Source organism: Pantoea rodasii (assembly GCF_002095465.1).
In the GTDB taxonomy this organism is placed as follows: domain Bacteria; phylum Pseudomonadota; class Gammaproteobacteria; order Enterobacterales; family Enterobacteriaceae; genus Pantoea; species Pantoea rodasii.
In genome coordinates this window covers 230,687-346,029 of sequence record NZ_MLFP01000004.1, presented here as the reverse complement: position 1 = coordinate 346,029, position 115,343 = coordinate 230,687, and the positions used below count along the sequence as shown (strand labels likewise).

Here is a 115,343-nt window from a genome sequence, read left to right as displayed (position 1 = left end):
GTGACTTCAATCACGATGTTGCCGCCGTGATGTTCAGCGGAAAGCGTCAGATTGCCGGTGCCCGGTTTGCCCTGGGCAATGCGCTGCGCTTTGGCTTCAATACCGTGATCGAGGCTATTACGCACCAGATGGGTCAACGGATCGATAATGCGTTCAATCAGGCTCTTATCCAGTTCGGCGGAGCCGCCTTTCAGCGTGAGCTCTACCTGTTTATCGAGGCGCGACCCGAGGTCGTGCACCAGACGAGGAAAACGGCTAAAAACATAGTCCATTGGCATCATACGAATCGACATCACCGACTCTTGCAGTTCACGCGTGTTGCGCTCCATCTGCGCTACGCAGTTAAGCAGCGCGTCATGATTGGCGTTATCCAACGCTGGGTAAGCTGAGACAGCATCGCCTGAGTGATGATCAGCTCGCCGACCTGATTGATAATTTGATCAACCTTACTGACGGCAACGCGGATGCTGCTGGATTCCTGGCTAGCGGCACGCGGCGCGGTGGAGGGAGTTGGTGTCGGGGGTGTAGACGTGGCCGTGGAAGTGGCTGACACCGGGGCATTAAGCGGCGCCGTGGATGTGGGCGCGGGTGTTGCAGTCAATACGGCAGCGGTGGGCGCGGCGACCACTGGCTGAATGGCGATTTGCGTGTCATTCAGCACAAAACACAGCACCGCACGAATATCGTCGGCTGGCGTGGCGCTGGCGAGCACCACCTTCAGGCTATTCGATGTCTGTTCCTGTTTGCGTAATGTGCCAAGGTTTTCCAGCTCTTGTCGCAGCAGCGTTTGTTCATTTTCATCAACGTCACTCAGCGTAATACACAGCTCCATCTCCGCTGCGTCGTCGGTCATCGGGATCGGATCGCTGGCCTGCAACGCGATCTGGCGCAGCGCTTCGCAAATGTAACGGAAGCGCTCTTCATCCGGCGGCAGCGAGGCACGGTACGCAGCGAGCTGGTTTTGCATGATGTCTTTACTCTCCAGCAACAGCTGAACCGTTGCCGGATTAAGCCTGCGCTCACCACTGCGCGCCTCATCCAGCAGGTTTTCCAGCAGATGCGTGGTTTTCTGCAAAGCATCAAAACCAAAGGTGCCGGCCCCGCCCTTCAGCGAGTGGGCTGCGCGAAAGATGGCATTGAGCTGCTCAATATCGGGCGCGGCAATATCCAGCTGTAACAGATGCAGCTCCATCTCTGCCAACAACTCTTCTGCTTCACTGAAAAATATCTGCGAAAAATCATTCAATTCCATCGGAGTGTCCTTCAACAGGCTGAATGGAAGCATCCTGCAATAGGGCATCAGGGTGCTGCGCGAGGGTGTTTTCCATCTGGATCTCCTGCTTTTTCATGTGGCTGAGGACAAGAATACTGATGCGGCGATTACGAGGATCGTCTGGCGTGCTCTCTTCCAGCGGCATACGGCTGGCGGTGCCAATCACCCGCAGAAAACGTTCATCTGCCAATCCGCCATGGGTTAGCACACGTCGCGTGGCGTTGGAACGTCCCGCTGACAGTTCCCAATTGCTGTATCCACTGACACCGCCCGCGTAGGGCAGCGAATCGGTGTGGCCGGTCAGACTGATCGCATTTGGTAACTCGTTGAGCAGCGGCACCAACGCCTCAAGAATGCCCAACATGTAGGGTTCGGGCTGTTCGCTGCCCAACTTGAACATCGGGCGCTGCTGCGAATCGGTAATCTGAATCAGCAGACCATCCTGGGTCAGCGTCAGCAGCAAATTGGACTGGAAATTATTCAGTCGGGGATCGGTGGCAATCATCTGCTGCAGTTTCTGTTTTGCCCGCTTCAGGCTCTCCATCTGGCGCTTCAACGCATCCAGCCTGCTTTTATAGACTTCGCCCTGCTGTTTAATCAGGTCGTCGCCGCCGCCGGGAATGACGCTATCGCTCAGGCTGGCTTTGTTGCCCTGCGCCAGCGTGGTTTTTAACGGGGTGCGAAAGTAATCGGCAATCATTTCGCGTTGCTGCGCGGTGGACTGCGACAGCAGCCACATCACCAAAAAGAACGCCATCATCGCGGTGATGAAATCGGCATAGGCGATTTTCCACGTGCCGCCGTGATGCGCATGCTTATGCTTTTTACGGCGACGAACGATGATAACCGGGCTGCCGTCCTTCATGCGCTGGCGTCCGACGGTTTCATTTTGCTGGCATTCGATTTCACACTGCGCACGTGTTCTTCCAGCTCTTCAAAGGAGGGACGTTCGCTGGTGAAGATGGTTTTGCGGCCAAATTCCACCGCAATCTGCGGCGCATAGCCGTTCAGGCTGGAGAGCAACGTGACTTTGATGCACTGCAAAATTTTGACCTGATCGCTACTCTTCTGCCGTAACAGCGTGGCAAGCGGCAGCACGAAACCGTAAGCCAGCAGGATACCGAGGAAGGTGCCGACCATAGCGTGGGCGATCAGCACGCCCAGCTCGGAGGCCGGGCGATCGGCAGCGGCCAGAGCGTTCACCACCCCCATCACCGCCGCCACAATACCGAAAGCAGGAAAGCCATCCCCAAGCGTGTTCATGCTGTTGGCCGGCACTTCCAACTCCTCTTCGCAGGTTTCAATTTCTTCGTCCATCAGCGCTTCGATTTCATGCGCATTCATGCTGCCGGCGATCATCAGGCGGAAATAATCCAGTACGAAATTTTTCAACTTTATGGTAATTACCAAAGGCGCCGGACGTATCGCTGAAGTCGGCGCGCGTTTCACGCTGGATGGCATGCCCGGCAAGCAGATGGCGATCGACGCCGATCTCAACGCCGGTTTGATCGGTGAAGAGGAAGCCAAGCGACGTCGCAAAGAGGTGACGCAGGAAGCGGACTTTTACGGCTCGATGGACGGTGCCAGTAAATTTGTGCGCGGCGATGCGATTGCCGGACTGATGATCATGGCGATCAACATCATCGGCGGCCTGATCATCGGCGTAATGCAGCATGACATGACCATGGGCGTGGCGGGGGAAACCTATACGCTGTTGACCATTGGCGATGGCCTGGTGGCTCAGATTCCAGGACTGGTGATCTCCACCGCAGCGGGCGTAGTGGTCACACGGGTGGTCAACGATCAGGATGTGGGCGAGCAGATGGTGGGCCAGCTGTTTACCTCTCCGCGCGTGCTGACGCTGGCCGCTGTGGTGATTGGCTTGCTCGGGCTGATTCCCGGCATGCCGAACATCGTTTTCCTGCTGTTTACTGCCCTGTTGCTCGGATTGGCCTGGTGGCTGCGCGGCCGCACCCTGCAGCAACCGGCAGCTGGTGCTTCGCCCCTGACGCGTTCAGAAAGCGAGGCTGCGCAGGTCAATGAAGCGAGCTGGGCAGATGTTCAGCTGGAGGATGAGCTTGGACTGGAAGTCGGTTATCGCCTGATCCCGATGGTCGATCACGAGCAGCAAGGCCAGTTGCTGACCCGCGTACGCGGTATCCGCAAAAATTCGCCCAGCAGATGGGCTTCTTACCCCCTGCAGTGCATATCCGTGACAACCTTGATTTGCCGCCCACTCGCTATCGCATTTTGCTCAAAGGCGTGGAGATCGGCCACGGCGAGATCCAGCCCGATCGCTGGATGGCGATCGATCCCGGCTGTGCCGAAGGTGAGATTCCCGGCACACCGTGCATCGAACCCACCTTTGGATTGCCCGCGTTGTGGATCGACGAGGTGCAGCGCGAACTGGCGCAAACGCTGGGCTATACCGTGGTCGATCCCAGTTCCGTGGTCGCCACCCATCTTAATCATCTGATCTCAACCCATACCGAAGAGCTGTTTGGCCGTCAGGAAGCGCAGCAGTTGCTGGATCAGCTCAGCAAACATGCCCCTAAACTGGTGGAGGATCTGATACCCGCCGTCATCAGCCTGACCTTGCTGCACAAGGTGTTGCAGAACCTGTTGGCAGAGCGCGTGCCGATCCGCGATATGCGCACCATTATCGATACGCTGGCAGAGTTTGTTACGGCCAGCAGCGATGCCGATGAACTCACTGCCCGCGTGCGAGCACGTCTGGCGCGCGCCATTACGCAGCAGTGGTTCTCCGGCGAGGAAGACATTCAGGTAATTGGGCTGGACGTATCACTGGAACAGCTGCTGGTGCAGGCGACGCAAAGCGGCAGCGCCATCGAGCCGGGCATAGCCGAGAGCCTGATGAAACAGACCGAACAAGCGCTGATGCATCAGGAAGGATTAGGTGCGCCGCCGGTGCTGCTGGTGAATCCGGCGCTGCGACTGATGCTGTCGCGCTATTTGCGCCGCCTTTTCCCGCAGATGGCGGTGCTCTCCAGTCAGGAGATCAGCAGCCAGCGCAACGTGCGTATGACGTGGCTGATTGGGGGGAAAAGCTGATGCGGAGCGGGCCTATGTGAGATTGGGCATGGCTCAGCCTGATTCGTGAAAATAGATGCAGAAGACCTGTATAGGGCCGGATACAGCGAACAGGAGATTAAAACTTATTCGCAGTGATGAGTGTAAAAGATCGGAATGGGATTGGACTTGGCTGACTGGAGGTAAAACCTGATGCGATGCTGGATGTGGTTTGGGCTGCTGTTAATCTCGCCGCTGGCGCTGGCTGCGGAAGGATCATGGAGCAGCCAGAGCTTTGGCGGCGTGATCACTCAAGGTAAACAAGTGTTTAAAGGCCGTCCGGTACAGCCTGCCGTGCCGCCTCCTGCGGGCGCGATGGCAAGGCATCTGGCATGGCGCATCGCCGTCGATGGGCCCGTGCCAATGGGGTTTCAGGTGCAGGTCTGCGGCGGCGGTCGCTGCGTGAGGCTGCCGGGATTGCGCGGAGAAATGGCCATGCCGCACGGCTTTCCGGCTGGCGGACCGTTGTGGTTTGAGTATTTTTCAGCGGTGCGCGGCACGATAGCGCCTGCGGTAACGGTGTTGAGTAATCAGGTGACCGTGGGGTATTGGGTGCGGTGAAATCGATGCTAACTCTCTGAGTAAAATCATTAACTCATCTGAGAAGGCGGGATGAGATTCTCATGGTCTCTATCCATAAGTGTGAGGTCAAAACACTGTTGTATCTGTCCTGCAATTGCAAATCTAAGGCTTGCCGGGTATTATTTGAACTTCGGATGGTTACAGGGATTTTGGCAACAAAATCGCATCCCACTTCCTGGTAACAGGTTCGTCCATGACGGTAAAGTGTCCTGACCTGCCTCAAGGCAGCTGAGACCCCCGTAAGGGGGCGCTGCTTTCTCAGTCCAGAAAATTCAGTTTTAAAATCTATTTCTTGCCTCTTTCGGTCCTGTTTTACTTCGTGGACTTTTGGCCGTATCCATCGCAATTTTAAAGATGCTTACTGATTTGTTTGGGATTGTTGAAGATTTTTTCGTTTAGAGGGAGTGTGTATTACTGAATTTCAGGCACAAAAAAAGCCGCTCGTAAGCGACTTAATTTTTTGCATCAATCGATGGTGCCGAAGGTCGGACTCGAACCGACATGTATCTCTACGGTTGATTTTGAATCAACTGCGTCTACCGATTTCGCCACTTCGGCACTGAAGAGGATGCGGAAAACGTTGGGGATTATACCGTTACGCGCAGAGTGCGCAACCGGAATCGACAGGGTTGTGCGCTGACCGTTGAAAAAATCAGCACTTCGCCGGTTCTGAGGTGCAAACACAACAGCACGAGTGCCATTCAGGCGCTTTCCTGTGCCGATTCCAGAACATTCCCAAACTCCCGCGACTTCGGAACTTTCCGTGCTTATGCCTCTCTTAACCAAAACTGACAGCGTCAGATGTATAAAACAAAGAGGTTGAGATGAACAAAGCAACACAACGCATCATTTGGGGATTGGGTATCGCGGCGGCACTGACTGCAGGAAGTGCTTCGGCAGCGAGTTGGCAGGATCAGTTGAGCAGCGCGGCATCGCAGTTGTCTCAGCAAAATAATAGCAATAGCACCACCACCAGCAACTCGCAGAACAGCGGTTTGTCGCTCTCTTCGCTGAGCGGTTTGCTGAATGGCGGTGACAAGGCGGTTAGCTCCAACAGCATGACCAACGCCGCAGGCGTAATGTCCTACTGCGTGCAGCACAACGTAGTGGATAACAATGTGTCATCGGTGAAGGATCAGGTGCTAAGCAAGCTCGGCCTGAGCAGTCCTGCCGCCCAGGAGCAGAAAACCGATTACCAGCAGGGTCTGCAAGGTTTGCTGAACACCGGCAACGGTCAGCAGCTGAATTTGCAGAGTCTGAGCAATTCGCCGATGGGTGAGAAAGTGAAGACTAAGGCCTGTGACGTGGTGCTGAAGCAAGGCAAGAAATACATCGGCATGTAATCCCCGCCCTACTTCGGGTTGCAGGTGCGTTGGCGGCTTTCGTTCCCCCGCATTGAAGCACATCGGGCGTCTCTCGATCGCCGCCGTTCTGCAACTGGAATGATAGTGGGTGAAGTGATCATGAATAAGGCGCGAGCTGTCCCTCGCGTCTTATTTACTATTGATGGGGAGCGCAATAAATTGCGCCGCTACGGCCCATCTTCCCATCAGCTCATCAACCCATCCGCCAATCAACCCATCAGCCAATCAACACTTTGGTTTCTTCAACCACCCTCTCCAGCACATCCACTGCCTGCTCGAACGATTGAATATTGGTGTAGCCAATCACCAGCCCGTAGCGTTTCTGGGTTTGTGTGTACCAGCCAGAAAGCGGCAGCACGCGCAGTTGATGGCGCTGCCAAATCTCAGCCAGCGCCACATCCTGAATACCGCGATGCAGGAAGGCGACGATATGCATGCCGCCGTCTGTCAGTTCAAACTCGAACACGTTGGGTAAACAGTGGTGAATCGCATCAATCATCATGCGGCGACGTTGCTGGTACAGAATCCGCATCTTCTTGATGTGGCGATAGAAGTGCCCTTCATTGAGGAACTGCGCCAGAATCTTCTGCGGCAGCAACGGCATGCCCGTTTCAAGGATCTCGCCCAGTTCACTGAAACGTTCAATCGTCTCTCGCGGCATCACCAGATAACCCACGCGCATCGCAGGCATCATGGTTTTGCTGAAGGTGCCGGTGTAGATCACCCGATCGTGCACATCAAGGCTTTTGAGCGCCGGGATCACTTTGCGCGTGTAGTGAAACTCGCCGTCGTAATCGTCTTCAATAATCCAGCTGTTATTCTGCTGCGCCCACTCCAGTAATTGGTGTTTACGGGGCAGCGATAGCGTCACCGCGAGCGGGCTCTGATGGGTTGGTGTCACCACCGCAAAGCGTGCATCTGAGTGATAACGCTGCAGGAAATCCACATCGAGACCGTCACGATCCACCGGCACATAGTGCAGATTTGGTGCGATGCGTTTCAGCAGTTTCTGGCCAAAGAAATAGCCAGGATCTTCAAACAATACTTTGTCGTGAGGATGGGCCAGTACTGAAAGGATCAGCCGCAGATTGGCGCGATAGCCGGTGGTGATAAAGATCTGCTCTGGCTGGCAATTGAGCCCGCGCGAGATGTTGAGGTAGCTGGCAATCGCCTCGCGCAGCGGCTGGTAGCCCATGATGGCGGGCATGATCATCTCATCGGGTCGCAGCGTGCGTGCCGCCTTCCCTGATATGAGTAGCCATTTCTTGTGCGGAAATTCATCCAGCGCGGGAATACCCAGTCGCAGCTCGCCTTTGCTTTCAATCACCGGATGTTCCAGCCGTGTGGAAGGTGGCACAGTGGAGATAACAGCCGCTTCGCCAAGATTGAGCGCAGGGTTCACGCGCGTGCCCTTCGCGCCCTGGCTGACAAAGTATCCTTCTCCGATCAGGATCTCGTAGGCGGCCTCCACGGTTTTGCGCGCAACCTGCAGTTCACTGGCCAACACGCGGATCGCGGGCACCCGATCGCCCGGCTTTAAGCGCCCTTCCAGGATCTGCTGGCGATAGCGAGCGTAGATTTCTTTGTAGCCCATCTCTCTTCCTTCATCACGATGAGGTGCACATGAATGTGCCCCTACAAAGTGAGAGCACCACTCAGCAACACAACCATGTCCTACCTGTTTTCTCTCATATTGACCCTTTTCCCTTCGACATAGAAGTTTAAGATGCTCCCCTCAACCCGACAACCATTCACAGGCCGCCATGAAGATTGTTCATTACCAAACGCCCACGGAGCTGGCGCGCTGCTATGCGTTGATGCGCGAATTGCGTTTCAAGCTGACAGATGAAGCTGCGTTTGTCGCGCAGGTGCTGCGTCAGCAAGCACAGGGCTATCAACTGGCAGGCTTCGAGCAGAATGGCAAACCGGTGGCGCTGGCGGGCTATCGCCTGCTGGAGAGCTTTATTCATGGCCGCTTTTGCTACATCGATGACCTGGTGACCTGTGCCAGCACCCGCAGTCAGGGTTTAGGGGCAGCATTACTGCACGGCCTGGCGGAGCAAGCACGAGAACAAGGCTGCGGCCGCATCGTGCTCGACACCGCGCTGAGCAATCAACGAGCACAACAATTTTATCAACGCGCTGGGTACCACGCGTTGGGACTGCACTTTTATCGCGATCTCGCTGAGGGAGAAACTTTATGAAACTGCTGCACATTCAGGTCAGCCCGGATCTCGCCGGATCGGCATCACGTAACGCCTCGGCACGTTTGGTGGAGAAACTTCGTGCCCTGCATCGCGATCTGGAAGAGACGGTACTGGATTTGGCACAGCATCCGTTGCCGCACCTTGATGCCTTCACCATTGGCGCGTTCTTTACCCGCCCGGAGGAGCGCAACGATGCACAACGTGCCGCCGTTCAGACTTCCGAAAACCTGGTGGATCAGCTGTTTGCCTGCGACACCCTGGTTATCTCGTCGCCGATGTGGAACCTCGGTTTGCCGTCGGTGCTGAAAGCCTGGTTCGACCATATCACTCGTGCAGGACGCACCTTCGCGTTTACGCCGGAAGGCACCAAAGTCGGCCTGGTGAACGGCAAGAAGGTGTACAGCGTGGTCGCCAGCGGCAGCGTGTTTGCCCACGGCCCGTTTGTGCAGGATGACCAGTTCACGCCTTATATCCGCGTGGCGCTCGAATACATCGGCATCACCGATGTGGAATTTATTCGCGTGGACGGTACGCACGATCCCGTCAGCCGCGACACCGCATTACCCCAAGCTCTGCAAGCCATTGACCGCTTATTTTGACTGAGGAAAACATCATGACTTCACGCGTTAACCATTTTAAAACCGCACCCGCACTGGCCAAATCCATGTCCGATTTCTCCAACACCGTGGCGAACACGGCGCTGGAAAAGTCACTGAAACATTTGATTGATATCCGTGCTTCGCAGCTGAATCACTGTGCTTTCTGTCTGGATATGCATGTGAAGCAGGCAAAAATCGACGGCGAGCGCGAACTGCGTCTGCACCACGTTTCTATCTGGCGTGAATCTCCACTGTTCAGCGCACGTGAGAAAGTCGCTTTTGCCCTGACCGAAGCGCTGACCCGCATTGGTGAGCACGGTGTCGATGAAGCGTTGTATGGCGAACTGCGCGAGCACTTCTCTGAGAACGAAATCAGTGAGCTGACTTTCAAGATTGCCGCCATCAACACCTGGAACCGATTGATGATTCTTTCGCAGATGGCTCCGGGTGCCCTGGACAGCGCTTATGGGCTGGATCGTGCTGATTTGCGTTAATTTTTACCGCCAGTAGCGCGTGCTGCTGGCGTTGTCATGTTCATCTGCGCTGCCTGGCGCTATAGTGAGATTTTGCACTACACAGGACAGCGCGCATGAAAGGCATCAATATTGCGATTTACTTCGATCCCGACCAGATTCACATCTGTGTTCATCAGCAGGATGAGAGCTATCTCAGCCAGAGTTTCATTTACGATGACAGCGTAATTGAAGAGATTTACCAGTGGCTGGAGCAGTTCACCCCTAATCGCACCCATATTTGCCTGATTGAGCACGATACCGCCGATATCCTCGCCGATGAGCTGGTCGATAACGGTTATCACGTCCATCAGGTCACTCAGCACGATCTTCTCAACTGGTTTGCCAACGAACCGCCAGCCGAACCCGATGGTTCACCAGTGCGCGCGCTGCTGCGTTATCTTGAGAACGAAAGCCCGTCTGAATATCAGTCTCGGACCCCGCAGATCGAAGCATTAATGGATATGCTGGATGAGCTGGACGATCTGGAAGGCGTCGAGGAAGTCGAGGATGAGGACAGCCTGCCAGACGACGTACTGCGTCTGATGAAGCAGAAGAAAATTACCGCCAACGAAGCCGCACAGCGTTTGCTGCCTGACGTCAATGAACGCATTCGCGAGCACCTGATAAGCTACCCTGAGCTGATGACGCCCGAGCTGCTGGAAGATTTCTTCCCGGAGCTGCTGGAAGCGTTAGAAACGCCTAAACATTGATGCGCTGAAACCTCGCGCGATAGATCACGCCGCAACCCGCGGCGCGCTTTATTGTGCAATTTCATTCAGGAAAAACCATGTTCGAATTGTTTAAAGCCATCGGGCTGGGATTGGTGGTGATTTTACCGCTGGCCAACCCGCTAACGACTGTTGCGCTGTTTCTCGGCCTTGCCGGGGACATGAATTTCCAGGAACGCAATCGCCAGGCGATGCAGGCTTCGATCTATGTGTTCCTGATTATGATGGTGGCGTGGTACGCCGGTAATGCGGTGCTGCACACCTTCGGGATTTCGATTCCTGGCCTGCGTATGGCGGGCGGATTGATCGTCGCCTTTATCGGTTTTCGCATGCTGTTTCCGGCCAAACCGGTTGGTCATTCCGTCGAAGCGGAGCACAAGCAGGATGAAATCGATGCCACTGATGCCAATCGTGAATCGGTAAATATTGCCTTTGTGCCACTGGCGATGCCCAGCACCGCAGGTCCAGGCACCATCGCGATGATCATCAGCTCGGCCTCCACGGTAAAAGCGGGCGTCGATTTTCCGAACTGGGTGGTCAACGTGGCGCCGGTGCTGACCTTCTTATCGGTAGCCGTGATTCTGTGGATTTCGCTGCGCAGTTCAGGTGCCATCATGAAGTTGGTGGGTAAAGGCGGTATCGAGGCAATTTCGCGTTTGATGGGCTTCTTGCTGGTGTGTATGGGCGTGCAGTTTGTGATTAACGGCGTGTTAGAAGTGGTGCGGACGTTCATTAGAATCGCACCGCCGGGTCGCGGTGCGATTTATTAAAGCGCGATAAATCGCGCAGCTACGATTTAGTGCAGGGTCTTGCGTACGTCAGCGACCTGAGCTTTGGTCACCGCTGGGGCATTGTTGCTCCAGCCCTGACGAATAAAGGTCGCCAGTTGTGCCACTTCATCATCCGTTAAACGCTTGCCAAAGCCCGGCATCGCCAGGGTCGACGGCGCTTTCTCGGTCGATGGCTGCTGCGCACCGACGAGGATGGTGTGGATCAAACCCGTCGGATCGTTGGCATTCACGATCGTGGCCTGATCCAGCTCCGGGAAGATCCCCGGCGCGCCCTTACCGGTCACGAAGTGACAGGCACCGCAGTTATCGATATACAGACGCTCGCCTTCCGACAGATTTTTCGCTGCGGTCAGTTTCGCTTCTGTCGCCTGCTGCTTCTGGACGTTGTAAGCCTGCAGCGGCGGATTACCCCCGATAAATTTCAGGTACGACGCAATAGCTTTCAGATCTGCATCGGTCATGTGCGAGCTGGAGTGCTCAATCACCGACTTCATCTCTCCGCCCACTGCCGCTTTGTCGTTACGACCGGTTTGCAGGTAATCGACGATCTCCTGCTCGCTCCAGCGCGGTAAGCCACGCAGCGATGGCACATCCCAGTTGTTCAGGCTGCCGCCGGCGAGGAACTTATCGTCACCGCTATCCAGCGCTTTCTCGTTCATGCCGAGGCCGCGTGGCGTATGGCAAGAGCCGCAGTGACCGAGGCTTTCCACGATGTAAGCACCACGATTCACTTCTTCAGACGCGCCGCCAATTGGCTGGAACGGCTTATCAGAGGTGAATGCCCAGTTCCAGAAACGCATGCCCCAGCGCTGGCTGAACGGGAAGCTCAGTTTGGTCTCTTCCGGCTGCTCGCTGCTCGGCTTCACGCCCTTCATGAAGTAGACATACAGCGCGTGCATGTCTTCATCACTGATTTTGGCGTAATCCGGGTACGGCATCGCCGGGTAAAGACGTGAACCATCCGGCAACACGCCTTTGCGTACCGCATCAGAGAACTGCTGCTCGCTGTAGTTGCCGATGCCGTGCTCTTTGTCCGGCGTGATGTTGGTGGAGAAGATAGTGCCGAGATTCGACTCAATCGCCAGACCACCGGCGTAATCCGCTTTGCCCGCAACGCTATGGCACGCCATACAGTCGCCGAGACGTGACAGATATTCACCCTGCTTAATCAGCGCGGCGTCATCTTCCGCGTGTGCCTGTACCGCAAAGCTTCCCAGCAGCACGGCGTTAGCGATTAACAATGATTTTAATTTCATGTGCTTATGCCTGTACCAATGGACCTGGGTTTTCAGATAGTGTTCTTTGATTGCCTGCGCCGCCATCAGGGTAATCGCGCCGATGGTATCGGTCGGGTTCGCCTGGAAGTTTTGCGGGAAGGCGTTACCGCCCGGTACAAACACGTTATGCACGTCCCAGCTCTGCAAGTACTTGTTCAGTGCAGAAGTTCTTGGGTTATCGCCCATCACCGCGCCGCCCACGTTATGGGTGGAAACGTATTTGGTCAGATCGAAGTCCGCGCCCATCGGCAGGAAGCTCATGCTCATGTTGTCTGGGTTTAGTTCTTTGGCGATGTTGCCGACGATGCCTTTCAAATGCTGCTGCAGCTTAAGTTCGTTCTCTTTCCAGTTGAACGTCATGCGCAGCAGCGGCTGACCGCGATGGTCGGTGTAGTGCGGATCCAGATCCAGATAGATATCGCGATACGACTGGCAAGTTGTCGTGATGCTGATCTTCATGGAATGGTTGTACCACTCTTCCAGACCCTCTTTGTAACCCATGCCCCAGGCTGGCGTGCCTTTTGGCAGTGCAGCGGCCATTGGCGTACCGGTGGCTTGCGAACTGTGGATCTTCGCGCCGCCGAGGAAGCCGAGGCCTGGGCCATCGAAGTTGCCTGGTGAGATGTCGTTGAACATCTGACCGGTAGCACCGGCGGTGGCGTAGGAGTTGAAGTTTTTGTCTTTGAAGAACAGGGTTGCGCCGCCGTTCGACAGGAACGCGTAGTTACGGCCTACCACACCTTCTTCCGTGATCGGGTTGTACGGCTTGCCGATACCGGACAGCAGCATCAGACGCACGTTGTACAACTGGAAGCTGGACAGCACCACGATTTTGGCCGGCTGGAACACTTCGTTGCCGTCCACGTCGTAGTAGATCACGCCTTTGGCGGTCTTCTGGTCATCATGCAGTACGACTTTCACCACTTCCGCATGCACTTCATACGAGAAGTTCGGCATGCGCTTCAGTGAATCCATCACTGCGGTTTGCGGTGAGGCTTTGGAGTAGTTAAGGCACGGATATTTCGAGCAGTAACCGCAATAGTTACAAGGCGCGATCTGGTTGCCGTACGGGTTTTTCCACGCACGAGACACACACGCAGACGGGTTCGGGAACGGGTGATAGCCCAGCTTGGTCGCCGCTTCTTTGAACATCACGTTATTCAGCGTGTCTTCCAGCGCGGGCAGCGGGTAAGGTTCAGAACGCGGACCTTCAAACGGATCGCCGCCTTCCAGAATCTGACCACGCAGGTTGCCGGTGTTGCCCGACTGACCGCAAATCAGCTCAAACTTGTAGTAATACGGCTCGATCTCTTCCCAGGTGAACGGGAAGTCCATCACGCGCATATCTTCCTGCAGTACGCCCGGCTTATAGGCCTCATCGACGTAAGTCTTCAGTTTGATATCGGTTGGGGTCGGACGAATCAGTACCGCCGTCCAGTGCATACCGGCGCCGCCGACACCGGTGCCCGGTGCGAACGCGCCCCATTTACGGGTCGGGAGTGCCGTCTGGTTCATGTTGTAACGCACGGTGACCGCCACTTCTTTCGGGGTGGCGAACACTTTATTACGCACGTTATAGGCGTATTCATCAGCCGGTTTCGGGTAAGCAAAATCCGGGTAATCACGCTCACCGCCGCGCTCCAGGGCGCGCACTTCCAGCCCGGCCATTGCCAGTTCGATGCTCATCAACGAGCCGGCCCAGCCGAGGCCGCAAACGACGACGTCGACTTCTTTCTTTGTAATCTGTGCCATGTTAATCCTGTCTCACATACCAAATACGGGGGAAGCTTACGCGCGCTCACCCAAGAGGCTGACCGGTCCCAGCGGGTACGGCACGTTGTGCTGCTTCACCCATTCGGTGAAGCTGGCGCGTGCACCTGGGAAGCCGATGGCAATCCAGGCTTTCATGCCCTTGTTGCCGCCGTACATCGGGTCAGCGAGGTAACCGTGTTTGGTATCTGCCAGCAGTTGGCCAAAGAACTGTGAAGCCTTCAGGTTCGGCTCGCCCAGCGCAGCGAAGTCGATACCGTCGTTTTTGTTCACTTTGGTCAGCACAGCATCTTTCTGTTCCAGCGTCAGTTCATGGAATGACTTCTGGTAGGTGCTCTGCGTCCACTGATCCACCAGCTTGATGCCGGCCTGATAAATCTGTTGTGGCGTGAAGGGAATTTGATAACCCATGGTGGCGGGCGCATGCACGTCGAACGGGCCCTGCATGTAAATTTCGCCGCCAAACTCCGGGCTGTGCAATTGCTGATCGATAAAGATCGGCACATTGGTTTCCAGTGCACCTGGCGCTTTGCCATTGCCGCCAGCGGGGATCAGACGATCGGTCGCAGCCAGAATAAACTGCCACTCCTCCGCGCTGAAAAAGATCGGTTTATAGTCGGTCAGCTCGGGTGCTGCCATTTCCGCAGCTTGCGCCGCAGTTAATCCCTTAAATACCAGGTCGCTTAATGGCAAAGCCAGTAACGACCCGAGTAAAAATTTACGTCTGGTGGTCGGTTTATTTAAAAGCATGGCGCGACGACTCTCACTTGCTAAGAAAGATAATTATTTTTGTTAATGGCTTTATAAATCGGTAAAGAACCTGGCAATCTTAGGGATATAAATATTTCTGAATGTAAGAATCAATTCAAAGATGTGTTTTGATGAGAATTCATCATGATGTTGAATTTAGGTTACTGGCTGGTAAAGGGCTTTCGAGGCGGGAATTGCACTTTTAACCGTACAAATGTTGGGTTTTTAGGAATCAGAGATGGGCAAATGACCAAAATTGATCGCGCAAGGAAATAATCGCGAATATTAATCGATGAAAATAAATCATACTTCCATACAAGAGAATTATTCTCATTAATAACATCTTATTTACGTAATTGACCAGAGTGTGAACGATCTATTTCCCGGAAATGACAAGTCGCGCACAAAATAAGCGTGATAGTCGCCAAATGTTATCAATTGTGAATTTCTGGCACAGCTCAGAACAAACCGGCATTTTGCCTGGACGGCAGCAGCGATAGAGTCGGTTAATCTATCACTCGGGATAATAATAAATGCGTTCATTGATTTTGTTCGTCGCCTTATGGAGCAGCGCGTTTGCGCTACAGGCAGCCACACCGAAAGACACCCTGGTCGTCGCGGTGCCGCTGGATGGCATCATCAGTTTTGACCCCGCCGAAAGCTTTGAAACGGTCAGTAACAGCGTGCAGCGCAACATCTATGAAACGCTGGTGCAAGCCGATCGCGACACACCACAGAAGCTGGCGCCGCTGCTGGCGACCTCCTGGCAGACCGGCAGCACGCCGCACAGCCTGGTGTTTAACCTCAAGCCTAATGCGCATTTCTCCAGCGGTAATCCGGTGACACCACAGGATGTGATTTTCTCTTTAACGCGTGCGGTGCAGTTAAACAAAGCCCCCTCGTTCATCCTTGCCGAGTTCGGCTGGACCAACGAGAACATCGCCAGCCAGTTTAAGGTGCTAAATGATCATCAGCTGGAGATTCAGTGGCCCGCAGCGATTGGCCAGGATCTGGCACTGCGCCTGCTCACGGCGCCAGTGGCCTCGGTGGTGGACAGCAAAACCGTGCAGCAGCACGTGGTGAATAGCGATCTTGGCAATGGCTGGCTGCACACCAATACTGCAGGCAGCGGCGCGTTTACGATTCAGCAGTATGTGCCTCAGCAGGCGCTGGTGCTGAGCGCCAATAAACAAGCGAATCCACAGCCGCATCTGAAGCGCATTTTATTGAAAGGCGTGGCCGATGCCGGTGCGCGTCGTTTGTTGATTCAGCAAGGCGATGTTGATGTTGCTTATCAACTCGGCCCGGATCAAATCGATGCGCTGAAGAGCGATAAAAACCTGCGGATCGACGCATTCCCTTCGAGCCTGGTGTATTACCTCGGCTTTAATACCCAGAATAAAGCGCAGCCTGCGCTGGGCAATCCTGCCCTGTGGGAAGCAGCGCGCTGGTTGGTGGATTACCCGTCCATCTCACGAGATTTACTGAAAGGTCAGTACAGCATTCATCAAAGTTTCCTGCCGCAGGGTTTTGACGGTGCGCTGGAAGACCAACCGTTCCACTACGATGTCGCGAAAGCCAAAGCGATATTAGCCAAAGGCGGCATTAAACCCGGCAGCAAGTTTGCGCTGACGGTGATCAATCAGCCGCCGTACATCGATGTGGCGCAGGCGCTGCAGGCCAGTTTTGCCAAAGCAGACGTGCAGATTGAGCTGCAGCCGGTGGCGGAATCCGAGTTGTGGAGCAAAATGCGCGGCCGCGATTTCCAGTCGATCTTTATCTACTGGGGCGCGGATTACGTCGATCCGAATACCAATGCCAGCGCCTTTGCCTATAACGTGCCGGGCGGCTCCAAAACGCTGGCGTGGCGAGTGGGCTGGGAGATTCCAGAGCTGAGCGCCAAGACGCGTGCCGCGGCCGGTGAAAGCGATGCGGTGAAGCGCCGCGCGTTGTACACCGATTTGCAGCATACCGTGCAGCAGAACTCCCCGTTTGTGGTGATGCTGCAGGGCGCGCAGCAGGTGGCAATTCGCAACAACGTCAGCCATGTGCAGCAGGGGATTGGCGTGAGTTTGCTGTTCTTTGATGTGGTGCAGAAGCAATAAGGTCACTTTTTGTCGCGGCGTGATCGATCACGCGAAATTGAGGCGTCTGAGCAGCTGGCAGACGCGCAATAAATTGCGCCGCAACGGGCTTCGCTTGCTATTCTTTCTGGCATAACCTGTTGCCTGCGAGTGAAAAAACATGACCACCCCGTTACTGATTGCTCAAACGCCCGACATCCAGTTATCCCTGCTTTCCAATATGGCCAACCGCCATGGCTTGATTACCGGTGCCACCGGCACCGGTAAAACCGTCACGCTGCAAAAGTTGGCGGAATCCTTCTCGAGTATCGGCGTGCCGGTGTTTATGGCCGACGTTAAAGGCGATCTGACCGGCGTGGCGACCGCAGGCGAAGGCTCGGAAAAGCTACTGGCACGGCTGGAAAAGATTGGCGTGACCGACTGGCAGGCACAGAAAAATCCGGTAATGGTGTGGGATATTTTTGCCGAGAAAGGCCATCCGGTGCGTGCCACGGTTTCCGACCTTGGCCCGCTCTTGCTGGCGCGCTTGCTCAATCTGAATGATGTGCAATCGGGCGTACTGCAAATCATCTTCCGCATCGCCGACGATCAAGGCTTATTGTTGCTGGATTTCAAAGATTTGCGCGCCATGACGCAGTACATCGGCGATAACGCCAAATCCTTCCAGACGCAGTACGGCAACATCAACAGCGCCTCCGTGGGGGCGATTCAGCGCGGCTTACTGGCGCTGGAACAGCAAGGCGCTGAGCACTTCTTCGGCGAGCCGATGCTGGATATTCGTGACTGGATGCGTTGTGACAACGAAGGCAAAGGCTTCATCAACATCCTCTCCGCTGAAAAGCTGTATCAGATGCCGAAACTGTATGCCACCAGCTTGCTTTGGCTGCTGGCGGAGCTGTATGAGCAGCTACCTGAAGCCGGCGATCTCGACAAACCCAAAATGGTGTTCTTCTTTGATGAGGCACATCTGTTGTTTACCGATGCGCCGCCGGTGCTGCTGGAGAAAGTCGAACAGGTGATCCGTCTGATTCGATCCAAAGGCGTCGGCGTTTACTTCGTCACGCAAAATCCCTCTGATATTCCTGATAACGTGCTGGGCCAGTTGGGCAACCGCGTGCAGCATGCCCTGCGCGCTTTCACGCCGAAGGACCAGAAAGCAGTGAAAAGTGCCGCCGAGACCATGCGCGCCAATCCAGCATTCAACACCGTTGAAGCCATCCAGGCATTGGGAACGGGTGAAGCGCTGATTTCGTTTTTGGATGAAAAAGGCAGCCCGTCGATGGTGCAGCGCGCGATGGTGATTGCGCCCGGCTCACGCATGGGGCCGGTGACGCAGGATGAGCGCAACGGCCTGATCAATAACTCTCCGCTGTACGGCAAATACGACACAGAAGTGGATCGTGAATCCGCGTTTGAGATGTTGCAAAAAGGCGTGCAAGCCGCGCCGCAGCAAGCTAATGCGCCAGAAACCAAAGGCAATAATGTTGAAGTCGATGATGGCATTTTGGGGGGATTGAAAGACATCCTGTTTGGCACCACCGGACCGCGTGGCGGCAAACGCGATGGCGTAGTGCAGAGCGTAGCGAAAAGCGCGGCGCGTCAGGTCACCAATCAAATCATTCGTGGCGTGCTAGGGAGTTTAATGGGCGGTCGTCGTCGTTAAACCAGCCTCATCGCATCCCGGGCAGTCATCCGGCTGCCCCTTCAAAGCCCCCTGCAATCCTCTCTGCTAAAATGGGTATATGGATAAATATCAACAACTCAAACGGAGCAAGCGGCTCGCGCTGTCGCTGCTGCTGGTAGCGGCGGCAACTTTTGTCGTGACGCTGTTTTTGCCGCCTAACTTCTGGGTACTCGGCGTGAAGGCGATTGCCGAAGCGGCGATGGTCGGTGCGCTGGCGGATTGGTTCGCGGTGGTCGCACTGTTTCGCCGCGTGCCGTTGCCCTTCATTTCACGTCATACGGCGATTATTCCGCGCAATAAAGATCGCATCGGGGAGAATCTTGGCCGCTTTGTGCAGGAGAAGTTTCTCGATACCGATTCGTTGCTGGCGCTGATTCGCCGCCACGATCCCTCTCAGATGCTGGCGCAGTGGCTGAATACGCCAGGCAACGCCGATCGGATTGGCCGCCATCTGCTGCAGGTGATGCGCGGCTTCCTCGATCTGACTGACGATGAACGCATCCAGCGTTTTCTGCGTCGCGCTGTGCATCGTGCGCTGGATAAGGTCGATCTCACCCAATCCACGGCGTTATTGCTCGATAGCCTGACCAAAAACAATCGCCATCAGGAACTGCTGGATGCCGCCGTGCAGCAACTACTGCGTCTGCTGCACAAGCCGGGAACGCGTGAGTTTATCGCCTCGCAGATTGTGCGCTGGCTCAAGCGCGAACATCCGATCAAAGCCAAAATGCTCCCCACCGAATGGCTGGGCGAGCACAGCGCTGATTTGGTGGCCAATGCGGTGGATTCAATCCTTGATGAAGTGGCGCTTAACCAAGGTCATGAACTGCGACAAGGCTTTGATCGCGCGGTACAACGCCTGATTGATAAGCTGAAAACCGACCCGGAAATGGCACAGCGCGCCGAGGTCATCAAAAGCTGGTTGAAAGAGGATGAGTCACTGAATCGCTATATTGGCGAGCTGTGGCAGGATCTGCGCAGCTGGCTGAAAGCCGATCTCAGTAGTGATGATTCCCGCGTGCAGGAGCGCGTGCGACTGGCCGCATTGTGGTTCGGCGAAACGTTAGCAGCCGATCAAGCCCTGCGCACATCGATGAATCAGCATTTGGAAGATGCAGCCCGCAGCATTGCACCGGAGTTTGCCGAATTCCTGACGCGCCACATCAGCGATACCGTGAAAAGCTGGGATGCGCGTGATATGTCCCAGCAGATTGAGCTTAACATTGGCCGCGATCTGCAGTTTATCCGCATCAACGGCACGCTGGTCGGCGGCACCATTGGCCTGGTGCTGTATTTACTGTCGCAGCTGCCGATGTTGTTGCAGACCTGGAGATAATAAAAAGGGTCGTCATAAATGACGACCCTGCATAACGTATTGTAGCGGCAGCATTTAGGCTGCCCCTAACCAATTACTTACGTTTCAACAACATATACAAGCTAATCGCGAAGAACGCAGCGCTCGGAAGAATCGCGCCGAGGATCGGCGGTATACCGTAAACCAGGCTCAGCGGGCCGAAGATCTGGTCCAATACGTAGAATAGGAAGCCGAAGCTGATCCCCGTTACCACGCGAACCCCCATCGACACGCTACGCAGCGGGCCAAAGATAAACGACAGCGCCATCAGCATCATCACCGCCACCGACAGCGGCTGGAAGATTTTGCCCCACATGTTCAACAGATATCGTCCGGAAACCTGCCCGCTCTGCTTGAGGTATTTGCTGTAGTTGTACAGACCACTGATTGACAGCGCATCCGGGTCCAATGCCACCACGCCGAGCTTGTCTGGCGTCAGGTTGGTTTTCCACTCGCCACCCAGACTTTGCGAACCGGTAATCTGTTTTGCATCACTCAGATTGGACTCATCCACCTGCGAAAGCTGCCACAGCTTCTTATCGGCGCTCCAGGTTGCACTCGCGGCATAACGCACGCTGAGCAGACGACGCTGATCGGTGAAGGTGTAAATGCTCACCCCATCAATCTCGTTGTCGCTTTTGATGCGCTCGATGTAGATAAAGTCATGGCCATCTTTTGCCCACAAACCGCTCTGCGTCGACATCAGTGAGCCACCGTACAGCTGCTGCGCACGGTAGTTACGCGCCATCTGCTCGCCCTGCGGCGCAACAAATTCACCCACTGCCATGGTTAACAGCACCAGAGGAATGGCGGTTTTCATCACCGCCAGCGCCACCTGCAAACGGGTGAAGCCCGATGCCTGCATCACCACCAGTTCGCTACGCTGTGCCAGCGTGCCCAAACCTAGCAGAGCGCCCAACAGTGCCGCCATTGGGAAGAAGATCTCGATATCTTTCGGCACGCTGAGCAGCGTGTAGTAACCGGCGTCCAGCGCGGTATACGCACCCTGCCCGGTCTTACGCAGCTGATCAACGAACTTGATGATGCCCGACAGCGACACCAACATGAACAACGTCAGCATGATGGTGTTGAAGATGGTTTTACCGATATAGCGGTCAAGGACCTTAAACATCACATCGATCCTCCACGGCTAAAGCGGCCACGAATGCGTCGCATCGGCACCGTATCCCACAGGTTAAGCATCACTGCCAGCGCCAGATAAGCGAAGTTCACTACCCACATCCAGATCGCGGGGTCGAACTTGCCTTTCGCCGCGTTGGAGCGCAACGAGCTCTGCAACAGGAAGAAGATCAGATACAGCAGCATCGCCGGCAGCATCGACAACACGCGGCCCTGACGAGGGTTCACCACGCTAAGTGGCACCACCATCAGCGCCATCACCAGCACCGCAAACACCAGCGTTAAACGCCAGTGGAACTCGGCCTGGAACTGCGGCGTTTTGGTTTGAACAGCTTGCTGATGCTGGCCTGATCGGCATCATTGGGATCGAGCGTGGCGACTTTATAGCCACCAGCGCCTGATAATTGGTGAAGTCAGTGATGCGGAAATCACGCAGCATCGCGGTGCCTTCAAAGCGCGAGCCTTTATCCAGCGTCACTACCTGCGAGCCATCTTTACGCTGCTCCATGTGGCCGCTGTCTGCCAGCACCACGGATGGACGCGCGTTGCCTTTCGGACGCAGCTGCGCCAGGAACACGCTACCAAAAGTGTTGCCCTTGACGTTCTCGACGAACAGCACGGAATTACCGTCACTGGAGGTCTGGAACTGGCCCGCCGCCAATGCTGCCGCACCGGGGTTGGCTTTAGCATTTTGTGTCACTTCGTCCTGATAACGCGATGACCATGGCCCTAACCAGATGACGTTGACCGCCGCTACCGCTGAAGTCAGCAGCATCAGGATCATCGCGGCTTTGATCAGCACGCTTTTCCCCAGGCCGCAGGCATGCATCACCGTAATTTCACTTTCGGTGTACAGCCGCCCAAGGGTCATTAAAATCGCCAGAAACAAGCTTAGGGGCAGGATAAGTTGTGCCATTTCAGGCACGCCAAGGCCTAACAAAGTCAGAACCAGATTTGTTGGGATCTCGCCATCCACCGCTGCACCCAAAATCCTGACTAACTTCTGGCAAAAGAAGATCAGTAGCAGGATGAACAGGATAGCCAGCTGGCTTTTGAGCGTTTCTCGAACCAGATATCTAATGATGATCACGCTTAGTACGCCTGTGATAACTTGTCTTTTTGCAGGAAAATCGCTAGTTTCAACGCTTATCAGCCATTTTTATTCATCAATGGCCGTCATCGTAGCTAAAATAGTATGACGAACGCGTTTCGGTGGTGAAAAAACAACGCATTGCCACCACATCTCATTATGACCGTCGGCGTTAAATTGTCATGGCGCCGCTAAAAATAATGGGTTACGAACGCGCTACATTCTAACGACAGCTAAGGCCGTTGTCTTTAAGATTCAGGAGAGTGCATGGAGTTCAGTGTAAAAAGCGGTAGCCCGGAAAAACAGCGTAGCGCCTGCATTGTCGTTGGCGTTTTCGAACCGCGCCGTTTGTCCCCGATTGCTGAACAGCTAGATAAAATCAGCGATGGCTACATCAGCGCCCTGCTGCGCCGCGGTGAACTGGAAGGTAAAGTCGGCCAGACGCTGTTGCTGCACCATGTGCCTAACATCCTGTCTGAACGCATCCTGTTGATTGGTTGTGGTAAAGAGCGTGAGCTTGATGAACGCCAGTATAAGCAGGTAATTCAGAAAACCATCAACACGCTGAACGATACCGGTTCGATGGAAGCCGTGTGCTTCCTGACTGAACTGCACGTCAAAGGGCGCAATACCTATTGGAAAGTGCGCCAGGCGGTTGAGACTTCAAAAGAAGCGCTCTACAACTTCGATCAGCTGAAAAGCAATAAAGTTGAACCACGTCGTCCGCTGCGCAAGCTGGTGTTTAATGTGCCGACGCGCCGTGAACTCACCAGCGGCGAGCGCGCTATCCAGCATGGTTTAGCGGTTGCAGCCGGTGTCAGAGCCGCCAAAGATCTCGGCAATATGCCGCCAAATATTTGTAACGCCGCGTATCTGGCGTCACAGGCGCGCCAGTTGGCTGATGCTTACAGCAAAAATGTCACCACCCGTGTCATCGGCGAACAGCAGATGAAAGAGCTGGGCATGAATGCTTATCTCGCCGTGGGTGCGGGTTCACACAATGAATCGCTGATGTCCGTGATTGAGTACAAAGGCAGCACCGATCCAGAAGCACGTCCGATTGTGCTGGTGGGTAAAGGCCTGACCTTCGATTCCGGCGGTATCTCGATCAAACCGGCTGATTCGATGGATGAGATGAAATACGACATGTGCGGTGCGGCATCGGTGTATGGCGTGATGCGCATGGTGGCGGAACTCAATCTGCCACTCAACGTGGTCGGCGTACTGGTGGGCTGTGAGAACATGCCGGACGGTCGTTCGATGCGTCCAGGCGATGTGCTGACCACCATGTCAGGTCAAACCGTTGAAGTGCTGAATACGGATGCTGAAGGGCGTCTGGTGCTGTGCGATGCGCTGACTTACGTCGAGCGTTTCGAGCCGGAAGTAGTAATCGATGTCGCTACCCTGACCGGTGCCTGTGTGGTTGCGCTCGGCCATCACGTGAGTGGCTTGATGTCGAACCACAATCCACTGGCACACGAGCTGATCAGTGCATCTGAACAATCGGGTGACCGCGCGTGGCGTCTGCCGATGGCCGATGAATATCAGGAACAGCTGGAATCCAATTTTGCCGATATGGCAAACATTGGTGGTCGTCCGGGTGGTGCTATCACCGCCGCCTGCTTCCTGGCGCGTTTTGCCCGTAAGTTCAACTGGGCGCACCTGGATATCGCCGGTACCGCATGGCGTTCTGGCAAAGCCAAAGGCGCCACCGGTCGTCCGGTTCCGCTGCTGTCGCAGTTCCTGTTGAACCGCGCCGGATTGAACGGCGACGATTAAAGCCGAGTAAAAATAGACACAAATAATTCGAGGTGCAGGAAGGCGGCAAACGAGAGAGTCCCGATGAGCTTACTCAAGTAAGTGATTCGGGTGAACGAGAGCAGCCAACGCATCTGCACCTTGAAGTATGAAGTGTATAGACGTATGAACTCATGGGGCGCAAAATGCGCCCCACTGTCATTAATGGAAATAAGCTTGCCATGAAAAACGCCACTTTCTATGTGATGGAGTCAGAAAGCGCCAGCGACGGCCTTAGCGCCATCGAAGCACTGGTGTGCGATCTGGCCGAAACACGCTGGCGTGACGGCAAACGCATCCTGATTGCCTGCGAAAATGAAGAGCAGGCCAATCGTCTGGATGAAGCGCTCTGGCAGCGCCCGGCCAACGCCTTTGTGCCGCACAATCTGGCCGGCGAAGGTCCGCGTTACGGTGCACCGGTAGAACTGGCCTGGCCGCAGCGTCGCGGCAGTTCACCGCGTGACCTGCTGATTAGCCTGCTGCCACAGTTCGCAGATTTTGCTACTGGTTTCCATGAAGTGATAGACTTCGTACCTTACGAAGAATCCTTAAAACAACTGGCGCGCGACCGCTACAAAGCCTATCGCAGCGTTGGTTTCCAATTGAATACGGCGACGCCACCTCCGCCGCAAACGACAGTGTAGAAATGGAAAAGACATATAACCCGCAAGATATCGAGCAGCCGCTCTACGAGCACTGGGAACAGCAGGGCTACTTTAAACCGAATGGCGATACCAGCCAGGAAAGCTTTTGCATCATGATCCCGCCGCCGAACGTCACCGGCAGCTTGCATATGGGTCACGCTTTCCAACAAACCATCATGGATACCATGATTCGTTACCAGCGCATGCAGGGTAAAAATACTCTGTGGCAGGCGGGTACTGACCACGCGGGCATCGCCACGCAGATGGTGGTGGAGCGCAAGATCGCCGCTGAAGAGGGCAAAACGCGCCAGGACTATGGCCGTGAAGCCTTCATCGACAAAATCTGGCAGTGGAAGGAGGAATCTGGCGGCACCATTACCCGTCAGATGCGTCGCCTTGGCAACTCCGTGGATTGGGAGCGCGAGCGCTTCACCATGGATGAAGGCCTGTCGAATGCGGTGCGTGAAGTGTTCGTCCGTTTGTACAAAGAGAACCTGATTTATCGTGGCAAACGCCTGGTGAACTGGGATCCAAAACTGCGTACGGCTATCTCCGATCTGGAAGTGGAAAACCGCGAGAGCAAAGGCTCAATGTGGCATATCCGCTATCCGCTGGCAGACGGCGTGAAAACCGCCGAAGGCAAAGATTATCTGGTGGTTGCCACCACCCGTCCGGAAACCCTGTTGGGCGATACCGGCGTGGCGGTGAACCCGGAAGATCCGCGTTACAAAGATCTGATCGGCAAAGAGCTGATCCTGCCGCTGGTAAATCGTCGCATTCCGATCGTGGGCGATGACCATGCGGATATGGAAAAAGGCACCGGCTGCGTGAAGATCACCCCGGCGCACGACTTCAATGACTACGAAGTCGGCCGTCGTCACAAGCTGCCAATGATCAACATCCTGACCTTTGATGGCGATATCCGTGAGCGCGCGGAAGTGTTCGACACCAACGGTGAAGTCAGCGACGAGTGCGCGGATGAGATTCCGGCACAGTTCCAGAAAATGGAGCGTTTTGCTGCGCGTAAAGCGATGGTAGCCGCGATTGATGAAATCGGCCTGCTGGAAGAGATCAAACCCCATGATCTGACCGTGCCTTACGGCGACCGTGGCGGCGTGGTGATCGAGCCGATGCTGACCGACCAATGGTATGTGCGCACTGCCCCGCTGGCGAAAGTCGCGGTCGAAGCAGTCGAAAACGGCGACATCCAGTTCGTGCCAAAACAGTACGAGAACATGTACTTCTCATGGATGCGTGACATTCAGGATTGGTGCATCTCGCGTCAGCTGTGGTGGGGACACCGCATTCCGGCCTGGTATGACAACGACGGCAACGTTTACGTTGGTCGCACTGAAGCAGAAGTGCGTCAGGAAAATAACCTGGCTGACGTTGTGGTACTGCGCCAGGACGACGACGTGCTGGACACCTGGTTCTCGTCAGGCCTGTGGACCTTCTCTACCCTTGGCTGGCCAGAGAATACCGAAGCGCTGCGTACCTTCCACCCAACCAGCGTGTTGGTGAGCGGCTTCGACATCATCTTTTTCTGGATTGCGCGCATGATCATGCTGACCATGCACTTCATCAAAGATGAAGACGGCAAGCCACAGGTGCCGTTCAAAACCGTCTACATGACCGGTTTGATTCGTGATGAAGAAGGCCAGAAGATGTCCAAGTCGAAAGGCAATGTCATCGATCCGCTGGATATGATCGACGGCATTTCGCTGGAAGATCTGCTGGAGAAACGCACCGGTAACATGATGCAGCCGCAGCTGGCTGAGAAGATCCGCAAGCGTACCGAGAAGCAATTCCCGGACGGCATTGTGGCTTCCGGCACCGATGCCCTGCGCTTTACCCTGGCGGCACTGGCCTCAACCGGCCGTGACATCAACTGGGATATGAAGCGTCTCGAAGGCTATCGCAACTTCTGTAATAAGCTGTGGAACGCCAGCCGTTTCGTGCTGATGAATACCGAAGAACATGATTGTGGCCAGAACGGCGGCGAACTGAAGCTGTCGCTGGCGGATCGCTGGATTCTGACCGAGTTCAACAGCACCGTGAAAGCCTATCGTGAAGCGCTGGACAGCTATCGCTTTGATATCGCAGCCAACATTCTGTATGACTTCACCTGGAACCAGTTCTGTGACTGGTATCTGGAGCTGACCAAGCCAGTGATGAGCAACGGCAGCGAAGCGGAACTGCGCGGCACGCGTAATACGCTGGTTACCGTGCTGGAAGCGGTGCTGCGCCTGGCGCATCCGATCATTCCTTACATCACCGAAACCATCTGGCAGCGCGTGAAAGGCCTGAAGAACATCGATCACGACACCATCATGCTGCAGCCATTCCCGCAGTTTGACGCGGCGAAAGAAGACGCAGAAGCCAAAGCGGATATCGAGTGGATCAAGCAGGCGATCGTGGCGGTGCGTAACATCCGTGCTGAGATGAACATCGCACCGGGTAAACCGCTGGATGTGCTGCTGCGTGACTGCTCGCCAACCGCGCAGCGTCGTGTCGATGAGAACCGTAGCTTCCTGTCACGCCTCGCGCGTCTGGAAAGCCTGACCATTCTGCCTGCGGGCGAGAAAGGTCCGGTATCGGTCACCAAGATCGTCGAAGGCGCTGAGTTGCTGATCCCAATGGCGGATCTGGTCAACAAAGAAGCTGAACTGGAGCGTCTGGCGAAAGAGCTGACCAAGCTGGATGTCGAGATTGAGAAGATCCAGGTCAAACTGGCGAACGAAGGCTTTGTCGCACGTGCACCGGAAGCGGTGGTGGCGAAAGAGCGTGAGCGCATTGTTGAGCTGGAACAATCAAAAGCAAAACTGATTGAACAGCAGGGCGTGATTGCGGCATTGTAAGCGCTTCAGTCCAACTGCTTAATCCAGGCCGGGCACTGCCCGGCTTTTTTACACCGGAAGAGAATGATGACCACCGCTACGCCACTCAATTTGCAGGTGCGCCCGATTGTCGCGGCCGATAACCCGCTGATCGCCCAAGTGATCCGCGATGTGTCCGCGGAATTTGGCCTGACCGCAGATAAAGGCTACACCGTGTCCGATCCTAATCTGGATCGCCTGTTCGAGCTGTATAGCGAGATGAACAGCGCGTACTGGATAGTTGAGCATGAGGGTTTAGTGGTCGGCGGCGGCGGCGTGGCACCGCTGGCGTGTAGCGCACCGGATATCTGCGAACTGCAAAAGATGTACTTCCTGCCGCAGGTGCGGGGTTTAGGGTTAGCGCGTGCGCTCGCATTGCGTGCCATGGAGTATGCGCGTCAGCAGGGATTTCGTCGCTGCTACCTGGAAACCACCGGCAGCCTGACCCGCGCGATTAAACTGTATGAGTCGTTGGGCTTCGAGCTGATTGACAGCGCCATGGGCTGTACCGGGCACGGCGATTGCGAAGTGCGGATGTTGAAGGTGCTGTGATGTTGAAGTGATGCGCACGTCTGCGCATCAGGCTTAATACGCGGGCACACCGCTGTGAAAACGCAACTCACCATCTGGCTCGCTGATTAAGCGCGCTTCTGCTGCACCAAACGCCTGCACGCGCGGCGTAATATCCTTGGCTGAAATCTGTTCCGCCAGCTTTAAATAATCTTGGTAGTGACGCGCTTCAGAACGCAGCAGCGAAATATAGAACTTCTGCAGCTGTTCATCCAGATACGGCGCCAGGCTGGCAAACCGCTCGCAAGATCGCGCTTCGATATAGGCCCCGCAGATCAACTTATCCACCAGCCCATCGGGTTCATGATTGGCAATCTCACGGATTAAACCTCTGGCGTAACGGCTGGCGGTGATTTTTCGATACGGCAAACCACGCGACTGCATAATTTCCCATACCTGATAAAAATGATGCAGCTCTTCTTTAATCAGCAGAATCATCATCTCGACCAAATCATCCGCCCACGGCAGTTCATTACGCACAATGATGCTTTTGGTCAGATTTTTATGCGCGTTAATGAAGTTGCTGTCCGGCTCTTCGCGGTAGATGAAATCTTCATACGGCTTCAGCCACGCCAGAATGGCATCACCGCTCGGCTTATCAGCCACATAGCGACGAATGATAAACACCGCGGTTTGCGCCGCTTTTAGTTCACACACCATGTGATCGGTCAGCAGCAGCGTCAAATTTTCCGGCTTGCGCGCTTCATCAATCCACGCTTGTGGCGTGCGGCAGTGCAGAAATTCATAAATGGGTTCTAACAGGGGAGCGTAATTCATCGGCGTTCTTTATATGGCGGGGAAAATGATCTGGGCGGCGAGCGCCGCCCATTAAGACTTAGTGACGCACACCGTCGTCTTCTTCGTCGTCGATGAATTCACCATCGTCGTCTTCATCTTCTGCGTCTGGATCTTCGAAGTAGGTGCCCCAACCGTCGTAATCGACGTTAAAGCCACCGGCCAGATTCACCAACTGCTCAACCTGTGCATCAATCAGCTCTGGCTTTAACGCGCCTTCGCTTAAGATATCCACACACATTACCGTGCCGCCCTCTTCCAGCTCCAGCTCTTCTGGCTCGCTCACTTCAAAGCCCAGTTTGAAAGCCTCAACCGCCACTTTCTCCAGTGAGTCGAAGTTGTTGCAAGAGAGGTGATGCTCGATAGTGTAAAGCGCATCCGGATCGCTGCCGTCTTCCAGCAACTCTTCAATGATCAGGCGGGTTTCTTCGCGCTGTTCTTCCAGCAATGCTTCATATGCCATGTGCGTGTCCTCAAAATGTTCGACGTGAATGCAATTATTTTCCCACACTGCCTCGCCCGCCACTACACAAAACAGAAAGTTTCTTATCTCCGGGGTTGAAAATGCATATTCATACGGTTAGATTGAATTTTAATTCATTATGAACCCGTATCTGGAGCGCTGTATGAGTCAGCTGTATTCGAGACACTTCCTGAGATTGCTGGATTTCACCCCCGCCGAAATCGCTAACCTGCTCAGTCTGGCAGGTGAATTAAAACACGCTAAGAAAAATGCCAACGAGACGCAGTACCTGAAAGGCAAGAATATCGCGCTCATCTTCGAAAAAGACTCGACCCGTACCCGATGCTCTTTCGAAGTTGCCGCATACGATCAGGGCGCTAACGTCACTTACCTCGGCCCAAGCGGCAGCCAGATCGGCCATAAAGAGTCGATGAAAGACACTGCGCGCGTTTTAGGTCGCATGTATGACGGCATTCAATATCGTGGCTTTGGTCAGGAGCTGGTGGAAACCCTGGCGGAATTTGCCGGTGTGCCAGTATGGAACGGTCTGACGACCGAGTTTCATCCTACGCAACTGTTGGCCGATCTGCTCACCATGCAGGAACATCTGCCAGGCAAACCGTTGAGCGAGATGACGCTGGTGTACGTCGGTGATGCGCGCAACAACATGGGTAACAGCATGCTGGAAGCCGCTGCGCTGGTGGGGCTGGATCTGCGTCTGGTCGCGCCAAAAGGCTGCTGGCCGGAAGAGCAACTGGTGGAACAGTGTCGCGTGGCGGCACAGAAAACCGGTGGCAAAATCACGCTGACGGAAGAGATTACCGAAGGCGTGCAAGGTGCGGATTTCATCTACACTGATGTGTGGGTGTCGATGGGCGAAGCGAAATCGGTGTGGGAAGAGCGTATCGCCCTGCTGCGTCCTTATCAGGTGAACAGTGCGATGCTGGCGCTGACCGGCAATCCTCAGGTGAAATTCCTGCACTGCCTGCCCGCCTTCCATGACGATCAAACCACTCTGGGGCGTCAGATGGCTGAGCAATATGGTCTGCATGACGGCATGGAAGTGAGCAATGAAGTGTTTGAATCGTCGCACAGCATTGTGTTTGATCAGGCTGAAAACCGTATGCATACCATCAAAGCAGTGATGGTCGCCACGCTGGGTAACAAGTAAAGCAAACGTTTACCTTGCGGCGATTTCTGCTTGATGCAAATCAGTGAATGCGTATAATGCGCCACAATTTGCCGGAGGAAACATGCAACAGCGCAGCGTACAATTTGCCGCTCTACCCCGCCTGACCACAGGCGATGCCGCTGTTTCTTTCCGTCATACATTGATCGTAAAAAAAGCCCCTTAAGCAGGGGCTTTTTTTTGTCCGCAATCCGGCAGCGCAGAGGAGAACGCTATGGCCAACCCGCTATATCGCAAGCACATTATTTCCATTAACGATCTCAACCGCGAAGAGCTGGAGCTGGTGTTACACACCGCTGCCCAGCTGAAAGCGCATCCTCAGCCAGAACTGCTGAAGCACAACGTGATCGCCAGCTGCTTCTTTGAAGCCTCAACGCGCACGCGCCTGTCGTTTGAAACCGCCATGCATCGCCTTGGCGCTTCGGTGGTGGGTTTTGCCGACGGCAGCAATACCTCGCTGGGTAAGAAAGGCGAAACGCTGGCCGACACCATTTCGGTGATCAGTACTTACGTCGATGCGATTGTGATGCGTCATCCGCAGGAAGGCGCCGCGCGCCTGGCGACTGAATTCTCCAGCGGTATTCCAATTCTCAATGCCGGTGACGGTGCCAACCAGCACCCGACGCAAACTCTGCTGGATCTGTTTACTATCCGTGAAACCCAGGACCGCCTCGATAATCTCAACGTGGCGATGGTCGGTGACCTGAAATACGGCCGTACCGTGCACTCGCTGACGCAGGCGCTGGCGAAATTCACCGGCAACCGTTTCTACTTTATCGCGCCGGATGCACTGGCGATGCCGGCCTATATCACCGACATGCTGGATGAGCAGAATATCGTCTGGACGCGCCACGACACCATCGAAGAAGTGATGCCAGAACTCGACATCCTCTATATGACGCGTGTGCAGAAAGAGCGTCTTGATCCTTCCGAGTACGCCAACGTCAAAGCACAGTTCATCCTGCGTGCGGCCGATTTAGTCGGTGCCCGCGACAACATGAAAGTGCTGCATCCGCTGCCGCGTATTGACGAGATCACCACCGATGTCGATAGCACGCCGCACGCCTGGTATTTCCAGCAGGCGGGCAACGGCATCTTCGCCCGCCAGGCTCTGCTGGCACTGGTACTGAATAGCGAACTGGCACTCTAAGGAGCAACCGATGACTCACGATAATAAATTGCAGGTTGAAGCCATCAAGCGTGGCACGGTAATCGACCATATTCCTGCGCAGGTCGGTTTTAAATTGCTGTCGCTGTTTCGCCTGACCGAGACTGACCAGCGCATCACCATTGGCCTCAATCTGCCGTCTGGCGAGATGGGCCGCAAGGATTTGATTAAGATCGAGAATACCTTCCTGACCGACGATCAGATCAATCAGCTGGCGGTGTATGCGCCGCTTGCTACCGTTAACCGTATTGATGAATACGAAGTGGTAGCGAAGATCGCCCCGACCTTGCCGGATCGTGTTGAGCGCGTACTCACCTGCCCGAACAGCAACTGCATCAGCCGCAGCGAGCCGGTATTCAGCAGCTTTGCGGTGAAACAGCGTGACGATGATGTGCACCTGAAGTGCAAATACTGCGAGAAAGAGTTCGCGCGCCACGTGGTGCTGGGTCACTGGTAATCGTGCTTATCGTCCCTATAATGGGGCGAACCAATACGCGGCTGACAAAGGTCGGCTGCGCACTTTTAAGGAGAAACAATGTCTCGCGAAATCAGCACAGAAAAAGCACCCGCAGCAATTGGCCCTTATGTGCAGGGCGTGGATCTCGGCAGCATGATCATCACTTCAGGCCAGATCCCTGTTGATCCGGCGACCGGTGCCGTCGCGGACGATGTGTCTGCCCAGGCACGTCAGTCTCTGGAAAATGTGAAGGCGATCGTGGAAGCCGCGGGCCTGAAAGTCGGCGACATTGTGAAAACCACCGTGTTTGTGAAAGATCTGAACGACTTCGCCACCGTGAACGCCACTTACGAAGCGTTCTTCACCGAGCACAACGCCAGCTTCCCGGCGCGTTCTTGCGTGGAAGTGGCGCGTCTGCCGAAAGATGTGAAGATCGAGATTGAGGCGATTGCCGTACGTCGTTAAGTAAAGGCAATGCGCAATAAATTGCGCCGCTACAAACTTGTGCTCAAGTGTGGCGGCGCATTTAATGTGTGAGAATATCACCTTAGCGGCATCATTGCTTGGGCTGCTCTTCACCCCCGTAGCGGCGAAATTCCATGGTGTGCCATCCCCCCGTAGCGGCGCGATTCATCGCGCATCCGTTTACTTAGACGATCTCAGCAACTTCTCCAGCGGCCTGACCAGCGCCAGCACGGTTTCATCCTGCACCTCGGCAGCGGCATCCAGTTTTGCATGCATCTCAGCCACTTCACTCGCTCCATAAGCCTGATTACGCTGCATCGCATTGACCAAATCGATGCCCATGCGGCTGAGCGAAGCCACCTGCTGAACCTGCTGCTGCAGCGGTTTGAGTTGATAGCTGCCCAGAATCAGCGGCATCACTGCATCACTGTTGTTCTGCCAGCGCTGTAACTGCTGGCGAATCGCGTTGGCCGCCATGCGATCCTCGCGATTGGCGATCAGCGCATCCACCTGTTTATCCAGTAATCGCACCGGTTCGCTCTCAGCGGGCAGCACGTCAGCCAGACGGTTTAACGGCTCGAAGTAGTCGTAATGCCCGGCCTGGAATTTTAGATGCTGGCGCGTGTAATACTGCGCCGGCTCCAGCACCTCTGCCAGCACCCGCAGCGACGAGATATCGCTGGTGTTGGCCAGCCTCATCATCTGCACCTCCGCCTGCTGATGCTGCTGCAATCCCACCGACACCGTGCCCCAGCGATCTACCGCGCTCAAGCGCTGGTACATGTTGTCGCTGTCGGTGACATCCTTCGCCGACCAGAGACGCTCAGCCACCACAAAGGCGCGCGGCCACAAGCGAGTATCGATTACCCTGCTGTTGACGTTTTCCGCCCACAGCGCCGCTTCACCGCCAATCAGGTTGTTTTGCATTTGCTCAGGCGTTGGCACGGAAGGCTGAATGCCGGTCGGCACCTGCGCCAGTTTGCTGCCCTCGGCGGGATAGCGCATGTTGCCCACCAGCATATAGCCGGTCAGTTTGTCCTGCGTCAGAGTGACCATTGGCTGGAATGGTCCCATCCAGGTATCGACGCTAAAGGTCAGCTGCGTCGGCGACAGCCAGCGAATGTCACTCACCATGCGCCGCGCTTTGCCATTGAAATCAATAAAGCCGCGCCAGCCATTCTTACCTTCCACCAGGGTGAAACTGCCTTTCAGCGGGCTGCCTTTGAGACGCGGCATGGTGAACTGCCAGCTCTGCGCCTGATCGTCAGCTTGAATCTGGTCCTGACCATTAAGCCCTTGCGGCCAGGGTTCGTTGCGATAGTGATAAGCCGCCGTTTGCGGTTGGTCGAGATAGAAACCGGTGGAAAGAATACCGCGGAAATCGTGTTTCGCCGCCTCACCCAGCGCGTCCTGCCCTTGCCACGACTGAATCAAAATACTTTTCGGCAGATCCGGATGATAAACCTCATCCCAGCCGATCATGCGTCGCTGGTGCGCTTCCAGAATCTTCTCCACCCGCTGATTGAACCACGCCTGTAATGCGTGCGTGTCCTTTAGGCCATGGTCGCGCATAAACTGCTGAATCTTCGGCGAGTCGTTCCATTGCGTCGGATCCACTTCATCGCCGCCGATATGAATGTAGGGATCGGGGAAAATCGCCGTGACTTCGCCCATCAGCGTATCAATGAAGGTGAAGACCGCTTCGTTGCTGGGATCGAGCAGCGGTTTAAACACGCCCCAGCCGCGCTCCATCTTATACGGGCCCGGCGCGCTGAGCAGTACCGGCATCGCCACCGCAATCGCTGAGGCATGTCCCGGCACATCAATTTCCGGTACCACGCGTATGCCGCGCTGGGTGGCGTAACGCACCACATCACGCATCTGCTGCTGCGTGTAGTAAAGGCCGTCGCTGGCCTTCTCCTGTAACTGCGGATAGTGGCTGGAGGCAAATCGCCAGCCCTGATCATCGGTCAGATGCCAATGGAATACGTTCATACGCGCTGCGGCGATACCGTCGATCTGGCGCTTCACCGTTTCAATCGGCAGGAAGTGGCGCGCCGAATCGATCAACACCCCGCGCCACGGGAAGCGCGGCTTATCATCAATGGTAACGTAAGGAATCTGCGTGCCTGTTTCATTATTTTCAATCAGCTGCAGTAGCGTCTCCATGCCGCGCATCGCACCGAAACGCGTGTTGGCTTTGAGTATCACGCCGCTGCTGTTCACTTCCAGATGATAGCTTTCATCGCTTTCGGGTTGTGGCAGCGGATCCACCGCCTGGGCGATTTGCACCTGAATCGTGGCCTGATCGCTCGGCGCGCTGGCGGGCAGCAGCGGCCAACCGGTTTGACGTGAAATACGTGCACGCCAGCGCGCTTCGGCGCCTTCCAGATGATCGCCCGTAATATGCAGCGTGAATTGCGGCGTCAGCGTCAATGCGCCACCGCTCGCGGGCTGTACCACTTTTTGTGGCCAGGGCATTAATGGCAGATCGGTAACCGGTGCGGCAAAAGAGGAGAACGTCAGGGATAAACAACAGGCGAGCAGCGTTCGTTGCAGAGGCATGTAAGGCATCCTTGTAGAAAAAATGACGGGCCAAAAATAGGCAAAAAAACCATTAAACCTGCTTCGCATCGCAAATCAAGTTGCACGAGGTCGAAGTTTGGGCGGGTTAAAACTTTTGAAGTTTAGTCCGCTTAACCATTGTGCGGCTTTCAATCTTCGTTGTGGCTTCTTTGCGGCAGGTCAAAAACAGCGCGATTAATTTCCGGCAAAACACCACATATAGCGATTACACTTCCGTAAAATATCTATATGTAGTGACACGGAGAGACAATGGCGACGGTGGTGATTAAGCGCGACGGCTGCAGAGTACCGTTTGAAGCGCAGCGTATTGAGCTGGCGGTGCAGGCTGCGGCGCAGGCGGCACAGATTGATGATGCGCAGTGGTGTGCAGAAGTCGCGACACGCGTCAGCCAGCAGCTGGCCGATCGCAGTGAAGTTGATATCCGCGATATTCAGTGCGCGGTGGAAGAGACGCTGATGAGTGGGCGCTGGCCACAGCTGGCACGCGCGTATATCGAATATCGCCACGACCGCGATCAGGCACGCGAGCAACGCGGAAAACTGCACCACGCCATTCGTGGCCTCGTAGAACAGACCAACGCCGCGCTGCTCAACGAGAACGCCAACAAAGACAGCAAGGTGATCCCGACCCAGCGCGATTTGCTGGCAGGTATCGTCGCGAAGCATTATGCCCAACAGCAGCTGCTGCCGCGTGATGTGGTGCTGGCGCATGAGCGCGGCGAGATCCACTATCACGACCTCGACTATTCGCCGTTTTTCCCGATGTTTAACTGCATGCTGATCGATCTTCAGGGCATGTTGAACAATGGCTTTAAGATGGGCAACGCGGAGATCGAGCCGCCAAAATCCATTGCCACTGCAACAGCCGTCACCGCACAGATCATTGCGCAGGTCGCCAGCCATATTTACGGCGGCACCACCATTAACCGCATCGATGAAGTGCTCGCGCCGTTTGTGAATCTTAGCCTTGAAAAGCATCGCGCGGTGGCGGTGGAATGGCAGATCCCGGATGCGGAAGCCTATGCTCGCGTGCGCACCGAGAAAGAGTGCTATGACGCCTTCCAGTCTTTGGAATATGAGGTCAACACGCTGCATACCGCCAATGGACAGACGCCGTTTGTCACCTTTGGTTTTGGCTTGGGAACTGACTGGGCTGCACGCCTGATTCAGCAATCGATTCTGCGCAACCGCATCGCAGGGCTGGGAAAAAACCACAAAACTGCGGTGTTCCCGAAGCTGGTGTTCGCCATCCGCGAAGGGTGAATCGCCGCCCTGGTGATTTTAATTACGACATCAAACAGCTGGCGCTGGAATGTGCTAGCAAGCGGATGTATCCCGATATCCTGAATTACGAAAAAGTGGTCGAGATCACCGGCTCATTCAAAACGCCGATGGGCTGCCGCAGTTTCCTTGGCGTGTATGAGGAAAACGGTGAGCAGATCCATGAAGGTCGCAACAATATTGGCGTGATCAGCCTCAACCTGCCGCGTATTGCGCTGGAAGCCAACGGCAACGAAGCCCACTTCTGGCGGCTTCTGGATGAACGCCTCACACTGGCCAAGCGCGCCTTAATGACGCGCATCGCCCGATTGGAGAAAACCAAGGCGCGCGTGGCGCCGATTCTTTACATGGAAGGCGCGTGCGGCGTGCGCTTGAATGCCGATGATGAAGTCGGCGAGATTTTCCGCCATGGCCGCGCCTCGATTTCATTGGGTTACATCGGCCTGCATGAAACGCTGAATGCGCTAAGCGGCAATGAGGTTCATCCGTATGATGCGCAGCACCTGCGGGAAAAAGGCGTGGCGATTGTGCAGCGCCTGCGTGAGGCGGTAGACGCGTGGAAAGACGAGACGGGTTACGGTTTTAGCCTCTACAGCACGCCGAGCGAAAACCTGTGCGATCGTTTCTGTCGACTCGATGCCGCTGAATTTGGCGTGGTGCCGGGCGTGACCGACAAAGGCTATTACACCAACAGCTTCCATCTCGACGTCGAGAAGAAAGTGAATCCTTACGATAAAATCGACTTCGAGACACCCTATCCGGCCATCGCCAATGGCGGCTTCATTTGCTACGGCGAATACCCCAATATTCAGCACAACCTCAAAGCGCTGGAAGATGTATGGGATTACAGCTATCACCGCGTGCCCTATTACGGCACCAACACGCCCATCGATGAGTGTTATGAATGCGGCTTCACCGGCGAATTCAGCTGCACCAGCAAAGGGTTTACCTGCCCGTGCTGCGGTAATCACGATCCGGCACGGGTTTCCGTGACGCGCCGCGTCTGTGGCTACCTCGGCAGCCCGGACGCGCGTCCGTTTAATGCCGGTAAGCAGGAAGAGGTACAGCGCCGGGTTAAACATCTGGATAACGGACAGCTGGGATGATGCGCATCCATGGCTATTACGCCGTCGATATCGTCAATGGGCCGGGCACGCGCTGCACGCTGTTTGTCGCGGGCTGCGAGCATCAGTGTCGCGGCTGCTATAACCAAAGCACCTGGCGGCTCGATTCCGGCGAGCCTTTCACGCTGGAGAGGGAGGAGCAGCTGATGGCCGATCTTAAGGATCAGCGCATTCCGCGTCAGGGGTTGTCGCTCAGCGGCGGCGATCCACTGCATCCGCACAACGTGCCGCACATCCGTCGTCTGATAAAGCGCGTACGCCGTGAGTGCCCGGACAAAGATATCTGGCTGTGGACCGGTTATCAGATGGCGGAACTCAGCGCGGCACAGCGTGAAGTGGTGGCTGAAATTGACGTGCTGATTGATGGGCGTTTTATCGAAGCCGAGAAAGATGCGCGGCTGCTATGGCGCGGCAGCCGCAATCAGACAATCTGGTATTTACGTCAGCCACAGAGCGAAGATACCGAGGATCATGCCGCTGAGTGCCACGCCAATCAGCGCGATCCACAGGCGCGCGCCGGGAAGGCACGGTGCAGCATCAGTAGCGACGGCACACTCACGGCGGGTAAGGTCACCAGCAGCGCTAACGCAGGTGCCAGGCCCATGCCCGCCAGCATCATGGTTTGCACAATCGGGATTTCTGCGGCGGTGGGAATGACAAATAAACAGCCGGCTATCGCCATCAGCATCACCCAAAACAGCGTATTCCCCACCGCACCCTCGGCATGCGGGAATAGCCAGACGCGCGCGGCACCCAATAACAGCACGGCAACGATATACAGCGGAATGGTATTCCAGAACAGCCGCCACATGACGCCCAGCCAGCGAGTGAGGAACGGCTGCTCATTTCCGGCAGCCATCGCCACGGGGGCGGCGACCGAGTGTTCCGGCACGCTACGCTGCACCAGTGACGCGATCGCTAACACCATGATTAAGCCCGCCACCAGCCGAATCGCGGCGAAGTGCCAACCGAGCACAAATCCCATAAAGATTAACGTGGCCGGATTCAGCAGCGGATTCGCTAACCAGAAGGCCATCGCCGCCCCGCTGGATACCTGCGACTGACGTAATCCCGCCGCCACCGGCGCGGCGCAGCAGGTACACATCATGCCCGGCAAACCTAAACCGGTGCCGATCAGCGTCGATCCAAACCGCGAGTTGCCCATCAGGCGTAGCAGCCAGTTGCGCGGGATCAGCACTTGTACCAGCGATCCCAGCAGCACGCCGAGTACGGCGGCTTTCCAGACGGCGAGGAAGTAGATCATCGCGTAATCCAGCGCCGCGCGCCAGGGTGAATCGGCGGCATTCGCCAGTATCGATTTGCCGATCGAGTGGGTTTCAGCCGCCGTGAAGGCTTTGCCGTAATAAGGTTGCCATTTGACATACCACAGGCCGATGACCACCACCGCGATAAACAGCAAGGGTTTCCACCACGCGAAGCGCGTCGCCGGTGCAGAAGTTGCGAGTTGGCTCATAACAGATTCCGTATTCTACAGAATAACGATGGCCGCACGGGGAAGTGCGACGGTTAATCCACAGTGTTATTCAGGTTATTGGAATCTGCTATGCAAAATTGGCGTAATTTTGATCGCACGCGGAATTTTTAGATCGCGCCGTTGTTATCACGCTGCCAGACAATCTTTTTGCCGAAGCCCAGTGCGTTGTCGGTCATCTTCACTTCATCCAGCGTGATTTCCCACAGCGGGGCTTTGACTTTGCGGGCAACTGGAAAGCGCTTTTGGTAAGCATGCCGCGCCTGCTCCTCACTCTCGTCTGTCAGTTGCTGAATACGCCCACGATATTGCACGCCTTTGATCAACAGCACCGTTTTCGGCTGGCCGTTGACCGTGCCGGCCACGCGCGAATTTTGCAGCATCAATGCGCCATGTCGCGTATCCGGTTCGGTCATCAGCCAGAACGCCATGCGCGCTTCATCAAAGACATAAAAACAGTTGGCACACCACAGATCGTCGCCGTTGCTGGCGCACAATGACAGAGCATGCTGTTTTTTGAGGTAGCGGATCAGATGAGAATGGTCGGACAAAATGCAACTCCCTGCAGCACGTAGCGATATGCAGATAAGCACGCTACACTGCCAGCCAGCAATTTTTCAGGATACGTTTATGCAACAGGGCTGGCAGCTGTATATGCTGCAAACCGCTGCTGGAATGCTTTACACCGGCATCACCACGGATGTCCAGCGCCGCTTACTACAGCATCAGGCCGGAAAGGGTGCGCGCGCGCTGCGCGGAAAAGGCCCGCTGACGCTGGTCTTTCACTGCGATGCAGGCGACCGCTCAGCCGCTTCTCGTCTGGAGTACCAGGTGAAGCAACTCAGCCGCACGCAAAAGCTGCTGCTGGTTGCACAGCAGCCTTCATGCCTGAATGCGTGGTTTAATCGAAACGATTAAAAGGTTCCGCGAAAGCGATCAGCCCTTCTGCGCCCGTAAACGCATCGTCCGCAAGTTTGTACACCTGGAACGCCGCTTCGCTGCCCAGCCAACGGCAGTGCAAGCCATGCCGTGCAGCCGGTTCAAAGCCCAACGGGTTGTAGACTCGGGATCGCCCAATACCACCACCGCGCTATAGCTGAACTCGTTCAGGGAATCGAGCCCTTCATACACCAGCTGTTTGGCAATGCCCTGCTTGCGCACCGATTCATCGACCGCCAGCGGCGCTAATGCCACCCAGTTGCGATCTTCGCCTTGCAAGGTGACGGGACTGAAAGCGGCATAACCTAATACCTGTCCTTCATCGTCCGTGGCAACCACGCCCAGCGTTAATAATCCATCTTCACGCAGCTGCTGCACCAATTCAGCCTCGGCGGTAGTAGCAAAACTGCGCTTTAAGAGCGTGTCGATGCCCGCCGCATCCACACCAATTTCAGTACGAATCAACATGAGATCCCCGCGCGCGCCTCTGCGGCCTTCGCGTCCTGTTTCATTCCTGCCTCAACAAAGGCAGCCAGCTGCTGCAACCCCGTGCGCAAAGGCGTGGGCATGGCATCCAGTTCTATGGCATCCATCAAATTCTTCACCTCCAGTCCCAGCTCCGTGTCGCCCTCAATCACCAGGCGGCGTTGAAAGAACAACATATCGGGGTCTGCTTTGCGTGCTGCCACCAGCAACAGATCGTTGGCTTCGCCACGAAACCAGACATCGGCCTCGGCATCGCGCGAAACGGTCAGGCGCCCGTTCTGCAAGGTGGTGATCCAGCGCAGATTTACATCCGCAATCTCGATTCCCAGAAAGCGCCCTTCCAGAAAGTTTAACTCACCTTCAGACAAAGCATGACGAAATTGCCAGTTTAGGAGTTGTTGCAAAACCACTTTTTTCATGGGGAATGGCGTAATAGAAATCGGTAAGCCAAGGAATTTTGGTCCTTTTTCCACAATAAGACCGCACAAGCGCGACAGCATAATCATCAATCCCTTCAGAAAATTTTACCTATATTGCCACATCCCCGCGGCTTCGCCTCCACTGAGATCAAGGAATTAGCCGGATGATTGGTTAAATAATCTTCAGTCTGCAGGGTCATCATCGCTTTCACTGCCTTAAATCAACATTACCGCCAGTCGCCTTCCCTACACTTTACGGCTTCAGTATTCGGGGGAGAAAAATGTATGGAACTGCTGTGTCCGGCGGGGAATTTGCCTGCGCTGAAATCGGCGGTGGAGCATGGCGCCGATGCCGTGTACGTCGGTCTGAAAGATGACACCAATGCCCGCCACTTTGCTGGCCTGAATTTTACCGATAAGAAGCTGGCAGAAGCGTCGCGCTTTCTGCATCAGCATCGGCGCAAGCTGCACGTAGCCATCAACACCTTTGCCCACCCAGATGGCATGAACCGCTGGCAGACTGCGATTGATGTGGCCGCACAGAACGGTGCCGATGCGCTGATTCTCGCTGATATCGCCACGCTGGAATATGCCGCGCAGCGCTATCCGCAGGTAGAACGCCATCTTTCCGTGCAGGCTTCGGCCACCAATCTGCAGGCCATCCACTTTTATCATCGTCATTTCGATCTCAGCCGCGTGGTGCTGCCGCGCGTGCTGTCGATGCATCAGGTTAAACAGCTGGCACGTGAAACACCGGTGCCGCTGGAAGTGTTTGCCTTTGGCAGCTTGTGCATCATGGCGGAGGGCCGCTGTTATCTCTCATCCTGGCTGACGGGTGAATCACCTAACAGTGCTGGCGCCTGCTCACCGGCAAAATTCGTGCGCTGGCAGCAAACGCCACAAGGGATGGAATCGCGCCTGAATGAAGTGCTGATTGATCGCTACGGCGCCGATGAAAGCGCAGGCTATCCGACGCTGTGCAAAGGCCGCTATGAAGTCGATAACCAGCGCTATCACGTGCTGGAAGAGCCCACTAGTTTGAATACCTTGTCGCTGTTACCCGAGCTGCTGCGCGCCAACATCGCTTCGGTGAAAATTGAAGGTCGTCAACGCAGCCCAGCTTATGTGGCGCAGGTGGCGAAAGTATGGCGTCAGGCGATTGACCGCTGCATGGCCTCACCTGAGCAGTTTGCGGTGCAAGAGCCCTGGATGCGGGCGCTGGGTGAGCTTTCTGAAGGCAGTCAAACCACGCTCGGTGCCTATCACCGTGACTGGCAGTAAGGGGAACGCATGAGATACGCAATCGGGCCGGTATTGTGGTACTGGTCAACGGATACGCTGGAAAGCTTTTATCAGCATGCCGCCGACAGTTCTGCCGATATTATTTACCTGGGTGAGGCGGTATGCAGTAAACGGCGCGCGACATCCTTCCATCAATGGATGGAGATGGGACGGCACCTGGCGCAACACGGCAAGCAAGTGGTGGTCAGTACACTGGCGCTGTTGCAGTCGCCATCCGAGGTCAAAGAGCTGCGCCGCTATGTTGAGAATGGCGAGTTTTTGCTGGAGGCGAATGATATCGGCACGGTCAATATGGCGGCAGAGCGTAAGCTGCCGTTTGTCGCCGGCCCCACGCTGAATGTTTACAACGCGCAGACGCTGCAACTGTTGTTGAAAGAAGGCATGACACGCTGGTGTATTCCGGTAGAGATGTCGCGCGATTGGCTGATTCAACTGTTGCAGCAGTGCGATGCAGCAGGCGTGCGCGATCGGTTCGAGGTAGAAGTGCTCGGTTATGGCTATCTGCCGCTGGCGCTTTCCGCACGCTGCTTTACTGCACGTTCAGAGAATCGCGCCAAGGATGATTGTCAGACCTGCTGCATTCATTATCCCACCGGCCGCCGCGTGCTCTCACAGGAGGGGCAACAGGTGTTCGTGTTGAATGGTATCCAGACCATGAGCGGGTACTGCTATAACCTCGGTAACGATTTGGCCGGCATGCATAACTGGATCGACATCGTACGCCTCTCGCCGCAGGATGAAACGACACTGACAGAGGTCGATCGCTTCCGCGCGAACGAAGCCGGGGAAGCGCCGCTAATGATGGCGCGCGGCAGTGACTGCAATGGCTACTGGCGACGGCTGGCGGGCATGGCGCTGCAAAACGGACGATAAAGGCACGTTCCGGCTATATGCCTGCTGTTATTAGCAGTTTTAATATGGGTACTGATGCGTAATACTGACTGGTGCAGGTTGGCTGACGCCTGCGCCATCATAAGCTGGAGTACCCATGTCCGAGAAAAACCTGTTCGCCTGTCCGTATTGGATTTGGCTCCGATTCCCCAGGGTTCCGCCGCGCGCGAGGCCTTCCATAATTCGCTGGCGCTGGCGCGTCAATCAGAAGCGCTTGGATTCCACCGCTATTGGCTTGCCGAGCACCACAACATGACCGGTATCGCCAGTGCGGCGACATCAGTACTGATCGGTTATCTGGCCGCGAATACGGAAACGTTACGCCTGGGTTCCGGTGGCATTATGCTGCCCAACCACGCACCGCTGGTGATCGCTGAACAGTTTGGCACGCTTGAATCGTTGTATCCTGGCCGTATTGACCTGGGACTGGGCCGCGCGCCGGGTTCCGACCAGCGCACCATGTTAGCGCTGCGCCGTCATCTCTCTAGCGCCCAGGCAGATAGCTTCCCGGAAGATGTGGCAGAACTGATTCACTGGTTTGACGCCGAAGACGGTGAACATCCGCCAGTGCAGCCAGTGCCGGGCCTCGGCCTGAAAATTCCGGTGTGGCTGTTAGGTTCCAGCCTTTACAGTGCACAGCTGGCTGCGCAACTTGGCCTGCCCTTCGCGTTTGCGTCTCATTTTGCGCCGGACCTGCTGTTCCAGGCACTGCATCTCTATCGTGAGAAATTCAAACCTTCTGCGCGTCTGACGAAACCGTATGCCATGGTGTGTGTCAACGTGGTGGCTGCGGATAGCGAGCGTGATGCGCGCTTCCTGTTCACCTCGATGCAGCAGCAGTTTATCAATCTGCGCCGTGGCAAACCGGGCCCGCTGCCCGCACCGGTCGAGAACATGGATAACCTGTGGTCGCCGTCTGAGCAATATGGTGTGCAGCAAGCGCTGAGCATGTCGATTGTTGGTGACAGCGACAAAGTGCGCCAGGGGTTAGCCGCGCTGATACGCGAAACTCAGGCGGATGAAATCATGGTTAACGGCCAGATTTTCGATTCACAGGCTCGTTTGCGTTCGTTCGCGCTGGCGATGGAAGCCGCGCGTTCGCTGTAACGTTCACTGCTGTGGGGTCAATCCTTCTGGCCCCACTGCCACCATACGCACATCACGTGCCGGCGATTGCCCGTAGAAGCGACTGTATTCACGGCTAAACTGCGAGGCGCTCTGATACCCCACGCGATATCCTGCCGTTCCTGCATCCAACTTATCAATCAACATCAAGCGCCGCGCCTCGTTAAGACGCAGCTGCTTTTGATATTGCATCGGTGTCATCGCCGTTACCGCTTTAAAATGATGATGCAACGACGAAATGCTCATGCCGACGCTACTGGCCAGCTGATCCATTTTTAGCGGGTGATGGAAGTTTTCGCGCAACCAGCGTGCTGCGCGTGCCACTTTGTTGCCCGGCCGTTCAGTTAACGCCATGTTGAGGATGCGCGGCCCTTCTGGCCCGGTCAGAAGCCGATAGAAAATCTCTTGCTCAATCAACGGTGCCAGCGCGGGAATATCCTGTGGCTGGTCCAGCAGCTCAATCAGGCGAATCACCGCATCCACCAACGGCGGCGCCACTTTGTGTACCGTGATACCGCGTTCGTTGGTGACCGCTGCGCCGATCTGCTGCAACGGGAAATGTTCGAGGTAATGCATCAGGCGCGTTTCATTGATGGTGATACCCACGCCCAGATTGGGTTTCTCCGCTGTCGCTTGTACCACGCAGGATTGCACTGGCATATCCAGCGTGACCAGCAGCAGATCGCCCGGACCGTAATGCATCACGTCTTCACCCATTCGCAGCGCCTTCTGCCCCTGAGCCACCAGTGCAAAACTCGCCCAGGTGGCGATATGAGTCAGACTGGTGGGTTTAGAGCTGCGTCCAAATGAGAGAAAATCGATTGGGCTAAAATGGCGGCCATCCTCCGGGGAATGACGAGCAATCATCGCCACCAGTTGCTGCCACTGTTCCTGATGAATCATGCTTTACGCTCTCCGTGATGAGAAATCACTGTGTCAGCATTCTCGCCTTTCGCTCGCGCTGCGCCTAGTCCCTGAACAGTACTTTTGCAGGATTGTGCAAAAAGCTTGCAGGATTGCGCTACCGCAAAATTGTAGGGACAGCGCATGCTTACCCTTCCCCGAATTCCCAGGTGGAGAGACACAATGAAAGCACTTGAAGGCAAAATCGCGCTGGTGACGGGCGCGTCGAAAGGCATTGGCGCCGCCATTGCGATGACTTTCGCGGCGGCCGGTGCGCGCGTGATTGTTAATTACCGCCAGGATGAAGCGGGTGCGGCAGATGTGGTGACGGACATTTGCGAGCTAGGCAGCGATGCTATCGCCGTTCAGGCCGATATCTCACGTGAGGCCGATGTGCAGCGTTTATTCGCCCGTAGCATCGAGCAGTTTGGCGCACCGGATATCGTGGTCAACAACGCGGGTATTTTCCATCACGGCGACTTTGCCGAACTCAGCCTCAGCGAAATGCAGCAACAGCTCAATGTGAACGTGTTGGGGACATTACTGGTTTGTCAGCAGGCAGCTAAGCACTTCCCCGCCCACGGTGGCACCATCATTAATCTGAGTGCCCTCAATAGTCAGCGTAGTACGCCCGGTTCGGTTTTGTGGGCGGCGACCAAGGGCGCGATTGATACCTTAACGCAAGGTCTGGCACGTGAACTGGGGCCGCGTAACATCCGCGTCAATGCATTGGCACCGGGGATCATCCTGACGGAAGGTTTACTGGCAGCGAAGAAGATGAACCCCGACGTTAAAGCGAAACTGATTGCCGCTACGCCGTTGGGACGATTTGGGTTACCGGAGGATGTGGCGCAGGTTGCCCTATTCCTCGCGTCGGAAGAGTCAGCCTATGTAAGCGGTGAGCGGGTGCTGATTTCAGGCGGAGTGTAAAGATTATTTTACGAGCATAAAAAAGGGACGCCGCGGCGTCCCTTTTTACTTTTAAGCTTTTATCGCTTATGCATCACGGCGTGCTGGACGTGGCGCAGAGGCACCGTCTTCACGACGTGGGCCACGGCCACCTTCACGGCTGAAACGTCCGCCTTCACGACCACCCTCACGACCGCCTTCACGACGCTCAGAGAAACGACGCGGAGCGCCTTCGCCACGTGGAGCACCATCACCACGCGGTGCGCCATTGCCACGACGCTCGCCACCACCTGCAGGACGACGCTCAGAGCGCTCGTGCACCGGTGCATCACCCATCAACTGCATGTTCATCGGCTTGTTCAGGATGCGCGTGCGAGTGAAGTGCTGCAGAACTTCGCCCGGCATACCTTTTGGCAGCTCGATAGTTGAGTGAGTACCGAACAGCTTGATGTTACCGATGTAACGGCTGCTGATGTCGCCTTCGTTAGCAATCGCGCCAACGATGTGACGAACTTCAACACCATCATCACGGCCCACTTCAATGCGATACAGCTGCATTTCGCCAACGTCACGACGTTCACGACGTGGAGCACCATCACGGCTTTCGCCACGATCACCACGGTCACCGCGGTCGGCACGGTTTTCACGCGGACCGCGTGAATCGCGAGAGTCACGTGAATCACGACGCTCATCACGCTCGCGGAATTCACGACGCGCTGGACGTGGTGCTTCTGGTGGCAGAATCAGTGGACGTTCGCCCTGTGCCATTTTCAGCAGTGCTGCGGCCAGAGTTTCGATATCCAGATCTTCGCCCGGCTGCATTTTGCTCAGCAGTGCGCGGTACATGTCCAGATCGCTGCTTTCCAGCTGCTGCTGTACTTTCGCGGCGAACTTAGCCAGACGACGCTCACCCAGCAGTTCTGCGTTAGGCAGCTCAACTTCTGGAATGGTCAGCTTCATGGTGCGTTCAATGTTACGCAGCAGACGACGCTCGCGGTTCTCAACGAACAGCAGCGCACGGCCCGCACGACCCGCACGACCGGTACGGCCGATACGGTGAACGTAAGATTCCGCATCCATTGGGATGTCATAGTTAACAACCAGGCTGATACGCTCAACGTCCAGACCACGTGCGGCAACGTCAGTCGCGATCAGAATGTCCAGACGACCATCTTTCAGGCGCTCCAGCGTCTGCTCACGCAGTGCCTGGTTCATGTCACCGTTCAGGGCTGCACTGTTGTAACCGCTGCGCTCCAGCGCTTCGGCCACTTCCAGCGTGGCGTTTTTGGTACGCACGAAGATGATGGCTGCATCAAAGTCTTCTGCTTCCAGGAAACGCACCAGCGCATCATTCTTACGGCCGTAAGCGGTCCAGTAAGACTGAGAGATATCAGGACGCGTGGTCATGCTTGACTGGATGCGTACTTCCTGTGGATCTTTCATGAAGCGTTTAGTAATACGACGAATCGCTTCTGGCATGGTAGCTGAGAACAGCGCGGTCTGGTGACCGTCTGGGATCTGCGCCATGATGGTTTCAACGTCTTCGATGAAGCCCATACGCAGCATTTCATCAGCTTCGTCCAGCACCAGGCCGCGCAGGTTAGACAGATCTAACGTGCCGCGTTTCAGGTGATCCAGCAGACGACCAGGCGTACCCACAACAACTTGTGGTCCCTGACGCAGTGCACGCAGCTGAACGTCATAACGCTGGCCGCCGTACAGGGCCACTACGTTTACGCCACGCATGTGTTTAGAGAATTCAGTCATGGCTTCAGCAACCTGAACAGCCAGTTCGCGGGTTGGAGCCAGCACCAGGATTTGCGGTGCTTTAACGGTTGGATCAATGTTGTGCAGCAGTGGCAGCGAGAATGCCGCCGTTTTACCACTACCGGTCTGCGCCATACCTAACACATCACGGCCAGCCAGCAGGTGAGGAATACACTCAGCCTGGATTGGAGAAGGCTTAACGTAGCCCATACCGTTCAGTGATTCGAGGATGTCGGCGTTCAGGCCAAGTTCGGAAAAAGTGGTTTGAATATCAGTCATGTAGTACACGTGCCTCTTAGATTGCGGCGGCCAGTCTACATAACTCGTCGTGAAAACTTTCAGTCATTTTCATCAAAAAGTGTGAACCGGCTCAAATTAGAAGTTTTGACGAACAGAAAAGCCCTCACCTCGAAGATGATGACTTTACAAGTATTCAGGCAATAAAAGTTCGTCAGCTATTGCTGGTCAGATTCTGATAAATCGTCTTGTGTCTGGCCGAGTTGCGCCAGTTCCAACAATGCGTATCGGTGCTCAACAAAGTTGTTAACATTGTTAGCGACCGCCAGTTTGAACAACGCTTTCGCGTCGTCCTTCTCCCCCAGACTTAGGTAGTACTTACCTAAATAGAAGTTGGTTTCACTGAGATGTTCAGCGAGCGAGGTGTTATCCGTTGCGTCCGCCTTGAGACGTTCCATCAGCGTTTTTTCACTGATGTCGCCAAGGTAGAACTCGACAATATTCCATCCCCATTGGTCCCGGGCCGCTTTGTCATGGCGCTGTTGAAGCGCAACTTTTGCCTTGTCGGCGTCCATATCGCTTTCAACGAGATAGAGCCAAAGGCTGCGGAAAGGATCGTTAGGATCGTCTTGATAAAACGCCAGCAGATCATCTTGCGCTAACTTGTATCGACCGCCGTAATAGAGGGCGATACCACGGTTTAAATGCGCATAATTGTAAGTTGGATCAAGCTCAAGTACAGAATCAAACGCTTCATAGGCAGCATCAAAATTGCCTGCCTGCGTTAAATATATACCGAGGTAGTTAAACACCTCGGGCATATCTGGTCTTATAGACAGCGCTTGCGAGAAATCGTTCCGCGCTAATGCCCTCAGACCCAAACTATCATACAACACTCCGCGCTCATATAATAGCTGTGCGCGTTCATCATCGGTCAGGGCACGACTGGCAAGAATTTGTTCCATTCGCGCCAGGATCACCTCTTGCTGCAGTGTGGGCTGCAAAGGTACTGCCAGAACTTCGTTCTTACGCCAATTGGAGTTGCTGCATCCTGCCAGCGTGATAGCTGTCGCAACAAAACACCAGCGCAAAAAAGGCTTCATTTCCCACTCCCGAATACAAACATTGGGACAACCATCCTGTCATCCGCCTGCTGTGCACAAGGATTCCCGCCCTCGCGATGATCCAAACACCTCTCCCCGAAAAGCAGGGAGAGGCCAATCAGTAAACGCTTACTCGGCGTCAGATGCATTCGTTGCAGCGGTAGTTTCTTCTGCTGGTTTCTGCTCTGTCGCTTCTTTGATGCTCAGGCGTACGCGGCCCTGACGGTCCACTTCCATAACTTTCACTGGAACTTCCTGACCCATCTGCAGGTAATCTGTCACTTTCTCAACACGCTTGTCAGCGATCTGAGAAATATGGACCAGACCTTCTTTACCGCCGCCGATTGCCACGAAGGCACCGAAATCAACGATACGCGTCACTTTACCAGAGTAGATACGGCCCACTTCGATTTCAGCGGTGATCTCTTCGATACGACGAATCGCTTCTTTCGCTTTGTTGCCATCGGTTGCTGCGATCTTCACGGTGCCATCATCTTCGATTTCGATGGTGGTGCCGGTTTCTTCAGTCAGCGCACGGATTACAGAACCGCCTTTACCGATAACATCTTTGATCTTGTCTGAGCTGATCTTGATGGTATAGATACGTGGTGCGAACTCAGAGATTTCCTGACGTGGGGTGCTGATTGCCTGCTCCATCACGCTCAGGATGTGCAGACGCGCGCCCTTAGCCTGATTCAGTGCAACCTGCATGATCTCACGGGTGATACCTTCAATTTTGATATCCATCTGCAGGGCAGTGATACCGTCGCGGCTACCCGCCACTTTGAAGTCCATATCGCCCAGGTGATCTTCATCGCCCAGAATGTCAGACAGAACCACGAAGTTTTCGTCTTCTTTCACCAGGCCCATTGCGATACCCGCAACAGCTGCCTTGATCGGTACGCCTGCATCCATCAGTGCCAGAGAAGCACCACACACGGAAGCCATAGAAGAAGAACCGTTTGATTCAGTGATTTCTGACACCACACGAATGGTGTACGGGAAATCTTCCTGCTTAGGCATCACTGCCAACACACCGCGCTTCGCCAAACGACCGTGACCAATCTCACGACGCTTCGGTGAGCCAACCATACCGGTTTCGCCCACTGAGTATGGAGGGAAGTTGTAGTGGAACAGGAAGCTATCAGTACGCTCGCCCATCAGCTCATCCAGGTTCTGCGCGTCACGTGCGGTACCCAGTGTTGCGGTAACCAGTGCCTGCGTTTCACCACGGGTGAACAAAGAAGAGCCGTGAGTACGTGGCAGCACGCCAGTACGCACATCCAGACCACGGATCATGTCTTTTTCGCGGCCATCGATACGTGGCTCACCACGAATGATACGGCTACGTACAACACTCTTCTCAAGATCGTGAACGATGTCAGCGATTTCGCCAGCATCCAGCGTTTCGTCTTCTGCTTTCAGTGCAGCAATGGTCGCATCTTTAACGACGCCAACCTGCGTGTAACGCTCTTGCTTATCAGTGATACGGTAAGCATCAGCGATACCGGCTTCTGCCAGTGCAGATACGCGTGCAATCAGCGCATCGTTAGCAGGTTCTGGCTGCCAATCCCAACGTGGTTTGCCAGCTTCAGCAACCAGTGAGTTGATGTTTTCGATAACAATCTGCTGCTGATCGTGGCCGAATACTACCGCGCCCAGCATCTGGTCTTCGGTCAGTACTTCTGCTTCTGATTCAACCATCAGAACCGCGTTCTGCGTACCCGCAACGACCAGGTCCAGACGTGAGGTTTTCAGCTCATCAGAAGTTGGGTTCAGCACGTACTGGTCATTGATATAACCTACACGAGCAGCACCGATTGGACCGTTGAATGGCAGGCCTGACAGCGCCAGGGCTGCAGATGCACCAATCATGGCAACGATGTCTGGGTTAACCTGTGGGTTAACAGAAACGACAGTAGCGATAACCTGCACTTCGTTAATGAAACCTTCCGGGAACAGTGGACGCACTGGACGGTCAATCAGACGAGAAATCAGGGTTTCGCCTTCGCTTGGACGGCCTTCACGACGGAAGAAGCTACCCGGGATACGACCAGCAGCGTAAGTACGCTCCTGATAGTTAACCGTCAGCGGGAAGAAATCTTGATTTGGTTTGGTTTTTTTCTGGCCAACAACGGTCACGAATACCGCGGTGTCGTCCATGCTGGCCATTACTGCTGCAGTGGCCTGGCGCGCCATCATGCCGGTTTCCAGCGTGACAGTATGCTGACCATATTGGAATTTGCGTACGATCGGGTTCAGCAAAATTAAAGTCCTTAAATTCGAGGGGCAGAGCGCTCTTTGGCTCGCCGGGGTTTACCGATCTTTAATTGCATCCTCGCGACTAATGACAATCTTCAACCGCCCATGCGGTAAAGCCTCTCATTAGCCGCGCGAAACGCTGCAAGCAAAGATCACTCTCAGCAACAATACATGAGTTTGGTACGGAATGCTGCGGATTGCTCGAAAAAAGGGGCCTTAAAGGCCCCCTTTTCGCGAAACTCGCACAAATCTGATCGTCAGATGCGGTTTTCTGCATACTGCATGCGCTACATCGTTGATCAGATTCTTCAGACTTAGCGACGCAGACCCAGGCTTTCGATCAGGCTGGTGTAGCGAGCAACGTCTTTACGCTTCAGGTAGTCCAGCAGCTTACGACGCTGAGATACCATGCGCAGCAGACCGCGACGGCTGTGGTGATCTTTTTGTGCTCAGAGAAGTGACCCTGCAGGTGGTTAATCTGAGCAGTCAGCAGAGCAACCTGAACTTCAGTTGAACCGCTGTCATTGGTACCACGACCGTATTTAGCAACGATCTCTGCTTTAGCTTCTACGCTTAGAGACATAATAAACTCCAGATAAAAAATGAATGTATGGGTGCCGATCTCTAATTCAGCAGCCCGCTTTAAAAGCCGCGCTATTCTACTCTTCGCCCGATAGCAACGCAAATGCGCCGTAAGGTCAAACGTGAGTGTCTTGATTAGGCGGGGAACTCTACCACCAGACGACGCGGCGCTACGCGCCCATCCTCAGCGATTTCAGCCATACCGATAAATTTGTGCTCGTCACCTTCAGTGACGCGAACCAATCCCTGAGCTGGCACATTTGCCGCCTGAACGGGCATGCCCTGTTTGAAATAGGCGGCCACGGCAGGCAACAAATTCACAATCGGGAATTCCTCGGCCGGGCTGTCCATTGGCAACAGCAGCGCATCCATTGCACGGTAATCTGGCGTTTCTGATGCGTTAGCTTCTGCCGCCATCGCCTGCAACTGCTCAAACGTCACCATGCGTTCGATGGGATATTTCGCCACCTGCAAACGACGCAGCATGATGACATGCGCACCACAGCCCAGTTTTTCACCAATATCATCAATAATGGTGCGAATGTAGGTGCCTTTGGAAACGTGGATTTCCAGCTCAAGCTCATCGCCTTCCCAGCGAATAAACTGCAGCTCAAACACCGTAATCGGACGCGCTTCACGTGGCACCGTAATGCCTTCACGCGCGTATTCATACAGCTTGCGGCCCTGATATTTCAGCGCGGAAAACATGGTTGGCACCTGTAAGGTGTCACCACGAAAGCTCTCCAGCGTCTCATCCAGCGCGGCCTGATCGAAGGTCACCGGACGCGTTTCGACAATATTGCCATCCGCATCAGAGGTATCGGTTCGCTCACCGAGGCGTGCAATCACGCGATAGCGTTTATCCGAGTCGAGCAGGAACTGCGAGAACTTAGTCGCTTCACCCAGACAAATCGGCAGCATGCCTGTTGCCAAAGGATCAAGTGCGCCTGTATGGCCCGCTTTATTAGCATGAAACAGCCGCTTCACTTTCTGCAGAACATCGTTCGAGGATGCGCCCTGATGCTTATCCAGCAAAAACACACCGTGGATATCGCGACCACGACGACGAGGACGACTCATCAGTCCTCCTTGTCATCTTCCGCCGGGCTATCGCCACGACGCTCGACATCGCTTTTGATCACATTGCTGACCAGGTTCGACATGCGCATGCCTTCGACCAGCGAGTTGTCATAGAAGAAGGTCAGTTCTGGCACAATGCGCAGGCGCATCGCTTTGCCTACCAGGATGCGGATATAGCCAGACGCTTCTTTCAGCGCTTTCAGGCCATTTTTTACCGCTTCTTCGTCTTTGTCGTTTAGAAAAGTCACGAAGACTTTGGCATACGCCAGGTCGCGGGACACTTCAACACCGGAAACGGTCACCATCATACCCAGACGTGGATCTTTGATTTCGCGCTGCAGGATAATTGCGATTTCTTTTTGCAGTTCCTGAGATACGCGCTGTGGGCGGCCAAATTCTTTTGCCATTTGTCTTTCTCCCAAATAATTCGGGAGGCCATAGGCCTCCCAAATTGCAACACATCAAATGATGATCAATCGATGGTGCGTTTAATTTCAATGATTTCGAAGACTTCGATCATATCGCCAACGCGAACATCATTGTAGTTCTTCACGCCGATACCACACTCCATGCCATTACGCACTTCGTTGACATCGTCTTTAAAGCGACGCAGAGATTCCAGCTCGCCTTCGTAAATCACCACGTTGTCGCGCAGTACGCGAATCGGGTTGTGACGTTTGATGTTGCCTTCGGTAACCATACAGCCGGCAATGGCGCCAAATTTCGGTGACTTAAATACGTCACGGACTTCGGCCAGACCAATAATCTGCTGTTTGAACTCAGGCGCCAACATACCGCTCATCGCCGCTTTCACTTCGTCGATCAGATTATAGATGACGGAGTAGTAACGCAGGTCAACGCTTTCAGCGTCAATCACGCGACGCGCAGAAGCATCAGCACGGACGTTGAAGCCGAGGATGATTGCGTTAGACGCTGCAGCCAGGGTGGCGTCGGTTTCAGTGATACCGCCCACGCCCGAACCGATAATTCTCACCTTCACTTCGTCGGTAGAGAGTTTCAGCAGAGAATCGGAGATCGCTTCGACAGAACCCTGTACGTCGGACTTCAGCACGATGTTCAGCTCGGACACTTCGCCTTCGGTCATGTTGGCGAACATGTTCTCCAACTTCGACTTCTGCTGACGCGCCAGCTTCACTTCACGGAATTTGCCCTGACGATACAGTGCAACTTCACGCGCTTTCTTCTCGTCACGTACGACTGTCGCTTCATCACCCGCTGCTGGCACACCAGACAGACCGAGGATTTCCACTGGAATGGATGGACCCGCTTCCAGCACTTCACGACCCAGTTCGTCACGCATCGCACGGACACGGCCGTATTCGAAGCCGCACAGCACGATATCGCCTTTGTTCAGCGTACCTTCACGCACCAGCACGGTAGCAACCGGACCACGACCTTTGTCGAGGAACGATTCGATAACCACGCCGCTCGCCATACCTTCACGGATAGCGGAGAGTTCCAGCACTTCTGCTTGCAGCAGAATCGCGTTCAACAGGTCATCGATACCGGTACCCGCTTTCGCAGAGACGTTAACGAACATGTTTTCGCCGCCCCACTCTTCCGGAAGAATTCCGTATTGAGTCAGTTCGTTCTTAACACGATCTGGATCGGCATCAGGCTTATCAACTTTGTTGACCGCTACAACCACTGGCACACCGGCTGCTTTCGCGTGCTGGATAGCTTCGATGGTCTGAGGCATCACGCCATCATCTGCAGCAACAACCAGGATAACGATATCCGTTGCCTGTGCACCACGTGCACGCATCGCGGTAAACGCGGCGTGGCCCGGGGTATCCAGGAAGGTAATCATCCCGTTGTCGGTCTCAACGTGGTAAGCACCAATATGCTGTGTAATACCGCCAGCCTCGCCTGAAGCGACTTTGGTTGAGCGGATGTAATCCAGCAGAGAGGTTTTACCGTGGTCGACGTGGCCCATAATGGTCACCACTGGCGCGCGAGCTTCCTGCGCAGCATCAGTGTCACGATCGTCCATTACCGCCTCTTCCAGCTCATTCTCACGGCGCAGGATCACTTTGTGACCCATTTCTTCCGCGACCATCTGAGCAGTTTCCTGGTCGATAACCTGGTTGATGGTCGCCATCGCGCCCATCTTCATCATCGCTTTGATGACCAAAGAACCTTTGATCGCCATCTTGTTGGCCAGTTCAGCCACGGTGATGGTTTCACCGATGACAACATCGCGGTTTACAGCCTGAACAGGCTTGTTGAAGCCTTGCTGCAGGGTGCTTGGCTTACGATGTTTGCCACCTTTACCGCCACGTACTTGCGCACGTGCTTCTTCGCGGTCGGTTTTCGCTTCAGAATGCTTGTTGCCTTTCTTCACCGGGCGAGCAGCCTTCGTGGTGCGCGCACGTGCACGTCCCGCTTCGACTTGACGATCGTTCTCGTCTTCGGCCTGACGGGCATGAGTTGAAGTGGTGACGTGATAGTCGCCCTTATCTTCTTCCTCAGGTTTTGCCCATTCAACGGCTTTCTCTTCAGCCAGGCGCTTAGATTCTTCTGCTACGCGGCGGGCATCTTCTTCTAGCTTACGGCGCGCTTCTTCTTCTGATTTGCGTTTCAGTTCAGCCGCTTCGGCTTCACGACGGGCTTTATCAGACTGCGCAGCCTTGGTTACTTCGTCGGTAGGTTGATTTGTCACTTTGTCATTTTCCGCTGCTTCACGTTTGGCCTTTTCAGCGGCTTCGCGCTTGGCTTTATCTTCGGCTTCACGTTGCGCTTTTTGTTCAGCTTCGCGACGGGCTTGTTCTTCCGCCTCGCGACGCGCCTGCTCTTCCGCTTCACGCTGCGCCTCAGCTTCAGCTTCTGCCTGAGCTTGCTCAGACTCTGCATCACCTTTCACGTATGTGCGCTTTTTGCGGACTTCGATTTGCACCGACTTACTTTTACCCCCGGTGACGGGAATATTCAAGGTGCTGCGCGTTTTGCGCTGCAAAGTCAGTTTACTTGAACCGGTCTGACCGTGCTCACGATTCAGGTGGGACAGTAAGGTTTCTTTCTCTTGCTGGGACACCGCATCGTTTTCAGACTTGGGGATCCCTGCATCAGCAAATTGCTGTACCAGGCGATCGACCGGAGTCTGAATTTCGGCGGCCAGCGATTTTACGGTTACATCTGTCATGCTGTTCCTTCCTGTTATTACGCGTCATCGCCGAACCAGCAGATATTACGTGCAGCCATAATCAGCGCACCGGCCTTCTCATCATCCAGCCCTTCAATATCTGTCAGATCGTCAACACCTTGCTCAGCGAGATCTTCCAGCGTGCAAACGCCTTTTGACGCCAGGCGATACGCCAGCGCACGATCCAAGCCCTCAAGATTCAGAAGATCCTCAGCGGGCTCCTGATTACCAAGGCTCTCTTCTTTCGCTAATGCCAGGGTGGTCAACGCATTTTTTGCTCGTTCACGCAGGGCTTCAATGGTCTCTTCGTCGAGGCCGTCGATTTCCAGCAGCTCGTTGATTGGCACGTAAGCCAATTCTTCCAGCGAAGAGAAGCCCTCTTCCACCAGAACGGTGGCGAACTCTTCATCGATTTCGAGATGTTTGGTGAACATATCGATCGCTGCGTGGGCTTCAGCCTGATGCTTAGCCTGCAGATCATCGACGGTCATCACGTTCAGTTCCCAACCGCTCAGTTGGGAAGCCAGACGCACGTTTTGGCCGTTACGGCCGATCGCCTGAGCCAGATTGCCGGCTTCAACAGCGATATCCATGGTGTGATTATCTTCATCAACCACGATTGACGCCACATCGGCTGGTGCCATGGCGTTAATGACGAATTGCGCGGGGTTATCGTCCCACAGCACGATATCGATACGCTCGCCACCCAGTTCGCTTGAAACTGCCTGTACGCGCGCACCGCGCATACCGACGCACGCGCCAACAGGATCGATGCGTTTATCGTTGGTTTTCACGGCGATTTTTGCACGTGAACCCGGATCGCGCGCTGCCGCTTTGATCTCGATAACTTCTTCACCGATTTCTGGAACCTCAATGCGGAACAGTTCGATCAGCATTTCTGGCTTAGAACGGGTGACAAACAGCTGCGCACCACGCGCTTCCGGACGCACGGCATACAGCACGCCGCGAATACGATCGCCTGGGCGGAAGTTTTCACGTGGCAGCATATCTTCACGACCAATCACGGCTTCAGCATTGCTGCCGAGGTCCAGTGAAATACTGTCGCGGTTCACTTTCTTCACCACGCCGGTGATGATCTCACCTTCGTGTTGACGGAACTGATCAACCACCATTGCGCGTTCAGCTTCACGCACTTTCTGCACGATAACCTGCTTCGCGGTTTGGGTGGTGATACGGTCGAAGGTGACAGATTCAATCTGATCTTCAACGTATTCGCCCAGATTGAACGCTTCGTCTTCAAAGCGGGCCGCATCCAGCGTGATCTCGCGAGTTGGCTGTGTCACTTCGTCCACAATCACCCAGCGACGGAAAGTATCGAAATCGCCGCTGCGACGGTCAATGCTGACGCGCACTTCGATCTCTTGCTCATACTTCTTTTTAGTCGCAGTGGCCAAAGCGCTCTCCAGCGCCTCGAAGATTTTCTCACGCGGCAGGGCTTTTTCGTTAGAAACGGCTTCTACTACAGCTAAGATCTCTTTGTTCATCCTGGTTAGCCTCAATCCGGACTTTTAAAAGTGGGGGACCAGGTTCGCTTTCTGAATATTACTCAGCGCGAACACCTCATCGTTACCCTCAACGGTTACCGTGATCATCTCACCTTCCACGGACTTGATGATCCCCTGCCATTTACGGCGGTTCTGTACGGCCATGCGCAGTGTCAGGCTTACCTCATCACCGGCGAAACGTGCATAGTGTTCAGCAGTGAAAAGAGGACGCTCAAGACCTGGCGAGGAGACTTCAAGGTTGTAAGCCACCGTAATGGGATCTTCCACATCCATTACCGCGCTGACCTGGTGGCTCACATCGGCACAATCATCAACATTGATACCATTCTCACTATCAATATAGATGCGCAAAGTCGATGTGCGACCGCGAACGAATTCGATACCGACTAATTCGTAGCCAAGCGCTTCTACCGGAGCGGTGATCAAATCAGTCAATTTTTGCTCTAATGTGGACAAGCCCACCCCCAAGACATAAAAAAGGGCCTATAGCCCAGTATTGCGATTCCTGATAACAAAAAACCCCGAAAATTCGGGGCTTTTTGTGACTGGACCCTGTACGCCGCATAGCGGCTTCGGCACACAATCCAAAAGAATTTTTTCAAAAACTACTGAGGATGCGTCCGTCGATGCATACAGTATATTTGAAAAAGAACTCTAAGGGAAAGTGGTTGCGGGGGCCGGATTTGAACCGACGACCTTCGGGTTATGAGCCCGACGAGCTACCAGGCTGCTCCACCCCGCGTCCGAAAACGTGGCGAATAATACGCCGACCTTGCTAAAATAGCAAGTTTTACTGAGATTTGGTACCGAGGACGGGACTTGAACCCGTAAGCCCTTTCGAGCACTACCACCTCAAGGTAGCGTGTCTACCAATTTCACCACCTCGGTACTGCACTGACTGCGACGTTGTTTTGTCGCTAAAGCATTGACGATGTTACTGCGGGATATCATTGCCCGGGGTTGCCGGTTTAGCTGGCTGAGTCTGCTGTTCAGACTGAGCTGGCGCAGTGAGGTTTTCCCACTCGCTTCCTTTAGAAGACTTGTTCGTGTTCAGATTGCCCAGAATCAAGCTGATAATGAAGAACAGGGTCGCCAGTACTGCAGTCATACGCGTCATGAAGTTACCAGACCCGTTTGAACCGAACAGTGTACCAGAGGCGCCTGCACCGAATGAGGCTCCCATATCAGCGCCTTTGCCTTGCTGAAGCATGATCAGACCCACGAGGCCAATCGCAACAATAAGGAAAACAACTAACAGAGCTTCGTACATAATCAACCTGTTTCCTTGCGCGTATCCGCACAGTTAAAGCTTCACCAGTATTGACGGGGAGTATCGTCATCACCCATCAGAAGCGGGTGTGAATACTAACCAATGGTGCATACCTCTGCAAGCGCAATTTTCACCAACTTTATTGATTGCGGAAAAAAGCGCCAGGGTGGTGATTTATCAGGCGGAAAGTTGAGATCTTGCCGCCTGATAACGGTTTTAAACCGCTTTTACCGCATCGGCAATTTTATGCGCCAACTCGGTCACTAAAGCCTCGTCTTCGCCTTCTACCATCACGCGAATCAGCGGTTCGGTACCGGACTTACGCAGCAGCACGCGCCCACGTCCTGCCAGGGTTTTCTCCACTTCTGCGCTGACGGCTTTCACGCTGTCACTCTCAAGGGGATCATGGCTGCCCGTGAAACGAACATTGACCAAAATCTGCGGCAACATTTTCATGCCGCTGCACAGATCATGCAGGCTCATGTGATTACGTACGACGGCAGTAAGCACTTGCAAACTGGCTACGATACCGTCGCCAGTGCTGATTTTATCCAGCAAAATCACATGGCCGGAGTTTTCAGCGCCCAGACGCCAGCCCTTCTCCTGCATTTTTTCCAGTACGTAGCGGTCACCCACTTTCGCGCGGGTAAACGGGATCCCCAGCTGCTTAAGCGCCAGCTCAAGCCCCATGTTGCTCATCAACGTCCCCACCACGCCACCGCGCAGTTGTCCCTGACGTAACGCTTCACGCGCAATGATATAGAGAATCTGATCGCCATCGACCTTCTGCCCTAAATGATCGACCATCATGATGCGGTCGCCATCTCCGTCATAGGCCAGGCCGAGGTCGGCTTTCTCATCCAGCACGCGCTGCTGCAACATCCGCAGGTCGGTAGCGCCACACTCTTTATTGATGTTCATGCCATCGGGCTGCACGCCGATAGCAATCACTTTTGCGCCCAGTTCGCGCAGCACGTTAGGTGCGATGTGATAAGTGGCGCCATTGGCGCAATCCACCACAATCTTCAAACTGTTGAGGCTGAGTTCACCGGGGAACGTACCTTTGCAAAACTCGATGTAGCGGCCCGCCGCATCAACGATACGACTGGCGCGGCCCAGCTCAGCAGACTCTACACAGGTCAGCGGCTTCTCCAGCTCCAGCTCAATCGCCTCTTCCACTTCATCCGGTAATTTGGTGCCTTCGGCTGAGAAGAATTTAATGCCGTTATCATCAAAAGGATTGTGTGATGCAGAAATAACGATGCCGGCTTCTGCACGGAAGGTACGCGTCAGGTAAGCAATGGCCGGTGTCGGCATCGGACCGGTAAAGGCCGCCGACAAACCAGCCGCCGCGAGACCGGCTTCCAGTGCAGATTCCAGCATATAGCCAGAAATACGCGTATCTTTGCCAATTAACACTTTGCGCGAGCCAGAACGCGCCAGCACTTTCCCGGCGGCAAAACCCAGCTTGAGGACGAAATCAGGCGTGATCGGCGCTTCACCGACTTTGCCACGAATGCCATCTGTACCGAAATATTTACGATTACTCATGTCTTTATCCTTTTGCTCTTCGCGTCGCTTCGACAACGCGCATCGCTTCGACAGTTTCTTTCACATCATGCACGCGAATAATTTGTGCCCCCTGCATAGCGGCAATGACCGCACAGCTTAGGCTGCCAGTCAGGCGCTGTGCTGGACCGACGTTTAACAGCTGGCCAATCATCGACTTACGCGACATCCCTACCAGCAGCGGCAAGCCGAAATGGTGGAAATGGCTGAGTTCAGCCAGCAGTTGATAATTGTGGTTGAGATTCTTACCGAAACCGAAGCCAGGGTCGAGCAGCAGATTGTCTTTTTTGATGCCCGCCGCTTCACACCGGGCAATTTGCGCTCGAAAGTAAGCGTCCACTTCGCTCACAATATCGGCGTATTCAGGTGCCTGCTGCATTGTGCGTGGCTCGCCTTGCATATGCATCAGACAAACGGGGAGTCCGGTTTCGGCAGCCGCGGCCAATGCGCCAGGTTCCGAGAGCGAGCGAATATCATTAATAATGTGGGCACCCACTCGCGCCGATTCACGGATCACCTCTGGCTTGGAAGTATCCACCGAAATCCACACTTCAAAACGCTGAGCAATCGCTCCCACGACGGGAATCACGCGCGCCAGCTCTTCGTCCACGCTCACTTCATCCGCGCCGGGACGCGTCGATTCGCCGCCCACGTCGATGATCGTTGCGCCAGCGTTCACCATCTCATTGGTGTGGGTCAGCGCATTCACCAGCGTGTTGTGTGATCCGCCATCAGAGAAAGAATCCGGGGTGACGTTCAAAATACCCATCACATGGGGGAACGACAGATCGAGGTGGGAATCGCGGGCGAACAACTTCATGGCGGGGTCTCCTGGAAAATCACACTATCACTAAATGTAAAAAACCCCGGACGGCCGGGGTTTTTGCTGAGGTTTGTGGCCTCTTATTTGTCGAGCTGCTCTGACATGGTATTGCCAGGATTTGGCGTACGCGGTTCATCAACCGGACGTGGCGCCTTTGGCGTACCGTTGTTATCAGATGAGCTGCTGTTGCCAGAATCATCCCAGCCCGCAGGTGGACGCACTTCACGGCGAGCCATCAAGTCATCAATTTGCGGCGCATCGATGGTTTCATACTTCATCAGCGCGTCTTTCATCGCGTGAAGGATGTCCATATTCTCACCCAGCAACACACGAGCACGCTGGTAGTTGCTGTCGATCAGGTGTTTAACTTCCTGGTCGATGATGCGAGCAGTTTCATCAGACATGTGTTTTGCCTTCGCCACAGAGCGGCCGAGGAACACTTCGCCTTCTTCTTCTGCATACAGCAACGGACCGAGTTTTTCGTTGAAGCCCCACTGCGTCACCATGTTGCGCGCCAGGTTAGTGGCCACTTTGATGTCGTTGGAAGCACCGGTAGAAACACGTTCCGCACCGTAAATGATCTCTTCTGCCAGACGACCGCCGTACAGAGTTGAAATCTGGCTTTCCAGTTTCTGACGGCTGGCGCTGATCGCGTCGCCTTCAGGCAGGAAGAAAGTCACACCCAGCGCACGTCCGCGAGGAATAATCGTCACTTTGTGAACCGGGTCATGCTCCGGCACCAGACGACCAATAATCGCATGGCCTGCTTCGTGATAAGCGGTCGATTCTTTCTGCGCTTCCGTCATCACCATGGAGCGGCGTTCTGCACCCATCATGATTTTGTCTTTCGCTTTCTCGAACTCAACCATTGAGACCACACGCTTGTTGCCACGAGCCGCAAACAGTGCCGCTTCGTTGACAAGGTTCGCGAGGTCAGCACCGGAGAAGCCTGGTGTACCACGAGCGATGATTGCCGCGTCAATATCGGTGGCCAATGGCACACGACGCATATGCACTTTTAGAATCTGTTCACGACCGCGAACGTCTGGCAGGCCAACCACAACCTGACGGTCAAAACGACCTGGACGCAGCAGCGCAGGGTCAAGCACGTCTGGACGGTTAGTTGCCGCGATAACGATGATACCTTCATTACCTTCGAAGCCATCCATCTCTACCAGCATCTGGTTCAGCGTCTGCTCACGTTCATCGTGACCACCACCTAAACCGGCACCACGCTGACGACCGACAGCATCGATTTCATCGATAAAGATGATGCACGGCGCGGCTTTCTTCGCCTGCTCGAACATGTCACGCACACGAGATGCACCGACACCCACGAACATTTCTACGAAGTCAGAACCCGAGATAGTAAAGAACGGCACTTTCGCTTCGCCAGCAATCGCTTTAGCCAGCAAGGTTTTACCGGTACCCGGAGGGCCGACCATCAGGACGCCTTTCGGAATCTTACCACCCAGTTTTTGGAAGCGGCTTGGCTCACGCAGATATTCAACCAGCTCAGCCACTTCATCTTTCGCTTCATCACAGCCAGCGACGTCAGCAAAGGTGGTTTTGATCTGGTCTTCCGTCAGCATACGGGCTTTGCTTTTGCCAAAGGACATCGCGCCCTTGCCGCCGCCGCCTTGCATCTGACGCATAAAGAAGATCCATACGCCAATCAACAGCAGCATTGGGAACCAGGAGATAAAGATCGAAGCCAGCAGGCTTGGTTCTTCTGGTGGTTCGCCAACCACTTTGACGTTTTTAGTCAAGAGGTTATCAAGCAGCTTAGGGTCGTTGACAGGAATGTAAGTGGTGTATTTATTACTGTCTTTTTTGACAACGTTAATCTCACGCCCGTTAATACGTGCCTCGCGGACCTGATCCTGGTTCACTTCTGACAGGAAGGTTGAGTAATCAACCCTACGGCCATTCGACTCGCTGGGCCCAAAGCTCTGGAAGACAGACATCAGCACGACCGCGATGACTAACCAGAGAATCAGGTTTTTCGCCATGTCACTCAAGGGATTAACCTCATATTACAACGGTGTTAACAGACAGCGTAGGGTACTATATATCCTTCGGACCTGGAATCGCGACGCTGATGATTTTGCTGCTTTTCACTGAAAATCAGAATGACACATCAGAGTAAACGCAGTTCGCCTTGCTTTGATTCCAGTGCCGAGGGCTATAGTTTGCGCCCTGTCGCCACAATATACACTTCACGTGAACGTAAACGAGAAGCGTCTGGCTTACGAATTTTCACTTTCGTAAATAGGGAGCGAATTTCCCGCAGGTATTCCTCGAAGCCATCTCCCTGAAACACTTTCACTACAAAACTGCCGCCAGGTGCCAGAATATCTCGACACATCTCCAGCGCCAACTCTACCAAATACATCGATCGCGGAATATCAACCTCAGGTGTACCGCTCATGTTTGGTGCCATATCAGACATCACAACATGCACTTTTTTATCACCTACGCGCTCCAGCAATGCGTTTAGCACCGCCTCTTCACGAAAATCGCCCTGCAAAAAATCGACCCCGACTATCGGGTCCATGGGCAGCAGATCGCAGGCAATAATACGGCCATTCGCGCCAATCTGTTGTACCGCATATTGCGACCAACCACCGGGTGCAGCACCCAGATCTACCACTGTCATGCCGGGTTTGAAAAGCTTGTCACCCTGCTGAATTTCATCAAGTTTAAACCAGGCGCGCGAACGCAACCCCTTTTTCTGTGCCTGCAGCACATATTTATCGCTAAAGTGTTCCTGAAGCCAGCGACTGGAACTGGCCGAACGCTTTTTACCCGTCATAATTTTTCCAAATAAATCGTCATCGTAGCGATAAATCAGTACGCAATGGATGCGTTGATTTGGCGATATACCCGAGATGGCGGTAGAATGAACCGTTTTCAATCCCTGAGTAAGTAAAAAATACGATGAATCTGAGTACCAAACAAAAACAGCACCTCAAAGGTCTTGCCCATCCACTGAAACCGGTGGTTATGCTGGGCGGCAATGGCCTGACTGAAGGCGTGCTCGCCGAGATCGAATTAGCGCTCGAACATCACGAATTGATCAAGGTTAAAATTGCCTCGGAAGATCGTGAGACCAAGCAGCTGATCGTTGACGCTATTGTACGCGAGACTAAAGCTGGCAACGTACAGGTCATCGGCAACACGCTGGTGCTGTATCGCCCTGCAAAAGAGCGCAAAATTACTCTGCCACGTTAATCAAGCCAACCGGCTTGCTATGACGGGCAGAGAAAGTGCCATGCTCCTGCATGGGATAAAAGGCCGCGATGCGGCCTTTTTCCTTTCTTTACAAAATGCGGCAACGCATTTCAAAGCGTAGCAATATCTTAAAGGTATTCCACCTTCAGGACTTCATATTCCACATCACCGCCCGGCGTTTTCACAATGGCAGTGTCATCCGCTTCTTTTCCGACCAGGCCGCGCGCCATCGGCGAGTTCACAGAAATCAGATTCTGCTTAAAGTCAGCCTCGTCATCACCCACGATGCGATAAGTAAACTCCTCATCGGTATCGACATTCAGCACGGTCACTGTTGAGCCAAAAATCACGCGACCCGATTTTGGCATCGTCGCAATATCAATAACTTGAGCGTTAGAGAGTTTGGCTTCAATTTCCTGAATACGTCCTTCACAGAAGCCCTGCTCTTCGCGGGCTGCATGGTATTCGGCATTTTCTTTCAGATCGCCGTGCTCACGGGCATCAGCGATCGAGGCGATGATGCGCGGACGCTTCACGGTTTTCAGTTCGTTCAGCTCTTCACGCAGCTTCTCAGCGCCTTTCAACGTCATCGGAATCTGATTCATTTTTTGGCTCCTCGTCATCTATCCTGGTTAACGGCGTCATCCTGACCGGTGACAGCAGAAAAAAGCTTCTGCGGCGCGTTACCTCTTTTCACAAGCAAAAGAATCCTGACCCGGAAAGCTTTCCGGGTCAGGATCGGTTTTGCATTTTGATACGTATTTTACCCCAGAGTTCACTGTGGGTCATCGTTTACTTTGCACCGTCCGGGGACGTAGTATTGACGCCTTCACCCGTCAGTTACCGCGAGATTATGCGATTTTCACGACTTGTTACCGGATTAACCTGTGCGTTTATGCTGCAGGCACAAGCAGCCCCCGTTGAAGAATACATGCAGTATTTACCAGACGGCGCAAACCTGGCGCTGATGGTACAAAAAGTGGGCGCATCAACCCCGATAATCGACTATCACGGCAAACAGATGGCATTGCCGGCCAGTACCATGAAGGTGATTACCGCATTGGCGGCCCTGCTGGAACTCGGTCCGGATTTCCGTTTTCAAACCACGATGGAAACCAAAGGTGCGATCAGCGATGGCACCTTAAACGGCGATTTGGTGGCACGTTTTGGTGGCGATCCAACGCTCAGCCGTCAGGATTTGCGAAATATGGTCGCGGCGCTGAAAAAACAGGGCATCACCCATATCAAAGGCAATCTGGTGGTGGATACCTCGGTGTTCGCCAGCCACGATATGGCCCCCGGCTGGCCGTGGAATGACCTGACGCAGTGTTTCAGTGCACCGCCGGGCGCAGCGATTGTCGATAAAAACTGCTTCTCGGTTTCGCTCTATAGCGCCACCACGCCGGGCGAAAACGCCTTTGTGCGTATCGCTTCCTACTATCCGGCGCACATGTTTAGCCAGGTGCGCACCCTTGCCCGTAACAGTGGTGATGGACAGTATTGTGAGTTGGATGTGGTGCCGGGCGAGCTGAACCGTTACACGTTGACCGGCTGTATGCGTCAGCGCGCTGAACCGTTGCCGCTGGCCTTTGCGGTGCAAGATGGTGCCGCATGGGCGGGCGAAATCCTCAAGGCCGAGTTGCGTGCTGCGGATATCGATTACAGCGGTCATTTAGTGCGCCAGACGCAGGTTACCCCACCGGGTACCGTGCTGGCTTCGACGCAATCCGCGCCGCTGCACAACCTGCTGCATACCATGTTGAAGAAATCCGACAACATGATAGCGGACACCGTATTCCGTACCATTGGCCATCATTATTTCAACGTGCCGGGCACCTTCCGCGCGGGTTCTGATGCGGTGCGTCGTGTACTGCGTGAAAAAGCCGGCGTTGACCTGGGTAACAGCATTCAGGTCGATGGTTCAGGATTATCACGCCACGACTTGATCGCGCCGGATACCATGATGCAGGTGCTTCAATTCATTGCGAAAAATGATTCGACGCTGAATTATATTTCGATGCTGCCTCTGGCCGGTTATGACGGCACATTACAGTATCGCGGCGGTCTGCATGAAGCGGGTCTGGATGGCAAAGTGTCGGCGAAAACCGGTTCGTTGCAGGGCGTCTATAATCTGGCTGGATTTATTACCACTTCCAGCGGTGCACGCGTGGCCTTTGTACAGTATCTTTCTGGTTATGCGGTACCACCAGAAGACCAAAAAACGCGGCGTATTCCTCTGGTACGTTTTGAAAGCCGCCTCTACTCGGATATCAACAAAAATAACTGATGAAACTGCTGATTGTTGAAGATGATGCGCTGTTGCAATCGGGCCTGGCTCAGGCACTCGGCGCACAAGGTTACGCCGTTGACTGCGCCAGCACCGCCGCAGAAAGCAATGCGTTTCTGCGCAGCGGCCAATACAGCCTGATCGTATTAGATCTTGGTTTGCCGGATCGTGATGGTGCCACGCTGCTGCGCCAGTGGCGGCGTGAAGGCATTAACGTGCCGGTATTGATCCTCACGGCGCGCGATGCGCTGGAGGACCGCGTGGATGGCCTGGATGCCGGTGCTGATGATTATCTGGTGAAGCCGTTTGCGTTGGTTGAGCTACAGGCGCGAGTACGAGCGTTAATTCGCCGCTTTCAGGGCCACAGCGACAATCTGCTGCAACAGGGCGATCTCACGCTCAATCTCAGTTCACAGCAGGTGTTACTGGAAGAGCGCCCACTGGAAATCACCCCAAAAGAGTTCGCGCTGCTGACGCGCCTGTTGATGCGCGTTGGGCAGAATGTGCATCGTGAAACGCTGCAGCAGGATCTCTACAGCTGGAATGACGATCCTGGATCCAATACCTTAGAAGTTCATATCCACAATCTGCGCCGCAAACTCGGGAAAGATCGAATCAAAACCGTGCGCGGCGTTGGCTACCGTCTGGAAGTGCGCGAATGAATAGCATGCGTCAGCGGTTACTGATTATGCTGGCGCTGATTCTCCTCACCTGCCAGGTGATGAGCGCCATCTGGTTATGGCATGAGAGCCGCGAACAGATCAGTTTCCTGGTCAACGAAACGCTGTCTGCCCAGGCGCGAAACGATCGCGTCGAGAATGAGATCCGCGAAGCCATCGCCTCGCTGCTGTTGCCTTCACTGGTGATGATCGCCCTGACGCTGTTGCTGTCATTCTGGGCAATCAACTGGATTATTCGTCCATTACGATCCCTGCAGGACAGCCTCGCCCATCGCTCTGCCGATAATCTCACCCCGCTGCCGGTTTATTCAGAAATGGATGAAATCGTTGCCGTGACCTCCTCCATCAACCAGCTTTTTTCGCGGCTTGATCACACGTTACAGCAGGAACGCCTCTTCACCGCCGATGCGGCGCACGAGTTGCGCACCCCTTTGGCCGGTTTGCGCCTGCATCTTGAACTGCTGCACCAGCAGAATGTGCCGCAAAGTGAGATGCTGATTGAACGTATCGATCAGTTGATGCACACCGTGGAGCAACTGCTGATGCTGTCACGCGCCGGTCAGGCGCTGGCGGGTGGCCACTATCAACAGTTGTTGTGGTTCAAGGACATCATGCAGCCGCTGCAGCCTGAAATGGCCGAACTGTACGAGCAGCGAAAACAAACGCTGCACTGGCCGCACAGCAAAGATATTCCGCAGCAGGGTGAAGCGGTGTTGCTGCGCCTGATGCTGCGCAATCTGCTGGAGAACGCCTCACGCTACAGCCCGGAAGGCAGTGAAGTTAAGGTGAAAATGCAGCAGGACAAGCAGCAGGTGATCATCGAAGTGTGGGATCAGGGACCGGGCATTGAGGCCGATGCGGCAGAGGAACTGACGCAAGCTTTCCGTCGCCGCGATCAGCGTTACGGTGGCAGTGGATTGGGTCTGAATATTGTGCTGCGCATTGTGCAGATGCACCGTGGCAGGCTGGAACTGGTCAACCGTAATGATAGCAGCGGGCTGATTGCCCGCTGCTATTTACCACATCAACTGCTTTAGAAGTGAGTGTTAAGGCTCATGTAGTAAGTACGGCCTGACTCGTTATACGTGTTGGCACCCGCACCGTACAGATAGGCGCCAGTGGTGGCGTTACCGGTGGTTTGCGCATTACCTTCACGGAAGTGACGCTTATCAAACAGGTTGTCGATACCCAGGGTGACGCTGGCGTACTTATTCACATCGTAAGTGCCGCTCATGCCAATAATGGAGTAAGGACTGACTTTATCGGCTGCGCTTCCGGTGACGGGCTGGCCTTTATAGTCATACTTTTTCGGGGTCTGCGTGCCGTACCAGGTCAGCGTGGTTTGCAGCGACAGATCCTGCGTTGCCTGCCAGCTCAGCGTTGAGTTCAGGGTGTATTCCGGGATGATCGACAGGCGATCGCCGGTTTCCTTGTTCTTACTCTGCAGCATGTAGGTGAAGTTGTTGTTCCAGCTGACGCTATCCGAGAACGGCACATTCACCGTGCCTTCTAGCCCTTCTACTACCGCTTTCGGTACGTTTTCCCACTTATAAATATCCGTGGTGCCGTTAGAGGCTTTACCGACGGCCGCGTAACCCGCTTCAATTTTGTTGCGGTAATCGTTACGGAACCAGGTCAGACCCGCCTGATAGCCTTCGTGTTTCCACTCCAGTCCAATCTCTTTGTTGAAACTGTTCTCGGCTTTCAGGTCTGGATTACCCTGCAGATAACAGGCGCCGGTGCTGGCAGCACAGCCCTGACCGTTGCTGTACAGCAGGTAGTTCGGGTTGGTCTGATACAGGCTTGGTGCTTTATACGCGAGGCCAGCGCCCATCTTCAGCGTGAAGTCATCACCCAAACCTTGCGACAGGTTCAGTGACGGGCTCCAGTTGTTGCCCACAATCGAGTGATGATCGAAACGCAGGCTTGGCGTCAGCATGGTGCTGTCGGTCAGCTCCATGTTGTCTTCGGCAAACAGCGAGAAGATTTCTGCCTGTGAATACGGGCTGCGGCCAGTATTCGACACGCCCGGTACGTCACCGTAGCTCGCGGCCTGGGTAGTAGAAGACGGGTCCTTCATGCTCTGCTGGTTCCATTCGGTACCCAGCGTTGCCGTCTGATTAATCAGCCACTCAAACGGAATGCTGACTTCGCTGTGCAGCAAAATATCGTCTAACTGAATGGTGTTAAAACCATCGTTAGAGAAGATACCTTCTGTACCGCCCGCCAGACCTTCGTTGATACGGCTGTTGCGGGTTTTCTCGTAACGCGCGTAGGTATTGGTGCTGACACCGTTATCCCAGGCGCCAGTCCATTTCAGTGAGATGTTTTGACGATACAGACGGTTGGTTTCATCGCCATACAGGCTCTTCACCAGCGTACTGGTGTTGGTGTTCTGGGTATCACCCGCATACAGGTTACCCTGACGGCTATAGCCCGCCTGCAGTTCCAGGGTTTGCATCGGGGCAAACGTCCAGCTCAGCAAGGCATTAATATCTTTATTCACCGACCCTTCACGACCCGATGGATAGCTGCCTGCATACGTACCGGTACGCGCGGCAGCATGGCCATCGTTAATGTCGTAGGCATCAGCCTGGGTTTTGGCTAAACCACCGTACAAACGGAAGTTGAAATCGTCACCCAACGGCCCCTCAAGGCTGAAGTTAGTGCGCTTAGTTGAACCTTCCGATTTGTGTTCCGGCGCATTTAAGTAGGTGTTCCACGAACCATGCCACTGCTGATCGGTGTTTTTCTTGGTGATGATATTCACCACACCGCCTGCTGCGCCATTACCATAGCGCACCGCAGCCGGGCCACGAATGACGTCAATGTGATCGATCAGTTCCGGTGGCACCCAGTTGGTATCGCCGCGCGTATCACGCTCACCGCGCCAGCCCAAACGCACTGAGTTGCGGCTGGTGATTGGCATGCCATCCACCATAATCAGGGTGTTTTCCGGGCCCATGCCGCGAATATCGATCTGACGGTTGTTGCCACGCTGACCGCTGGTCGAGTTACCGGTCAGGTTAACACCGGGCATAGTACGGATGATCTCAGACACATCGCGCGCAGGCGGATGTTTTTTGATTTCATCAGAGGTAATGGTCGAAACGCCGGGTGCCTGCAGGTTTTGCTGCTGGGCAGTCACCATCAAGGTGCCACCGTTTAGGGACTCGGCGTCGGGTGAAGATTGGCTGCTGGTCGTCTTGCTGGAAGTGTCTGCTGCCCAGGCGCTGCCGGAGAGCAGTGAGGCGCTGAGCCCCAGTTCAATCAAAATAGCTAATGATAATGTTGAATAACGCGTCATTTTTTTCATTCCTGGATGGCCAGCGAAAAATGCCATTGGATTCTTAACTGGCGAGCCGGTGAGAAGATCCCTGTCCTTATCGCGCCCAGTTCCAGACCTGGCAGTGCCATCCGTTGCGTAACCTTCCGAAAGGAAAGAGTCAGGCGGAACGAGCGTGCTCTTAAGAGCGGAAACACCCTATTGCAAATGCAAATAGTTATCAATAGTATTAATTATTAATCTTATGTAAATCTTACCCTACACAGTAATTGGCAGCCCCTATGACCTGGCGAAATGATGTAACCGGTAGCGAAGCCTGGTGGCAGGAGCAACACACTCAAGGCATTCCACGTATCGCCCCTCAGCCGGATGGCACCTGTCTGGTCACTTTCTTCTGGCGCGATCCGCAGGGCAGCGAAAATAGCTCGGCGACACAACGTGTATGGATCAACATCACCGGCGTGACCGATCACCATCAAAAGCGTCCCCCGCAGTCATTGGTGCGCGTAACGGGCACCAATGTGTGGTACTGGCAAACTGTGCTGCCGTCCAACTGGCGCGGCAGTTATTGCCTGATGCCTGATGAGCAGGCCACCGATTTTACCGGTGAAGCCGACATGTATGCTCTGCGCAACTGGTGGCGCGACAAATTCCCCACGGCGAAGGCCGATCCGCTGAACAAACTGCGTGGCTGGTCGGGCGGACGCGGCATGGGCGTTTCGCCGCTGCACTTGCCACAGGCACCGAATCAACAGATTTGGCAATCCGTGGATGATGGCAGCGCATCGACGGTTTCTTTACAGCAATATCAGTGGGATAGCGCGCTGTTAGGCAACAGTCGCAAGGTGTGGATTTATGCCACTGGTGAGTCCGATGCTGAGCAACGCCCATTGGCCATCCTGCTGGATGGTCAATTCTGGGCAAACCAAATGCCGATCGCCGGACCATTGCAGCAACTTACTGACGCAGGGAAACTCCCACCTGCGGTCTATCTGTTTATCGACATCATTGATCGTGAACACCGTAGCCGCGAACTGCCCTGCAACCCGCAATTCTGGCAGGCTGTGCAACAAGAACTACTGCCGCAGGTGGCGCAATGGGCACCTTATCGCCAGCAGGCAGACAGCACGCTGGTGGCCGGACAAAGTTTCGGCGGGCTGGCATCGGTGTTTGCCGCGCTGCATTTCCCTGACACCTTTGGCAACGCGCTGAGCCTTTCCGGGTCATTCTGGTGGCCTGAGCGCGGCAACCCGCACGGCTGGCTGTTGCAGGCGCTGGATAGCGGGCTGGCACCGAAAAAGCCCCTGCGTTTCTGGCTGGAGGCCGGCAAACGTGAAGGGCTGATTCTGCAAGCCAATCAACAATTAGAACAAAAACTTACCGCTGCCGGCTATCAGGTAAATTACCTGTCGGTGGAGGGCGGCCACGATGCGCTATGCTGGCGCGGTGGTCTGCTCGACGGTCTGCAAGCCCTGTGGCGCAATCCGACTTAACTTCATTACGCAGGACGCAAACCGGAGCACAGATGTCTGAATCTCTGATGAACAAAACCATGACCGACCAACACACCTTGCCTTTAGTGGCAGCCCAGCCCGGCATCTGGATTGCCGACCAGCTGACCCAGCATCACAACGCTTATGCGGTGGCACACTTTGTCGAATTGCGTGGCGCGATTAACAGCGACCTGCTGGCGCAAGCCATTGTGGCCGGCATGCAGGAAGCCGACACCCTGAATATGGCGTTTGACGAAGTTGAAGGCGAAGCGCTGCAGTGGCTGCGGCCGCAGACGTTTAGCGCCGCCAACATCGTGGACTTACGCGATGAGATCGATGCGGCTGCCAAAGCCCGCGCGTTAATGCGTGAAGACATGAGCGGTGATTTGCGCGTGCTGAGCGGAGCCCCATTATGGCATCACACGCTGTATCGTATTGGCGATCAACACTGGTTCTGGTATCAGCGTTATCATCATTTAGTGGTGGATGGCTTCAGCTTTACCGCCATCACTCGGCGCATCGCCAACCTTTACACGGCAGCCGTGCAGCAGCAGGATGCCGGGCCGACGCCGTTTATTCCGTTCAGTGAAGTGGTGGAAGAGTATCAGCGCTATCAGGAGTCCACTGCGTTTACACGCGATGGAGACTTCTGGCGTGAAAAAGGTGCAGCCCTGCCCGCCCCGGCGTCTCTGTCACCGCTGCCGCTGGCCGGGCAAAGTGCCACCACCGATCTGCTGCGCCACAGCGTGACGCTCGATCGCAGCACCTTCCAAAAGCTGGTCAATCAGCATCCTCAATCCAGCGCCGCCGATCTGGCGTTTGCGCTGGTGGCGCTATGGCTGGCGCGACTCAGCGGACAAAACGATTTTGCCGCTGGTTTTATCTTTATGCGCCGTATCGGATCCGCCGCGCTGTGCGCCACCGGTCCGGTGATCAACGTGCTGCCGATGGCCGTGCATTACGATCCCACCCAGCCGCTAAGTGCGCTTGCTGCCCAGCTGGCAGGTGAAGTGAAGAAAATGCGCCGCCACCAGCGTTATGACGCGGAACAGGTGCAGCGCGATCTCGGTCGCTTAGGCGATGGCGATCCGCTTTACGGCCCGGTCATTAACCTGAAGATGTTTGATTATCAGCTCGATTTTGCCGGCGTTGAAGGCATAACCCATCAGCTGGCATCCGGTCCGGTGCGCGATCTGGAAATCGCTATCTACATCAGCGAACAGGGTGAGTTGACGCTGGAGTTGCTGGCGAATGCCGAGCGCTATAGCGAATCCACGCTAATGCGCCACGCCAGCCGTTTTGCTCTGCTGTTGGATCAGCTGGCGGAACAACCGCTGCGGGCGTTAGGTGAACTGGATCTGTTAACCGCAGAAGAGCACGTGCAAATTGCCGCTATCAACCAGACCGCACATCCTATCCCGGCAGAAACCCTCGCATCATTGTTAGCACAGCAGGTCGCGCGCACTCCCGATGCCCCGGCGCTGACTGATGCCACACACCAGTTAAGCTACCGTGAAATGCAGCAGCAACTGTATGCCCTCGCAGCGGATCTCAGTGCGGCTGGCGTACAGCGTGGCGATATCGTTGCGGTGGCATTGCCGCGTTCGGTACAGCTCTCGCTGGCATTGCAGGCGATTGTGTCGCTTGGCGCAGCGTATCTGCCGCTGGATACCGGCTACCCCGACGAACGTTTGCAGCTGATGCTGGAAGATGCCGCCCCCAAAACGCTGATCACCTCAGCGGAATTGAGCGCTCGCTTTAGCGCTATCGACTCTGTTAAGCAGCTGCACTTTGATGCGCTTTACACCGCGCCAGACGCCCCGCAACCCGCCAGCGCGCCGACACCGCAGGATGGCGCTTACATCATCTACACCTCAGGATCTACCGGACGTCCAAAAGGCGTGCTGGTCGGTCATGAGGCGATCGTTAACCGCCTGTTGTGGATGCAGGATCGCTATCCGCTGCAAGCCGATGACGTGGTATTGCAGAAAACCCCGAGCAGCTTCGATGTGTCAGTGTGGGAATTCTTCTGGCCGCTGCTGGTAGGCGCGCAACTGGTGATGGCACCGCCGGAAGCGCACCGCGATCCGGAAGCCCTTCAGCAGCTGTTTGCGCGTTACAAAGTGACCACCACGCACTTCGTCCCTTCGATGCTGGCCGCCTTTGTCGCGGCGCTGGACAGTGAGCCAGCGATTGCCTGCTGTGGCAGCTTACGCAACGTCTTCTGCAGTGGTGAAGCGCTGCCGACCGATCTGTCGCGTGAATGGGAGACGTTGACGCAGGTGCCGCTGCACAATCTTTACGGCCCGACCGAAGCGGCAGTGGATGTCAGCTGGTATCCGGCGTTTGGCGAAGCTTTGGCAGCCGTTGAAGGGGCCAGCGTGCCGATTGGTTTCCCGGTATGGAATACCGGATTACGCATTCTTGATGCGCGTATGCAGCCGGTGCCACTTGGCGTGGCGGGCGATCTTTACTTAACCGGCATACAGCTGGCGCACGGCTATCTTGGCCGTCCGGATCTCACCGCCAGCCGCTTTATCGCCGATCCTTTTGCCGCTGGCGAGCGCATGTATCTGACCGGTGACGTGGCGCGCTGGCTGGATAACGGCGCGGTGGAATATCTTGGACGCAGCGACGATCAGCTGAAGATCCGTGGCCAACGCATCGAACTCAACGAAATCGATCATGTGATGAGCGCTCAGCCTGGCATTGAGCAGGCGGTAACGCATGCTGTCGTGCTCGGCGGTGCCGCAGCACAAGGCGGTGATGCGCGTCAGCTGGTGGGTTACGTCATCGCAGAGCACGCTGTCGATGGTGACGCGCTGCGTGACGCGCTGGCGCAACGCCTGCCTGCACATATGGTGCCGGTGGCGATTGTGCAACTCGATGCCTTCCCGCTGAGCAGCAACGGCAAGCTGGATCGTAAAGCCTTACCGCTGCCGCAAAATGCGGCTGACAGCATGGGACGCGAACCGCATCCCGGTCTGGAAACGCAGCTGGCACAGGCTTTCTGCCAGCTATTAACACGCGACAGCATCAGCGCGCAGGATGATTTCTTCGCCCTCGGTGGTCACTCACTGCTGGCGATGCGCTTAGCCGCCCAGCTGCGCCGCGAACTGCAACAGCCGGTTTCGGTCGGGCAGATTATGGTGGCTTCAACGGTAGAAAAACTCGCCCGGTTGCTGAGCGATACACAATCGCATCAGCAGGCAGGTTTTGAAGCCGTACTGCCGCTGCGTCAGGGCAATGGCCCCACGCTGTTTTGCTTCCATCCGGCATCAGGTTTTGCCTGGCAGTTCAGCATTCTGCAACGCTATCTCAACCAGCGCTGGTCGCTGGTGGGCATTCAGTCGCCCGATACCCAGAGCCCGCTGAATCAAAGCGCGCATCTCGACGATGTCTGTGACGCGCACCTGCAAACGCTGCGTGAAGTGCAGCCGCACGGGCCGTATTTCTTCCTCGGCTATTCGCTGGGCGGCACGCTGGCGCAGGGCATTGCGGCGCGGCTGGAAGCAGCAGGTGAAGAAGTGGCCTTCCTCGGCCTGCTCGATACCTGGCCGCCGGAAACGCAGAACTGGGACGAGAAGCGCGGTGAGAATGTGCTGGATCCGGCGGTGCTGGAAGAGGTGAATCGCGAGCGCGAACAGTTTATCGCCGCCCAGCGCCATCAGGCAGGCGAAGAGATGCGCGCGATGTTCGATACCATCGAAGCCAACTACGCCAGTTCAGTGCGCCTGCTGGCCACCGCGCGCAGTGCGCGTTTCAACGGTCGCGCCACGCTGTTCCTCGCCGAGCAGACGCAGCAGCCCGGTCAGGATGCGCGTCGCGCCTGGGCACCGTATGTCGGTGAGTTAGAGGTATGGCCGATGGATTGTGCACACGTGGAGATTATTTCGCCGCAGATGTTTGAGCAGATTGGCCCGCTGTTGCAGCAGATATTAGGCTAACGTCAGCCGATTTCCGGGAGGTCGAAGGACCTCCCGGCGATAAACTTATCTGCCTTGTACAGGGCGCTGAGATGAAGCCTCACTGCAATCAACCTGCCTGCCATGTGCAGGGCGCTGCGTTCAGGCCTCTCGACACGATGCTCCACTGTAGTGTGCCGGTCGCAGCATTCAGATTCCCGCTATAACATGCTTTGTGCAGCCAGACCGCTTACTTTCCTCTCCCCAGCGGCACGATCATTGGCGTGTGCGCCACCGGATCTTCTACAATCACGCAGCGCAAGCCGTACACCTGTTCAATCAACGCGGGTGTGACAATATCTGCGGGCTTGCCTTCAGCGATAATCTTACCGTGACGCATGGCAATCAAATGCGTGGCATAACGACAGGCGTGGTTGAGGTCGTGCAGCACCACCACCAGCGTGCGACCATGTTGCTGATTCAACTCTTGCATCAATTCCAGCAGCTCAATCTGATGGGTGATATCCAGCCAGGTGGTCGGCTCATCCAGCAACAACAGCGGGGTTTGCTGCGCCAGCACCATGGCAATCCATACGCGCTGCCGCTGACCGCCAGATAAGGTATCCACCGGCTGCTGTGCCAAATCCGCCACGCCGGTTGCCCGCATCGCGCTTTGCACTGCCTCTTCATCTTCGCTGCGCCAGCGGCCAAACAGCGCTTGATGCGGATAACGCCCACGCGCCACCAACTCGGTAACGCTGATGCCCGCCGGTGCGTTGGAACTCTGCGGCAGCAGCCCAAGTCGACGCGCCACCTCTTTGGTCGGGTAACGCGCTATCGCTTCACCATCCAGATACACCTCGCCTTTCAGCGGGGTGTTAAGACGGCTTAGGGTGCGCAGCAAAGTGGATTTACCGCAGGCGTTCGGGCCGATAATCACCGTCAGCTCACCTTCTGGGATCGCCACCGACAGATTTTCTGCCACCACTTTTTTGTCGTAGCCGAGCGTCAGACCTTCGCCATATAGCCGTGAAGGGATATCGATCATTGGCGTCGCGCCTCCCGCACCAGTAACGCAATCAGATAAAGTCCACCGAGCTGACGGTAATGACGCCAACCGGTAATTGATAAGGCAGGAACAGATGCTGCGCGGCAAAATCGGCAGCAATCAATAACAGAGCGCCACACAGCGCCGCCAGCAGCAGCGCGCCTTTTTCACCGCCGCCGAGTCGACGCGCGATCTGCGGTGCCAGCAGCGCCACAAAGGAAATCGGCCCCACCAGCGCGGTTGACGCCGCAGTCAATACTACGCCAATCAGCATCAGCAACAGCCGACTACGCTCCACCGGCACACCGAGCGCGCTGGCGGTATCATCACCCATCTCCAGCAAACGCATCCGTCGTGTTAGCAGCGCCATCATCAGCAGTGACAGCAGCAATACCCCAATTACCGGCGGCGTTTTCGCCCAGGTGATACCGTTAAGCGACCCGGCACTCCACAATCCGGCGCTGAGCGCGGATTCCAGCGAAGCACTGATGATCAGCCAGGCATTCAGCGCCATCAGCAACGCGCGCACGCTAATGCCGACAATAATCAGGCGGAAGGTTTCAACCCCGTTACGCCAGGCAAAGAGATACACCAGCGCTGCGGTGCCGATACCGCCGACCAACGCCGCACCGGTCATCGCAGCGATCCCCTGATTAAACAGCACCAGCGCCACCAGCACGCCACTGTAAGCGCCAGTATTGAAACCAAGAATATCCGGGCTACCGAGCGGGTTGCGCAGCAGTGACTGGAAAATCGCCCCGCTTATGCCGAGCGCAGCGCCAATCAGCAGCGCCATCAGCACACGCGGCAGTCGCCACTCCAGAACGATGAGTTTGACGTTGCTGGCCCCGTTTCCCGCCAGCACCTGCCAAAACTGCTCAGCCCCAATCGGCAATGCGCCTCGCGTCATCGCCAGATACGCCAGCAGCGCGCACCCAAACAGCAGCCACGTGGTATGAAATCCGACTCGACGCGTCATAATGCACCTCGCCCAAGCTTGCGGCGTACCAGCACGATCAGTACCGGCGCACCCAACATCGCCGTGACGATGGAGACGCGCAGTTCACCCGCTACCAGCAGTCGTCCCAGAATATCCGCTGCCAGCAGCAGAATCGGGGTAATGAGCGCCGTGGCAGGCAGCATCCAGCGGTGATCGTTGCCGACCATCCAGCGTGCAAAATGCGGCGTCATCAGCCCGATAAAAGCAATTGGCCCCACCGCAGCGGTCGCCGCACCACACAGCAACGCAATCGCCAGCAGTCCCAGCAGTTGCGTGCGACCAACGCGCGTGCCCAGCGCAGTCGCCATATCGCCGCCCATGCTTAAACTGTTCAACGCCTGCGACAAATAAAGCGCCACTCCGCTGCCGATCAGCACGGCCGGGAACAGCGTACGCAATGCGGTGAAATTGCGAATATCCAGCGAGCCGCTGTGCCAGAAACGCAGATGATCGTAAATATCGGGATTGAGCAGTGACAGGCCAGACGTCAGGCCATCCAGCACCGCGCCCAACGCCACGCCGGCCAACGTCAGACGTACCGGATTGACTCGCCCGCCGCCAATCGCGCCCGTCATCGCCACCAGCAATGACGCCAGCAGTGCACCGGCAAACGCGAAGCCGAGCCAGTCGAGAGGAGAATCCGCGCCAAACAGCGCAATGCCGATCACCACCGCAAACCCGGCACCCGCATTGACGCCGAGAATGCCCGGATCGGCCAGCGGATTGCGCGTCAGGCTCTGCATCAGCGCGCCCGCTAATCCGAGGGCGACACCCGCAAGCAGACCTGCCAGGGTGCGCGGCAGGCGAGCATCACGCACAATCACGCACTCAGCGCTGCTGCAGCTTGAGGTAAGAGAATGATAAACATCGGAAATGGGTATCGATTTTGCCCCCAGCATCAAGCTGAGCGCAATGAGGAGCAAGAGCAGAATCCCTGAGCCTGCTAATGCACGGATCTGGCGCATCGTTCTAAACCTTCACTGTTCAACGTCGTCGCATGCGCAACGCAATTTGATAATGGTTATCGTTATTACTCGCGTTTGCCTATGTTACCATGACTCGCCTCGCGGACGATGAGGAAAATTGGTGCAAAAGGCGAACAAATGAACAAATCTTCCCACTTTATCGATCTCTCCCTGCTGAAAACCCATGCGGCGTTTCGCGCGGTATTTATTGCCCGTTTCATCTCGATTGTTGCCCTCGGTATGCTCGCCGTGGCGGTGCCGGTGCAGATTCAGCAGATGACACAATCCCCGCTGCTGGTGGGATTGGCCGTCACGCTGGCTGCATCCGGTATGTTTATCGGTCTGCTCACCGGCGGCGTGTTAGCCGATCGCTACGAACGCAAAAAGCTGATTCTGATTGCCCGCTCGACCTGTGGATTGGGCTTTATTGCGCTGGCAATCAATGCCGCGCTGCCGCAACCCTCACTGATCGCGGTTTATCTGCTGGGATTCTGGGATGGCTTCTTTGGCGCGATTGGCGTCACCGCGCTGCTTGCCGCGACGCCGGCGCTGGTGGGTCGCGAAAACATTATGCAGGCCGGTGCCATCACCATGCTGACGGTGCGCTTTGGCTCCATCCTTTCGCCAGCCATTGCAGGACTGGTGATTGCGCACGGTAGCGTAGTGTGGAACTACGGTCTAACCGCGTTTGGCACGCTGATTACCGTGCTGACGTTGCTGAAATTACCGCAGCTGCCGCCACCGCCTCAGCCGCGTGAACATCCGCTGAAGTCGCTGGCTGCCGGGGTGCAGTTCCTGTTTGCCAGCCCGATTGTCGGTATGGTGGCTCTGATAGGCGCGCTGGTCACGTTAGCCAGCGCGATTCGCGTGCTCTATCCCGCCCTTGCACCGCATTGGTCAGTGAGTGCTAACCAGCTTGGCATGCTTTACGCAGCTGTGCCGCTGGGTGCCGCGATAGGTGCCTTTACCAGCGGCAAACTGAAGCACGCAGCCCGACCGGGACAGCTGGTGCTGGGCAGCGCGGTCGCCGCCTTTATTGCACTGGGATTATTCAGCCTGATGCCCAACCTGCCGCTGGCACTGCTGTGTCTGGTGGCGTTTGGCTATTTCAGCGCCATTAACAGTTTGGTGCAGTACGCAATGATTCAACTGCTGACGCCTGACCATTTGCTGGGCCGCATCAACGGCTTATGGACGGCGCAAAATGTCACCGGGGATGCGATTGGTGCGGCGATGATTGGTGCCATGGGATCGTGGTTATTGCCGCCACAGGCCGCCGCCGCGTTTGGTTTTGCGGCAGCGCTGTTAGGCATTGTGATGTGGTGGGTGATGGGTCGTTTACGTCGTTATGCGCCGCCAGCCCCTGAGCTGGCGGAGCAGGTATCATGATTTAACGAACAGTTTTTCCAGACGCGCCAGCAGATTACTGGCGCTGTAGTAATCCAGACGGAACGAATCGACGCCAAGCGGGAACACCTGCTTATCCTTAACCGCCGCGTTTTGCGCGAGGAACGGATTGCCCATCACCGACTGCGTGGTTTTATCGTCAGCCGCAAACAGCAGGAAGGTTTTACCGGTTAAACCGCTCGCGACGTTCTCACCCGACAGCTGAATAATGTCTTTACGCTGTCCCATGCTGTGGCCCTGCTGCACGCTGGCGGGCGGCGTGGCGAGCATAAAGCCAAGCTGCTCCAGCAATTTTCCCTGAGCCGATTCGGTAGTCCACACGTTGACGGCACGCCCATCGCCGTTCCACACCATCGCTGATACCGGCTGCGGCGGCAGAGTGATAGCTTTCTTCAACGCCGCTTCACGATCGTCAAAAGCTTTCACCCGCTGTGCGGCCTGCGCTTCGTGGCCGGTTGCCTGGCCCAGCAGCGTCACCACATCCTGCCAGCTTTTGTCGTCGTAATTCACTATCAGCGTCGGCGCGATGGCGGAAAGCTGGCTGGCAAGTTTGATCGCAGAGTCATTCCCCGTGGCGCTCACCAGAATCAAATCCGGCGCTTCTGCCGCCACCGCTTCTGCACTGGGTTCACCAATATAGAGACGTTTAAGCTGGCGCTGCTTTGCCACATCGCCCCACTGACGGAAGAACCCTTGATCGTTGGCCAGGAGACTGTTCGGCGCTGTCGCGCCCGATGCAACAACCGGCGCATCAATCGCCAGCAGCGATCCCGTTAAGGTCACGCTGGTCGAGACAATACGCTGCGGGGCTTTATTTAAGGTAATTGGACCATTCGCCCCTTCTACCGTGCGTGGCCATCCCTGTTCAGCCTGCGCGAGCCCTGTGAAAGTCTGGAAAATAAACAACAGGGCTGTCAGGCCCAATAAACCGCATTTATTCATAAGTTTTGGTCCACCTTTTAGCTTATTGCACGGCTCGACGTCACCTTCCGATTACGCCTAATCATGCGGGAAATCCCGCGAATGGATTGACTCTTTTGTCCAATCGACGTAGGTTACAGGCCCATAATAAAAATGATAATCATTCTTAATAATCTTATCATTTATAGGTGAAAATTATGGTGGAATCTTCCACGTTTGAAAATGCCTCACTGACGGATTTTTCCGCGCTCTGCCGTGGATTCCTCTTTACCTCACCGTGGCGCAGCCTGTCCACACAAGGCTGTTACACCACCATCACCGCGCCAGTGGATGATGCTGCGGCGTTACAGGGCAATTTCCAACAACAACTTCGTCAGCATTTTGCTGCGGCAAAAAACAGGGCATCAACAATCCGATTCTGGTCGGCGCGATACCCTTTGACGTCAGCCAACCGGCTGCGCTATTTATTCCTGAATCTTATCAGACCTTTAACCGTGCCGATTTACAAAATGCGTTGCCGCCTGCCTTGAGCGAACTGCCTCAGGTACGCCGTCGTACAGCGGTACCGGATCACGATGTCTTTACCCAAATGGTGGCGGATGCTGTTGCGGCAACGCAGCGTGGCGATCTCGACAAAGTCGTGCTGTCACGGCTGATGGATATCGCCACCGAGCAGCCTGTTGATACCGCCGCGCTGATGCAGCGCGTGATTGCGCAGAACCCGAATAGCTATCACTTCCATCTGCCGCTGCCACAGGGCGGCGCACTGGTGGGTGCCAGCCCGGAGTTGATGCTGCGTAAACAGGGGCGTGATTTCAGTTCTTGCCCGCTGGCGGGCTCGGCGCGACGTGATCACCACGACAGCCAACAAGATCAGGCGGCGGGCAATACGCTGATGGACTCCAGCAAAGATCGTCATGAACATCAGTTGGTGACGGATGCGATGCGCGCCACGCTGCAACCCCGTAGCCGGTTATTATCGGTTCCGACGGTGCCCACGCTGATCACCACCGCCACACTGTGGCATCTGGCAACGCAAATCGATGGCGAAGTACAGGATGAGCACGAAAATGCCCTGTCGCTGGCCTGCCTGCTGCATCCAACGCCGGCATTAAGTGGCTTCCCGCATCAGCAGGCACAGCAGTTGATTAAGCAGTTGGAACCGTTTGATCGTCAGCTATTTGGCGGCATTGTTGGCTGGTGCGACAGTGAAGGCAACGGCGAATGGGTCGTGACGATCCGCTGCGGCACCGTGCAAGGCGCCCGCGTGCGACTGTTTGCCGGGGCGGGCATCGTGGCTGACTCCCAACCTGAATCAGAATGGCGCGAAACCGGCGTGAAGCTGGATACCATGTTGCGCGCTTTTGGACTGCAATAAAGGAAAGAGCATGAGCATTCCCTATAACCGCTGGCCGGACGATTTAGCCGCACGCTACCGCGAAAAAGGCTACTGGCTCGATGTGCCAATGACCGATATCCTCGCGCGCCACAAAGAGAATGAAGCGATTGCGGTGATCGACGGCGATCGCCACATCAGCTATCGCGAGTTGGATCGGTTAACCGACAATCTCGCGGCTGCCCTGCAGCGCCGTGGCCTGCAACAGGGTGATACCGCGTTAGTGCAGCTCGGCAACGTGGCGGAGTTTTACGTCACGGTCTTCGCGCTGTTTAAACTCGGCGTGGCGTCGGTATTCGCGTTGTACAGTCATCAACGCACCGAGCTGACCGCCTACGCCGCGCAGATTGAGCCAAAGCTGCTGATTGCCGATCGTAGCCACGCGTTGTTTGCCGATGACACCTTCATCGGTGCGCTCTGTGCCGCTCAACCGTCACTGCAGCAGGTCATTCTGCGCAATGACGGTGATAAAGAAAACACCCTTGAAGCGTTGATGGCTGAAGCGGCAGGCGATTACCAGCCAACACCAACTGCTGCCGATGAAGTGGCGTTTTTCCAGCTCTCCGGTGGCAGCACCGGTACGCCGAAACTGATCCCACGCACGCATAACGATTACTACTACAGTATTCGCGCCAGTGATGAGATTTGTGAAGTCACGGCTGACACGCGCTATCTGATTGCCCTGCCCGCACCGCATAACTTCGCCATGAGCTCACCGGGTTCACTCGGCGTATTTTATGCCGGTGGCCAGGTGATTCTTGCCGCCGATCCCAGCGCCACGCTGTGCTTCCCGCTGATTGAGAAGCATCAGGTCACTGATACCGGTCTGGTGCCGCCAGCGGTAAGTCTGTGGCTGCAGGCGATTCAGGAATGGGGCAGCAACAAACAGCTGGCTTCGCTGCAACGCATCCAGGTCGGTGGTGCGAAGCTCGGCGAAACGCTGGCGGCACGCATCCAGAGCGAAATTGGCTGCCAGCTGCAGCAGGTGTTCGGCATGGCTGAAGGTCTGGTGAACTACACCCGTTTTGGCGATGACGAGAAAATCGTTCTGACCACCCAAGGCCGACCGATTTCTGACGATGACGAAGTCTGGGTGGCGGATGAACACGGCAATGCGTTGCCGCACGGCACGGTGGGTCGCCTGATGACACGCGGTCCGTACACCTTCCGTGGCTACTACAAAAGCCCGGAACACAACGCTACCAGCTTTGATGCCAACGGCTTCTATTGCTCCGGCGATCTGATTGAGATCAATCCGCAGGGTTACATCACCGTGCAAGGCCGCGAGAAGGATCAGATCAACCGTGGCGGCGAGAAGATCGCCGCAGAAGAGATCGAGAATCTGCTGCAGCGCCATCCGGATGTGATCCACGCCGCGCTGGTGTCGATGAATGATGAACTGATGGGCGAAAAGAGCTGCGCCTTTATTGTCGCCAGCCAGCCGATCAAAGCGGTGGCACTGCGTCGCCATCTGCGAGAACTCGGTGTCGCCGAGTTTAAATTACCCGATCGTATTACCTGCGTAGATGCCCTGCCGCTGACCCCGGTTGGCAAGGTGGACAAAAAACGTTTACGCCAACAGCTTGCTGACCAACAAGCGCAAGCCTGAACCTGTTCCGGAGATTGTAATGGCTATTCCAAAACTGAATTCTTACGCGCTGCCTGCCGCCACTGAACTGCCGACCAACAAGGTCAAATGGACCGTAGAGCCGCAGCGTGCTGCCCTGCTGATCCATGATATGCAAGCTTATTTCCTGAATTTCTGGGGCGAGAACAGTCCGCTGATCGATCAGGTTGTGGAGAACATTGCCCGCCTGCGCGCCTACTGCAAAGCACAGGGCATTCCGGTGTTTTATACCGCACAGCCTAACGAGCAAAGCGATGCCGATCGCGCACTGCTCAACGACATGTGGGGACCGGGCCTGAATAAGCATCCGGATCAACAGAAGATCGTGGATGCGTTGGCGCCAGATCAGGACGATCAGGTATTAACCAAATGGCGTTACAGCGCCTTTGTGCGCTCGCCGCTGGAATCGATCCTGCAAGAGATGGGCCGCGATCAGCTGATCATCACCGGCGTTTATGCTCATATCGGCTGCCTGACTACAGCCACTGACGCTTTTATGCGTAATATCCAGCCATTCATGGTGGCAGATGCGCTGGCCGACTTCAGCCGTGAAGAGCACATGATGGCACTGACCTACACCGCTGGCCGCAGCGGCAAAGTGGTGATGACCGCCGATCTGATGCCGCTCCCGCTGAGCAAAGACGATCTGCGAGCGCTGATTCTGCCGCTGCTGGAAGATGATGATGTGCCGGAAGATGATGAAAACCTGATCGATTACGGTCTGGATTCCGTGCGCGTGATGGCGCTGGCGGCGCGCTGGCGCCAGGTGCACAACGATATCGATTTCATTAGCCTGGCGAAAAATCCCAGCATCGATGGCTGGTGGGCACTGCTGTCACGGACGCCAGCCAAATGAGTGCTTCTTTCGACTTTAGCGGAAAGATCGCCTGGGTAACCGGCGCGGGTAAAGGCATTGGTTTCCATACTGCACTGGCATTCCATCAGGCCGGCGCACAGGTGATCGGCTTCGATCTGCGTTTTGAACAGACCGACTATCCGTTTGCCACTCAGGTGATGGATGTTGCGAATGCGGCGGAAGTGAAAGCAGTGTGTCAGCGTCTGCTGGCAGAGCAGCCGCGTCTGGATGTGCTGATCAATGGCGCGGGGATCCTGCGCGTTGGCAGCACTGAAGAACTCGCGTTCGAAGACTGGCAGGCGTGCCTGGCGGTCAACGCCGGTGGCGCATTCAATATGTTCCAGCAGACGCTGCCGGTGTTCCGCCAGCAGCGCGCCGGTGCGATTGTCACTATCGCTTCTAACGCGGCACACGCGCCACGTCTCGGCATGTCTGCTTATGGTGCCTCCAAAGCCGCACTGCGCAGCCTGTGCCTGACCGTCGGCCTGGAAATGGCGCCGCTGGGCGTGCGCTGCAACATCGTTTCGCCGGGCTCAACCGATACCGACATGCAACGCAGCCTGTGGCACACGCCGGAAGCCGAGCAAGAGATGATCAACGGCTTCCCGGATCAGTACAAGCTCGGGATCCCACTACGGAAGATCGCTAAGCCGCAAGAGATCGTGAACAACGTCCTGTTCCTCGCCTCGGATCTTGCCAGCCACGTAGTGCTGCAGGATATTGTGGTCGACGGTGGCGCAACGCTGGGATCCTGACATGGCAATCTGGAAACGATCGGTTGATCTTGCAACCTTAAATACCCTTGGTGACAACTCGCTGGTTTCGCACGTCGGCATCGTATTCACGGTGATTGGCGATGATTACCTCGAAGCGACCATGCCGGTCGATGCGCGCACGCAGCAGCCGTTTGGCCTGTTGCACGGCGGTGCGTCGGTGGTGCTGGCGGAATCGATGGGATCGATCGCCGGCTATCTGAGTGTGGAAGAAGGCAAAAGCGTGGTGGGGATTGAGGTGAGTGCCAGCCATCATCGCGCGGTGAGCAGCGGTGAAGTGCGCGGCATCTGCCGTCCTCTGCACCTTGGCGCCCGTAACCAGAGCTGGGAGATTGAGATTCGCAATGGACGCGACCAGCTATGTTGTACCTCGCGGCTGACGGTCGCGGTGCTGGGATAAGGCAACAAAAAAGCGGCCAATTGGCCGCTTTCTGTTTTGCGATTAACGCTGGTAGATGATTTCGACACCTTCGTCGTCTTCTTCGTCCCAATCGTCATCCCAATCTTCGTCTTCTTCAACTTCCTGCGCGGTTTCCAACGCTTCGCGGTGGTAGTCATCCCACATAAAGGCGACTTTTTCCGGCTCTTTCGCTTCTTCTTCCGCTTCTTTCGGGTTAGCGATGATAAAGCTCATCACATCCCAGCAAAGATCTTTCACGCCATCATGGCTGGCGGCAGAAATCAGATAGTACTTCTCATCCCAACCCAATGCTTCCACAACCGCTTTAGCGCGGCTTTCCGCTTCTTCACGGCTCAGCAGGTCGCATTTGTTAAACACCAGCCAGCGTGGCTTCTGGAACAGCTTATCGCTGTATTTTTCCAGCTCACCCAGGATGATACGGGCATTCTCAGCCGGATCGGATTCATCAATCGGCGCCAGGTCGATGAGGTGCAACAGCACGCGACAACGCTCAAGGTGCTTCAGGAAGCGAATACCCAAACCGGCACCATCCGCTGCGCCTTCAATCAGACCCGGGATGTCCGCGACCACGAAGCTTTTTTCGTTGTCCATACGCACAACGCCAAGGCTTGGCACCAGGGTGGTGAACGGGTAATCCGCCACTTTCGGTTTTGCCGCTGAGACAGAACGGATAAACGTTGATTTACCGGCGTTAGGCAAACCAAGCATACCGACGTCTGCCAGCAACATCAGTTCAAGCTGCAGATCGCGCTTCTCGCCTGGTGTACCCATGGTTTTCTGACGTGGGCTGCGGTTGACTGAAGATTTGAAACGGGTATTGCCCAGGCCGTGCCAGCCGCCTTTCGACACCATCAACTTCTGCTCATGGCGGGTCATATCACCCAGCGTTTCGCCAGTTCCCTGGTCGATCACACGTGTCCCAACAGGCACTTTAACGACGATGTCTTTGCCGCGTTTACCGGTGCAATCACGGCTCTGACCGTTCTGACCACGCTCGGCGCGGAAAGATTTCTCGAAGCGATAATCGATCAGGGTATTCAGGTTTTCGTCAGCGACCAGATAAACATCGCCGCCGTCTCCGCCGTCGCCGCCATCTGGGCCACCGCGTGGAATATATTTTTCGCGGCGGAAGCTTACGCAACCATTACCGCCATCGCCCGCGACCGCAAGGATCGTCGCTTCATCTACAAACTTCATTTTATTTCTCCGTCACGCTATCGTTCGCGGCTATTAAGCACGGCAAACGGGTCCGCCAGGGTCTTCTGCGCTGACCGGCGGCGGATAATACAAGATTGGCAAAGCCAAGTGTACATAAATTGTACAGCAAACTGCGCATTTTGGTCAGAGGGGATCCCGCAACCTGCGGCAGAATGTAAAAAGCCCCGCAAAGCTGCGGGGCCTTCAATTCGTGTGTTCAGACGTTAACCGTCTGCGTCACAACAACCTTACTCAGCAACGATGCTGATGTACTTACGGTTGTTAGGACCTTTAACTTCGAATTGTACTTTACCGTCTGCGGTAGCAAACAGGGTGTGGTCACGACCACAACCTACGTTGGTACCTGCATGGAACTTGGTGCCACGCTGACGAACGATGATGCTACCTGCCAAAACAGATTCACCACCGAAACGCTTAACACCCAGACGTTTTGCATTGGAGTCGCGACCGTTACGAGTCGAGCCACCAGCCTTCTTATGTGCCATTTGTCAGATCTCCTCTTAAGCGCCGATCACAGTGATTTTCACATCAGTGAACCACTGACGGTGACCAGCTTGCTTACGGTAGTGTTTACGACGACGAAACTTAACAATCTTAACTTTCTCGCCACGACCGTGAGCAACAACTTCTGCTTTGATCACACCGCCTGATACCAGTGGCGCGCCGATTTGCACGTCTTCGCCATTTGCAATCATCAGAACCTGGTCGAACTCAATGGTTTCGCCGGTTGCGATGTCCAGCTTTTCCAAGCGAACGGTCTGACCTTCGCTTACTCGGTGTTGTTTACCACCACTTTGGAAAACCGCGTACATATAAAACTCCGCTTCTGCGCATGCCTTTCTATTCATCAGGCGGCGCGATAAATATTCACAATAGGGCGCGAATTCTACGCAAATCTCCAGCAGAAGACAAGTGCACTTTGCACTCTCTTGCAGAAAAAAAGCGCAGGACGAATGCAAACGTTTCTCAGCCCGATTTTTCAAGTACAATCAGTAACAGATTACCTGAACTCACGCTGGGTAAAAGCGCTTACCATGCAAAATACGAGTCAAAGCTGAACAGACGAATGAACTTAGAACAGATTAATGAATTAACCGCGCAGGACATGGCGGCCGTCAACCAGACCATCCTCGACCAGCTGAATTCAGAGGTCTCACTGATCAATCAGCTGGGTTACTACATCATCAGCGGTGGGGGCAAACGTATTCGGCCAATGATCGCGGTGCTGTCGGCACGCGCGCTCAATTATCAAGGATCGTTGCATGTCACCAATGCGGCGCTGATCGAATTTATCCATACGGCGACACTGCTGCACGATGATGTGGTGGATGAATCCGATATGCGCCGTGGCAAAGCCACTGCTAACGCCGCGTTCGGTAACGCTGCCAGCGTGCTGGTGGGTGATTTTATTTACACGCGTGCGTTCCAGATGATGACCAGCATGGGATCCTTAAAGATCCTCGCGCTGATGTCAGAAGCCGTTAATGTGATCGCTGAAGGTGAAGTGCTGCAGCTCATGAACTGCAACGATCCGGATATCACCGAAGAAAGCTACATGCGCGTGATTTACAGCAAAACCGCGCGCCTGTTTGAGGCCGCTTCTCAAGCCTCCGCGATTCTGGCAGAAGCCACGCCGGCTCAGGAGAAAGCGCTGCAGGATTATGGCCGCTATCTGGGTACGGCTTTCCAGTTAATCGACGATCTGCTCGATTACAGTGCTGATGGCGAAACGCTGGGCAAGAATACCGGTGACGACCTCAGCGAAGGTAAGCCTACGCTGCCATTACTGCATGCCATGCATAATGGAACACCGAAGCAGGCGCAGATGATTCGCAAAGCTATTGAAGAAGGCAACGGTCGGCACCTGCTGGAGCCGGTATTGGCTGCGATGCAGCACACCGGTTCACTGGAGTGGACGCGTAAACGTGCGGAAGAAGAGGCGGATAAAGCGATTGCCGCACTGCAAGCCATCCCCGAATCACCCTGGCGCAGCGCACTCGAAGCGCTGGCGCACATGTCAGTACAGCGCGACTTCTGATTGATTAACGGGGCCAGGCGCCCCGTTTTCTTTTCCCACTCGCTCCCCCTCCGCTTTTCCTCCGCATACCGTTTCATCCATTGCAGTACTTTTGCGAAAGAGTACGCAGTTTCGCGTGACGCCAAAACAATTACTGGAAGCTTATGGAAATTATTTGCTATAAAGTTTTTGGTTTTTTCCAGATATCTCGGTCATGGATTCACGCATTGCGGCAGAGACGAAGCTATAACATGGACAAGGAGCAGGACGTTATGAAAGCAAGGAAACAGGATTGGCACCCGGCGGATGTGATCGCGGCGCTGCGTAAAAAAGGGACATCGATGGCTGAATTGTCGCGAGATTCAGGGCTGAACTCCTCCACATTATCGAATGCCCTCTCCCGCCCCTGGCCCAAAGGGGAATGGTTGATCGCCAACGCGATCGGCGTACATCCGGCAGAGATATGGCCAAGTCGCTATTATGATCCCGTCACCTTGCGTTTGTTGGATCGCAAAAAACGCATACGATCGCCCAAGGATCGTCATGAGATCTGAGATCCTTGACGAAAAAAAACCAGCCACGCTGCCGTGACTGGTTCCTTCAAACGTTGTGTCAGCGTTATTCGCCGCTGACGCGTTCGATATTGGCGCCCATGGCTTTCAGTTTATCTTCGATGTGCTCATAGCCACGATCGATATGATAAATACGATCCACAATGGTGGTGCCTTCCGCGATGCAACCGGCCAGCACCAGGCTCGCTGAAGCACGCAGGTCGGTTGCCATCACTTGCGCACCTGACAGCGTCTCAACACCGTGACAAATGGCGGTGTTGCTCTCGATTTCCGCGTGACCACCCATACGAATCAGCTCAGGGATGTGCATGAAACGGTTTTCGAAGATAGTTTCGGTGATGACGCCCGTGCCTTCTGCCACCATGTTCAGCAGGGTGAACTGTGCCTGCATGTCGGTTGGGAAGCCTGGGTGTGGCGCAGTGCGAATGTTGACAGCTTTCGGACGCTTGCCGTGCATATCAAGGCTGATCCAGTCTTCACCGGTTTCAATCTCGGCACCCGCATCACGCAGTTTCGCCAGCACCGCATCCAGCGTATCAGGCTGCGCCTTGTGGCATACCACTTTGCCGCGAGAAATCGCGGCGGCCACCAGGAAAGTACCGGTTTCGATACGATCAGGCAGCACGCGATAAACACCACCGCCGAGACGCTCAACGCCTTCGATGGTGATTTTGTCGGTGCCTGCACCGCTGATTTTTGCGCCCAGCGTGTTGAGGAAGTTTGCCGTATCGACAATCTCCGGCTCGCGCGCGGCGTTTTCAATGATGGTGATGCCCGTTGCCAATGTTGCGGCACTCATGATGGTCACGGTCGCGCCGACGCTGACTTTGTCCATCACAATATGCGCGCCTTTCAGACGGCCATTAACGGAAGCTTTAACGTAGCCCTCTTCCAGTTTGATCTCTGCACCCAACTGCTCAAGGCCGGTGATATGCAGATCCACGGGACGGGCGCCAATCGCACAACCGCCCGGCAGTGAAACCTGGCCCTGGCCAAAACGCGCCACCAGCGGACCCAGCGCCCAAATCGAGGCACGCATAGTTTTCACCAGATCATAAGGCGCGCTGAAGACGTTCACTTCGCGAGCATCAACGTGAACCGAACCATTACGCTCAACGCGCGCGCCCAGCAAATTCAGCAGCTTCATGGTGGTATCGATATCACGCAGCTTAGGCACGTTTTGAATCTCTACCGGCTCTTCTGCCAGCAGCGCAGCAAAAAGAATTGGCAGCGCAGCATTTTTCGCCCCGGAAATGGTCACTTCACCGCTTAAACGGGTGGGGCCTTGCACACGAAATTTGTCCATTAACGGCTCTCAATTATCTATCAACAAAACAGCCCGTGAGACGCTTAGAAACCGTTGAGTTTACGGTCGCGCGCCCACTCAGCTGGGGTATAAGTTTAATGGAAACCGCATGAATACGGTTATCCGCAATGTATTCCATCAGCGGCGCGTACACAGCCTGCTGCTTCTTAACACGGCTCAGTTCACCGAACATCTCACCGACCGCGATCACCTGAAAATGGCTACCGTCGTTGCTGAGTACGTGTACTTCTTCTAATGGCAGCGCCTGCATCAGCACGGCCTGAACTTCATTATTTTCCATCGCTCATTGCTTCACTTAATAATAATAAGGCGGATATCTTAGAGGAAAGCGCCTGACTCTTAAATACACAAAAGCCCCTGAAAAATTCAGGGGCTTTAATCGATTAAGCCGTAATCAGGCGATTTTTTCCGCAGAAACAATAATCTGCTGCAAATTATACAGCGTGATTAGTGACTGGAGTTTATCGTTAATGCCGGTGAAAACCGGGGTGCTGCCTTGTGCTCGTGCGATTTCGCGCAGGTGGACCAGCAACGCTAAACCCGCTGAATCCACACGATCTAACGCCGCAACATCAATAGTGACCACATCCACCATCGCCGTTTCACGTTCATGCCATAATGCCAGCAGCGTATCGCGATCCAACTTGCCGCTTAAAGACAGCGTGCTGGCAGTGCGCTGCCAGCGTAACGGTTCGCTCATGCTTACTGTTTATCCAGAGTGATAGGCTGTGCTGCGTAAGATTTCAGCTGCGCGGTCAAACCATCAATCCCTTTCGTGCGCAACAGATCGCTCCACTCATTTTGTTTGGTGGTGATCATGCTAATGCCTTCGGCCACCATGTCATAAGCCTGCCAGTTGCCGGTTTGGCTGTTCTTACGCCACTGGAAATCCAGGCGCACGGGCGGACGACCATTCGGATCCAGAATCGTTACGCGAATCGCTACAATGTTGGCATCGCCAATCGGTTGCGGCTGCTGAATCTGGTAGGTCTGGCCATGATAGAGTGCCAGCGCCTGGCCATAAGCCTGCGCCAGATAATCACCAAAGGCGCTGAAGTAAGCGTCGCGCTGTGCCGGCGTCGCTTCACGGTAATAACGACCCAGCACCAATGCACCGGCATATTTTATCTGCACATAAGGCAGCAGTTCCTGACGCACGACTTCACGTAAGTAGTTGGGATCCTGCTTGATTTTAGGCTGTTCATTTTTCAGACGAGTGAACGTCTTCGCTGCCGCTTCATTCATCTGTTTGTAAGGGTCGCTCTGATCTGCCGCATTGGCAGCCAGAGGCAAAATCGCCAGCATGGCTATCATCATTAATCTTTTAAACATCGTGTTTACCTCTTGGGGTTATTCCGTTGTAGCAGGTGCTGCAGGGGCAGGCGCACTCTCTGCACCCTGCTTTTGATTATCGTTTTTATTGTCGCCGCTCTTGTAAAGGAACTGGCCGATCAGATCTTCCAGCACCATCGCGGATTTCGTGTCGCGCAATGTGCCGCCCTCTTTAAGCATCGCCGACCCCAGTTCAGGATCGTCAAACCCTAAATTGAGCGCGAGGAACTGCTCACCCAGCAAGCCTTGCGTACGAATCGCCAATGAACTGGTATCCGGGATTTTGTCGGTGTACTGATCGCTGATGTCCATGGTGACACGCGGCGAGAGGGTTTTATCATCCAGCGAGATATCCGTCACGCGGCCAATCACCACGCCACCAATTTTTACCGGGGAGCTGACTTTCAGACCGCCGATATTATCGAAGGTGGCATACAGCTTCCAGGTGGGTTCTGTACCGAGTGATTTCAGATCGGCCACGCGCAGGCTAAGGAATAACAGTGCCAGCAGCGCCGCCAGCATGAAGACGCCTACCCAGATTTCGTTTTTCTTGCTTTGCATTGCATCAATTCCCAAACATCAGTGCTGTCAGCACAAAGTCCAAACCGAGTACCGCCAGTGAAGCATGCACTACGGTACGCGTCGTCGCCCGACTGATCCCTTCCGAAGTCGGGATGGCGTCATAGCCATTGAACAGCGCAATCCACGTCACCGTGACGGCAAAGACCGCGCTTTTGATAATGCAGTTGATGACATCAGTGCGGAAATCTACCGCATTCTGCATCGCTGACCAGAAGAAGCCGGGATCGATACCTTTCCAGCTCACGCCAACCAACGCACCGCCCGCAATGCCCACAGCAGTAAAAATCAACGTGAGCAGCGGCATACTAATAAAGCCCGCCCAGAAGCGCGGTGAAACCACGCGACGCAATGGGTCAACCGCCATCATTTCCATGCTGGAAAGCTGTTCAGTGGCTTTCATCAGACCGATTTCTGCTGTCAGGGCTGAGCCCGCGCGTCCGGCGAACAACAGTGCTGTGACGACAGGCCCGAGTTCGCGCAGCAGCGACAGCGCCACCAACATACCAAGGCTGGTTTCGGCGCTGTACGTGGTGAGCACCAGATAACCCTGCAAGCCCAGCACCATGCCGATAAACAAGCCCGATACCACAATGATCAGCAACGAGAGTACGCCCACGCTGTACAGCTGTTTTATCAGCAGTGGCGCATGTCGACGAAACGCCGGTTTTCCCACCAGCGCATGAAACAGCATCAAGCCGGCTCGGCCAAAGGCCGCGCAAGTATTAATTCCCTGACGTCCAAATGACGCCAGCGCCTTAAGCAACATCAGTTTAGGCTCTCCCTACACGGGTCAGATCGCTGAGGTAATCCCCGGCCGCGAAGCGGAACGGTACCGGGCCGTCCGCATGACCCTCAATAAACTGGCGCACGCGCGGATCGGGATTTTCCCGCAGTTCCGGCGCACTGCCCTGAGCAATAATCTTTTGACCGGCAACAATATAGGCATGGTCGGCAATGCTCAAGACCTCTGGCACATCGTGTGAAACGACAATGCAGGTCACGCCTAAAGCATGGTTCAATTCATCGATTAATTTTACCAGTACACCCATTGTAATCGGATCCTGGCCAACAAACGGCTCATCGAACATGATCAGTTCCGGCTCCAGCGCGATAGCGCGCGCCAGCGCCGCACGTCGCGCCATCCCGCCGGAGAGTTCGGCTGGCATTAATTTCGCCGCACCGCGCAGACCCACCGCTTCCAGCTTCATCATCACGGTGCTGTGCAATAACGCCGGCGGAAGCTGTGTGTGTTCACGCAGCGGCCAGGCGACGTTATCAAAGACGTTGAGATCGGTAAAAAGTGCACCTGACTGGAACAACATGCTCATTTTTTTCGCACTTCATACAATTTGGTGCGAGAAAGTGTCGGGATATTCTGGTCACGGAACCAGATTTCGCCTTTTTCCGGTTGCAGCTGTCCGCCAATCAGGCGCAACAGTGTGGTTTTGCCGATACCGGATGGCCCCATGATGGCGGTGACTTTGCCCGCAGGCACGGTAAGCGAAATATCATCAAAGATGACGCGGTCTCCGCGAGTGAAGCTGACGCCACGAACCTCAACCAGATTCGTTTTTTGCTGGATCATCGTTACCTCTTTATGCGGATCGGGCGTTCTCAAAGTCGTGGATGGTAGCCTGGTAGACCACAATGCACGATAGTTTTACAGAAACTTACCCGTAAGGTGTGGCGAAAACGGCCTTAAAATTTACTTTTGGCTCTCAGACAGTCAAAATCAGCGCCTGTTTCCGCGCGTGCAATGTTTTTACCTGTCGGACAAGGTTTGCCGACACACCTATCCATCAAGGATTTTTCATGTTCGTAGCCACTGCCCTGCTGTTTATCGGATTGCTTCTTCTGGCTTACGGCGCTGACCGTCTGGTATTCAGTGCCGCGATCCTGTGTCGATCCTTTGGCATACCTCCGCTGATCATCGGCATGACAGTGGTGAGCATTGGCACCTCGTTACCGGAACTGATTGTCTCTTTCTCCGCGGCACAGCATGGGCAAATGGATTTAGCCGTGGGTACAGCGCTTGGCTCGAACATCACCAATATTCTGTTAATCCTTGGCGGCGCGGCGCTGCTGCACCCTTTAACGGTGCACTCTAATCTGATTCGACGCGAACTCCCCTTGATGCTGCTGGTCTCACTGCTGAGCGGCATCATGCTGTTTGATAATCATCTGAGTCGCCTGGACGGTGTCGCGCTGCTGCTGATTGCCGTGGGCTACCTGATCATCGCTATTCGCATTGCCCGCCGCGCCGAGCGTGATAACAACGACACGCTAACACGTGAGCAACTGGCCGAACTCCCGCGTGATGAAGCAGGTAATACTGTAGCGTTTCTCTGGCTGGCCGTGGCGCTGATCATTCTGCCGATGTCGACGCGCATGGTGATCGACAACGCTACGGTGTTCGCCGACTACTTCGGGGTCAGTGAACTGGTGATGGGCCTGACGCTGATCGCGGTAGGCACCAGCTTGCCAGAACTGGCGACCGTGGTGGCGGGCGCGCTGAAAGGCGAAGACGATATCGCCATCGGTAACCTGATTGGCGCTAATATCTTTAATCTGGCGATTGTGCTCGGCCTGCCTGCGCTGGTTCATCCTGGCAGCATTGATGCCCATGCCTTCGCGCGTGATTACTGGGTCATGCTTGGCGTAAGCGTACTGTTCGCCCTGCTCTGTCTGCTACGCAAACGCCGAATTGGCCGCGTGGCAGGTACGTTACTGTTAAGTGGATTTATCGTGTGGGTACTGTGGCTGTGGCTCAGCCCCACGCTTATCGCAAGCTATTAAGGACGGACTGACCATGTCACATCAGCAACCGGATTTTGATTATCAACAAGCAGGTAAAGCGGTATTGCGCATCGAACGCGAAGGCCTTGAGCAGCTCGATCAGTATATTAACGCCGACTTCAGCCGCGCCTGCGAGATGATCATTGCCTGCCGCGGTAAAGTGGTGGTGATGGGCATGGGCAAATCCGGCCACATTGGCGCGAAAATGGCGGCCACCTTTGCCAGTACCGGCACGTCGGCGTTTTTTGTCCATCCTGGCGAGGCCAGCCATGGCGATCTTGGCATGGTAACGCCTAATGATGTGGTGATCGCTATCTCCAACAGCGGTGAATCGAACGAGATTCTGGCGCTGATTCCGGTGCTGAAGCGGCAGAAAGTACCGTTAATTTGCCTCACCAGCCGCCCGGAGAGTGCCATGGGACGCGCTGCTGATGTGCATTTATGTGTGAAAGTGCCGCAGGAAGCCTGCCCGCTCGGTCTGGCCCCGACTTCCAGCACCACCGCGACGTTAGTGATGGGCGATGCGCTGGCCGTCGCCTTGCTGGAAGCGCGTGGCTTTACTCAGGAAGATTTTGCGTTGTCGCATCCCGGTGGCGCACTGGGCCGCAAGCTATTGCTGCACGTTAGCGATATTATGCACAGCGGTGATGAAATCCCTCACGTCAGCCGCGATGCATCACTGCGTGATGCGCTGCTGGAGATTACACGTAAGAATCTTGGCCTGACGGTGATTGTTGATGACCTGATGAAAATCGAAGGCATCTTCACCGATGGTGACCTGCGCCGCATTTTCGATATGGGCATTAATTTCCAGTCAGCCAGTATTCAGGATGTGATGACGCGTGGCGGAATCCGGGTGCGCCCCAATATGCTGGCAGTAGATGCGCTTAATCTGATGCAAAACAAAAACATCACTGCGGTGTTGGTCGCCGATGACGACCGTCTGCTCGGTGTGGTACACATGCATGACATGCTGCGCGCTGGCGTAGTTTGAACAGGAAAAAATAATGAGTGCGGACTCCACAATGGTTGAAACCTGTTACGGCCCGGTCAGTGCAGAAGTCATGGCGCGTGCGGCGCAGATTCGCCTGCTGATTTGTGATGTCGATGGCGTAATGTCTGATGGCGTGATTTTCATGGGCAACAGCGGTGAAGAGCTGAAAGCATTTAACGTGCGTGATGGCTACGGCATCCGCTGCCTGCTAACCTCCGACATTGAAGTGGCGATCATTACCGGGCGTAAAGCCAAACTGCTGGAAGATCGTTGCAAGACCCTTGGCATTACGCATCTTTACCAGGGACAATCAGATAAGCTTTTGGCGTGGCGTGAACTCCTGGATAAACTGTCGTTAACTGCCGAGCAGGTTGCCTATATTGGTGACGACCTGATCGACTGGCCAGTGATGGCGCAGGTGGGCTTGAGCGTGGCCGTCGCCGATGCGCATCCGGTATTACTGCCGCGTGCCCATTATGTGACGCGCATCGCCGGTGGACGCGGTGCGGTGCGTGAACTTTGCGATCTGATTTTAATCGCACAGAACAAATTTGAGGATGCCAAAGGGCAATCAGTATGAGTAAGAGCAGGCGTTGGATAACGCTGATTTTGGCCTTGATCGCCCTGGTGCTGATCGGCTGGAATCTCACCAACCAGGACGACAGCAAAACGCCGGTGGCCACCGATAGTCAGGAGCCAACCTATACCAGCGAAAAATCCCATTCGGTGGTGTACAACCCGACGGGCGCGCTGGCGTACAAACTGATCTCGGATAAAGTGACCTACTTTGCTGAGGACGAAGTCAGCTGGTTTGATAATCCGGTGGCGACCACTTATGACGAAAATAAAGTGCCCACCTGGACAATACGCGCCGACAAAGCAAAGTTGACCAAAGATCGTATGCTTTATCTGTATGGTCACGTCGAAGTGAACACGCTGACCCAGGATTCACAACTTGAGCGCATCATCACCGATAATGCTCAGGTTAACCTGATTACTCAGGATGTTAGCTCTGACGATCAGGTTACCCTATTTGGCCGCAGTTTTAATTCCACTGGCATGAAGATGCGCGGCAATTTACGAACCAAAAATGCCCAGCTGCTTGAAAAGGTCAAAACTTCCTATGAAATCCAACAAAATGAACAAAAACAGCCTTAAGTTGTTGCTGGTGAGCACCTTGCTGGCGACCAGCCTGCCTGCGCTGGCGTTAACCGGTGATTCAGACAAGCCGGTTAACATTGATTCAGTGAATCAAGCGCTGGATCTGCAGGGCAACGTCGCCACCTTTACCGGCAACGTGATCGTGACCCAGGGTTCAATCAAAATCACCGCCGACAAAGTCGTAGTGACACGTCCTGGTGGCGATAGCAAAAAACGATTGTGGATGCGTACGGCACGCCGGCCACCTTCTATCAGATGCAGGATAACGGTAAGCCCGTGCAAGGCCACGCCTCGAAACTGCATTATGAACTGGCGAACGATTTCGTTGAACTGACTGGCAATGCCTTCATCCAGCAGTTGGACAGCAATATCAAAGGCGATCGCATCACTTACCTGGTGAAAGAGCAGAAAATGCAGGCTTTCAGCCAGGGTGAGAGCAAGCGCGTCACCACCGTACTGGTGCCGTCGCAGTTGCAGGACAAAAACGGCTCGTCCACGAGCCCTAAGAAGAGTAACTGATAGCTATGGCCACATTAGTCGCTGAAAACCTGGCGAAAGCCTACAAAGGCCGCCGCGTGGTGGAAGATGTTAGCCTGCAGGTAAAATCTGGCGAGATTGTCGGCCTGCTTGGCCCGAACGGCGCTGGCAAAACCACCACGTTTTACATGGTGGTGGGTATTGTGCCGCGCGATGCCGGTCGCATTGTGATTGATGACGAAGACATCAGTATTCTGCCTCTGCATGCTCGTGCACGTCGTGGTATTGGCTATTTGCCACAGGAAGCCTCGATTTTCCGTCGCCTGAGCGTGTTCGACAATTTGATGGCGGTGTTGCAAATCCGCGATGATTTGACCGAAGAGCAGCGTCAGGATCGTGCCAACGAGCTGATGGAAGAGTTCCACATCGAGCACCTGCGCGACAGCATGGGCCAGGCGCTTTCCGGTGGTGAACGCCGTCGTGTGGAGATTGCCCGTGCGCTGGCGGCTAATCCGAAATTTATCCTGCTGGATGAACCCTTTGCCGGTGTTGACCCTATCTCAGTCATCGACATCAAAAAATCATCGAACACCTGCGTGATAGCGGCCTCGGCGTGCTGATCACCGACCACAACGTGCGTGAAACCCTCGCCGTGTGCGAACGTGCTTACATCGTGAGCCAGGGTCACCTTATCGCGCATGGTACGCCCGAGGAAATTCTTGCAGATGAGCAGGTTAAGCGGGTTTATTTGGGCGAAGAGTTCAGACTCTGATAAGGTGTCGTCATACACGACATTTGCTTAGGAAATTCAAGCAGAATTATGAAGCAAGGTTTGCAACTCAGGTTCAGCCAACAGTTGGCGATGACTCCACAGTTGCAGCAGGCCATCCGTCTGCTGCAACTCTCTACGCTTGAACTTCAGCAAGAACTGCAACTGGCGCTGGAAAGCAATCCGCTGCTTGAACAAACCGATGTGCATGAAGAAGTCGAGGCACGTGAGTTTCAGGAAAAAGACTCGTTAGACACACGTGAAGCATTAGAACAGAAAGAGATGCCAGAGGAGTTGCCCCTTGACGCCACCTGGGATGAAATCTACACCGCTGGTACCCCTTCAGGCACCGGCAACGATTATCAGGACGATGAACTGCCGGTCTATCAGGGCGAAACCACGCAGTCACTGCAGGATTACCTGATGTGGCAAGTAGAACTGACGCCTTTCACCGATACTGACCGTGCGATCGCCACCTCCATTGTCGATGCCATCGACGACACCGGTTATCTGACGGTATCTGTCCAGGATATTTGCGACAGTATTGGTGATGATGAACTGACGCTGGAAGAGGTTGAAGCGGTACTGAAGCGCGTTCAGCGCTTTGATCCGGTCGGCGTCGGCGCACGAGACTTACGTGACTGCCTGCTGGTACAACTTTCCCAATATGCCGCCGATGCGCCGATGCTGTCAGAAGCACGCCTGATCGTCAGTGAACATCTCGATCTGCTGGCCAATCACGATTTCCGTAGCCTGATGCGTGTCACACGCCTCAAGGAAGACGTCCTGAAAGAAGCGATGCTGCTGATTCAGTCTCTTGACCCACGTCCGGGCCAATCCATCAATACCAGTGAACCTGAGTATGTGATTCCCGATGTGCTGGTGCGTAAAATCAGCACGCGCTGGATGGTTGAACTGAACTCTGACAGCCTGCCACGCCTGAAGATCAACCAGCATTACGCATCGATGGGTGGATCAACGCGAAACGACACCGACAATCAGTTTATCCGCAGTAATTTGCAGGAAGCCAAATGGCTGATTAAAAGTCTCGAGAGTCGTAATGACACGCTGCTCAAAGTGACGCGTTGCATTGTCGAACAGCAGCAGGCGTTCTTCGAACAAGGCGAGGAGTACATGCGCCCTATGGTATTGGCGGATATCGCCCAGGCCGTGGACATGCACGAATCCACCATTTCTCGCGTGACCACGCAAAAGTATCTTCATAGTCCGCGTGGCATCTTTGAATTAAAGTATTTTTTCTCCAGTCATGTGAATACCGAAGGCGGTGGCGAAGCCTCTTCCACGGCAATCCGCGCACTGGTGAAAAAATTGATCTCCGCGGAAAATCCCGCAAAACCCTTGAGCGACAGCAAACTCACCACCATGTTATCCGATCAGGGCATCATGGTGGCGCGACGTACCGTTGCTAAATATCGCGAGTCTTTGTCTATACCGCCATCAAATCAGCGCAAACAGTTGGTTTGACCGAACGAAGAAGGAAGACCTATGCAGCTAAACCTTACCGGACTTAATGTTGAAATCACTGAACCGCTGCGCGAATTTGTAAATAGCAAATTTGCCAAACTGGAACACTATTTTGATCGTATCAATCAGGTTTATATTGTTCTGAAAGTGGAGAAGGTGACGCAGATTGCTGAAGCAACACTGCACGTCAACGGCGGGGAGCTGCACGCCACAGGGGAAGCGGAAGACATGTACGCGGCCATCGACGGGTTAATCGACAAGCTTTCCCGTCAGCTGACTAAACACAAAGACAAACTGAAAAAACACTAACCTTCATGCTTGCAGAGTGCTGACCGATTCGGCACTCAGAGCGCAAATGGGGCGGGTTAACCGCCCCGTTTTGTCATCTGCGCAAGCGCCAACAGGGGACTCGCCATTGGGGTATGAATGGCGTTAACCTTGCGGCTATGTGAACTCGCAAGTGAAACGATGATGAACAACGATCTGACACTGGAATTGAGCTCGGTCCTCTCACTGGACTGTACCCGTAGCGGCGTACACTGCCAGAGCAAAAAACGCGCGCTGGAAATTATCAGCGAGCTGGCAGCCAAGCAGCTCAATCTGCCGCACCAGACGCTTTTTGAAGCCATTCTGACCCGTGAACGCATGGGCAGTACCGGCATTGGCAACGGTATCGCCATTCCTCATGGCAAGCTGGAGGAGGATACGCTGCGCGCCGTTGGCGTGTTTATCAGCCTCGATCAGCCGATTGCCTTTGATGCTGTGGACAACCAGCCGGTTGACCTGCTGTTTGCGCTGCTGGTGCCTGCAGACCAGTGCAAAACCCATTTGCATACGCTGTCGCTGGTCGCTAAACGCCTGGCGGATAAAACCGTCTGCCGCCGTTTGCGTGCGGCACAGAGTGATGAAGAGCTCTATGCCATTATCACAGAAGCTCAGGAAGAACACTCTTAAGCGACAGACACATTTACCGGCGTGTTCGCCGGTTTAAAACGGGAGAAATGTGATGGTGCTGATGATCGTTAGCGGTCGGTCAGGCTCAGGAAAATCAGTCGCGCTGCGGGCCCTGGAAGACATGGGCTTTTACTGTGTCGATAACCTGCCGGTCGTGTTGTTACCGGAGCTGGCAAACACCTTAACGGAACGCAACATCTCGGCGGCCGTCAGCATTGACGTGCGTAATATGCCTGAATCGCCGGAGGTGTTTGAGGCCGCGCTGAATAATCTGCCGGATTCGTTTTCGCCGCAGCTGCTGTTCCTGGATGCCGATCGCAACACCCTGATCCGCCGTTACAGCGACACGCGCCGCCTGCATCCGCTCTCCAGTAAGAATTTATCGCTGGAAAGTGCCATCGATGAAGAAAACGATCTGCTGGAGCCATTACGCTCACGTGCTGATTTGATCATCGATACCTCCGAGATGTCGGTGCATGAACTGGCAGAAATGCTGCGTACACGTTTGCTGGGTAAGCGCGAACGTGAGTTGACCATGGTGTTTGAATCCTTTGGTTTTAAACACGGTATTCCTATCGATGCCGACTACGTGTTTGATGTGCGCTTCCTGCCAAACCCACACTGGGATCCCAAGCTGCGCCCGATGACCGGTCTCGACCGTCCGGTAGCCGCATTTCTTGACCGCCATACCGAAGTGCACAACTTTATCTACCAGACGCGCAGCTATCTGGAGTTGTGGCTGCCCATGCTGGAAACCAACAACCGCAGCTACCTGACCGTCGCGATTGGTTGTACCGGCGGTAAACATCGCTCGGTCTACATCGCCGAACAGCTGGCGGATTATTTCCGTTCACGCGGTAAAAACGTGCAATCGCGCCATCGCACCCTGGAAAAACGCAAATCATGACCGTGAAGCAAACCGTTGAGATTCGTAATAAGCTGGGCATGCATGCGCGTCCGGCGATGAAGCTGTTCGAGTTGGTGCAGAGTTTTGATGCCGAAGTGCTGCTGCGTAACGAGGCGGGCACGGAAGCCGAAGCCAGTAGCGTGATTGCCCTGCTGATGCTCGATTCCGCCAAAGGCGGTCATATTGAGATTGAAGCCAACGGTCCGCAGGAAGTGCAGGCGCTGGCTGCTGTCATCGAACTGTTTGAAGCTGGCTTCGACGAAGATTAAACCCGGTTAATGCAGCTTGTAACGCGCGAGATAACCCTCGCCGCCTAGCTGGCGCATTTGGCGCAGGATCCACTGCTGGCGCATCCGTACGTAGCCCGATGGCGCATCCGCGCGAAAGCGAATCGGATTCGGTAAGACGGCCGCCAGCAACGCTGCTTCGGACATGCTTAAACGACTGGCCGGTTTGTGAAAATAGCGTTGCGAGGCCTCTTCCACCCCGAATACGCCATTGCCAAACTCCGCAATGTTCAGGTACACCGTCAGGATTCGACGTTTGGTCCATACGGTTTCAATACCGACCGTCAGCCCCGCTTCAAACCCTTTGCGCACCCAGCTACGGCCATCCCATAAGAACAGGTTTTTTGCCGTTTGCTGCGACAGCGTTGAGGCACCGCGCATCCGTTCAGATCCATCGTTATCTAATACCTGCTGGATGGCATCCATATCGAAACCCCAATGCTCCGGGAATTTCTGATCTTCGGAGGCGATCACCGCCAGTGCCATCCACGGCGAAATCTCATCCATGCTCACCCAATCGGAATGCGCCACATAGGCGAAACGGCCGCTCAGCCACGCCCCCCAACTGGCGCTCAACCATTACCGCTGAAAACGGTACCGGTAAAAAGGCAAAGATCACGATCCCGGCCAGCCAGATTCCCAGCCAGGCGACCAGAACTTTAGCAATCAGCACTTTAATGCGTTGCCCCAGTTTCCCTTTACTCTTACTCATACAATTTTCTCTTACCTGTTTCCCGGATTAATCAATCACTCGGGTCACGATTTCAAATAGCGGCGATCCTAGCCAAAACTTTATCGCTCAGCGCGTGACAGTTAGAGGTAAAGTTATTACCTGCGCAATCATCGTTCCTCTATTAGAGCCAATCACATCAAGCACTTCCATCTCTTAGGAATCGGTTCCATGGTGAAAAACCCAGCAATTTGCTTACCATCGAATACTTAACTCAATGTGATGTAGGTCACGTTTAAACTTTCACAATACTTAACAATAAACTTTCAAAGCATTTGAATATGCTCAATGATAAGCGAGACCATTCCGAAAATTGCCGCTAAAACCGCCTCCATATCACCTTGATTAACCCTGCTACCGGTAAAGGAATTAACCTTCCGTTTGGTTTACATTAAGCCACGAAACCTGAAACTGGAACTTTCTGCAGAGGGTTTCCAAAACGTTTTGGATAACCCATCGGTCCAACCTTAATTATCAAGTTATATCAGCACGTTAAGCTTACTTAACTCCGATTTTTCGGCCGATTAAGAATTTCAGTGCTGCTGTCAGGCTTTTCCTGCTCTCGGCTGAAGGAAATTCAGGCAAAAAGCAGAACATTTGGTCAAAAATAGTGCAATACGGCAAAGAAATTAATTCCTTACTTGACTGTGTCAGCAAATTAATGTTTTCTGTATTTAATCGCTGCTCAACATCACACAATTTAATGAATCTTGTCACAAGCGTTGGCGAATTTGTTAAGGTGATTTCGAAGCGTTAACCAATACCATACTGTTGCTGATTCATTCGACTTCTAACGATAGCAGCAGTACCCATTTCCCTGGTGTTGGCGCAGTATTCGCGCACCCCAGTTTCGACTGGGGTCATTTTTTCTGGCGTCCAAAGATTTTTCCCGCTCGATAACCCATTCGCGTAACACGTTAACGTCATGCTGCCACTCATGTTTTAATTCGTCGATCCACTCCTGCACGTTATCCCACCATGCCGGCAGTTCCGGTGACTGAATCTGTTTTGCCAGCTTCTGCAGATGCAGCAACCCGACCGATCCCGCTGCACCTTTGATTTTATGCCCTTCTTCAGCGATACCTTTTTGATCGCGCGCCATCATGTTGGAATCCAGCACATCGAGATAGCCCGGCATCATCTGCTCAAACATCGTCAGGCTTTGTGTAATCAAACCTGGGCCCACCAATTCGATATACTGCTCCAGCATCTCGACATCGAGCAGCATGCGCGAGTGTTCGTCTGAGGACGCCTGAACTTCTTCTTCCGGTTCGCCCTGATAATCCCAGAACTTTTTGATCATCGCCGTAAGGGCCGGCACCGCCAGCGGTTTGCTCAGCACATCATCCATGCCCGCATCGAGATACTCTTTTTGTCCTTCAATACGTTGGCGGTCAGCGCCACCAGCGGCGGCAGCATTACGCCGGCATGGCGCTGATGAATGGCACGCGACACATCCAGGCCGGTCATATCTGGCAACTGGATATCCAGTAGCACCAGATCGAATTCCTGCGGATCGAACATCGCCAGCGCTTCAGTGCCTGTCATCGCCACTTCCACACTGCAGCCGAGCTTCTCCAGTACCGAACTGGCAACAATAACGTTCAACTCAATATCTTCAACCAGCAACACGTGTAACGCCGGAAGAGGCATATTGTCATCAAGATCTTCGTCTTCAACCTCATCGGCCACGCGAGGGGCTTTGATCTCTACCGCAAAGCATGAACCCTGCCCCGGCGCGCTGCTGACGCTGATATCACCGCCCATCGCCTGCGCCAGACGGCGAGAAACCGCCAGTCCAATGCCGGTACCGGTCGCCGGTTTGCCGCCGTGCTGATCTTTCACCTGATAATACATGGCAAAAATCTTGTCCTGCTCTTCCTGCGGGATGCCCATACCGGAGTCCTGTACTTCGAAGTGCAGCGTTTCGTCCTGTCGATAGGCCACGCGCACCACGATTTCGCCCTGTTGGGTGAATTTCACCGCATTGCCGATCAGGTTCCACAGGATCTGGCGCAGGCGCGTGCCATCGGCTGAAATCTTGTGGGGCAGCGGCAGCTCGGGCGCCATCACAAACTTAAGGCCCTTGGGTTGCGCCAGCAGGCCTGAGAGGTTCTCAAGGTCCGCCAGGAAGCCGGTGAAATCGAGCGGCTGATTATCCAGCTGCACTTTGCGACGCTCGATTTTGTCCACTTCAATCACGTCGTTAAAGATGTTGCCAAGGGTGATGGCCGAGACATGGATGGTTTTCAGGTACTTGACCTGTTCCTGATTGAGATCGGTATCCAGCAGAATGCGGCTCAACCCGACAATGCCATTCAGCGGCGTACGCAGCTCGTGGCTGATCGTAGATATAAAGGTGGTCTTCTCACGGCTGGCATTCTCCAGCGCGTCCTGATAACGCTTACGCTCGGTAATATCGCGGCCAAAGCCCATCAGGCCACTGCGTTTACCGACGCGGTCGTAGTAAGGCACTTTACGGATTTCGAAACAGGCTTTGCGCCCGTCGGGATATTGCAGCCACTGTTCGTAAGTCAGGGAGACGTTATGACGGAATACCTTCTCGTCGGTTTCCAGTACTTTGGTGGCCGCATCTTCATCGTAGATGTCGCGCGGCGTCAGTCCAATCAGCTGTTTCTCGCTCATGCCGGTCAGTAACTCCATCGCGCGGTTACAGCCCGAGAACTGCTTATCGATGTTGCGATAGAACACCAAATCCGGTGAGGCATCGAGGAAGGAACGTAAGAAGGAAGACTGCTGCTCCAGCTCGATCTGCGCCTGCTCGCGACGCGCCATCTCTTCGCGCAGCTTATCCATCACCTGTTCGCGCGCCTGCTCGGCCTTTATACGGTCGTTAATTTCCTGATTAAGCTGGGCGATGGTCTCTTTCATCTGCTGATTAAGCTCGAGATCGCGCGTACGCATCTCCTCCAGCTTATCGACCAGCTTCGTCAGGCGCTGGCGTGACTCTTCCAGCTGATCGACGACCACCGAGAGAAAATAGACCGCCCAGGGCGTGATCAACAGGCCAAAGAACACCGATCGCACCACGTCGATGCTTTCAACATGGCCACGCAGTACCATGGTGACCGCCATCTGCACCACCATCGCCAGCACCACCAAGGCTGAGGCTAACAGTAGCGAGAAACGCACCAGCCCCAGCTTGACCATCAAATCAACGTAGTACTGCGCTAAAAGACGAATTTGTTTCATCACGAGCTCCCTGAACGAAATCTGGCTCATGATAGCGTAATTATCGCGGCACTGCGCCGCCTCACCTGTTCATATCGCGCTGCGTTTGCCTCATTATGGTGCACCACAGGGTGATTTCGCCGATGTTCGCATCGTTATGCGCAAACTGCTTGACTAATTCTGCCAACTGAATAATCTGGAGGGCCGCGCTTTTGCGACACTTTCATGACATCCCGTGCTATTCAGCATCCCGGCAGCCATTTCACCTGATGGTTGCGCCTCGTTATTGCATATTCATTCAACTTTAGCGCTGTTTTAATCACACTCTTCCTGATTAATTTTACTAATGACAGACCGTTTTTGATTCAAATATGACGCCATAAGAAAAACAGATACATCCTGTGCATGAAACCGCGCTAACAGAATTTTATGCTGATGACGTACGGTTATTCAGCATTGTTTGGATATCTGAGGCGTACCTCACAGTGAGACGGCTCACACTTCATAGGGGAATCAGAATCGTCAGATTGACAGTTATTTACGTAATAAATTGTTCATAATCATAAAGTTAATTGTCAAAATAGCCTATTAACCGCAACAAAGCTGGCTATTTGACCTGAGTTCGCTTTCCCGATAAGTTGGAATTCCGCTGGATGCTTTCCAGTCGGGACTGTGTCTCGGCATATCTATGCAGCAAGAAACACCCTCTGGATGCAAGTTATCTCCCGTAAGAGACCGGAAGTTAAGAGCAGCTCATCAAGGACGAGACCATACTCTCTTGAGAGCCTTTGCTCGGTATTGCGACGTCCGCGTTTAAGCGGCGAAAACGAATTTGATACAGCACGCAGCAGTGCTCTGTGCTTGAAATAATGCAGGTAATGTCAAAAGCAGTTTAAGGAGACCCTCAATGTCCACTCAAAAACCTCATCCATATGGTTTGTATGATCCCTCAGCCGGTAGTGATAGCTGTGGTGTTGGGTTTATTACCCGTAAGGACGGCGAGCAGACCCATGAGATCCTGCAGATGGCGCATAGCGCACTGTGCACGGTGCCCCACCGTGGCGGCATGTCTGCTGAGGGCGTGGGCGATGGCGCAGGTGTCAACGTCGACCTTTCTTTAAACTTCTTCCGTAAAGTCACTGGCCAACCGCTGGAAGCCGGTCGCTTTGGCGTGGGTAACTTCTTTGTGCCGAAAGATGCCGAACTGCGTGCGAACGCTGAGCGTCTGGTCGAAGAAACCCTCGCAGCCCATAACTTCCCCGTGCTGATGAAGCGCGACATGCCGCTGGACGGCAGCGTAACGCGTCCAGCCGCCCTGCAATTCCAGCTGCCGATTGTGCAGTGGATCTTTGCGGCACCGCAGGAAGTGACAGAACAACTCGAATTCGAGCGCCACATCTATCGTGCGCTGCTCGACATCGAAGCACGTGCCTTTACTGAAAGTGAATTTGGCGGTCTCTATCCGCTGTCGCTCTCTTCGCGCACGCAGGTGTTTAAAGCCCGCCTGAACTCCAATGAAGTGATTCCTTACTTCAAAGATTTGACCGATGCCGATCATCAGGTGCGCGGGCTGTTCTTCCATACCCGCTTCTCGACCAACACCGATCCGCACACCACTATGGCGCAACCGTTCCGCCTGATGGCGCACAACGGTGAGCTGAACACCGATCGTAAAAACCGCATTGCAGAAGCGGCATTGATGCTGGCGCGCGGCAAGAAAATCGTGCGTCCAAAAGGTCAGTCCGACAGTTCACGTCTTGACCAGAGCATTCACAGCCGTTTGATGGAAGATAATCTCGACCTGATCAACGCCGTGGTGTCGATGATGCCGCCCGCGTGGGAAAACGACACCTCGCTGTCTAATGAAGTGCGCGCGATGCTGGAGTACTTCTCACTTTATGAAGAGAAGAACGATGGCCCGGCAGCGTTGATCTTCGGTAACGGCGAAGTGATCGGGGCGCGCCTTGACCGCCTCGGCCTGCGTCCGCTGCGTTCGGTTGAAACCGCTGAATACATCGGTGCGATGTCTGAAGCCGGCCAGATCGCCTTCCCACCGGAAAGCGTACTGCGTCGCGGCCGTATCGAAGCGGGCGGCATGCTCTATTACGATCACCAGGAAAACGCTCTTACACCACGGTGGAAGCGCTGGAAAACTGGCGGCAGAGAAAGATTACCTTTCACTGCTGAGTGCGGCACGCGTTGACCTGCACGATCTGCCAGAGATTCAGGCGGAACAGCTCGGCTCACCGCTGCGTTATCGTGGTGACCTGCAAACCTATCAACGTTTTGTGGCGTACTACTATAACCAGGAAAGCTTCAAATTCATGATGGACCCGATGCTGCAAACCGGCGCTGAGAAGATCTCGGCAATGGGTTACGGCAACGCCATCAATGGCCTGTCCGACCACGAAGGCGGCATGGCGCACTACTTCTCACAGCGTTTTGCTCAGGTCACCAACCCGCCACTGGACTCCATCCGTGAAGCGGACGGCATGACGCTGCGCGTGGCGCTGGGTGCCAAACCGCATCTCGGCCGCAGCAAAGGTCAGCAGGTTATCGTGCCTACGCCGATCCTGACTCACCTCGATATGCTGCGTCTGCGCGAGCAAACCGTCGCGCCTTATGCGCGCTTTGAAATGCTGTATGAGCCAGTCGTCGGCAAAGATATCGTTAGCCGTGCGGCCAACGCCAACGCGCTGGAAAACGCCATTGATAACCTGGCACAGCAGGTCGTAGATTTCGCTCGCCAGCAAGGCGGCATTGCGGTGATCACCGACCGTCACATTTCATCGACGCACGCGGCGATTCCAATGCTGCTGATGGTCTCTGCGATTAACCAGCGTCTGGTGCAGGAAGGTCTGCGTCTGGATGTCTCGCTGGTAGTAGAAAGCGGTCAGAGCATCTCTTCGCACCACATCGCGGCCACGTTAGGCTTTGGTGCGTCAGCGGTTTATCCGTTGGGCGTACAGATGCGTGCGGAAGAGAAATTTGGCGAAGGCGAAGAAGGCAACAAAGCCTTTAAGCGCTATGCCAAAGCCGCAGAAAAAGCCTTGATGAAAACCATGGGTAAAGTGGGTCTCTGTACCGTAGAGAGCTACAGCTGTGGTGAGTTCTTTGAACCTAACTTCCTGAATACCGACGATCCGGTATTGAAGAAGTATTTCCCGAATATCAAAACCCCAGTGGGCGGCGCGGGCTTCCCGGCTATCGCTCAGATGGCGGCTGACTGGCACCAAAGCTCGCTGAAAATTCAGGGCGAGGCAGAAGTGCCACTGCTCGGTTTGTTTAAAGAGCGTGCGGAAGGTGCAGGCCACTCATACGGCACCATTGCCGTACGTACCTTTATTGATATGACGGAACAGCCGATTCGCTTCGCCGATAAAGCGCGTGAAGAAGATAACTTCATCCGTCTGATGACGCTGGCCAAACTGGACAACGCGTTCAACATCAAAGCTGACGCCTTTAAAGACAGCAGCTTCGAACGCATCCCGAACGAGGTGATTGATTCACTGGCGATCACGCCGGATTACCGTCAGTTTTCCAGCCTGATGCACGCCGAACGTAAACGTCGTCCAGCGGCACTGCGTGACATCCTTGCGCTGCCGTGTGATTTGACCCACGTAGACAGCGAAGCGGAGTTCGGTCGCAAACTGGGTCGTTATTCACTGGTGAACAACGGTTTCGCCACGCGCGGGCTGAAGTGTGAAGCCGTGCAAGGCAGCCTGAACCAGTTCGAACTGCGCCTGATTGATTCCATCGCGGGCCTGAAGCCAGAAAATGAACGTCTGGAAGCGCTGGCTCGTGCACTGAAAACGCGCTTCAGCGACGATATCGAAAGCAGCAGCGTAGCCGACGGTGTATTGCATATCACCGCTTACGGTAAAGCGGCAGACTATCTGTCACTGATCTTTACCGCGCTGCCTTCGCTGCCGCTGGCAGAGATTCAACCGGCACACGAAATCACCCGCACTTTCGCCTCAGGTGCGATGAGCCACGGTGCGTTGGTGGCACCTGCGCATGAAGCCGTCGCGCACGGCACCAACATGGTCGGCGGCATGAGTAACTGTGGTGAAGGTGGCGAGCACTATTCGCGTCACGGCACCATTCGCGCGTCACGCATCAAGCAGTTGGCATCCGGCCGTTTCGGCGTGTGGGCGGCGTATTTGGCCGATCCGATGCTGGAAGAGCTGGAGATCAAAATCGGTCAGGGCGCGAAGCCGGGTGAAGGCGGACAGCTGCCTGCACCGAAAGTGACCGTGGAGATCGCCGCAGCGCGTGGCGGTACGCCGGGCGTTGAGCTGGTATCACCGCCGCCGCACCATGACACCTATTCCATCGAGGATTTGGCACAGCTGATCCACGACTGTAAAGCAGCGCGCGTGCGCGTTATCGTGAAACTGGTGTCTTCTGAAGGCATCGGCACCATCGCGGTGGGCGTGGCAAAAGCTGGCGCCGACGTGATTAACGTGGCTGGTAATACCGGTGGTACCGGTGCGGCCTCGGTCACCAGCCTGAAATACACCGGACGCGTTGCTGAAATCGGTATCGCGGAAGTGCATCAGGCGCTGTGTGCTAATGGCCTGCGTGACAAAGTGCAGCTGCGTTGCTCCGGCGCACAACAAACCGGTAGCGATGTGATCAAATCTGCCCTGCTCGGCGGCGACAGCTTCGAGTTCGGCACCACCGCGCTGATGATGTTGAAATGCGTGATGGCGAAAAACTGTAACGTCAAATGCCCGGCCGGTTTAACCACCAACGCCGAAGCCTTTGATGGCGATCCGCGTCAGCTGGCGCAGTACTTCGTCAACGTGGCGCAGGAAGTGCGTGAGTTCCTCGCACGCCTCGGCTTGCGTTCACTGCGCGAAGCGCGTGGTCGTTCTGACCTGCTGCACCTGATGGATCACCCGCTGGAAGTGGGCAAACTGGATCTGCGTGCCATGTTGACCGTGGTGCCAGAGCAGAAAATCGCGAAGCCAGTCTATCTGGAGAAAGATTTTGAGCTGGATGATGGCTGGGTTGAAGAGCTGAAAAGTCAGCTGATCGGCCAGGCGAGCCGCGATATCGCGCTCGGCGCGGGCATCACCCTGAACAACCGTAACAAGAGTGTTGGCGGCCAGTTGGCTATCGACATCGAGCGCATGCTGAATCATGAGCTGTCTGCTGAACAACGTGCTGCACTGCCAGCGGTGTTCAAAGACGATCGCGGCCGTCATTACCTGGCACCGCGCACCGTGAACATCCACACCAGCGGTTCTGCTGGCCAGTCATTTGGCGCATTCTGCAACGATGGTATGCAGATGAAGCACTACGGCACCTGTAATGATGGCGTCGGTAAAGGCCAATGCGGTGGCGATCTGGTAGTGATGTCTCCAGGCGGCGGCGCGCAAGACAGCGATGGCAACGTGCTGATTGGTAACTTCGCGCTGTTCGGCGCAACCGGTGGCCGCTTGTTCGTACAAGGCCAGGCGGGCGACCGTTTTGCCGTACGTAACTCCGGCGCTACCGCAGTCGTTGAAGGCGTCGGTGATTTCTGCTGCGAATACATGACCAACGGTGCGATTCTGAACCTCGGCACGTTTGGTAAAGGCTTCGGCAATGGCATGAGCGGCGGTTTTGCTTACCAGTACGATCCGTATGGTGCGCTGGCAGCCCACGCGGCGGGTGACTCCGTGCTGTTCGGCTCAATCGCCGATGAAGATGAACTGGCGCAGGTTCACAAGCAAGCGGTGCTGACCATGCTGAACTGGCATCTGGACGCCACGCAATCTCCGCGCGCAGCCTGGCTGCTGGAGAATTGGGAAACCGAGTGCCATCACTTTGTCTATGTGATGCCGCGTTCGCTGCTGCTGTATCAAGACGGCGGCGAGATCCTGAAAGCGAAATCGCGCAAGGATCTGCTGGAAGAGCTGTCAACGTCACTGGCCGCGCATCAGGTTGCTAAGTTCAAAGCGGCCTGGCGCACTGGCAAGACGATTGCGGATGGCGCAGTGCCGGCTTACGGAGCCACCGATACGCTGGAAATGTTCGTGCTGCTGAACAACTACACCGTGTTGAGCTTCGCGCAGCAACTGGCACTGGGCAAATTGCCGAAAGGCACGCCAGTAGAAGATGCTGCGGTGGAAAAAGCCGTACGCAATCTGCTGATGACCGAAGATTTCGCGTTGGTGAGCAAACTGCAACGTCATGCGCGCTCGGCGATTGAGAGCTACAGCGATGACGAACTGGCTAGCTTGATTGCCGCCAAACGTATGTCGGATTACAAAGCCGCGCTGACGCAGCGCAACATCCGTTCCATGGACAGCCTGGCAACCTATGGCTGGATCATTTATCAGGACGCCCGCAACCGTGAGGTGCTTGGCCATCTGCCTGATTTCGAGGAACTGTTTGCACGCGCTGCGCTGCCAGAAATCGCCGCTGCGGTCGGGAAACTTTCCTGATAGCAGCACTACTGAATGTGTGTATATTGACTGAACATCACGAAACGGGTTTGAGTACAGATATCCATGAAGATTCCTTACATTCCTGAAGATGCGCCCTTTAACGGCGAACAGAAATACTGGCTGGCGGGTTTTCTCGCCGGTCTCCACTCGCGTCTGTTGGTATTAGAAGACAAGCAGACGGCACCTGCGGCCGGTGGCGCCACCAACACGCAGTTGCACATTCTGTTCGGTTCACAGACCGGCAATGCTGAAGCGCTGGCACAAACGGCTGCGAAAGCCGCTCGTGCCAAAGGTCTGGTGCCGGTGGTTCAGGCATTGGGCGAAGTGGATTTAGACGTGTTCGCCACCATGCGTCACGTGCTGATCGTCACCTCGACTTACGGCGAAGGCGAAATGCCGGACAACGCCCAGCTGTTCTGGCAGGCCCTTTCCGCCAGTACCGCGCCGCGTCTCGAGCAGATGCACTTCGCCATCCTGGCGATTGGCGATACCGGTTATGATGGCTTCTGCCAGGCCGGTAAATTCTTCGATATGCGCCTGGAGCAGCTGGGTGCTAAACGCGTCTTTGACCGTATCGATTGCGATATCGACTTCGAAGAGCCTTCCAGCGCATGGATTGGCGACGCGATGCCGCAGTTTGCCGCCAGCGCGGGCAGCAGCGGTACCGTATTAGACAGCGCGCCAGAAGCGCCAGTGATCCCAGGCAGCAACAAGCAGAATCCTTATGCTGCGGCGTTGGCGACCAACAAGCGTCTGTCGGGCGAATCGTCAGCGAAAGATATTCGTCACTTTGAATTCGATCTCACCGACAGCGGCCTGAAATATGAAGCCGGTGATGCGTTGGGCGTGATCCCAGTGAATGATGCTGAGCTGGTTAGCCTGCTGTTGAGCGAGCTGAAAGCCGATTACGAAACGCCGGTGCCGGGCTTTGACCGCAACCTCGGCGACCTGCTGACCTATCAGTTCGAAATCTCTGAGCCATCGCGCAAGTTGATTGAGTGGGTTGGGCAGAACACCGGTAATCAGGAACTGCTGCACGTGTTGCAGCACGATGACAAAGATACCCTCGCCAACTGGCTGTGGGGCAAAGATACGCTGGATCTGCTGCAGCTTGAGCTGAAGCGTAACCTGTCCGTGCCGGAACTGGTGGCGATGCTGCGTCCGTTGCAGCACCGTGCGTACTCCATCTCTTCCAGCTCAAAAGCACATCCAAATCAGGTGCACCTGACTATCGCTTCCGTGC

At 55.0% G+C, this 115,343-nt stretch carries 85 protein-coding genes, 3 tRNA genes and 18 pseudogenes (2 of these 106 running past the window's edge); 53 read left to right on the top strand and 53 right to left on the bottom strand.

What is annotated here, in order from left to right; genetic code table 11:
- The 3 genes and pseudogenes from cheA to HA45_RS08045 form a co-directional block, all read right to left on the bottom strand.
- A pseudogene (gene cheA / locus HA45_RS08055) lies at positions 1-1,252 on the bottom strand (chemotaxis protein CheA) (it extends 730 nt beyond the left edge of the window).
- Positions 1,239-2,138: a flagellar motor protein MotB gene (gene motB / locus HA45_RS08050; RefSeq protein WP_100704478.1), complete on the bottom strand. Its 900-nt coding sequence runs from the start codon at positions 2,136-2,138 to the stop codon at positions 1,239-1,241. The pseudogene cheA and the gene motB overlap by 14 nt, the downstream one beginning before the upstream one ends.
- Positions 2,135-2,665, bottom strand: a pseudogene (locus tag HA45_RS08045) (MotA/TolQ/ExbB proton channel family protein); the annotation flags it as partial. The pseudogene HA45_RS08045 and the gene motB, both read right to left, overlap by 4 nt.
- On the opposite strand from HA45_RS08045, the pseudogene HA45_RS08040 reads away from it, so the two are divergent.
- A pseudogene (locus tag HA45_RS08040) lies at positions 2,664-4,345 on the top strand (flagellar biosynthesis protein FlhA); the annotation flags it as partial. The pseudogenes HA45_RS08045 and HA45_RS08040 sit on opposite strands and share 2 nt — an antisense overlap.
- Positions 4,346-4,516: 171 nt before the next feature.
- Positions 4,517-4,924, top strand: coding sequence for a flagellar protein FlhE (locus HA45_RS08035; protein WP_240629317.1), 408 nt, complete (start codon positions 4,517-4,519; stop codon positions 4,922-4,924).
- 494 nt (positions 4,925-5,418) lie between these two features.
- On the opposite strand, the gene HA45_RS08030 is transcribed toward HA45_RS08035, so the two are convergent.
- Positions 5,419-5,503 (bottom strand) — tRNA-Leu (locus HA45_RS08030).
- Positions 5,504-5,769: 266 nt separating this feature from the next.
- Between HA45_RS08030 and HA45_RS08025 the strand changes: the two genes are divergently transcribed.
- Positions 5,770-6,288 (top strand): YjjA family protein, encoded by a 519-nt coding sequence (locus HA45_RS08025; RefSeq protein WP_100704476.1) that lies wholly within the window; start codon positions 5,770-5,772, stop codon positions 6,286-6,288.
- Between the two features lie 238 nt (positions 6,289-6,526).
- Here the strand turns inward: HA45_RS08025 and pdxR are convergent, their stop codons facing one another.
- Complete coding sequence (pdxR, locus tag HA45_RS08020) at positions 6,527-7,903, bottom strand: MocR-like pyridoxine biosynthesis transcription factor PdxR (RefSeq protein ID WP_100704475.1); 1,377 nt, start codon at positions 7,901-7,903, stop codon at positions 6,527-6,529.
- 169 nt (positions 7,904-8,072) lie between these two features.
- On the opposite strand from pdxR, the gene HA45_RS08015 reads away from it, so the two are divergent.
- From HA45_RS08015 to HA45_RS07995, 5 genes are all read left to right on the top strand, one after another.
- The gene (locus tag HA45_RS08015; RefSeq protein WP_100704474.1) at positions 8,073-8,513 is read left to right on the top strand and encodes a GNAT family N-acetyltransferase; all 441 of its coding nucleotides are present in this window, start codon (positions 8,073-8,075) and stop codon (positions 8,511-8,513) included.
- Complete coding sequence (locus tag HA45_RS08010; RefSeq protein ID WP_100704473.1) at positions 8,510-9,115, top strand: FMN-dependent NADH-azoreductase; 606 nt, start codon at positions 8,510-8,512, stop codon at positions 9,113-9,115. The genes HA45_RS08015 and HA45_RS08010 overlap by 4 nt, the downstream gene beginning before the upstream one ends.
- A gap of 14 nt (positions 9,116-9,129) precedes the next feature.
- Positions 9,130-9,609 carry a carboxymuconolactone decarboxylase family protein gene (locus HA45_RS08005; protein WP_100704472.1) on the top strand — a complete coding sequence of 160 codons (480 nt, stop codon included), beginning with the start codon at positions 9,130-9,132 and terminating at the stop codon, positions 9,607-9,609.
- Positions 9,610-9,704: 95 nt separating this feature from the next.
- The gene (locus tag HA45_RS08000; protein WP_100704471.1) at positions 9,705-10,340 is read left to right on the top strand and encodes a hypothetical protein; all 636 of its coding nucleotides are present in this window, start codon (positions 9,705-9,707) and stop codon (positions 10,338-10,340) included.
- 77 nt (positions 10,341-10,417) lie between these two features.
- Positions 10,418-11,128 (top strand): MarC family NAAT transporter, encoded by a 711-nt coding sequence (locus HA45_RS07995; RefSeq protein ID WP_128598909.1) that lies wholly within the window; start codon positions 10,418-10,420, stop codon positions 11,126-11,128.
- Between the two features lie 26 nt (positions 11,129-11,154).
- Here HA45_RS07995 and HA45_RS07990 read toward each other — a convergent pair whose 3' ends face one another.
- The 3 genes and pseudogenes from HA45_RS07990 to HA45_RS07980 all read right to left on the bottom strand — a co-directional run bounded on the left by HA45_RS07990 (position 11,155) and on the right by HA45_RS07980 (position 14,946).
- Positions 11,155-12,405: a c-type cytochrome gene (locus HA45_RS07990; RefSeq protein ID WP_100704469.1), complete on the bottom strand. Its 1,251-nt coding sequence runs from the start codon at positions 12,403-12,405 to the stop codon at positions 11,155-11,157.
- A 4-nt stretch (positions 12,406-12,409) separates the two neighbouring features.
- Positions 12,410-14,178 (bottom strand): annotated as a pseudogene (locus HA45_RS07985) (GMC family oxidoreductase).
- 36 nt (positions 14,179-14,214) lie between these two features.
- Positions 14,215-14,946 (bottom strand): gluconate 2-dehydrogenase subunit 3 family protein, encoded by a 732-nt coding sequence (locus HA45_RS07980; RefSeq protein ID WP_100704467.1) that lies wholly within the window; start codon positions 14,944-14,946, stop codon positions 14,215-14,217.
- A 533-nt stretch (positions 14,947-15,479) separates the two neighbouring features.
- Between HA45_RS07980 and HA45_RS07975 the strand changes: the two genes are divergently transcribed.
- The 3 genes from HA45_RS07975 to HA45_RS07965 all read left to right on the top strand — a co-directional run bounded on the left by HA45_RS07975 (position 15,480) and on the right by HA45_RS07965 (position 20,050).
- Entirely contained in the window at positions 15,480-17,051 is a 1,572-nt protein-coding gene (locus tag HA45_RS07975) for an ABC transporter substrate-binding protein (protein WP_100704466.1), read from the top strand.
- A gap of 139 nt (positions 17,052-17,190) precedes the next feature.
- Positions 17,191-18,693 carry a helicase HerA-like C-terminal domain-containing protein gene (locus tag HA45_RS07970; RefSeq protein ID WP_100704465.1) on the top strand — a complete coding sequence of 501 codons (1,503 nt, stop codon included), beginning with the start codon at positions 17,191-17,193 and terminating at the stop codon, positions 18,691-18,693.
- A gap of 79 nt (positions 18,694-18,772) precedes the next feature.
- Complete coding sequence (locus HA45_RS07965) at positions 18,773-20,050, top strand: DUF445 domain-containing protein (RefSeq protein WP_100704464.1); 1,278 nt, start codon at positions 18,773-18,775, stop codon at positions 20,048-20,050.
- Between the two features lie 73 nt (positions 20,051-20,123).
- Here HA45_RS07965 and lptG read toward each other — a convergent pair whose 3' ends face one another.
- Together lptG and lptF are read right to left on the bottom strand one after the other, a co-directional pair.
- A complete protein-coding gene (gene lptG, locus HA45_RS07960; RefSeq protein ID WP_100704463.1) occupies positions 20,124-21,200 on the bottom strand; it encodes an LPS export ABC transporter permease LptG in 1,077 nt (358 codons plus the stop codon).
- Positions 21,200-22,298, bottom strand: a pseudogene (lptF, locus tag HA45_RS07955) (LPS export ABC transporter permease LptF). Before lptF ends, lptG begins: the two are co-directional and overlap by 1 nt.
- Positions 22,299-22,565: 267 nt before the next feature.
- Here lptF and pepA point away from each other — a divergent pair.
- From pepA to HA45_RS07935, 4 genes are all read left to right on the top strand, one after another.
- Complete coding sequence (gene pepA / locus HA45_RS07950; protein ID WP_100704461.1) at positions 22,566-24,077, top strand: leucyl aminopeptidase; 1,512 nt, start codon at positions 22,566-22,568, stop codon at positions 24,075-24,077.
- 200 nt (positions 24,078-24,277) lie between these two features.
- Complete coding sequence (locus HA45_RS07945; RefSeq protein ID WP_058971041.1) at positions 24,278-24,739, top strand: DNA polymerase III subunit chi; 462 nt, start codon at positions 24,278-24,280, stop codon at positions 24,737-24,739.
- A gap of 2 nt (positions 24,740-24,741) precedes the next feature.
- Positions 24,742-27,597, top strand: a complete 2,856-nt coding sequence (locus tag HA45_RS07940) for a valine--tRNA ligase (protein WP_100704460.1) — start codon at positions 24,742-24,744, stop codon at positions 27,595-27,597.
- 63 nt (positions 27,598-27,660) lie between these two features.
- Positions 27,661-28,167 carry a GNAT family N-acetyltransferase gene (locus HA45_RS07935; RefSeq protein WP_420849084.1) on the top strand — a complete coding sequence of 169 codons (507 nt, stop codon included), beginning with the start codon at positions 27,661-27,663 and terminating at the stop codon, positions 28,165-28,167.
- Positions 28,168-28,200: 33 nt separating this feature from the next.
- Here HA45_RS07935 and miaE read toward each other — a convergent pair whose 3' ends face one another.
- Positions 28,201-28,962: a tRNA isopentenyl-2-thiomethyl-A-37 hydroxylase MiaE gene (gene miaE, locus HA45_RS07930; protein WP_100704458.1), complete on the bottom strand. Its 762-nt coding sequence runs from the start codon at positions 28,960-28,962 to the stop codon at positions 28,201-28,203.
- A 58-nt stretch (positions 28,963-29,020) separates the two neighbouring features.
- Positions 29,021-29,443 (bottom strand): ribonuclease E inhibitor RraB, encoded by a 423-nt coding sequence (gene rraB / locus HA45_RS07925; RefSeq protein ID WP_100704457.1) that lies wholly within the window; start codon positions 29,441-29,443, stop codon positions 29,021-29,023.
- 163 nt (positions 29,444-29,606) lie between these two features.
- Here rraB and argF point away from each other — a divergent pair, with 163 nt between their 5' ends.
- From argF to ridA, 4 genes are all read left to right on the top strand, one after another.
- Entirely contained in the window at positions 29,607-30,614 is a 1,008-nt protein-coding gene (gene argF / locus HA45_RS07920; protein ID WP_100704456.1) for an ornithine carbamoyltransferase, read from the top strand.
- 232 nt (positions 30,615-30,846) lie between these two features.
- Entirely contained in the window at positions 30,847-31,782 is a 936-nt protein-coding gene (gene pyrB / locus HA45_RS07915; RefSeq protein ID WP_100704455.1) for an aspartate carbamoyltransferase, read from the top strand.
- Between the two features lie 10 nt (positions 31,783-31,792).
- Complete coding sequence (gene pyrI, locus HA45_RS07910; protein WP_100704454.1) at positions 31,793-32,257, top strand: aspartate carbamoyltransferase regulatory subunit; 465 nt, start codon at positions 31,793-31,795, stop codon at positions 32,255-32,257.
- A 78-nt stretch (positions 32,258-32,335) separates the two neighbouring features.
- Positions 32,336-32,722, top strand: coding sequence for a 2-iminobutanoate/2-iminopropanoate deaminase (ridA, locus tag HA45_RS07905; protein ID WP_034826478.1), 387 nt, complete (start codon positions 32,336-32,338; stop codon positions 32,720-32,722).
- 180 nt (positions 32,723-32,902) lie between these two features.
- On the opposite strand, the gene HA45_RS07900 is transcribed toward ridA, so the two are convergent.
- Positions 32,903-35,287: a beta-N-acetylhexosaminidase gene (locus tag HA45_RS07900; protein WP_100704453.1), complete on the bottom strand. Its 2,385-nt coding sequence runs from the start codon at positions 35,285-35,287 to the stop codon at positions 32,903-32,905.
- 270 nt (positions 35,288-35,557) lie between these two features.
- Here HA45_RS07900 and nrdD point away from each other — a divergent pair.
- A pseudogene (nrdD, locus tag HA45_RS07895) lies at positions 35,558-37,695 on the top strand (anaerobic ribonucleoside-triphosphate reductase).
- Positions 37,692-38,156 (top strand): annotated as a pseudogene (nrdG, locus tag HA45_RS07890) (anaerobic ribonucleoside-triphosphate reductase-activating protein); the annotation flags it as partial. The pseudogenes nrdD and nrdG, both read left to right, overlap by 4 nt.
- 50 nt (positions 38,157-38,206) lie before the next feature.
- On the opposite strand, the gene HA45_RS07885 reads toward nrdG, so the two are convergent.
- Together HA45_RS07885 and HA45_RS07880 are read right to left on the bottom strand one after the other, a co-directional pair.
- Positions 38,207-39,187: a permease gene (locus tag HA45_RS07885; RefSeq protein ID WP_436405004.1), complete on the bottom strand. Its 981-nt coding sequence runs from the start codon at positions 39,185-39,187 to the stop codon at positions 38,207-38,209.
- 128 nt (positions 39,188-39,315) lie between these two features.
- On the bottom strand, positions 39,316-39,756 hold the full coding sequence (locus tag HA45_RS07880; protein WP_100704449.1) for a YhbP family protein: 441 nt from the start codon (positions 39,754-39,756) through the stop codon (positions 39,316-39,318).
- A 79-nt stretch (positions 39,757-39,835) separates the two neighbouring features.
- Between HA45_RS07880 and HA45_RS07875 the strand changes: the two genes are divergently transcribed.
- Positions 39,836-40,123, top strand: a complete 288-nt coding sequence (locus tag HA45_RS07875) for a GIY-YIG nuclease family protein (RefSeq protein WP_100704448.1) — start codon at positions 39,836-39,838, stop codon at positions 40,121-40,123.
- On the opposite strand, the pseudogene HA45_RS07870 reads toward HA45_RS07875, so the two are convergent.
- Together HA45_RS07870 and ubiT are read right to left on the bottom strand one after the other, a co-directional pair.
- A pseudogene (locus tag HA45_RS07870) lies at positions 40,107-40,612 on the bottom strand (GNAT family N-acetyltransferase). The gene HA45_RS07875 and the pseudogene HA45_RS07870 overlap by 17 nt on opposite strands.
- Positions 40,606-41,130 (bottom strand): ubiquinone anaerobic biosynthesis accessory factor UbiT, encoded by a 525-nt coding sequence (gene ubiT / locus HA45_RS07865; protein WP_100704686.1) that lies wholly within the window; start codon positions 41,128-41,130, stop codon positions 40,606-40,608. The pseudogene HA45_RS07870 and the gene ubiT overlap by 7 nt, the downstream one beginning before the upstream one ends.
- A gap of 204 nt (positions 41,131-41,334) precedes the next feature.
- On the opposite strand from ubiT, the gene ubiU reads away from it, so the two are divergent.
- Genes ubiU through HA45_RS07850 form a run of 3 tightly spaced genes read left to right on the top strand, consistent with a single transcriptional unit; the run spans position 41,335 to position 44,349 of the window.
- Complete coding sequence (gene ubiU / locus HA45_RS07860; RefSeq protein ID WP_100704446.1) at positions 41,335-42,330, top strand: ubiquinone anaerobic biosynthesis protein UbiU; 996 nt, start codon at positions 41,335-41,337, stop codon at positions 42,328-42,330.
- 9 nt (positions 42,331-42,339) lie between these two features.
- Complete coding sequence (locus tag HA45_RS07855; RefSeq protein WP_100704445.1) at positions 42,340-43,224, top strand: U32 family peptidase; 885 nt, start codon at positions 42,340-42,342, stop codon at positions 43,222-43,224.
- A gap of 54 nt (positions 43,225-43,278) precedes the next feature.
- On the top strand, positions 43,279-44,349 hold the full coding sequence (locus tag HA45_RS07850; protein ID WP_244563420.1) for a luciferase-like monooxygenase: 1,071 nt from the start codon (positions 43,279-43,281) through the stop codon (positions 44,347-44,349).
- A 3-nt stretch (positions 44,350-44,352) separates the two neighbouring features.
- On the opposite strand, the gene HA45_RS07845 is transcribed toward HA45_RS07850, so the two are convergent.
- A complete protein-coding gene (locus tag HA45_RS07845; protein ID WP_100704443.1) occupies positions 44,353-45,270 on the bottom strand; it encodes an AraC family transcriptional regulator in 918 nt (305 codons plus the stop codon).
- A 183-nt stretch (positions 45,271-45,453) separates the two neighbouring features.
- On the opposite strand from HA45_RS07845, the gene HA45_RS07840 reads away from it, so the two are divergent.
- Positions 45,454-46,200, top strand: a complete 747-nt coding sequence (locus HA45_RS07840) for an SDR family NAD(P)-dependent oxidoreductase (protein ID WP_100704442.1) — start codon at positions 45,454-45,456, stop codon at positions 46,198-46,200.
- 66 nt (positions 46,201-46,266) lie between these two features.
- On the opposite strand, the gene HA45_RS07835 is transcribed toward HA45_RS07840, so the two are convergent.
- The 17 genes and pseudogenes from HA45_RS07835 to rlmE all read right to left on the bottom strand — a co-directional run bounded on the left by HA45_RS07835 (position 46,267) and on the right by rlmE (position 64,376).
- The gene (locus tag HA45_RS07835) at positions 46,267-48,225 is read right to left on the bottom strand and encodes a DEAD/DEAH family ATP-dependent RNA helicase (protein ID WP_100704441.1); all 1,959 of its coding nucleotides are present in this window, start codon (positions 48,223-48,225) and stop codon (positions 46,267-46,269) included.
- Between the two features lie 16 nt (positions 48,226-48,241).
- On the bottom strand, positions 48,242-48,298 hold the full coding sequence (yrbN, locus tag HA45_RS28970) for a protein YrbN (RefSeq protein ID WP_098053093.1): 57 nt from the start codon (positions 48,296-48,298) through the stop codon (positions 48,242-48,244).
- A gap of 103 nt (positions 48,299-48,401) precedes the next feature.
- On the bottom strand, positions 48,402-49,286 hold the full coding sequence (gene nlpI / locus HA45_RS07825) for a lipoprotein NlpI (RefSeq protein ID WP_100704440.1): 885 nt from the start codon (positions 49,284-49,286) through the stop codon (positions 48,402-48,404).
- A 129-nt stretch (positions 49,287-49,415) separates the two neighbouring features.
- Positions 49,416-51,551, bottom strand: coding sequence for a polyribonucleotide nucleotidyltransferase (gene pnp, locus HA45_RS07820; protein WP_100704439.1), 2,136 nt, complete (start codon positions 51,549-51,551; stop codon positions 49,416-49,418).
- Positions 51,552-51,862: 311 nt separating this feature from the next.
- Positions 51,863-52,131 (bottom strand): annotated as a pseudogene (rpsO, locus tag HA45_RS07815) (30S ribosomal protein S15).
- 134 nt (positions 52,132-52,265) lie between these two features.
- Positions 52,266-53,210, bottom strand: a complete 945-nt coding sequence (truB, locus tag HA45_RS07810) for a tRNA pseudouridine(55) synthase TruB (RefSeq protein WP_100704438.1) — start codon at positions 53,208-53,210, stop codon at positions 52,266-52,268.
- Positions 53,210-53,617, bottom strand: a complete 408-nt coding sequence (rbfA, locus tag HA45_RS07805) for a 30S ribosome-binding factor RbfA (RefSeq protein ID WP_100704437.1) — start codon at positions 53,615-53,617, stop codon at positions 53,210-53,212. The genes truB and rbfA overlap by 1 nt, the downstream gene beginning before the upstream one ends.
- Positions 53,618-53,682: 65 nt before the next feature.
- Positions 53,683-56,373 (bottom strand): translation initiation factor IF-2, encoded by a 2,691-nt coding sequence (gene infB, locus HA45_RS07800; RefSeq protein ID WP_100704436.1) that lies wholly within the window; start codon positions 56,371-56,373, stop codon positions 53,683-53,685.
- Between the two features lie 17 nt (positions 56,374-56,390).
- Positions 56,391-57,878: a transcription termination factor NusA gene (nusA, locus tag HA45_RS07795; RefSeq protein ID WP_084934277.1), complete on the bottom strand. Its 1,488-nt coding sequence runs from the start codon at positions 57,876-57,878 to the stop codon at positions 56,391-56,393.
- Positions 57,879-57,902: 24 nt separating this feature from the next.
- The gene (gene rimP, locus HA45_RS07790) at positions 57,903-58,355 is read right to left on the bottom strand and encodes a ribosome maturation factor RimP (protein ID WP_034826528.1); all 453 of its coding nucleotides are present in this window, start codon (positions 58,353-58,355) and stop codon (positions 57,903-57,905) included.
- Between the two features lie 209 nt (positions 58,356-58,564).
- A tRNA-Met gene (locus HA45_RS07785) sits at positions 58,565-58,641 on the bottom strand.
- A 59-nt stretch (positions 58,642-58,700) separates the two neighbouring features.
- A tRNA-Leu gene (locus tag HA45_RS07780) sits at positions 58,701-58,787 on the bottom strand.
- Between the two features lie 46 nt (positions 58,788-58,833).
- Positions 58,834-59,169, bottom strand: coding sequence for a preprotein translocase subunit SecG (secG, locus tag HA45_RS07775; protein WP_034826531.1), 336 nt, complete (start codon positions 59,167-59,169; stop codon positions 58,834-58,836).
- 216 nt (positions 59,170-59,385) lie between these two features.
- Positions 59,386-60,720, bottom strand: coding sequence for a phosphoglucosamine mutase (gene glmM, locus HA45_RS07770; RefSeq protein WP_100704435.1), 1,335 nt, complete (start codon positions 60,718-60,720; stop codon positions 59,386-59,388).
- 4 nt (positions 60,721-60,724) lie between these two features.
- The gene (gene folP, locus HA45_RS07765; RefSeq protein ID WP_100704434.1) at positions 60,725-61,558 is read right to left on the bottom strand and encodes a dihydropteroate synthase; all 834 of its coding nucleotides are present in this window, start codon (positions 61,556-61,558) and stop codon (positions 60,725-60,727) included.
- 83 nt (positions 61,559-61,641) lie between these two features.
- Positions 61,642-63,573 carry an ATP-dependent zinc metalloprotease FtsH gene (ftsH, locus tag HA45_RS07760; RefSeq protein WP_100704433.1) on the bottom strand — a complete coding sequence of 644 codons (1,932 nt, stop codon included), beginning with the start codon at positions 63,571-63,573 and terminating at the stop codon, positions 61,642-61,644.
- Between the two features lie 173 nt (positions 63,574-63,746).
- Positions 63,747-64,376 (bottom strand): 23S rRNA (uridine(2552)-2'-O)-methyltransferase RlmE, encoded by a 630-nt coding sequence (gene rlmE / locus HA45_RS07755; RefSeq protein ID WP_100704685.1) that lies wholly within the window; start codon positions 64,374-64,376, stop codon positions 63,747-63,749.
- A gap of 125 nt (positions 64,377-64,501) precedes the next feature.
- Between rlmE and yhbY the strand changes: the two genes are divergently transcribed.
- The gene (gene yhbY / locus HA45_RS07750; RefSeq protein ID WP_007886683.1) at positions 64,502-64,795 is read left to right on the top strand and encodes a ribosome assembly RNA-binding protein YhbY; all 294 of its coding nucleotides are present in this window, start codon (positions 64,502-64,504) and stop codon (positions 64,793-64,795) included.
- Between the two features lie 128 nt (positions 64,796-64,923).
- Here the strand turns inward: yhbY and greA are convergent, their stop codons facing one another.
- Positions 64,924-65,400: a transcription elongation factor GreA gene (greA, locus tag HA45_RS07745; RefSeq protein ID WP_100704432.1), complete on the bottom strand. Its 477-nt coding sequence runs from the start codon at positions 65,398-65,400 to the stop codon at positions 64,924-64,926.
- A 248-nt stretch (positions 65,401-65,648) separates the two neighbouring features.
- On the opposite strand from greA, the gene dacB reads away from it, so the two are divergent.
- From dacB to pmrB, 3 genes are read left to right on the top strand one after another with little or no spacing between them, the layout of a single operon-like run.
- Complete coding sequence (gene dacB / locus HA45_RS07740; RefSeq protein WP_100704684.1) at positions 65,649-67,082, top strand: serine-type D-Ala-D-Ala carboxypeptidase; 1,434 nt, start codon at positions 65,649-65,651, stop codon at positions 67,080-67,082.
- Positions 67,082-67,744 carry a two-component system response regulator PmrA gene (gene pmrA, locus HA45_RS07735; RefSeq protein ID WP_100704431.1) on the top strand — a complete coding sequence of 221 codons (663 nt, stop codon included), beginning with the start codon at positions 67,082-67,084 and terminating at the stop codon, positions 67,742-67,744. The genes dacB and pmrA overlap by 1 nt, the downstream gene beginning before the upstream one ends.
- On the top strand, positions 67,741-68,799 hold the full coding sequence (gene pmrB / locus HA45_RS07730; RefSeq protein WP_100704430.1) for a two-component system sensor histidine kinase PmrB: 1,059 nt from the start codon (positions 67,741-67,743) through the stop codon (positions 68,797-68,799). The genes pmrA and pmrB overlap by 4 nt, the downstream gene beginning before the upstream one ends.
- Here pmrB and HA45_RS07725 read toward each other — a convergent pair.
- On the bottom strand, positions 68,796-71,069 hold the full coding sequence (locus HA45_RS07725) for a TonB-dependent siderophore receptor (RefSeq protein WP_100704429.1): 2,274 nt from the start codon (positions 71,067-71,069) through the stop codon (positions 68,796-68,798). The two genes, pmrB and HA45_RS07725, sit on opposite strands and share 4 nt — an antisense overlap.
- A 260-nt stretch (positions 71,070-71,329) precedes the next feature.
- Between HA45_RS07725 and fes the strand changes: the two genes are divergently transcribed.
- Positions 71,330-72,541 carry an enterochelin esterase gene (gene fes / locus HA45_RS07720; protein ID WP_100704428.1) on the top strand — a complete coding sequence of 404 codons (1,212 nt, stop codon included), beginning with the start codon at positions 71,330-71,332 and terminating at the stop codon, positions 72,539-72,541.
- Between the two features lie 32 nt (positions 72,542-72,573).
- Positions 72,574-76,488, top strand: a complete 3,915-nt coding sequence (locus HA45_RS07715; protein ID WP_100704427.1) for an enterobactin synthase subunit F — start codon at positions 72,574-72,576, stop codon at positions 76,486-76,488.
- A gap of 208 nt (positions 76,489-76,696) precedes the next feature.
- Here HA45_RS07715 and HA45_RS07710 read toward each other — a convergent pair whose 3' ends face one another.
- From HA45_RS07710 to fepD, 3 genes and pseudogenes are all read right to left on the bottom strand, one after another.
- Entirely contained in the window at positions 76,697-77,494 is a 798-nt protein-coding gene (locus HA45_RS07710; protein ID WP_100704426.1) for an ATP-binding cassette domain-containing protein, read from the bottom strand.
- A pseudogene (gene fepG / locus HA45_RS07705) lies at positions 77,491-78,473 on the bottom strand (iron-enterobactin ABC transporter permease). Before fepG ends, HA45_RS07710 begins: the two are co-directional and overlap by 4 nt.
- Positions 78,470-79,459 carry a Fe(3+)-siderophore ABC transporter permease gene (gene fepD, locus HA45_RS07700; RefSeq protein WP_100704424.1) on the bottom strand — a complete coding sequence of 330 codons (990 nt, stop codon included), beginning with the start codon at positions 79,457-79,459 and terminating at the stop codon, positions 78,470-78,472. The pseudogene fepG and the gene fepD overlap by 4 nt, the downstream one beginning before the upstream one ends.
- Before the next feature lie 138 nt (positions 79,460-79,597).
- On the opposite strand from fepD, the gene entS reads away from it, so the two are divergent.
- The gene (gene entS / locus HA45_RS07695) at positions 79,598-80,848 is read left to right on the top strand and encodes an enterobactin transporter EntS (RefSeq protein ID WP_100704683.1); all 1,251 of its coding nucleotides are present in this window, start codon (positions 79,598-79,600) and stop codon (positions 80,846-80,848) included.
- Here entS and fepB read toward each other — a convergent pair.
- The gene (gene fepB, locus HA45_RS07690; protein WP_100704423.1) at positions 80,843-81,808 is read right to left on the bottom strand and encodes a Fe2+-enterobactin ABC transporter substrate-binding protein; all 966 of its coding nucleotides are present in this window, start codon (positions 81,806-81,808) and stop codon (positions 80,843-80,845) included. The genes entS and fepB overlap by 6 nt on opposite strands.
- Before the next feature lie 176 nt (positions 81,809-81,984).
- Here fepB and HA45_RS07685 point away from each other — a divergent pair.
- From HA45_RS07685 to HA45_RS07665, 5 genes and pseudogenes are all read left to right on the top strand, one after another.
- Positions 81,985-83,165: pseudogene (locus HA45_RS07685) on the top strand (isochorismate synthase).
- Between the two features lie 10 nt (positions 83,166-83,175).
- Positions 83,176-84,792 carry a (2,3-dihydroxybenzoyl)adenylate synthase gene (locus tag HA45_RS07680; protein ID WP_100704421.1) on the top strand — a complete coding sequence of 539 codons (1,617 nt, stop codon included), beginning with the start codon at positions 83,176-83,178 and terminating at the stop codon, positions 84,790-84,792.
- Between the two features lie 19 nt (positions 84,793-84,811).
- The gene (locus HA45_RS07675) at positions 84,812-85,666 is read left to right on the top strand and encodes an isochorismatase family protein (protein ID WP_100704420.1); all 855 of its coding nucleotides are present in this window, start codon (positions 84,812-84,814) and stop codon (positions 85,664-85,666) included.
- Positions 85,663-86,421, top strand: coding sequence for a 2,3-dihydro-2,3-dihydroxybenzoate dehydrogenase (gene dhbA, locus HA45_RS07670; RefSeq protein WP_100704419.1), 759 nt, complete (start codon positions 85,663-85,665; stop codon positions 86,419-86,421). The genes HA45_RS07675 and dhbA overlap by 4 nt, the downstream gene beginning before the upstream one ends.
- Position 86,422: 1 nt before the next feature.
- Positions 86,423-86,839, top strand: a complete 417-nt coding sequence (locus HA45_RS07665) for a hotdog fold thioesterase (RefSeq protein ID WP_100704418.1) — start codon at positions 86,423-86,425, stop codon at positions 86,837-86,839.
- 42 nt (positions 86,840-86,881) lie between these two features.
- Here the strand turns inward: HA45_RS07665 and cgtA are convergent, their stop codons facing one another.
- The 3 genes from cgtA to rplU form a co-directional block, all read right to left on the bottom strand.
- A complete protein-coding gene (gene cgtA / locus HA45_RS07660; RefSeq protein ID WP_100704417.1) occupies positions 86,882-88,057 on the bottom strand; it encodes an Obg family GTPase CgtA in 1,176 nt (391 codons plus the stop codon).
- 248 nt (positions 88,058-88,305) lie between these two features.
- A complete protein-coding gene (gene rpmA, locus HA45_RS07655) occupies positions 88,306-88,563 on the bottom strand; it encodes a 50S ribosomal protein L27 (protein WP_003851093.1) in 258 nt (85 codons plus the stop codon).
- A gap of 15 nt (positions 88,564-88,578) precedes the next feature.
- Positions 88,579-88,890 carry a 50S ribosomal protein L21 gene (gene rplU, locus HA45_RS07650; protein ID WP_034826596.1) on the bottom strand — a complete coding sequence of 104 codons (312 nt, stop codon included), beginning with the start codon at positions 88,888-88,890 and terminating at the stop codon, positions 88,579-88,581.
- Between the two features lie 254 nt (positions 88,891-89,144).
- Here rplU and ispB point away from each other — a divergent pair, with 254 nt between their 5' ends.
- A complete protein-coding gene (gene ispB, locus HA45_RS07645) occupies positions 89,145-90,116 on the top strand; it encodes an octaprenyl diphosphate synthase (RefSeq protein ID WP_100704416.1) in 972 nt (323 codons plus the stop codon).
- A gap of 251 nt (positions 90,117-90,367) precedes the next feature.
- Entirely contained in the window at positions 90,368-90,649 is a 282-nt protein-coding gene (locus tag HA45_RS07640; protein WP_100704682.1) for a helix-turn-helix domain-containing protein, read from the top strand.
- A 64-nt stretch (positions 90,650-90,713) separates the two neighbouring features.
- On the opposite strand, the gene murA is transcribed toward HA45_RS07640, so the two are convergent.
- From murA to mlaF, 7 genes and pseudogenes are all read right to left on the bottom strand, one after another.
- Complete coding sequence (murA, locus tag HA45_RS07635) at positions 90,714-91,973, bottom strand: UDP-N-acetylglucosamine 1-carboxyvinyltransferase (protein WP_100704415.1); 1,260 nt, start codon at positions 91,971-91,973, stop codon at positions 90,714-90,716.
- Between the two features lie 44 nt (positions 91,974-92,017).
- Positions 92,018-92,274 (bottom strand): annotated as a pseudogene (gene ibaG / locus HA45_RS07630) (BolA family iron metabolism protein IbaG).
- A gap of 114 nt (positions 92,275-92,388) precedes the next feature.
- Complete coding sequence (mlaB, locus tag HA45_RS07625; protein ID WP_100704413.1) at positions 92,389-92,694, bottom strand: lipid asymmetry maintenance protein MlaB; 306 nt, start codon at positions 92,692-92,694, stop codon at positions 92,389-92,391.
- A 2-nt stretch (positions 92,695-92,696) separates the two neighbouring features.
- Positions 92,697-93,326 carry a phospholipid-binding protein MlaC gene (mlaC, locus tag HA45_RS07620; protein ID WP_100704412.1) on the bottom strand — a complete coding sequence of 210 codons (630 nt, stop codon included), beginning with the start codon at positions 93,324-93,326 and terminating at the stop codon, positions 92,697-92,699.
- Between the two features lie 18 nt (positions 93,327-93,344).
- Positions 93,345-93,887: an outer membrane lipid asymmetry maintenance protein MlaD gene (mlaD, locus tag HA45_RS07615; RefSeq protein ID WP_100704411.1), complete on the bottom strand. Its 543-nt coding sequence runs from the start codon at positions 93,885-93,887 to the stop codon at positions 93,345-93,347.
- Positions 93,888-93,891: 4 nt separating this feature from the next.
- Complete coding sequence (mlaE, locus tag HA45_RS07610) at positions 93,892-94,674, bottom strand: lipid asymmetry maintenance ABC transporter permease subunit MlaE (protein ID WP_100704410.1); 783 nt, start codon at positions 94,672-94,674, stop codon at positions 93,892-93,894.
- Between the two features lie 4 nt (positions 94,675-94,678).
- Positions 94,679-95,493 (bottom strand): annotated as a pseudogene (gene mlaF, locus HA45_RS07605) (phospholipid ABC transporter ATP-binding protein MlaF).
- A 227-nt stretch (positions 95,494-95,720) separates the two neighbouring features.
- Between mlaF and HA45_RS07600 the strand changes: the two are divergent.
- From HA45_RS07600 to npr, 11 genes and pseudogenes are all read left to right on the top strand, one after another.
- Positions 95,721-96,704, top strand: a complete 984-nt coding sequence (locus HA45_RS07600; protein WP_100704408.1) for a calcium/sodium antiporter — start codon at positions 95,721-95,723, stop codon at positions 96,702-96,704.
- Positions 96,705-96,717: 13 nt separating this feature from the next.
- Positions 96,718-97,698: an arabinose-5-phosphate isomerase KdsD gene (kdsD, locus tag HA45_RS07595; protein ID WP_100704407.1), complete on the top strand. Its 981-nt coding sequence runs from the start codon at positions 96,718-96,720 to the stop codon at positions 97,696-97,698.
- 13 nt (positions 97,699-97,711) lie between these two features.
- On the top strand, positions 97,712-98,278 hold the full coding sequence (gene kdsC, locus HA45_RS07590) for a 3-deoxy-manno-octulosonate-8-phosphatase KdsC (protein ID WP_100704406.1): 567 nt from the start codon (positions 97,712-97,714) through the stop codon (positions 98,276-98,278).
- Positions 98,275-98,856 (top strand): LPS export ABC transporter periplasmic protein LptC, encoded by a 582-nt coding sequence (lptC, locus tag HA45_RS07585; RefSeq protein WP_100704405.1) that lies wholly within the window; start codon positions 98,275-98,277, stop codon positions 98,854-98,856. Before kdsC ends, lptC begins: the two co-directional genes overlap by 4 nt.
- Positions 98,822-99,378, top strand: a pseudogene (gene lptA, locus HA45_RS07580) (lipopolysaccharide ABC transporter substrate-binding protein LptA). Before lptC ends, lptA begins: the two are co-directional and overlap by 35 nt.
- Positions 99,379-99,383: 5 nt before the next feature.
- Positions 99,384-100,108 (top strand): annotated as a pseudogene (gene lptB / locus HA45_RS07575) (LPS export ABC transporter ATP-binding protein).
- A gap of 48 nt (positions 100,109-100,156) precedes the next feature.
- Positions 100,157-101,590 (top strand): RNA polymerase factor sigma-54, encoded by a 1,434-nt coding sequence (gene rpoN / locus HA45_RS07570; RefSeq protein ID WP_100704402.1) that lies wholly within the window; start codon positions 100,157-100,159, stop codon positions 101,588-101,590.
- Between the two features lie 21 nt (positions 101,591-101,611).
- Complete coding sequence (hpf, locus tag HA45_RS07565) at positions 101,612-101,899, top strand: ribosome hibernation promoting factor (protein WP_034826627.1); 288 nt, start codon at positions 101,612-101,614, stop codon at positions 101,897-101,899.
- A 162-nt stretch (positions 101,900-102,061) separates the two neighbouring features.
- Positions 102,062-102,544, top strand: a complete 483-nt coding sequence (gene ptsN, locus HA45_RS07560; protein WP_176505766.1) for a PTS IIA-like nitrogen regulatory protein PtsN — start codon at positions 102,062-102,064, stop codon at positions 102,542-102,544.
- Between the two features lie 52 nt (positions 102,545-102,596).
- Positions 102,597-103,451, top strand: coding sequence for an RNase adapter RapZ (gene rapZ / locus HA45_RS07555; RefSeq protein WP_097095118.1), 855 nt, complete (start codon positions 102,597-102,599; stop codon positions 103,449-103,451).
- Complete coding sequence (npr, locus tag HA45_RS07550) at positions 103,448-103,720, top strand: PTS phosphocarrier protein NPr (RefSeq protein WP_100704401.1); 273 nt, start codon at positions 103,448-103,450, stop codon at positions 103,718-103,720. The genes rapZ and npr overlap by 4 nt, the downstream gene beginning before the upstream one ends.
- Positions 103,721-103,726: 6 nt before the next feature.
- Here npr and mtgA read toward each other — a convergent pair.
- Positions 103,727-104,450 (bottom strand): annotated as a pseudogene (mtgA, locus tag HA45_RS07545) (monofunctional biosynthetic peptidoglycan transglycosylase).
- 808 nt (positions 104,451-105,258) lie between these two features.
- Positions 105,259-107,681: pseudogene (gene arcB / locus HA45_RS07540) on the bottom strand (aerobic respiration two-component sensor histidine kinase ArcB).
- A gap of 886 nt (positions 107,682-108,567) precedes the next feature.
- On the opposite strand from arcB, the pseudogene HA45_RS07535 reads away from it, so the two are divergent.
- Positions 108,568-114,097: pseudogene (locus HA45_RS07535) on the top strand (glutamate synthase-related protein).
- Positions 114,098-114,163: 66 nt separating this feature from the next.
- Positions 114,164-115,343 carry the 5' portion of a sulfite reductase subunit alpha gene (locus HA45_RS07530; RefSeq protein WP_100704397.1) on the top strand. 575 nt of this gene lie beyond the right edge of the window, so the window shows 1,180 of its 1,755 coding nt (coding positions 1-1,180); its start codon is at positions 114,164-114,166; the stop codon falls past the right edge of the window.

Coding starts and splice junctions, on each gene's coding strand:
- truB (WP_100704438.1), bottom strand. CDS start 53,210: ATGAGTCGTCCTCGTCGTCGTGGTCGCGATATCCACGGTGTGTTTTTG.
- mlaB (WP_100704413.1), bottom strand. CDS start 92,694: ATGAGCGAACCGTTACGCTGGCAGCGCACTGCCAGCACGCTGTCTTTA.
- HA45_RS08010 (WP_100704473.1), top strand. CDS start 8,510: ATGAAACTGCTGCACATTCAGGTCAGCCCGGATCTCGCCGGATCGGCA.
- fepD (WP_100704424.1), bottom strand. CDS start 79,459: ATGCGCCAGATCCGTGCATTAGCAGGCTCAGGGATTCTGCTCTTGCTC.
- HA45_RS07995 (WP_128598909.1), top strand. CDS start 10,418: ATGTTCGAATTGTTTAAAGCCATCGGGCTGGGATTGGTGGTGATTTTA.
- lptG (WP_100704463.1), bottom strand. CDS start 21,200: ATGTTTAAGGTCCTTGACCGCTATATCGGTAAAACCATCTTCAACACC.
- HA45_RS07715 (WP_100704427.1), top strand. CDS start 72,574: ATGTCTGAATCTCTGATGAACAAAACCATGACCGACCAACACACCTTG.
- HA45_RS07935 (WP_420849084.1), top strand. CDS start 27,661: ATGATGACCACCGCTACGCCACTCAATTTGCAGGTGCGCCCGATTGTC.
- rpmA (WP_003851093.1), bottom strand. CDS start 88,563: ATGGCACATAAGAAGGCTGGTGGCTCGACTCGTAACGGTCGCGACTCC.
- hpf (WP_034826627.1), top strand. CDS start 101,612: ATGCAGCTAAACCTTACCGGACTTAATGTTGAAATCACTGAACCGCTG.
- HA45_RS07675 (WP_100704420.1), top strand. CDS start 84,812: ATGGCTATTCCAAAACTGAATTCTTACGCGCTGCCTGCCGCCACTGAA.
- HA45_RS08025 (WP_100704476.1), top strand. CDS start 5,770: ATGAACAAAGCAACACAACGCATCATTTGGGGATTGGGTATCGCGGCG.
- HA45_RS07665 (WP_100704418.1), top strand. CDS start 86,423: ATGGCAATCTGGAAACGATCGGTTGATCTTGCAACCTTAAATACCCTT.
- HA45_RS07845 (WP_100704443.1), bottom strand. CDS start 45,270: ATGATTCATCAGGAACAGTGGCAGCAACTGGTGGCGATGATTGCTCGT.
- ubiU (WP_100704446.1), top strand. CDS start 41,335: ATGGAACTGCTGTGTCCGGCGGGGAATTTGCCTGCGCTGAAATCGGCG.
- infB (WP_100704436.1), bottom strand. CDS start 56,373: ATGACAGATGTAACCGTAAAATCGCTGGCCGCCGAAATTCAGACTCCG.
- rapZ (WP_097095118.1), top strand. CDS start 102,597: ATGGTGCTGATGATCGTTAGCGGTCGGTCAGGCTCAGGAAAATCAGTC.
- pmrB (WP_100704430.1), top strand. CDS start 67,741: ATGAATAGCATGCGTCAGCGGTTACTGATTATGCTGGCGCTGATTCTC.
- pepA (WP_100704461.1), top strand. CDS start 22,566: ATGGAGTTCAGTGTAAAAAGCGGTAGCCCGGAAAAACAGCGTAGCGCC.
- ridA (WP_034826478.1), top strand. CDS start 32,336: ATGTCTCGCGAAATCAGCACAGAAAAAGCACCCGCAGCAATTGGCCCT.
- argF (WP_100704456.1), top strand. CDS start 29,607: ATGAGTCAGCTGTATTCGAGACACTTCCTGAGATTGCTGGATTTCACC.
- ispB (WP_100704416.1), top strand. CDS start 89,145: ATGAACTTAGAACAGATTAATGAATTAACCGCGCAGGACATGGCGGCC.
- HA45_RS07990 (WP_100704469.1), bottom strand. CDS start 12,405: ATGAAATTAAAATCATTGTTAATCGCTAACGCCGTGCTGCTGGGAAGC.
- HA45_RS07725 (WP_100704429.1), bottom strand. CDS start 71,069: ATGACGCGTTATTCAACATTATCATTAGCTATTTTGATTGAACTGGGG.
- HA45_RS07835 (WP_100704441.1), bottom strand. CDS start 48,225: ATGACTGATATTCAAACCACTTTTTCCGAACTTGGCCTGAACGCCGAC.
- HA45_RS07970 (WP_100704465.1), top strand. CDS start 17,191: ATGACCACCCCGTTACTGATTGCTCAAACGCCCGACATCCAGTTATCC.
- HA45_RS07945 (WP_058971041.1), top strand. CDS start 24,278: ATGAAAAACGCCACTTTCTATGTGATGGAGTCAGAAAGCGCCAGCGAC.
- pdxR (WP_100704475.1), bottom strand. CDS start 7,903: ATGGGCTACAAAGAAATCTACGCTCGCTATCGCCAGCAGATCCTGGAA.
- entS (WP_100704683.1), top strand. CDS start 79,598: ATGAACAAATCTTCCCACTTTATCGATCTCTCCCTGCTGAAAACCCAT.
- folP (WP_100704434.1), bottom strand. CDS start 61,558: ATGAAGTTGTTCGCCCGCGATTCCCACCTCGATCTGTCGTTCCCCCAT.
- murA (WP_100704415.1), bottom strand. CDS start 91,973: ATGGACAAATTTCGTGTGCAAGGCCCCACCCGTTTAAGCGGTGAAGTG.
- HA45_RS07980 (WP_100704467.1), bottom strand. CDS start 14,946: ATGCTTTTAAATAAACCGACCACCAGACGTAAATTTTTACTCGGGTCG.
- fepB (WP_100704423.1), bottom strand. CDS start 81,808: ATGAATAAATGCGGTTTATTGGGCCTGACAGCCCTGTTGTTTATTTTC.
- HA45_RS07850 (WP_244563420.1), top strand. CDS start 43,279: ATGCGTAATACTGACTGGTGCAGGTTGGCTGACGCCTGCGCCATCATA.
- nusA (WP_084934277.1), bottom strand. CDS start 57,878: ATGAACAAAGAGATCTTAGCTGTAGTAGAAGCCGTTTCTAACGAAAAA.
- HA45_RS07600 (WP_100704408.1), top strand. CDS start 95,721: ATGTTCGTAGCCACTGCCCTGCTGTTTATCGGATTGCTTCTTCTGGCT.
- yhbY (WP_007886683.1), top strand. CDS start 64,502: ATGAATCTGAGTACCAAACAAAAACAGCACCTCAAAGGTCTTGCCCAT.
- kdsD (WP_100704407.1), top strand. CDS start 96,718: ATGTCACATCAGCAACCGGATTTTGATTATCAACAAGCAGGTAAAGCG.
- glmM (WP_100704435.1), bottom strand. CDS start 60,720: ATGAGTAATCGTAAATATTTCGGTACAGATGGCATTCGTGGCAAAGTC.
- HA45_RS07885 (WP_436405004.1), bottom strand. CDS start 39,187: ATGAGCCAACTCGCAACTTCTGCACCGGCGACGCGCTTCGCGTGGTGG.
- greA (WP_100704432.1), bottom strand. CDS start 65,400: ATGAATCAGATTCCGATGACGTTGAAAGGCGCTGAGAAGCTGCGTGAA.
- nlpI (WP_100704440.1), bottom strand. CDS start 49,286: ATGAAGCCTTTTTTGCGCTGGTGTTTTGTTGCGACAGCTATCACGCTG.
- npr (WP_100704401.1), top strand. CDS start 103,448: ATGACCGTGAAGCAAACCGTTGAGATTCGTAATAAGCTGGGCATGCAT.
- secG (WP_034826531.1), bottom strand. CDS start 59,169: ATGTACGAAGCTCTGTTAGTTGTTTTCCTTATTGTTGCGATTGGCCTC.
- HA45_RS07900 (WP_100704453.1), bottom strand. CDS start 35,287: ATGCCTCTGCAACGAACGCTGCTCGCCTGTTGTTTATCCCTGACGTTC.
- rlmE (WP_100704685.1), bottom strand. CDS start 64,376: ATGACGGGTAAAAAGCGTTCGGCCAGTTCCAGTCGCTGGCTTCAGGAA.
- pmrA (WP_100704431.1), top strand. CDS start 67,082: ATGAAACTGCTGATTGTTGAAGATGATGCGCTGTTGCAATCGGGCCTG.
- HA45_RS07975 (WP_100704466.1), top strand. CDS start 15,480: ATGCGTTCATTGATTTTGTTCGTCGCCTTATGGAGCAGCGCGTTTGCG.
- rbfA (WP_100704437.1), bottom strand. CDS start 53,617: ATGGCAAAAGAATTTGGCCGCCCACAGCGCGTATCTCAGGAACTGCAA.
- ptsN (WP_176505766.1), top strand. CDS start 102,062: ATGAACAACGATCTGACACTGGAATTGAGCTCGGTCCTCTCACTGGAC.
- dhbA (WP_100704419.1), top strand. CDS start 85,663: ATGAGTGCTTCTTTCGACTTTAGCGGAAAGATCGCCTGGGTAACCGGC.
- kdsC (WP_100704406.1), top strand. CDS start 97,712: ATGAGTGCGGACTCCACAATGGTTGAAACCTGTTACGGCCCGGTCAGT.
- HA45_RS07855 (WP_100704445.1), top strand. CDS start 42,340: ATGAGATACGCAATCGGGCCGGTATTGTGGTACTGGTCAACGGATACG.
- dacB (WP_100704684.1), top strand. CDS start 65,649: ATGCGATTTTCACGACTTGTTACCGGATTAACCTGTGCGTTTATGCTG.
- pyrI (WP_100704454.1), top strand. CDS start 31,793: ATGACTCACGATAATAAATTGCAGGTTGAAGCCATCAAGCGTGGCACG.
- rplU (WP_034826596.1), bottom strand. CDS start 88,890: ATGTACGCGGTTTTCCAAAGTGGTGGTAAACAACACCGAGTAAGCGAA.
- fes (WP_100704428.1), top strand. CDS start 71,330: ATGACCTGGCGAAATGATGTAACCGGTAGCGAAGCCTGGTGGCAGGAG.
- HA45_RS07640 (WP_100704682.1), top strand. CDS start 90,368: ATGAAAGCAAGGAAACAGGATTGGCACCCGGCGGATGTGATCGCGGCG.
- HA45_RS07710 (WP_100704426.1), bottom strand. CDS start 77,494: ATGATCGATATCCCTTCACGGCTATATGGCGAAGGTCTGACGCTCGGC.
- HA45_RS08035 (WP_240629317.1), top strand. CDS start 4,517: ATGCGATGCTGGATGTGGTTTGGGCTGCTGTTAATCTCGCCGCTGGCG.
- cgtA (WP_100704417.1), bottom strand. CDS start 88,057: ATGAAGTTTGTAGATGAAGCGACGATCCTTGCGGTCGCGGGCGATGGC.
- HA45_RS07840 (WP_100704442.1), top strand. CDS start 45,454: ATGAAAGCACTTGAAGGCAAAATCGCGCTGGTGACGGGCGCGTCGAAA.
- mlaE (WP_100704410.1), bottom strand. CDS start 94,674: ATGTTGCTTAAGGCGCTGGCGTCATTTGGACGTCAGGGAATTAATACT.
- motB (WP_100704478.1), bottom strand. CDS start 2,138: ATGAAGGACGGCAGCCCGGTTATCATCGTTCGTCGCCGTAAAAAGCAT.
- rpoN (WP_100704402.1), top strand. CDS start 100,157: ATGAAGCAAGGTTTGCAACTCAGGTTCAGCCAACAGTTGGCGATGACT.
- mlaD (WP_100704411.1), bottom strand. CDS start 93,887: ATGCAAAGCAAGAAAAACGAAATCTGGGTAGGCGTCTTCATGCTGGCG.
- mlaC (WP_100704412.1), bottom strand. CDS start 93,326: ATGTTTAAAAGATTAATGATGATAGCCATGCTGGCGATTTTGCCTCTG.
- ftsH (WP_100704433.1), bottom strand. CDS start 63,573: ATGGCGAAAAACCTGATTCTCTGGTTAGTCATCGCGGTCGTGCTGATG.
- HA45_RS08005 (WP_100704472.1), top strand. CDS start 9,130: ATGACTTCACGCGTTAACCATTTTAAAACCGCACCCGCACTGGCCAAA.
- HA45_RS08000 (WP_100704471.1), top strand. CDS start 9,705: ATGAAAGGCATCAATATTGCGATTTACTTCGATCCCGACCAGATTCAC.
- miaE (WP_100704458.1), bottom strand. CDS start 28,962: ATGAATTACGCTCCCCTGTTAGAACCCATTTATGAATTTCTGCACTGC.
- HA45_RS07940 (WP_100704460.1), top strand. CDS start 24,742: ATGGAAAAGACATATAACCCGCAAGATATCGAGCAGCCGCTCTACGAG.
- HA45_RS07680 (WP_100704421.1), top strand. CDS start 83,176: ATGAGCATTCCCTATAACCGCTGGCCGGACGATTTAGCCGCACGCTAC.
- HA45_RS07965 (WP_100704464.1), top strand. CDS start 18,773: ATGGATAAATATCAACAACTCAAACGGAGCAAGCGGCTCGCGCTGTCG.
- rraB (WP_100704457.1), bottom strand. CDS start 29,443: ATGGCATATGAAGCATTGCTGGAAGAACAGCGCGAAGAAACCCGCCTG.
- HA45_RS08015 (WP_100704474.1), top strand. CDS start 8,073: ATGAAGATTGTTCATTACCAAACGCCCACGGAGCTGGCGCGCTGCTAT.
- lptC (WP_100704405.1), top strand. CDS start 98,275: ATGAGTAAGAGCAGGCGTTGGATAACGCTGATTTTGGCCTTGATCGCC.
- ubiT (WP_100704686.1), bottom strand. CDS start 41,130: ATGCTGTCGCGCTTGTGCGGTCTTATTGTGGAAAAAGGACCAAAATTC.
- pyrB (WP_100704455.1), top strand. CDS start 30,847: ATGGCCAACCCGCTATATCGCAAGCACATTATTTCCATTAACGATCTC.
- HA45_RS07875 (WP_100704448.1), top strand. CDS start 39,836: ATGCAACAGGGCTGGCAGCTGTATATGCTGCAAACCGCTGCTGGAATG.